The 109,514-nt window shown below is 74.5% G+C and carries 114 protein-coding genes and 1 riboswitch (2 of these 115 cut by a window edge); of the genes, 60 read left to right on the top strand and 54 right to left on the bottom strand.

From position 1 onward, the window contains the following. The 5 genes from clpB to dnaK form a co-directional block, all read right to left on the bottom strand. Positions 1–651, bottom strand: the start of a protein-coding gene (gene clpB / locus H505_RS0118775) for an ATP-dependent chaperone ClpB (protein ID WP_026403223.1). The gene continues 1,947 nt to the left of window position 1, outside the view; 651 of the gene's 2,598 nt are visible here — the first part of the coding sequence; the start codon lies at positions 649–651; its stop codon lies off the left edge, out of view. 40 nt (positions 652–691) lie between these two features. After that, positions 692–1,138, bottom strand: a complete 447-nt coding sequence (locus H505_RS0118770; RefSeq protein WP_125618177.1) for a heat shock protein transcriptional repressor HspR — start codon at positions 1,136–1,138, stop codon at positions 692–694. A 2-nt stretch (positions 1,139–1,140) separates the two neighbouring features. After that, on the bottom strand, positions 1,141–2,316 hold the full coding sequence (gene dnaJ, locus H505_RS42805) for a molecular chaperone DnaJ (protein WP_034518523.1): 1,176 nt from the start codon (positions 2,314–2,316) through the stop codon (positions 1,141–1,143). A gap of 101 nt (positions 2,317–2,417) precedes the next feature. Further along, positions 2,418–3,137 (bottom strand): nucleotide exchange factor GrpE, encoded by a 720-nt coding sequence (gene grpE / locus H505_RS42800; RefSeq protein ID WP_034518521.1) that lies wholly within the window; start codon positions 3,135–3,137, stop codon positions 2,418–2,420. Next, positions 3,131–4,987, bottom strand: coding sequence for a molecular chaperone DnaK (gene dnaK, locus H505_RS0118750; protein WP_026403221.1), 1,857 nt, complete (start codon positions 4,985–4,987; stop codon positions 3,131–3,133). Before dnaK ends, grpE begins: the two co-directional genes overlap by 7 nt. Before the next feature lie 300 nt (positions 4,988–5,287). On the opposite strand from dnaK, the gene H505_RS0118745 reads away from it, so the two are divergent. Together H505_RS0118745 and H505_RS42795 are read left to right on the top strand one after the other, a co-directional pair. Further along, positions 5,288–8,683 (top strand): S8 family serine peptidase, encoded by a 3,396-nt coding sequence (locus H505_RS0118745; protein ID WP_026403220.1) that lies wholly within the window; start codon positions 5,288–5,290, stop codon positions 8,681–8,683. A 107-nt stretch (positions 8,684–8,790) separates the two neighbouring features. Further along, complete coding sequence (locus tag H505_RS42795; RefSeq protein WP_211238507.1) at positions 8,791–9,747, top strand: SMP-30/gluconolactonase/LRE family protein; 957 nt, start codon at positions 8,791–8,793, stop codon at positions 9,745–9,747. On the opposite strand, the gene H505_RS0118735 is transcribed toward H505_RS42795, so the two are convergent. After that, positions 9,717–10,355 (bottom strand): TetR/AcrR family transcriptional regulator, encoded by a 639-nt coding sequence (locus H505_RS0118735; protein ID WP_026403219.1) that lies wholly within the window; start codon positions 10,353–10,355, stop codon positions 9,717–9,719. The genes H505_RS42795 and H505_RS0118735 overlap by 31 nt on opposite strands. 84 nt (positions 10,356–10,439) lie before the next feature. Between H505_RS0118735 and H505_RS42790 the strand changes: the two genes are divergently transcribed. The 5 genes from H505_RS42790 to H505_RS0118710 are packed head-to-tail and all read left to right on the top strand — an operon-like array spanning position 10,440 to position 13,245. Beyond that, complete coding sequence (locus tag H505_RS42790; protein ID WP_169528844.1) at positions 10,440–11,789, top strand: MFS transporter; 1,350 nt, start codon at positions 10,440–10,442, stop codon at positions 11,787–11,789. Positions 11,790–11,803: 14 nt separating this feature from the next. Further along, positions 11,804–12,259: a hypothetical protein gene (locus H505_RS47800; RefSeq protein ID WP_051300857.1), complete on the top strand. Its 456-nt coding sequence runs from the start codon at positions 11,804–11,806 to the stop codon at positions 12,257–12,259. After that, positions 12,259–12,576: a winged helix-turn-helix domain-containing protein gene (locus H505_RS0118720; RefSeq protein WP_026403218.1), complete on the top strand. Its 318-nt coding sequence runs from the start codon at positions 12,259–12,261 to the stop codon at positions 12,574–12,576. Before H505_RS47800 ends, H505_RS0118720 begins: the two co-directional genes overlap by 1 nt. A gap of 43 nt (positions 12,577–12,619) precedes the next feature. Continuing rightward, on the top strand, positions 12,620–12,859 hold the full coding sequence (locus H505_RS0118715) for a ribbon-helix-helix domain-containing protein (protein ID WP_026403217.1): 240 nt from the start codon (positions 12,620–12,622) through the stop codon (positions 12,857–12,859). Further along, complete coding sequence (locus H505_RS0118710; RefSeq protein ID WP_026403216.1) at positions 12,856–13,245, top strand: hypothetical protein; 390 nt, start codon at positions 12,856–12,858, stop codon at positions 13,243–13,245. Before H505_RS0118715 ends, H505_RS0118710 begins: the two co-directional genes overlap by 4 nt. A 3-nt stretch (positions 13,246–13,248) precedes the next feature. On the opposite strand, the gene H505_RS0118705 is transcribed toward H505_RS0118710, so the two are convergent. The 6 genes from H505_RS0118705 to H505_RS0118680 form a co-directional block, all read right to left on the bottom strand. Next, positions 13,249–13,863, bottom strand: a complete 615-nt coding sequence (locus H505_RS0118705; protein WP_051300856.1) for a TetR/AcrR family transcriptional regulator — start codon at positions 13,861–13,863, stop codon at positions 13,249–13,251. Positions 13,864–13,867: 4 nt separating this feature from the next. Beyond that, positions 13,868–15,949 (bottom strand): MMPL family transporter, encoded by a 2,082-nt coding sequence (locus H505_RS42780; protein WP_034518517.1) that lies wholly within the window; start codon positions 15,947–15,949, stop codon positions 13,868–13,870. A 647-nt stretch (positions 15,950–16,596) separates the two neighbouring features. Beyond that, positions 16,597–17,073 (bottom strand): GNAT family N-acetyltransferase, encoded by a 477-nt coding sequence (locus tag H505_RS0118695; protein WP_245592561.1) that lies wholly within the window; start codon positions 17,071–17,073, stop codon positions 16,597–16,599. 185 nt (positions 17,074–17,258) lie between these two features. Continuing rightward, on the bottom strand, positions 17,259–17,819 hold the full coding sequence (locus H505_RS0118690; protein ID WP_026403213.1) for a copper resistance CopC family protein: 561 nt from the start codon (positions 17,817–17,819) through the stop codon (positions 17,259–17,261). Next, positions 17,816–18,529: a YcnI family copper-binding membrane protein gene (locus tag H505_RS0118685; RefSeq protein WP_026403212.1), complete on the bottom strand. Its 714-nt coding sequence runs from the start codon at positions 18,527–18,529 to the stop codon at positions 17,816–17,818. The genes H505_RS0118690 and H505_RS0118685 overlap by 4 nt, the downstream gene beginning before the upstream one ends. A gap of 82 nt (positions 18,530–18,611) precedes the next feature. Further along, positions 18,612–19,259 (bottom strand): hypothetical protein, encoded by a 648-nt coding sequence (locus H505_RS0118680; protein ID WP_051300855.1) that lies wholly within the window; start codon positions 19,257–19,259, stop codon positions 18,612–18,614. 93 nt (positions 19,260–19,352) lie between these two features. After that, positions 19,353–19,579, top strand: a riboswitch (cobalamin riboswitch). A gap of 93 nt (positions 19,580–19,672) precedes the next feature. Here H505_RS0118680 and H505_RS0118675 point away from each other — a divergent pair. The 7 genes from H505_RS0118675 to H505_RS0118645 all read left to right on the top strand — a co-directional run bounded on the left by H505_RS0118675 (position 19,673) and on the right by H505_RS0118645 (position 26,671). After that, complete coding sequence (locus tag H505_RS0118675; protein WP_026403210.1) at positions 19,673–21,952, top strand: ribonucleoside-diphosphate reductase subunit alpha; 2,280 nt, start codon at positions 19,673–19,675, stop codon at positions 21,950–21,952. After that, positions 21,949–22,953: a ribonucleotide-diphosphate reductase subunit beta gene (locus H505_RS0118670; protein WP_233617697.1), complete on the top strand. Its 1,005-nt coding sequence runs from the start codon at positions 21,949–21,951 to the stop codon at positions 22,951–22,953. The genes H505_RS0118675 and H505_RS0118670 overlap by 4 nt, the downstream gene beginning before the upstream one ends. A gap of 77 nt (positions 22,954–23,030) precedes the next feature. Beyond that, positions 23,031–23,858, top strand: coding sequence for an SMI1/KNR4 family protein (locus tag H505_RS51065; RefSeq protein WP_051300854.1), 828 nt, complete (start codon positions 23,031–23,033; stop codon positions 23,856–23,858). 74 nt (positions 23,859–23,932) lie between these two features. Then, positions 23,933–24,127, top strand: coding sequence for a hypothetical protein (locus H505_RS42770; RefSeq protein WP_034518514.1), 195 nt, complete (start codon positions 23,933–23,935; stop codon positions 24,125–24,127). Positions 24,128–24,247: 120 nt separating this feature from the next. Then, positions 24,248–24,853, top strand: a complete 606-nt coding sequence (locus H505_RS0118655; RefSeq protein WP_026403208.1) for a superoxide dismutase — start codon at positions 24,248–24,250, stop codon at positions 24,851–24,853. 239 nt (positions 24,854–25,092) lie between these two features. Beyond that, complete coding sequence (locus H505_RS0118650) at positions 25,093–25,506, top strand: acyl-CoA thioesterase (protein ID WP_026403207.1); 414 nt, start codon at positions 25,093–25,095, stop codon at positions 25,504–25,506. A 37-nt stretch (positions 25,507–25,543) separates the two neighbouring features. After that, positions 25,544–26,671: a zinc-binding dehydrogenase gene (locus tag H505_RS0118645; RefSeq protein ID WP_026403206.1), complete on the top strand. Its 1,128-nt coding sequence runs from the start codon at positions 25,544–25,546 to the stop codon at positions 26,669–26,671. On the opposite strand, the gene H505_RS0118640 is transcribed toward H505_RS0118645, so the two are convergent. Continuing rightward, complete coding sequence (locus H505_RS0118640) at positions 26,658–28,076, bottom strand: amino acid permease (RefSeq protein WP_026403205.1); 1,419 nt, start codon at positions 28,074–28,076, stop codon at positions 26,658–26,660. The two genes, H505_RS0118645 and H505_RS0118640, sit on opposite strands and share 14 nt — an antisense overlap. Positions 28,077–28,203: 127 nt before the next feature. Then, complete coding sequence (locus H505_RS0118635; protein ID WP_026403204.1) at positions 28,204–28,635, bottom strand: SgcJ/EcaC family oxidoreductase; 432 nt, start codon at positions 28,633–28,635, stop codon at positions 28,204–28,206. Positions 28,636–28,900: 265 nt separating this feature from the next. Between H505_RS0118635 and H505_RS47795 the strand changes: the two genes are divergently transcribed. Then, complete coding sequence (locus tag H505_RS47795; protein WP_026403203.1) at positions 28,901–29,800, top strand: hypothetical protein; 900 nt, start codon at positions 28,901–28,903, stop codon at positions 29,798–29,800. A 241-nt stretch (positions 29,801–30,041) separates the two neighbouring features. Further along, the gene (locus tag H505_RS0118625) at positions 30,042–30,437 is read left to right on the top strand and encodes a hypothetical protein (RefSeq protein WP_026403202.1); all 396 of its coding nucleotides are present in this window, start codon (positions 30,042–30,044) and stop codon (positions 30,435–30,437) included. A gap of 4 nt (positions 30,438–30,441) precedes the next feature. Here the strand turns inward: H505_RS0118625 and H505_RS0118620 are convergent, their stop codons facing one another. The 6 genes from H505_RS0118620 to H505_RS0118595 all read right to left on the bottom strand — a co-directional run bounded on the left by H505_RS0118620 (position 30,442) and on the right by H505_RS0118595 (position 36,995). Continuing rightward, positions 30,442–31,071 carry a GyrI-like domain-containing protein gene (locus H505_RS0118620; protein WP_026403201.1) on the bottom strand — a complete coding sequence of 210 codons (630 nt, stop codon included), beginning with the start codon at positions 31,069–31,071 and terminating at the stop codon, positions 30,442–30,444. Further along, a complete protein-coding gene (locus H505_RS0118615) occupies positions 31,068–31,631 on the bottom strand; it encodes a PadR family transcriptional regulator (RefSeq protein ID WP_026403200.1) in 564 nt (187 codons plus the stop codon). The genes H505_RS0118620 and H505_RS0118615 overlap by 4 nt, the downstream gene beginning before the upstream one ends. Positions 31,632–31,669: 38 nt before the next feature. Continuing rightward, complete coding sequence (locus tag H505_RS47790) at positions 31,670–35,347, bottom strand: NACHT domain-containing protein (RefSeq protein WP_169528843.1); 3,678 nt, start codon at positions 35,345–35,347, stop codon at positions 31,670–31,672. A 121-nt stretch (positions 35,348–35,468) separates the two neighbouring features. Then, the gene (locus H505_RS0118605; protein ID WP_026403199.1) at positions 35,469–35,906 is read right to left on the bottom strand and encodes an iron chaperone; all 438 of its coding nucleotides are present in this window, start codon (positions 35,904–35,906) and stop codon (positions 35,469–35,471) included. A gap of 69 nt (positions 35,907–35,975) precedes the next feature. Beyond that, positions 35,976–36,599: a VOC family protein gene (locus tag H505_RS0118600; protein ID WP_026403198.1), complete on the bottom strand. Its 624-nt coding sequence runs from the start codon at positions 36,597–36,599 to the stop codon at positions 35,976–35,978. Positions 36,600–36,638: 39 nt separating this feature from the next. Continuing rightward, positions 36,639–36,995, bottom strand: coding sequence for a VOC family protein (locus H505_RS0118595; RefSeq protein WP_026403197.1), 357 nt, complete (start codon positions 36,993–36,995; stop codon positions 36,639–36,641). A gap of 170 nt (positions 36,996–37,165) precedes the next feature. On the opposite strand from H505_RS0118595, the gene H505_RS0118590 reads away from it, so the two are divergent. Both H505_RS0118590 and H505_RS0118585 read left to right on the top strand, forming a co-directional pair. Beyond that, a complete protein-coding gene (locus tag H505_RS0118590) occupies positions 37,166–39,949 on the top strand; it encodes an ATP-binding protein (protein ID WP_084550463.1) in 2,784 nt (927 codons plus the stop codon). A 143-nt stretch (positions 39,950–40,092) separates the two neighbouring features. Next, positions 40,093–41,505, top strand: coding sequence for an extracellular catalytic domain type 1 short-chain-length polyhydroxyalkanoate depolymerase (locus H505_RS0118585; RefSeq protein WP_026403195.1), 1,413 nt, complete (start codon positions 40,093–40,095; stop codon positions 41,503–41,505). Here the strand turns inward: H505_RS0118585 and H505_RS0118580 are convergent. Next, positions 41,502–41,693, bottom strand: coding sequence for a DUF1059 domain-containing protein (locus H505_RS0118580; RefSeq protein ID WP_026403194.1), 192 nt, complete (start codon positions 41,691–41,693; stop codon positions 41,502–41,504). The two genes, H505_RS0118585 and H505_RS0118580, sit on opposite strands and share 4 nt — an antisense overlap. A gap of 66 nt (positions 41,694–41,759) precedes the next feature. After that, positions 41,760–42,932 (bottom strand): MFS transporter, encoded by a 1,173-nt coding sequence (locus tag H505_RS42755; RefSeq protein WP_034518588.1) that lies wholly within the window; start codon positions 42,930–42,932, stop codon positions 41,760–41,762. Between the two features lie 55 nt (positions 42,933–42,987). On the opposite strand from H505_RS42755, the gene H505_RS0118570 reads away from it, so the two are divergent. Continuing rightward, the gene (locus H505_RS0118570) at positions 42,988–43,713 is read left to right on the top strand and encodes an AraC family transcriptional regulator (protein WP_026403193.1); all 726 of its coding nucleotides are present in this window, start codon (positions 42,988–42,990) and stop codon (positions 43,711–43,713) included. Between the two features lie 15 nt (positions 43,714–43,728). Here H505_RS0118570 and H505_RS0118565 read toward each other — a convergent pair whose 3' ends face one another. After that, positions 43,729–44,376: a nitroreductase family protein gene (locus tag H505_RS0118565; RefSeq protein WP_026403192.1), complete on the bottom strand. Its 648-nt coding sequence runs from the start codon at positions 44,374–44,376 to the stop codon at positions 43,729–43,731. A gap of 48 nt (positions 44,377–44,424) precedes the next feature. Beyond that, entirely contained in the window at positions 44,425–45,147 is a 723-nt protein-coding gene (locus H505_RS0118560) for a PaaX family transcriptional regulator C-terminal domain-containing protein (RefSeq protein WP_211238504.1), read from the bottom strand. 77 nt (positions 45,148–45,224) lie between these two features. Between H505_RS0118560 and H505_RS0118555 the strand changes: the two genes are divergently transcribed. The 3 genes from H505_RS0118555 to H505_RS52430 all read left to right on the top strand — a co-directional run bounded on the left by H505_RS0118555 (position 45,225) and on the right by H505_RS52430 (position 49,523). Further along, entirely contained in the window at positions 45,225–46,979 is a 1,755-nt protein-coding gene (locus tag H505_RS0118555) for an acyl-CoA dehydrogenase family protein (RefSeq protein WP_026403190.1), read from the top strand. Between the two features lie 163 nt (positions 46,980–47,142). Beyond that, a complete protein-coding gene (locus H505_RS0118550; protein ID WP_026403189.1) occupies positions 47,143–48,390 on the top strand; it encodes a cytochrome P450 in 1,248 nt (415 codons plus the stop codon). A gap of 26 nt (positions 48,391–48,416) precedes the next feature. Beyond that, the gene (locus H505_RS52430) at positions 48,417–49,523 is read left to right on the top strand and encodes an NAD(P)-dependent alcohol dehydrogenase (RefSeq protein WP_026403188.1); all 1,107 of its coding nucleotides are present in this window, start codon (positions 48,417–48,419) and stop codon (positions 49,521–49,523) included. 132 nt (positions 49,524–49,655) lie between these two features. Here the strand turns inward: H505_RS52430 and H505_RS42750 are convergent, their stop codons facing one another. Then, the gene (locus H505_RS42750; protein ID WP_051300850.1) at positions 49,656–50,564 is read right to left on the bottom strand and encodes a 2-hydroxyacid dehydrogenase; all 909 of its coding nucleotides are present in this window, start codon (positions 50,562–50,564) and stop codon (positions 49,656–49,658) included. Positions 50,565–50,643: 79 nt separating this feature from the next. Between H505_RS42750 and H505_RS0118535 the strand changes: the two genes are divergently transcribed. Beyond that, on the top strand, positions 50,644–51,654 hold the full coding sequence (locus H505_RS0118535) for a nitronate monooxygenase (RefSeq protein WP_026403187.1): 1,011 nt from the start codon (positions 50,644–50,646) through the stop codon (positions 51,652–51,654). A gap of 111 nt (positions 51,655–51,765) precedes the next feature. On the opposite strand, the gene H505_RS0118530 is transcribed toward H505_RS0118535, so the two are convergent. Then, the gene (locus tag H505_RS0118530) at positions 51,766–52,230 is read right to left on the bottom strand and encodes a MarR family winged helix-turn-helix transcriptional regulator (RefSeq protein ID WP_211238503.1); all 465 of its coding nucleotides are present in this window, start codon (positions 52,228–52,230) and stop codon (positions 51,766–51,768) included. Between the two features lie 45 nt (positions 52,231–52,275). Continuing rightward, on the bottom strand, positions 52,276–52,638 hold the full coding sequence (locus H505_RS0118525; protein ID WP_026403185.1) for a winged helix-turn-helix transcriptional regulator: 363 nt from the start codon (positions 52,636–52,638) through the stop codon (positions 52,276–52,278). 51 nt (positions 52,639–52,689) lie between these two features. Between H505_RS0118525 and H505_RS0118520 the strand changes: the two genes are divergently transcribed. The 4 genes from H505_RS0118520 (at position 52,690) to H505_RS0118500 (ending at position 56,146) form a co-directional block, all read left to right on the top strand. Next, entirely contained in the window at positions 52,690–53,088 is a 399-nt protein-coding gene (locus H505_RS0118520; protein WP_026403184.1) for a YybH family protein, read from the top strand. Positions 53,089–53,186: 98 nt separating this feature from the next. Continuing rightward, entirely contained in the window at positions 53,187–54,404 is a 1,218-nt protein-coding gene (locus tag H505_RS42745; protein WP_051300849.1) for an MFS transporter, read from the top strand. Then, positions 54,391–54,756, top strand: coding sequence for a MerR family transcriptional regulator (locus H505_RS42740; protein ID WP_051300848.1), 366 nt, complete (start codon positions 54,391–54,393; stop codon positions 54,754–54,756). Before H505_RS42745 ends, H505_RS42740 begins: the two co-directional genes overlap by 14 nt. Before the next feature lie 142 nt (positions 54,757–54,898). After that, a complete protein-coding gene (locus H505_RS0118500; RefSeq protein ID WP_026403182.1) occupies positions 54,899–56,146 on the top strand; it encodes a glycosyl hydrolase family 18 protein in 1,248 nt (415 codons plus the stop codon). A gap of 39 nt (positions 56,147–56,185) precedes the next feature. Here the strand turns inward: H505_RS0118500 and H505_RS0118495 are convergent, their stop codons facing one another. Then, complete coding sequence (locus H505_RS0118495) at positions 56,186–57,145, bottom strand: helix-turn-helix transcriptional regulator (protein ID WP_026403181.1); 960 nt, start codon at positions 57,143–57,145, stop codon at positions 56,186–56,188. 81 nt (positions 57,146–57,226) lie between these two features. Here H505_RS0118495 and H505_RS0118490 point away from each other — a divergent pair, with 81 nt between their 5' ends. Next, positions 57,227–58,321, top strand: coding sequence for an epoxide hydrolase family protein (locus H505_RS0118490; protein WP_026403180.1), 1,095 nt, complete (start codon positions 57,227–57,229; stop codon positions 58,319–58,321). A 48-nt stretch (positions 58,322–58,369) separates the two neighbouring features. On the opposite strand, the gene H505_RS0118485 is transcribed toward H505_RS0118490, so the two are convergent. Next, positions 58,370–59,296 (bottom strand): NADP-dependent oxidoreductase, encoded by a 927-nt coding sequence (locus tag H505_RS0118485; protein ID WP_026403179.1) that lies wholly within the window; start codon positions 59,294–59,296, stop codon positions 58,370–58,372. A 134-nt stretch (positions 59,297–59,430) separates the two neighbouring features. Here H505_RS0118485 and H505_RS0118480 point away from each other — a divergent pair, with 134 nt between their 5' ends. The 3 genes from H505_RS0118480 to H505_RS0118470 all read left to right on the top strand — a co-directional run bounded on the left by H505_RS0118480 (position 59,431) and on the right by H505_RS0118470 (position 61,879). Continuing rightward, on the top strand, positions 59,431–59,949 hold the full coding sequence (locus H505_RS0118480) for a MarR family winged helix-turn-helix transcriptional regulator (RefSeq protein WP_026403178.1): 519 nt from the start codon (positions 59,431–59,433) through the stop codon (positions 59,947–59,949). A gap of 132 nt (positions 59,950–60,081) precedes the next feature. Continuing rightward, positions 60,082–60,915 (top strand): hypothetical protein, encoded by an 834-nt coding sequence (locus tag H505_RS0118475; protein WP_026403177.1) that lies wholly within the window; start codon positions 60,082–60,084, stop codon positions 60,913–60,915. Between the two features lie 115 nt (positions 60,916–61,030). Beyond that, on the top strand, positions 61,031–61,879 hold the full coding sequence (locus H505_RS0118470) for a hypothetical protein (RefSeq protein ID WP_026403176.1): 849 nt from the start codon (positions 61,031–61,033) through the stop codon (positions 61,877–61,879). On the opposite strand, the gene H505_RS0118465 is transcribed toward H505_RS0118470, so the two are convergent. Beyond that, positions 61,876–62,712 (bottom strand): phosphoribosylaminoimidazolesuccinocarboxamide synthase, encoded by an 837-nt coding sequence (locus tag H505_RS0118465; protein WP_026403175.1) that lies wholly within the window; start codon positions 62,710–62,712, stop codon positions 61,876–61,878. The genes H505_RS0118470 and H505_RS0118465 overlap by 4 nt on opposite strands. 147 nt (positions 62,713–62,859) lie before the next feature. After that, positions 62,860–63,492 (bottom strand): NAD(P)H-dependent oxidoreductase, encoded by a 633-nt coding sequence (locus tag H505_RS0118460; protein ID WP_026403174.1) that lies wholly within the window; start codon positions 63,490–63,492, stop codon positions 62,860–62,862. Positions 63,493–63,588: 96 nt separating this feature from the next. Here H505_RS0118460 and H505_RS0118455 point away from each other — a divergent pair, with 96 nt between their 5' ends. The 3 genes from H505_RS0118455 (at position 63,589) to H505_RS0118445 (ending at position 65,763) form a co-directional block, all read left to right on the top strand. Next, positions 63,589–64,197, top strand: coding sequence for a TetR/AcrR family transcriptional regulator (locus H505_RS0118455; protein WP_051300847.1), 609 nt, complete (start codon positions 63,589–63,591; stop codon positions 64,195–64,197). 112 nt (positions 64,198–64,309) lie between these two features. Continuing rightward, positions 64,310–64,873, top strand: a complete 564-nt coding sequence (locus H505_RS0118450) for an RNA polymerase sigma factor (protein WP_026403172.1) — start codon at positions 64,310–64,312, stop codon at positions 64,871–64,873. After that, on the top strand, positions 64,870–65,763 hold the full coding sequence (locus tag H505_RS0118445; RefSeq protein WP_026403171.1) for a hypothetical protein: 894 nt from the start codon (positions 64,870–64,872) through the stop codon (positions 65,761–65,763). The genes H505_RS0118450 and H505_RS0118445 overlap by 4 nt, the downstream gene beginning before the upstream one ends. 15 nt (positions 65,764–65,778) lie before the next feature. On the opposite strand, the gene H505_RS0118440 is transcribed toward H505_RS0118445, so the two are convergent. Both H505_RS0118440 and H505_RS42735 read right to left on the bottom strand, forming a co-directional pair. Then, positions 65,779–66,171, bottom strand: a complete 393-nt coding sequence (locus H505_RS0118440; RefSeq protein ID WP_199747756.1) for a cytidine deaminase family protein — start codon at positions 66,169–66,171, stop codon at positions 65,779–65,781. Then, on the bottom strand, positions 66,168–67,115 hold the full coding sequence (locus tag H505_RS42735; RefSeq protein WP_051300846.1) for a LysR family transcriptional regulator: 948 nt from the start codon (positions 67,113–67,115) through the stop codon (positions 66,168–66,170). The genes H505_RS0118440 and H505_RS42735 overlap by 4 nt, the downstream gene beginning before the upstream one ends. 178 nt (positions 67,116–67,293) lie before the next feature. On the opposite strand from H505_RS42735, the gene H505_RS52425 reads away from it, so the two are divergent. Then, a complete protein-coding gene (locus H505_RS52425) occupies positions 67,294–67,428 on the top strand; it encodes a hypothetical protein (RefSeq protein ID WP_281173457.1) in 135 nt (44 codons plus the stop codon). A gap of 100 nt (positions 67,429–67,528) precedes the next feature. Here the strand turns inward: H505_RS52425 and H505_RS0118425 are convergent, their stop codons facing one another. From H505_RS0118425 to H505_RS47785, 3 genes are read right to left on the bottom strand one after another with little or no spacing between them, the layout of a single operon-like run. Next, positions 67,529–67,723 (bottom strand): DUF397 domain-containing protein, encoded by a 195-nt coding sequence (locus H505_RS0118425; RefSeq protein ID WP_026403169.1) that lies wholly within the window; start codon positions 67,721–67,723, stop codon positions 67,529–67,531. Continuing rightward, on the bottom strand, positions 67,720–67,908 hold the full coding sequence (locus tag H505_RS0118420) for a DUF397 domain-containing protein (RefSeq protein ID WP_026403168.1): 189 nt from the start codon (positions 67,906–67,908) through the stop codon (positions 67,720–67,722). Before H505_RS0118420 ends, H505_RS0118425 begins: the two co-directional genes overlap by 4 nt. Next, the gene (locus H505_RS47785; protein ID WP_051300845.1) at positions 67,899–68,699 is read right to left on the bottom strand and encodes a helix-turn-helix domain-containing protein; all 801 of its coding nucleotides are present in this window, start codon (positions 68,697–68,699) and stop codon (positions 67,899–67,901) included. The genes H505_RS0118420 and H505_RS47785 overlap by 10 nt, the downstream gene beginning before the upstream one ends. 169 nt (positions 68,700–68,868) lie before the next feature. On the opposite strand from H505_RS47785, the gene H505_RS42725 reads away from it, so the two are divergent. Continuing rightward, entirely contained in the window at positions 68,869–69,264 is a 396-nt protein-coding gene (locus H505_RS42725; protein WP_026403167.1) for an ATP-binding protein, read from the top strand. A gap of 80 nt (positions 69,265–69,344) precedes the next feature. After that, positions 69,345–69,917, top strand: coding sequence for a GNAT family N-acetyltransferase (locus H505_RS0118405; RefSeq protein WP_026403166.1), 573 nt, complete (start codon positions 69,345–69,347; stop codon positions 69,915–69,917). A gap of 59 nt (positions 69,918–69,976) precedes the next feature. On the opposite strand, the gene H505_RS0118400 is transcribed toward H505_RS0118405, so the two are convergent. Next, positions 69,977–70,375, bottom strand: a complete 399-nt coding sequence (locus H505_RS0118400) for a VOC family protein (protein WP_026403165.1) — start codon at positions 70,373–70,375, stop codon at positions 69,977–69,979. Between the two features lie 39 nt (positions 70,376–70,414). Between H505_RS0118400 and H505_RS0118395 the strand changes: the two genes are divergently transcribed. From H505_RS0118395 to H505_RS0118385, 3 genes are read left to right on the top strand one after another with little or no spacing between them, the layout of a single operon-like run. Beyond that, positions 70,415–71,473, top strand: coding sequence for a WD40 repeat domain-containing protein (locus tag H505_RS0118395; RefSeq protein ID WP_026403164.1), 1,059 nt, complete (start codon positions 70,415–70,417; stop codon positions 71,471–71,473). A 55-nt stretch (positions 71,474–71,528) separates the two neighbouring features. Then, complete coding sequence (locus H505_RS0118390; protein WP_026403163.1) at positions 71,529–71,888, top strand: DUF3140 domain-containing protein; 360 nt, start codon at positions 71,529–71,531, stop codon at positions 71,886–71,888. A gap of 9 nt (positions 71,889–71,897) precedes the next feature. Continuing rightward, positions 71,898–72,089 (top strand): hypothetical protein, encoded by a 192-nt coding sequence (locus H505_RS0118385; protein WP_026403162.1) that lies wholly within the window; start codon positions 71,898–71,900, stop codon positions 72,087–72,089. A 35-nt stretch (positions 72,090–72,124) separates the two neighbouring features. Here the strand turns inward: H505_RS0118385 and H505_RS0118380 are convergent, their stop codons facing one another. After that, complete coding sequence (locus tag H505_RS0118380) at positions 72,125–72,961, bottom strand: alpha/beta fold hydrolase (protein ID WP_026403161.1); 837 nt, start codon at positions 72,959–72,961, stop codon at positions 72,125–72,127. Positions 72,962–73,158: 197 nt separating this feature from the next. Between H505_RS0118380 and H505_RS49040 the strand changes: the two genes are divergently transcribed. Then, positions 73,159–73,905: a zinc-ribbon domain containing protein gene (locus H505_RS49040; RefSeq protein WP_084550457.1), complete on the top strand. Its 747-nt coding sequence runs from the start codon at positions 73,159–73,161 to the stop codon at positions 73,903–73,905. A 30-nt stretch (positions 73,906–73,935) separates the two neighbouring features. Here the strand turns inward: H505_RS49040 and H505_RS50625 are convergent, their stop codons facing one another. Then, positions 73,936–74,112, bottom strand: coding sequence for a hypothetical protein (locus H505_RS50625; RefSeq protein ID WP_169528842.1), 177 nt, complete (start codon positions 74,110–74,112; stop codon positions 73,936–73,938). A 140-nt stretch (positions 74,113–74,252) separates the two neighbouring features. On the opposite strand from H505_RS50625, the gene H505_RS52420 reads away from it, so the two are divergent. After that, on the top strand, positions 74,253–76,916 hold the full coding sequence (locus H505_RS52420) for a helix-turn-helix transcriptional regulator (protein ID WP_034518506.1): 2,664 nt from the start codon (positions 74,253–74,255) through the stop codon (positions 76,914–76,916). Here H505_RS52420 and H505_RS0118360 read toward each other — a convergent pair. From H505_RS0118360 to H505_RS42710, 5 genes are all read right to left on the bottom strand, one after another. Next, positions 76,913–77,254 (bottom strand): erythromycin esterase family protein, encoded by a 342-nt coding sequence (locus H505_RS0118360; RefSeq protein ID WP_084550454.1) that lies wholly within the window; start codon positions 77,252–77,254, stop codon positions 76,913–76,915. The two genes, H505_RS52420 and H505_RS0118360, sit on opposite strands and share 4 nt — an antisense overlap. Before the next feature lie 57 nt (positions 77,255–77,311). After that, the gene (locus H505_RS0118355) at positions 77,312–77,758 is read right to left on the bottom strand and encodes a carboxymuconolactone decarboxylase family protein (RefSeq protein ID WP_245592560.1); all 447 of its coding nucleotides are present in this window, start codon (positions 77,756–77,758) and stop codon (positions 77,312–77,314) included. A gap of 95 nt (positions 77,759–77,853) precedes the next feature. Continuing rightward, a complete protein-coding gene (locus H505_RS0118350) occupies positions 77,854–78,330 on the bottom strand; it encodes an RrF2 family transcriptional regulator (protein ID WP_245592559.1) in 477 nt (158 codons plus the stop codon). A gap of 48 nt (positions 78,331–78,378) precedes the next feature. Then, positions 78,379–79,317: an arylamine N-acetyltransferase family protein gene (locus tag H505_RS42715; RefSeq protein ID WP_084550451.1), complete on the bottom strand. Its 939-nt coding sequence runs from the start codon at positions 79,315–79,317 to the stop codon at positions 78,379–78,381. After that, positions 79,314–82,424: an ATP-binding protein gene (locus H505_RS42710; RefSeq protein ID WP_034518502.1), complete on the bottom strand. Its 3,111-nt coding sequence runs from the start codon at positions 82,422–82,424 to the stop codon at positions 79,314–79,316. Before H505_RS42710 ends, H505_RS42715 begins: the two co-directional genes overlap by 4 nt. 99 nt (positions 82,425–82,523) lie before the next feature. On the opposite strand from H505_RS42710, the gene H505_RS0118335 reads away from it, so the two are divergent. Next, complete coding sequence (locus H505_RS0118335) at positions 82,524–83,402, top strand: NAD(P)-dependent oxidoreductase (RefSeq protein WP_026403156.1); 879 nt, start codon at positions 82,524–82,526, stop codon at positions 83,400–83,402. A gap of 30 nt (positions 83,403–83,432) precedes the next feature. Here the strand turns inward: H505_RS0118335 and H505_RS0118330 are convergent, their stop codons facing one another. Both H505_RS0118330 and H505_RS49940 read right to left on the bottom strand, forming a co-directional pair. After that, a complete protein-coding gene (locus tag H505_RS0118330; RefSeq protein WP_026403155.1) occupies positions 83,433–84,839 on the bottom strand; it encodes a sensor histidine kinase in 1,407 nt (468 codons plus the stop codon). A 118-nt stretch (positions 84,840–84,957) separates the two neighbouring features. Beyond that, the gene (locus H505_RS49940; RefSeq protein ID WP_157433047.1) at positions 84,958–85,110 is read right to left on the bottom strand and encodes a hypothetical protein; all 153 of its coding nucleotides are present in this window, start codon (positions 85,108–85,110) and stop codon (positions 84,958–84,960) included. 309 nt (positions 85,111–85,419) lie between these two features. Between H505_RS49940 and H505_RS42705 the strand changes: the two genes are divergently transcribed. From H505_RS42705 to H505_RS0118305, 4 genes are all read left to right on the top strand, one after another. Continuing rightward, entirely contained in the window at positions 85,420–85,794 is a 375-nt protein-coding gene (locus H505_RS42705; RefSeq protein ID WP_245592558.1) for a DJ-1/PfpI family protein, read from the top strand. Continuing rightward, a complete protein-coding gene (locus H505_RS0118315) occupies positions 85,791–87,407 on the top strand; it encodes a CocE/NonD family hydrolase (protein WP_026403154.1) in 1,617 nt (538 codons plus the stop codon). Before H505_RS42705 ends, H505_RS0118315 begins: the two co-directional genes overlap by 4 nt. 883 nt (positions 87,408–88,290) lie before the next feature. Beyond that, entirely contained in the window at positions 88,291–88,545 is a 255-nt protein-coding gene (locus tag H505_RS49935) for a hypothetical protein (protein WP_125613653.1), read from the top strand. Positions 88,546–88,556: 11 nt separating this feature from the next. Beyond that, positions 88,557–89,381, top strand: a complete 825-nt coding sequence (locus H505_RS0118305) for a hypothetical protein (RefSeq protein WP_026403153.1) — start codon at positions 88,557–88,559, stop codon at positions 89,379–89,381. A gap of 60 nt (positions 89,382–89,441) precedes the next feature. Here H505_RS0118305 and H505_RS49930 read toward each other — a convergent pair whose 3' ends face one another. After that, positions 89,442–89,639: a hypothetical protein gene (locus H505_RS49930; protein ID WP_125613650.1), complete on the bottom strand. Its 198-nt coding sequence runs from the start codon at positions 89,637–89,639 to the stop codon at positions 89,442–89,444. 100 nt (positions 89,640–89,739) lie between these two features. On the opposite strand from H505_RS49930, the gene H505_RS42700 reads away from it, so the two are divergent. Together H505_RS42700 and H505_RS0118290 are read left to right on the top strand one after the other, a co-directional pair. Then, positions 89,740–89,916, top strand: a complete 177-nt coding sequence (locus H505_RS42700; RefSeq protein ID WP_157433046.1) for a hypothetical protein — start codon at positions 89,740–89,742, stop codon at positions 89,914–89,916. 50 nt (positions 89,917–89,966) lie between these two features. Further along, complete coding sequence (locus H505_RS0118290; RefSeq protein WP_026403152.1) at positions 89,967–90,320, top strand: DUF488 domain-containing protein; 354 nt, start codon at positions 89,967–89,969, stop codon at positions 90,318–90,320. On the opposite strand, the gene H505_RS42695 is transcribed toward H505_RS0118290, so the two are convergent. Further along, on the bottom strand, positions 90,250–91,521 hold the full coding sequence (locus H505_RS42695) for an acyltransferase family protein (protein ID WP_051300843.1): 1,272 nt from the start codon (positions 91,519–91,521) through the stop codon (positions 90,250–90,252). The genes H505_RS0118290 and H505_RS42695 overlap by 71 nt on opposite strands. Before the next feature lie 70 nt (positions 91,522–91,591). Then, on the bottom strand, positions 91,592–93,250 hold the full coding sequence (locus tag H505_RS0118280; RefSeq protein ID WP_211238502.1) for a carboxylesterase/lipase family protein: 1,659 nt from the start codon (positions 93,248–93,250) through the stop codon (positions 91,592–91,594). 223 nt (positions 93,251–93,473) lie between these two features. On the opposite strand from H505_RS0118280, the gene H505_RS0118275 reads away from it, so the two are divergent. The 3 genes from H505_RS0118275 (at position 93,474) to H505_RS0118265 (ending at position 96,772) form a co-directional block, all read left to right on the top strand. Continuing rightward, positions 93,474–94,559: a hypothetical protein gene (locus H505_RS0118275; RefSeq protein ID WP_026403150.1), complete on the top strand. Its 1,086-nt coding sequence runs from the start codon at positions 93,474–93,476 to the stop codon at positions 94,557–94,559. 186 nt (positions 94,560–94,745) lie between these two features. Next, on the top strand, positions 94,746–96,401 hold the full coding sequence (gene ctaD / locus H505_RS42690) for an aa3-type cytochrome oxidase subunit I (protein WP_245592565.1): 1,656 nt from the start codon (positions 94,746–94,748) through the stop codon (positions 96,399–96,401). 20 nt (positions 96,402–96,421) lie between these two features. Further along, positions 96,422–96,772 carry a DUF3040 domain-containing protein gene (locus H505_RS0118265; protein WP_026403149.1) on the top strand — a complete coding sequence of 117 codons (351 nt, stop codon included), beginning with the start codon at positions 96,422–96,424 and terminating at the stop codon, positions 96,770–96,772. Between the two features lie 22 nt (positions 96,773–96,794). Here H505_RS0118265 and H505_RS0118260 read toward each other — a convergent pair whose 3' ends face one another. Next, a complete protein-coding gene (locus H505_RS0118260) occupies positions 96,795–97,550 on the bottom strand; it encodes a ZIP family metal transporter (RefSeq protein ID WP_026403148.1) in 756 nt (251 codons plus the stop codon). Between the two features lie 137 nt (positions 97,551–97,687). On the opposite strand from H505_RS0118260, the gene H505_RS0118255 reads away from it, so the two are divergent. The 5 genes from H505_RS0118255 to H505_RS0118235 all read left to right on the top strand — a co-directional run bounded on the left by H505_RS0118255 (position 97,688) and on the right by H505_RS0118235 (position 103,252). Continuing rightward, positions 97,688–98,905 carry a glycosyltransferase family 4 protein gene (locus H505_RS0118255; protein WP_034518559.1) on the top strand — a complete coding sequence of 406 codons (1,218 nt, stop codon included), beginning with the start codon at positions 97,688–97,690 and terminating at the stop codon, positions 98,903–98,905. Positions 98,906–98,950: 45 nt separating this feature from the next. Further along, on the top strand, positions 98,951–100,144 hold the full coding sequence (locus H505_RS0118250; RefSeq protein ID WP_026403146.1) for a sensor histidine kinase: 1,194 nt from the start codon (positions 98,951–98,953) through the stop codon (positions 100,142–100,144). Positions 100,145–100,254: 110 nt separating this feature from the next. Then, positions 100,255–101,016, top strand: coding sequence for a LytR/AlgR family response regulator transcription factor (locus H505_RS0118245; RefSeq protein WP_026403145.1), 762 nt, complete (start codon positions 100,255–100,257; stop codon positions 101,014–101,016). Then, entirely contained in the window at positions 101,013–101,531 is a 519-nt protein-coding gene (locus tag H505_RS42685) for a DUF485 domain-containing protein (protein WP_064743664.1), read from the top strand. Before H505_RS0118245 ends, H505_RS42685 begins: the two co-directional genes overlap by 4 nt. Next, complete coding sequence (locus tag H505_RS0118235; protein WP_026403144.1) at positions 101,528–103,252, top strand: sodium/solute symporter; 1,725 nt, start codon at positions 101,528–101,530, stop codon at positions 103,250–103,252. The genes H505_RS42685 and H505_RS0118235 overlap by 4 nt, the downstream gene beginning before the upstream one ends. A 65-nt stretch (positions 103,253–103,317) precedes the next feature. On the opposite strand, the gene H505_RS0118230 is transcribed toward H505_RS0118235, so the two are convergent. Then, the gene (locus H505_RS0118230) at positions 103,318–104,163 is read right to left on the bottom strand and encodes a hypothetical protein (RefSeq protein ID WP_026403143.1); all 846 of its coding nucleotides are present in this window, start codon (positions 104,161–104,163) and stop codon (positions 103,318–103,320) included. A gap of 87 nt (positions 104,164–104,250) precedes the next feature. Then, on the bottom strand, positions 104,251–104,907 hold the full coding sequence (locus tag H505_RS0118225) for a hypothetical protein (RefSeq protein WP_026403142.1): 657 nt from the start codon (positions 104,905–104,907) through the stop codon (positions 104,251–104,253). 358 nt (positions 104,908–105,265) lie between these two features. Here H505_RS0118225 and H505_RS42680 point away from each other — a divergent pair, with 358 nt between their 5' ends. Further along, complete coding sequence (locus H505_RS42680; protein WP_051300840.1) at positions 105,266–105,643, top strand: DUF485 domain-containing protein; 378 nt, start codon at positions 105,266–105,268, stop codon at positions 105,641–105,643. Then, entirely contained in the window at positions 105,640–107,250 is a 1,611-nt protein-coding gene (locus tag H505_RS0118215; protein WP_026403141.1) for a solute symporter family protein, read from the top strand. Before H505_RS42680 ends, H505_RS0118215 begins: the two co-directional genes overlap by 4 nt. A gap of 102 nt (positions 107,251–107,352) precedes the next feature. Here the strand turns inward: H505_RS0118215 and H505_RS0118210 are convergent, their stop codons facing one another. Continuing rightward, positions 107,353–108,087: a hypothetical protein gene (locus H505_RS0118210; RefSeq protein WP_157433045.1), complete on the bottom strand. Its 735-nt coding sequence runs from the start codon at positions 108,085–108,087 to the stop codon at positions 107,353–107,355. 237 nt (positions 108,088–108,324) lie between these two features. Beyond that, complete coding sequence (locus H505_RS47780; RefSeq protein ID WP_051300839.1) at positions 108,325–108,672, bottom strand: hypothetical protein; 348 nt, start codon at positions 108,670–108,672, stop codon at positions 108,325–108,327. Positions 108,673–108,932: 260 nt separating this feature from the next. On the opposite strand from H505_RS47780, the gene H505_RS0118190 reads away from it, so the two are divergent. Next, positions 108,933–109,514, top strand: the 5' portion of a protein-coding gene (locus H505_RS0118190) for a Gfo/Idh/MocA family oxidoreductase (protein WP_026403139.1). It continues 420 nt past the right edge of the window; the window shows 582 of its 1,002 coding nt (coding positions 1–582); the start codon lies at positions 108,933–108,935; the stop codon falls past the right edge of the window.

Genomic DNA, 109,514 nt, shown 5'->3' with positions numbered 1-109,514 from the left:
CTCGACGACGGCGGTCTTGCCGACGCCCGGCTCGCCGATCAGCACCGGGTTGTTCTTCGTGCGCCGCGACAGGACCTGGACGACCCGGCGGATCTCCGCGTCGCGCCCGATCACCGGGTCGAGGCGCCCGTCCCGGGCGGCGGCGGTCAGGTCGACGCCGTACTTCTCCAGCGACTGGTAGGTGCCCTCGGGGTTCTCGCTGGTGACGCGGGCGTGCCCGCGCACCTTCCCGAACGCGTCGAGCAGCGCGTCCGGCGTCGCGCCCGCCTCCTTCAGCAGCCCGGCGGCGGGGCCGCCGTCCGCGGCGAGCCCCACGAGGAGGTGCTCGGTCGACACGTACTCGTCTTCGAGCTGCCGTGCGCGCGCGCCCGCCGTGGTGATGGCGCGGTGCAGCTGCGCGGACAGCCGCGGCGCCGAGACGGTCGAACCGGCCGCCTTCGGCTGCGCGGCGAGCTGCTCCTCCGCGCGCCGCCGGATCGCCTGCCAGTCGGCCCCGACGGCCTCGAGCAGCGGCACCGCCGTGCCGTCCTGCAGCGAGATCAGCGCCACCAGCAGGTGCTGCGGCTGCACCTCGGGGTTCCCTTCGGCGGCCGCCCGGCGGATCGCGACCGACACGGCCTCCCGGCTCTTCTGCGTCAGCTTGTCTTCCATGATCCGCTCCCCCTGCGTCCTCAGAGCCCTGCCCGGCGGCCTAGTCGCGCTCGGGCCGCTGCTGCCAGACCACGACGCTGGTGCGCCGGATCGGCACCAGGTCGGACCCGGGCGCGCCCGGGTCGCCGTGCCGCCGCTGCTGCGCCAGCCGCGCCGCGACCGCCCGGGTCGATTCGAGTTCGTTCGCCAGCTCGTCCAGGGCGGCGTGCGCCTTGGCGAGCTCCTCGCGGAGCCGCGCGTTGTCGCGCTGCAGCCCCAGGATGTGCTTGATGCCCGACAGGTTGATGCCCTCCTCCTGGGAGAGCCGCTGGATCTCGCGGAGCAGCACGATGTCGCGCATCGAGTAGCGGCGGCCCCGGCCCGCCGTCCGGCCCGGGGACACCAGCCCCATCCGGTCGTACGTCCGCAGCGTCTGCGGATGCAGCCCGGAGAGCTGCGCCGCCACGGAGATCACGTAGACCGGGGTGTCGTCACCGAACGGGTCCATGATCACTCCTGTCTGGCCTGCTTGATCAGGTCGGCGCGCAGCTCGTCGCCGCCGCCCGCGTCCCGCAGCCTGGTCAGAGCCTCCCGCGTCTGGTCGTCCAGCTTCGCCGGCACCTGCACGTCGACGGTGACGAGCAGGTCGCCCTTGGTGCCGTCCCGCCGGGTCGCGCCGCGGCCCCGGACGCGGAACGTGCGCCCGTTCGGGGTGCCCTCGGGCAGCCGCAGCGTCACCGGCTGCCCCTGGAACGTCGGCACCCGGATCTCGCCACCGAGCGCCGCCTCCGGGAACGTCACCGGCACCGACAGCGTCAGGTTGTCGCCGCTGCGGCCGAACACCGCGTGCGGCTTCACCTTGATGTTCACGTACAGGTCGCCGTTCGGGCCGCCGTTCTCGCCCGGCGCGCCCTTGCCCTTCAGCCGGATCTTCTGCCCGTCGGCGACGCCCGCGGGGACGCGCGCCTGGATCGTCCGGGTGCCGGTGGCGCGCCCGCTGCCGTGGCAGGTCGGGCAGGGGTCGTCGACGACGAGGCCGCGGCCCCGGCACTCCTTGCACGGCTCCTGGAACCCGAAGTTGCCGAGGTTGCGGGTCTCGTGGCCGGTGCCCTCGCAGCTCGGGCACACCCGCGGGACGGTCCCCGCCTTCGCGCCCGTGCCGCGGCAGCTCCCGCACGCCGCCTCGCTCGTCAGCTTGATCGGGACGGTCACGCCGTTCATCGCGCGGCCGAACGTCAGCGTCACGTCCGTCTCGACGTCGGCGCCGCGCCGGGCCCGCCGCGTCCCGGTGGTGCGGGTGCCCGCGCCGCCGCCGCGGTTGAACAGCCCGCCGAACAGGTCGCCGATGCGCTCCCCGGCGCCGCCGGTCTGCGTCCCGGTGCCTCCGGTCTGCCCGAAGATGTCGCCGAAGTCGAACGGGAACCCGCCGCCCTGCTGCCCGCGGAAACCGCCCGGCATGGACCGCACGGAGTCGTACTCCTTGCGGCGCTTCTCGTCGGAGAGGACGTCGTAGGCTTCGGAGACCTCCTTGAAGCGGTCCTCGGCGTCGGCGTCCCCCCGGTTCGCGTCCGGGTGGTACTTGCGGGCCAGCTTCCGGTAGGACTTCTTGATCTCCTCCTGCGACGCGGTCTTCGAGACACCGAGGACCTTGTAGTAGTCCTTCTCCAGGTAGTCCTTGGTGCTCACGGCGCCCCGCTCTCTGCTATGCCCACTTGCCTACGTCCAGTCTGCCGCCCGGCGTCCGGCCCGTCCCGCCCCGCGCGGGGACGGGACGGGCCGTCCGTGCGTCACTCGTCGGACTTGCCGGAGCCGTCCGCCCCGTCCGCCGACTCCTCCGCCGCGCCGGCGGCGTCCTCGGCGCCCTCGCCGGCGCCGTCGTCGCCCGCGTTCGGGTCGGGCTCGGCGACCGCGACCCGCGCCGCGCGCAGGATCCGCTCGCCGATCCGGTAGCCGGGCTGCAGGACGTCCGCGACGCTCGTCTCCGCGACGTCCTTCGAGTAGGAGTGCATGAGCGCCTCGTGCACCGTCGGGTCGAAGGGCTCGCCCTTCTCCCCGTACTTCTCCAGCCCGAGCTTCCCGGTGACCGACTCGAGGGCCTCCCCGACGGACTTGAACCCGCCGGTCAGCTCGTCGTGGTCGCGGGCGCGGCCGATGTCGTCCAGGACCGGCAGCAGCTCCGACAGCACCTGCCCGAGCGCCTGCTCCCGGACCGCGACCCGGTCGCGGTCGACGCGCTTGCGGTAGTTGTCGTACTCCGCCTTGAGCCGCTGCAGGTCGGCCAGCCGCTCGGCCAGCTGCTCCTTCAGGGCCGCGGTCTCCTCCCCGGCCTCCCCGCCGCCGGACGCGTCCGCGGCGGGGGCCGCCGGGGCGGCGGGCTCGTCCTTCTTGTCCGCCCGCTTCCCGGCCGGCGGTGTACGGACTTCCCCTGTCTCGGGGTCGATGCGCCGCTTGTCGCGGATCACCGGTCCCTCCTTCTCCTCGCCCTCGTCGGGAGAGGTGCTCACGATGCGTCACCCTTCGGCTTGTCGTCGTCGATGATCTCGGCGTCGACGACCTCGTCGTCCTGGCCGCCCTGGGCGTCGGCCGTCGGGCCCGCGTCCTGCGCGCCCGCCTGCGCGCCCTCGGGGTTCTGGGCGTACATCGCGGCGCCCATCTTCTGGCTGACCTGCGCGAGCTTCTCCGTCGAGCCCTTGATGGCGTCGATGTCGGTGCCCTCGAGCGTCTTCTTGACCTCGGCGACGGCCTCCTCGACCTCGGTCTTCAGCTCCGCGGGGACCTTCTCGTCGTTCTCCCGCAGGAACTTCTCGGTCGAGTACGCGAGGGTGTCGGCCTGGTTGCGGACCTCGGCCTCCTCCTTGCGGCGGCGGTCCTCCTCCGCGTACTGCTCGGCGTCGCGGACCATCTGCTCGATGTCGTCCTTGGGCAGCGCGCTGCCGCCCGTGATGACCATCGACTGCTCCTTGCCGGTGCCCTGGTCCTTCGCGCTGACGTTCACGATGCCGTTCGCGTCGATGTCGAAGGTGACCTCGATCTGCGGGACGCCCCGCGGCGCCGGCGGCAGGCCGGTCAGCTGGAAGGTGCCGAGCTTCTTGTTGTACGCGGCGATCTCGCGCTCGCCCTGGTAGACCTGGATCTCCACGGACGGCTGGTTGTCGTCGGCGGTCGTGAACGTCTCCGAGCGCTTGGTCGGGATCGTCGTGTTCCGCTCGATGATCTTGGTGAAGATGCCGCCCTTGGTCTCGATGCCGAGGCTCAGCGGGGTGACGTCCAGCAGCAGGACGTCCTTCACCTCGCCCTTCAGCACGCCCGCCTGGAGGCTGGCGCCGATCGCGACGACCTCGTCCGGGTTGACGCCCTTGTTCGGCTCCTTGCCGGTCATCTCCTTGACCAGGTCGGACACCGCGGGCATCCGGGTGGAGCCGCCGACCAGGACGACCTGGTCGATGTCGCTCACCGTGATGTTCGCGTCCTTCAGCACCGAGTTGAACGGCGCCTTGGTGCGGTCGAGCAGGTCGGAGGTCATCCGCTGGAACTCGGCCCGCGTGAGCTTCTCGTCGAGGTGCAGCGGGCCCTCCGCCGAGGCGGTGATGTAGGGCAGGTTGATCTGCGTCTCGGACGAACCGGACAGCTCGATCTTCGCCTTCTCCGCGGCCTCGCGGAGCCGCTGCAGCGCCATCTTGTCCTTGGACAGGTCGACGCCGTTGGCGTTCTTGAACTTCTCGACCAGCCAGTCGACGACGGCCTGGTCCCAGTCGTCGCCGCCGAGGTGGTTGTCGCCGCTGGTGGCCTTGACCTCGACGACGCCGTCGCCGACCTCCAGCAGGGACACGTCGAACGTGCCGCCGCCGAGGTCGAACACCAGGATGGTGGCCTCGTTCTCCTTCTCCAGGTGGTAGGCCAGCGCCGCGGACGTCGGCTCGTTGATGATCCGCAGGACATTCAGCCCCGCGATCTGGCCGGCCTCCTTGGTGGCCTGGCGCTGGTGGTCGGAGAAGTACGCCGGAACGGTGATGACCGCGTCGGTGACGGTCTCGCCCAGGTACGCCTCGGCGTCCCGCTTGAGCTTCTGCAGCACGAACGCGCTCATCTGCTGCGGGTTGAAGTCTTTGTCGTCGATCTTGGTCTTCCAGTCGGTGCCCATCTCGCGCTTGACCGACCGGATCGTCCTGTCGACGTTGGTCACCGCCTGGCGCTTGGCGACCTCGCCGACCAGGACCTCGCCGTTCTTCGCGAAGGCGACGACGGACGGCGTGGTCCGCGACCCCTCCGCGTTGGCGATGACGGTGGGCTCGCCGCCCTCCAGGATCGCGACGACCGAGTTGGTCGTCCCGAGGTCGATGCCGACCGCACGTGCCATGTTCTCGTCCTCCGTCGTTCGTCCGGTGTTTGCGCACCCGGTCGCGTTCCGCTGGTCGTCAGCGGCAGGGTGCGGCCGGTTGGGTCTCCAGTTCGCAAGGTTGCCCGGACGGCTCCTCGTTGTCAAATCACTTGAGTCGACTCGACTCAACTTTGCTGCCGCTCTCTACAACAGGACGTATGAGCCGCCTATTCCGGTTCCCCGGCATGTAAGAAATCCGGGGCTTACGGGACCTCTGGGGTGAATGCGGATGCCCCCTCCGGCAGAGAAGGGGGTGACGGATCCCGCCAGAGGAGATCGATGACCCACCAACGCCGGAGCCGGGCCCTGCTCGGCTCCCTGCTCGCCGCGGGCGCGCTGACCGCCCTGCCCGCCCCCGCCCACGCCGCCCCGCCCGCCCCGCCGCCCGCCGCACCGCCCGCCGCGTCCGCCGGCGGCCTGGCCTCCGGGAAGTCCTGGACGGTCACGCTGCTGACCGGCGACGTCGTCACGGTCCGGACGGTCGCGGGCAAGCCGCCGCTCGTGTCGGTGACCCCCGCGCCCGGCCGCGAGAAGCGCTCGTTCCGCAAGGAGATCCGGCCGGACGGGCACGTCGTCGTCACCCCGGTCGACGTCGCGGGCCTCGTCGGCCGCGTCCTCGACCCCGAACTGTTCGACGTCACCGCGCTGATCGAGCAGGGCTACGACGACGCCCGCAGCGCCCACCTGCCGCTGATCGTCCGGCGGACCGGCGGCCCGCGCGCCCTGGCCGCCCTCGGCGGCACCCTCGAGACGACGAAGGAGCTGCCGAGCATCGGCGCCGTCGCCGTCCGGCAGTCCAAGAAGGACGCCCGCGGCCTCGGCGACGCGCTCGCCCGCATGAACGGGCCGTCGGCGAAGTCGGCCGGCGGCATCGAGCGCGTCTGGCTGGACGGCCGGGTCGAGGCGAACGTCGCCCCGACGGCCCCCGCGGCCCCGACCGCGCCCGCGGCGCCCGCCGCCGCCCGCCGCCTCGACCGGAACCTGGGCCAGATCGGCGCACCGGCCGCCTGGCGCGCGGGCTACACGGGCAAGGGCGCGAAGGTCGCCGTCCTGGACACCGGCGTCGACGCCGCGCACCCCGACCTCAAGGGGCGCGTCGCGGAGACGGCGAACTTCACCGAGTCGCCCGACGCCGCCGACCGCGTCGGCCACGGCACGCACGTCGCCGCGACGGTCGCCGGGACGGGCGCCGCGTCGTCCGGCGAGCGCACCGGCGTCGCGCCCGGCGCGAGCCTGGTGATCGGCAAGGTCCTCGACGACGACGGGTACGGCAGCGACTCCTCCGTCATCGCCGGGATGGAGTGGGCCGCCGCCCGCGCCGACGTCGTCAACATGAGCCTCGGCGGCGCCCCCACCGACGGCACCGACCCCCTGTCGCTCGCGCTGAACGACCTCACCGCCGAGCACGGCACCCTGTTCGTCGTCGCGGCGGGCAACGAGTCCCTGTTCGAGAGCGTCGGGTCCCCCGGCACGGCCGAGAAGGCGCTGACGGTCGGCGCGGTCGACGCGAGGGACGCGCTCGCCGAGTTCTCCAGCCGCGGCCCGGTCGGCGACACCGCCAAACCGGAGATCGTCGCGCCCGGCGTCGACATCGTGGCCGCCCGCGCGCAGGGCACCGCGCAGGGCGCCCCGGTCGACGCGCACTACACGAAGATGTCCGGCACCTCGATGGCCGCGCCGCACGTCGCGGGCGCCGCGGCGCTGCTCGCCGCCCGGCACCCCGACTGGGACCCCGCCCGCCTCAAGGCCGCGCTCGTCGGCACCGCCGACCCCGCCACGGGCGGCGACGCGTACGAGCTCGGCGCCGGACGGCTCGACGTCGGCGAGGCCGCGCGCGGGCGCGTCCACACCGCGCAGAGCATCGTCCACCTCGGCACGGCGAAGTACCCGGACCACGGCGCGCTGTCGACGAAGCTCGGCTGGACGTCGACCGCCGGCCGCCCCGTCGACCTCGCGCTCAGCGTCGAGGTGACCGACCGGAAGGGCCGCGCCGCGAAGGGCGCCGCGACCGTCCCGTCCCGCGTCACCGTCCCCGCGGGCGGCACCGGCACGGTGCCGCTGACCGTCGACGCGTCCAAGCTCGCCGACCGCCCCGGCCGGTACACGGCCGTCGTCACGGCCAAGGGCGGCGGCGCCGCGCTCGCCACCCCCGTGACCTTCTACGTCGAGCCCGCGACGCACACGCTCAAAATCGCGGCGACGCCGCTGCCCGACACCGACCCCGCGGACTTCGGTGTGACCGCGACGGTGGTCAACCTCGACGACCACTCGGTGTTCTACGAGTACGCCGAGAACGGGTCGGAGCTCCGCGTGCCCGAAGGCCGCTACGCCGTCCTCGGCACCGTGGACGACTACGGCGACTGGCGCTCGGCCCTCACCGGCGACCCCGATGTGGTCGTCGACCGCGACACGACCGTGACGCTCGACGGCGCCGCGGCCGTCCGGGTCGGCGCCAGCGTCGAGGGCGTGCGGACGGAGACGGCGATGTCGGCCGCGGACATCGTCCGGGACGCCGGGGACGGGCTCTGGTACTACTCCGTGTACGCGTTCGACCCCGCCGAGGCGCCCGTCTACGCCCAGCCGATGGAGGGCGTGGAGACCGGCACGTTCAAGGCGTCCACCCAGCACCGGCTGACGGCGCCCGGCGCCGCCTACGACGTCGTGCACGACCTGGGCGACCGCATCCCCGCGGACCCGACGCGCGTCGTCACCGCCGCCGACCTGGCGAAGGCGGCCCGCGTCGAGCAGCGGTTCGCCGCGTTCAACGGCGAGACCGACCGTGCCATGATCCAGAAGCGCTACGGGATGAGCCCCGAGGGCCTGCTGTCGTTCGACGTCGGCGGCGACGCCCGTCCCGGCACCGTCCGCAACGACCACGTGGTGGCCCCGGACGGCTGGCTGTGGATGAGCTACGGCGGCGTCCAGTTCGGCGAGGAGATGTGGCTCGACCAGGGCACGTTCACCGAACTCGCGCCGGGCGAGCGGGTCACCCGCGAGTGGGGCCGCCAGCCGCTGCGGCCCGGCCCGTACTCCGGCACCGGCGTCTCGCCCAGCGCCTGCGTGCGCGAGCCGGCGGCCCGGACGCGCGGCACCCTGCGCGTCGCGCTCGTCGACCTCCAGGCCCGCCCGGAAGCCTTCGACTGCGGGATGCACGAGGTCAAGGGGCACATGACCCTGTCGTCCGGGGACGCGGAGCTCGGTGAGGCGAACGGGCCGTACGGCGACTTCACCGTCCCGTCCGACGCGAGCGAGTTCACGCTGAAGTACGACAACGACGCGTCGGCGATCCTGCCGGTGTCGACCCGCACGTCGACGTCCTGGACGTTCCGCGCCCGCGCCCCGCGCGGCCACGGGAGCGAGAGCCTCCCGCTCCTCCTCGTCGACTACGACCTGAACTTCGACCTGCTGAACCGCCCGACCGGCGAACCGGCCGTGTTCACCGTCGCGCGCATGGCGGGCTCGAAGCGGTCGGAGGTCACCGGTCTCCGCTTCCGCACGTCGACCGACGACGGCGAGACGTGGACGCCCGTCGACGTGAAGGCCCTGGGCAACGGCCGCTTCAGCGCCCCCCTCCCGTCCGGCGAGGGCCAGTCGGTGTCCCTGCACGTCACCGCGGAGGACGCCTCGGGCGGCACCATCGACCAGACCATCATCCGCGCCTACACCGTCCACTGACCCCACTCTCGATCCGGCGTTCCTCATCGGATCCATCGTGAATCGCGATGGATCCGATGAGGAACATGTGTTGGACTGATAGATCGGTTTCGTTCGACTCTGAGGGCATGCGACACCGATCGATCTCCGCAGTACTCGCCCTCACGCTGGCCGCCGGGGCGGGCGGTCCGGCTCACGCGGCCGAGGAGGCCCGCGTCCACGACGCCCGTCCCGCGGCCGCGTCCCCTGCCCGGTTCCCGGCGACGATCCGGCTGCCGGACGGCTTCCGGCCGGAGGGGATCGCGATCGGGCACGGCCCGTTCGCGTTCGTCGGCTCCATGGCCGACGGCTCGATCTACCGCGCCGACCTGCGCACCGGGCGCGGCGCCGTCGTCAGCCGGGGGCCGGGCACCCCCGCCCTCGGGCTGGCGCTGGACGGCCGCGGGCGGCTGTTCGTCGCGGGCGGCACGGGCGGCGACGCGCGGGTCCTGGACGCGCGCACCGGCCGGGTGCTGGCCTCCTACCGGCTGGCGACGGGCCCGGCGTTCGTCAACGACATCGTCCTCACGCCGGACGCGGCGTGGATCACGGACTCGACCGCGCCGGTGCTCTACCGGCTGCCGCTGCGCGGCGGCCGCCTGCCCCGGGCCGCGCAGCGGATCCCGCTCACCGGCGACCTGGTGTACGGCGACGGCTTCAACGCCAACGGCATCACGCGGACCCCGGACGGGCGGGGCTTCCTCGTCGTCCAGTCGAACACCGGCGGGCTGTTCCGCGTCGACCCGTCCGGGAGGACCCGCCGGGTGGACCTGCACGGCGAGTCGCTGCGGGAGGGCGACGGCCTGCTCCTGCGGGGGCGCACGCTGTACGCGGTGCAGAACCGGTTGAACGCGATCGCGGTCCTCCGGTTGAACGAGGCGGGCACCGAGGGGCGCGTCGTGCGGCGCGTGCGCCACCCCGGGGCGTTCGACGTCCCGGCGACGATGGCGGTGTTCGGGTCGCGGCTGTACCTCCCGAACGCCCGGTTCGACACGGAGCCGACGCCCTCGACGCCCTACACGGTGGTCGGCGTCCCGCTGCCCTGAGCGGCGGCGGTGAAGGCGGTGCGGAGGAGGCGGGACATGTGGTCGCCGACCTGGTCGGGGGTCCAGCCGCGGTCGAAGAGGGTCGCGGTGACGCCGTTGGCGATCAGGGCGAGCAGCATGTCGGACGCGGTGTCGACCGTCCAGCCGGGGGCGAGGACGCCTTCGGCGGCGAGCCGCTCGACGAGCGCGCGGTTCGTCGCGTTCCGCCAGTACAGCGCCGTCTCCCAGTGGCGCGCGGCGTCCGGGTCGGTGCGGGCCTCGCGCTCGACGGCGAGGGAGACGGGCAGGATGCGCGCCATGAAGTGCGCGTGCGCGTGCGCGAACGCGTCGAGGGCGGCCGCGGCGTCCGGGGCGTCGCCGACGGCGGCGAAGCGGCCCTCGATGTCCTCGGCCTCGTTGACGTAGGCGAACAGTTCGCTCACCAGGTCGGCGCGGGACGCGAAGTGCAGGTAGACGGCGCGGCGGGAGACGCCGGCGCGTTCCGCGACGGCCGCCATCGTCGCCGCGGCGACGCCCTCCTCCTCGACGATCTCGCGCGCGGCGCGCAGCAGCGCCGTGCGGGACCGGCGGCTGCGCGCGTTCCGCGGTTCCTCGATCGCCCTGGTCACCCGTCCATGCTCCCATTGCGGAGAAGTGCACACCATGTGTAGTTTTTGAAACTGCACATGGTGTGCACTTATGGAGGGGTCTTCTTGTTGGTCCGGAGCCACTGGTGGCCGGTCGTGGGGTGCGGCCTGGTCGTCTTCATGGCGACGCTCGACACGAGCATCGTCGCCGTCGCGCTGCCCGTGCTCGAACGGGACTTCGGCGTCCCGACCGCCGCGACCGAATGGGTCGTCCTCGGCTACCTGCTGCCCCTGGTCGCCCTCACCCTGCCCGCGGGCCGCTGGCTCGACCGGACGGGCCCGCGCGCCGCGCTGCTGGCCGCCGTCGCCGGGTTCGCCCTCGCGAGCGCGGCCGCCGGACTCGCCCCCGCGCTCGGGTGGCTCGTCGCCGCGCGGCTGGCGCAGGGCGCGTTCGCCGGGCTGCTGTTCGCGGTCGTCCCGCTGGTGGTGGTGCGGTCGGTGCCGGAGGGGGCGGCCGGACGGGCGAGCGCGCTCGTCATGACGCTGGGGCCGCTCGGCGCGGTGAGCGGGCCGCCGCTCGGCGGGCTCATCGTCGAGTTCTGGGGGTGGCCGTGGATCTTCTACATCAACCTTCCCGCGGCCGCGCTGGTCGCGGCGATCGCGCTGGCCGCGCTGCCGCCGGACGCGCTGCGGCGGCCGGGCCGCGACGTCGCGGGGGAGGCGGCGCTGCTCGGGGGCGCCGCGGCGGCCCTGCTGGTGTCGCTGTCGTTCACCGCGAGCCACGGGGTGGGCTGGCTCGCGCTCGCGCCGGCCGCCGTCCCGTTCCTGGCGGTGTGGTGGCGGACGGCCGCGAGCCGGCCGGTGCGGGCGCTCGCGCGGACCCCGGCGGCCGGGCCGATCGCCGCCGTCCTGCTGAACGCCCTCGCGATCTCCCTGGTCGAGTTCCTCGCGCCGTTCTACCTCCAGCGGACGCTCGGCCTGTCCGCGCTGGGCACGGCGGGCGCGATCCTCGCCATGCCGGTCGCGATGGTGCTCGGCGGCCCGGTCGGCGGCGTCCTGGCGGACCGCTGGAGCGCGGCGCGCGCCGCCGTCCTCGGGCTGGCGGTCGCGGGCGCCGGCGGGCTGTCGCTGGTGTTCGCCGACGCGGGCTGGCGCCCGGCCGACCTGGCGTGGCGGCTCGCGCTCGTCGGGCTCGGCACGGGCCTGTTCGCCGGGCCGAACTTCGCAGCGATCATGTCCGGCGCGCCGGCCGGGCTGCAGGGCGGCGCGGGGGCCGCGCAGAGCCTCGCCCGCCAGCTCGGCTTCGCGCTCGGCCCGGCGCTCGCCACGGCGGTGTGGGCGTCGGCGGACTACTCGGCCGGCGGCCTGCGCGGCGCGTTCGCGGTGGGCGCCGTCGCGACGCTGGCCGCGCTGCCCGCCTGCGCCCGCGACTTTCCTCTCAGGAAAGTACGTGCTACTTTCCTTTCAGGAAAGTAACCGAAGGAGGGTCCGTGAACAGCAACGACGCCCAGGCCGCACTCGCCGACGTCCACCGGATGCAGGAGCGGTCGCGGGACGAGTACGTCCGGCAGCAGTTCACCCGGCCCTACCTGCTCCTGACAGCCCTCGGCGTGTTCGTCGCGTTCGCGTCGGGCGACCTGCCGGCGCCGTGGGGCACCGCGGCGTTCCTCGCGGCGGAGGCCGTCCTGATCGGCACCGCGGTGCTCCAGCGCAGGCGGGCGTCCGTCCGGCTGAAGGCGAAGGGTCCCGACACCCTGTTCGTGCTCGGCGGTGCCGTCGCGGTCATCGTCGCGTACGTCGCCTTCAACGTCGTCACGTCCCTCGGGGTCGTGGCGTTCGACCTGCCCGCCCCCCGGACGTTCGCCGCGGCCGGCGTCGCGCTGCTCTTCCTGCTCCTCGCCGGCCCCTCCCGGCGGGTCTACCGGTCGCTCGTGCGGCACGCCTGATGGACGCCGGCTTCGACGAGTTCCTGCACGTGCCCGCGCGGCTGTCGATCGTCGCGCTGCTCGCGCCGGCCGACTGGGCCGAGTTCGCGTTCGTCCGGGACGCCGTCGGCACGAGCGACTCGGCCCTGTCCAAGCAGATCACCGCGCTCGCGAACGCCGGCTACGCGGAGGTCCGGAAGGGGCGGGACGGCGGCGTCCGGCGGACGCACGTGCGGCTCACCCCGCAGGGGCGCGAGGCGTTCGCGCGGCACGCGGCGGCGCTGGAGGCCATCGTCGCCGCCGCCCGCAGCGCTCCCGCCGGAGACAGGAACTCCTGACCTATACACACTCGGGCGGGGGCGAGTGTGTATTCTCGGGGCCATGGCGCGTCTCAACATCACGCTCCCTGATGAGCTGGCCGCCACGCTCCAGGGGCTCGCCGAGGACAAGAAGATCGCGTCGGTGTCCGGGTTCCTCGCCGACGGCGCCCGCCTCAAGCTGTCCTACCTGCGGGACGCGGCGACCGTCGACGAGCTGTTCGGACCGCCGACCCCCGACGAGCAGGCCATGATCGACCATCTGGTCGACGAGGGAACGCCGCACGCCCGGCACGCCCAGTGATCACCGGTCAGGTCTTCGACGCGACCGCCCTCCTGGACCTGGCCACCGGCAAGACCATCTACGTGCGGGCCCGGCTGCGGGCCTCGATCGCGCAGCACGCGACGGTCGTCATCCCCGCCGCCGCGCTGGCCCGCGCGTGGCAGCTCGTCCCCGACCGGGGCCGCACGGTCCTGGAGCGCCTCCCCGCCATGCAGGTCGTCCAGGTCGACGACCTCGACGACGTCATCGCCCAGCAGACCGGACGGCTCGTCGCCGCGGCCCCCGACCTGCGGCTCGACATCGCGCAGGCCGCCTGGTCCGCCCGCTGGCGCCGCTGGCCGATCCTCACCGCCGCGCCCGACGCCTACACCGGCGTCCCCGACGTCCGGGTCGAGCCGATCCCCTGACCGTCAGAGCCCCGGCCCGAGCGGTTCGAGGGCCGCGAGCGCCGTGTCGACGGCGTCCGGCAGGTCCATCGACGGGTCCTCGGCCCACCGGACCATCAGCTCCAGGAACACCCCGAAGACCGCACCGGTGAGCGTGCGGACCGCGGGGTCGTCCGGCGCGCGGCCGGTGCGCTCGGCGAGGACCTCGCCGAGCGCCCGCATCGTCGCCAGCACGTTCCCGAACGACGCGCCGCGCAGCGCCGGGACGTCCAGGATGAGGACGGCCCGGTCCCGCGCGGCGGCCAGGTCGGCGGGCGGCAGCGCCCCGAGCGTCGCGCGCATCGCGGCGCGCAGCGCCCCCAGCGGCGGGACGTCCGGCGGCTGGGCGCGCAGCGCCGCGAACAGGACCGGGTCGTAGTCGTCGCTGACGACCAGGTCCTCCTTCGTCGGGAAGTAGCGGAACACGGTGGTGTGCGCGACCTCCGCCTCCCGCGCGATCTGCTCGACCGTCGTCGCCTCGTACCCGTGCTCCCGGAACAGCCGCAGCGCCGTCGCCTGGATCAGCGCCCGCGTCCGGGCCTTCTTCCGCTCCCGCAGCCCCGGCGCCACCGCGCACCTCCCGTCCGTGCCTGCGGGCACGACACTACCGAGCGGCCGAACCGGTCGCCTCCCGTGCGGCGTCCCCGCCGTCCGGCGCGAGCCCGCGGCCCTCGACGTCCACCCGCGGCAGGGCGCGGTCGAGCCACCGGGGCAGCCGCCAGGCCGCGCCGCCGAGCAGCGCCAGCAGCGCCGGGACGATCGTCATCCGCACCGCGAACGCGTCGAAGAACACCGCGACGGCCAGCGCGAACCCGAACGACTGGAGCATCGGCAGATCGGACAGGACGAACCCGCCGAACACGCTGATCATGATGAGCGCGGCCGCCGTCACGACCCGGGAGCCGTGCGCGAGGCCCGCGACGACCGCCGGCACCGGCTCCGCGCCCCGCACGTGCTCCTCCCGCATCCGGGTGACGAGGAAGACCTGGTAGTCCATCGCGAGGCCGAACACCATGCCGATCATCATCACCGGCAGCAGGTTCACGATGATCCCCGACGCGTGCACGCCGGCGCCGTCCAGCCAGCCCCACTGGAACACCGCGACCACCGCGCCGAACGTCGCCGCGGTGCTCAGCAGGAACCCGGCGGTCGCCTTCAGCGGCACCACCACCGACCGGAACACGATCATGAGGAGCAGGAACGCCAGGCCCACGACGAGCAGCAGGTAGCGCGCCATCGCGCCGGCCAGCTTGCGGGACGTGTCGACGTCGATCGCCGTCTGCCCGGTCACGGCGACGCCCGGGCCGGTCCGCTCCCGGATCGTCTCGATGAGCTCCTCGGTCGCCGCGCTCGTCGGCCCGCTCTGCGGGACGACCTCGACGAGCGCGGTCCGGCCCGCCGCGTCGACCGCGACCGTCCGGACGGCGGCCACGTCCAGTCGCTCGACGGCGGCCGCCGTGCGGCGCGCCGCCGCGGCGGCGTCCGCGTCCTGCACCACCAGCGTCAGCGGCCCGTTGAACCCGGGGCCGAACGCGTCCGCGACCAGGTCGTACGCCCGCCGCTGCGTCGTGTCCGCCGGGGCGGTGCCGTCGTCGGGCAGCCCGAGCCGCAGGTCGAGCGCCGGGAGCGCCGCGACCGCCAGCGCCGCGACCGCGACCGCCAGCACCGGCACCGGACGCGCGGTGACGAACCGCCCCCAGCGTCCGGCGCCCGCCCGCGCGGGGCGGCGGCCCGCCACCCGGCGTTCGGCGAACCCGATCAGCGCGGGCAGCAGCGTCAGCGCGACGAGCACCGACACCGCCACCGTCAGCGCCGCCGCGAGCCCCAGCTCCGTCAGCACCGGGATGCCCACGACCGCGAGGCCCGCCAGCGCGATGACGACCGTCAGGCCCGCGAACACCACCGCCGTCCCGGCCGTCCCCACCGCGTGCCCGGCCGCGTCCGCGGGCTCCCGTCCGCCGTGGACCTCGTCCCGGTACCGGGAGATGATGAAGAGCGCGTAGTCGATCGCTACCGCGAGCCCGAGCATCAGCGCGAGCGCCGGGGTGTCGGAGTTCAGCGTCATGAACCCGGACGCCGCGACGACCGCCGACAGCCCGACGCCGATCCCGACGGCCGCCGACAGCAGCGGCAGCCCCGCCGCCGTCAGCGACCCGAGCGTCACCGTCAGCACGACCGCCGCGACCGCGACGCCCGCCAGCTCCCCGGCGCCCTCCTCCGGCGGCGGCACCGCGTCGCCGCTCAGCTCGACCCGCGTGCCCGCCGCCGCGGCCGCGTCCCGCAGCGCCGTCCGGTCGCCGTCCGTCAGCTCGTCCGCCGGGACCCGGTACGCGACCTCCAGCACCGCGACCCGCCCGTCCGGCGAGACGACCGGTTCCGCGACCCCCGCCACGTCCGGCACGTCCCCGATCCGCCGGACGGCCGCGCGCAGCGCGCCAGCGTCCGGCGACCCGGCGAGGACGACACGGGCCCGCGCCCCCGCGCCCGCGGCCTCCGGGAACCGCTCCACGACCAGGTCGTTCGCCCGCTGCGCCTCGGTGCCGGGCACCGAGAACGCGTCCTGCGTCGGCGCGGACAGCGCCGCCGCGCCCGCCCCGCACGCCGCGAGCAGCCCGACCCACACCACCGTCACCGTCCACCGCCGCCGGAAGCACCACCGCCCCAGCCGGGCCAGCACCACCGCCATGACTCCTCCAAAGCACTAGTCGAGTAGCAATTGTTAGTCGACTAGCATTTAAAGGTCAACAGGCGGCCACCCTGAACCTCCAGCCGCCGGGTGGTGCCCCGCCTGGGAATGGGGGCCGGACGACCTTCAGCCGTGCGGTGTGGCCGTGCGGTGTCCGGGCTCGTGCCGTGACCGGCCCGTGCCGCCGGGGTGGTGGGCTGCCGGGGCCCGAGGGGCGGGCCTCAAGCCGGGCGGTGTCCGTAGGCGGCGCAGTGATCGACGCGCGCCGTCGGGGTGGTGCCCGTCTGGCGGCGGGGGCCGGACGAACTTCAGCCGTGCGGCGTCTGGGCCCGTGCTGTGACCGTCCTGTGCCGCCGGGGTGGTGGGTCGCCGGGGGCCGAGGGGGGACGAACTTCAGCCGGGTGGTGTCCGTGGGCGGCGCGGTGAGTGGGGCGCGTCGCCTGGGTGGTGCCCGTCTGGGGGCGGGGCCGGACGGGGGGCGGTCGTGCGGCGGCGCCGTTGGTGGGTCGCGTGGTTGGGGGGCGTCACGGCGACGGGGCGGACGTCGGGGGTCGGCCGTGATCAGCGCCGCCTGCGGCCGCGTGCGAGGTGTCGCGTTGGGCGACCGGGGGCGCGGGGCCGGCGCTTGGCGCCGGTCCCGCGCGGGGTCAGGCGGTGCCGTACCGGTCGGTTTCGCCGTCGGTGCCGAGGCGGCTCAGGCCGGCCTTCTCCAGCACCCGGACGGACGCCGCGTTCGCGGGCTCGACGCCCGCACGGACCGTCCGGACGTCCGGCTCGGCCAGCGCGAACGCGACGATCGCGCGGGCCGCTTCGGTGGCGTAGCCGCGGCCCCGGCGGGACGGGACGACGCCGTACCCGAACTCGACGGCGCCGTCCGTCGGCGGCAGGAACAGGCCGATGGAGCCGACGACGAGGCCGGTGCTCCGCTCGACGATCTGCCGGTGCCCGCGCGCGGCGGCGGGGTCCGGGGCGGCGGCGAGGAGGCCGGCGACGACGCGGTCGCCGTCGGCGGGGAAGTCCGGCGCCCAGCCGGGCCGGCGGCCGCCGGACGCGGCGGCGGCGACGTCCGCGGACGGCCACGGGCGCAGGATCAGCCGCTCGGTGAGCAGGGGGGATGTGGACACGCGACGCTCCATGAACGGTCGGGGCGTCCGGGCCGCGCGCTCAGGCGGCCCGGACGAGGGCATGGCTGAGGAACATGGCGCGGGCCATATTCATCGACCTCCCTCGTCGCGGTGCGGGGACACAAGGTAGCAGCCGACCGGGTGATCGGTGCGACTCCGTGATCACCCGGTCGGCCGTGCGCCGGTCAGTCCTCCGGGCCGCTCTTCGAGCGGCGCAGCCACGCGACGCCGCCGGCGACGACGGCGACGGCGAGCGCCCCGAGGCCGACCCACAGCCAGGACGCGGACGTGCCCTCCGGCTCGGACGTCGACGCGGGCGACGACGCCGGGGCCGGGGCGGCCGCCGACGGGTCGGCCGTCTCCGCGGCGGGCTCGGACGGGGCCGCGCCCTCGACGGTGAACTCGAACGTGCCCGAGATCGGGTGCCCGTCCGGGGACACCGCGCGCCACCCGACCGTGTAGACGCCGTTCGGCAGCGGCGCCTTCAGCGCCTGCGTGACGTCGTTGTCGACCGACTGCGGTTCGCCGGTCTCGTGCCGCGCGTCCGACTCGTCCGTCACGACGACCTGCGGCAGCGTCACCGGGTTCGCGAAGGTCAGGACGATCTCGGACGGCGGCGCGACGGTCGCGCCCTCCTTGGGGTTCGAGCCCGTCAGGGCGGTGTGCGCGGAGGCGGGCGCGGCGAACGCGAGCGCCGCCGCGAGCGTGAGGACGGCCGCGAGGGCGGCTCCGAGCGCGCGCCTCATGCCCGGCTCCGCGCCCGCGCCAGGCCGAACCCGCCGATCGCGATGCCGACGGCCCCGGCGCCGATGCCGACGCCGCCGAGCAGCCGCGCGGTGCCGTCCGCGCCGTCCGCGTCGCCGGTGTCCGCGGCGGTCGCGGTCAGTTCGGCGTCCGCGCCGTGTCCGGAACCGGACGCGGCGGGCGTCAGCGCCAGGACGGGCGCCGGGTGCTCGGGCTCGGCGCCGTTCTCGGGCGTCGGCTGGTCCCAGTCGACGACCTCGCCGCCCTCGTAGGTCTGCGCGGCCTTGAACATCATCTGGTCGGTGCCGGTCGGCAGCGGGCCGAACGACACGTCGAACTCCTGGAACTGTCCGGGTTCGATCTTCCCGCCCGTCCAGGTGATGCGGGTGACCGCCTCGGTGATCGTGCCGCTCTCGGTCTTCACCGGCTGCGGCAGCTTCGTCTTCTCCGTCTCCACGTCCCAGCCGGGGACGGGGCGGACGGACACCGACCGGAGCGGGTGCTCGGCCGGCAGGTCGATCTGGAGCTTCGTGGTGGCGGCGTCGTCGCGCTCGTTCGGGACGCGGAAGGACACCTTCGCCCACGAGCCCTGCTCGGCCGCGTCGGGGTTCACGGTGACGTGCGCGGACGCGGCCGTGGCCAGGCCCACGAGTCCGGCGGCGCCCAGGACGGCGACGACCGCCGTGCGCCGGGCGTGCGGGATGAGGGACATGTCGGGACTCCGTTCGAGGAGAAGCGTCGGGACCGGATCGCCGGTCGGCGTCCGGTGCGTCCGGCGCCCGTCCCGTCCCGCCTCAGCGGGGGGCGAGCGCCCTCGAACGGACGGGCGGTCCCCGCCGGACGACCTGGTGCCGGAGCGCGCGGCCGACGGCCGGGACGACCGGCGGCGCGGCGGCGGGGACGCGCGGGGCGGGCGCGGGCGGCCGGGCGGTGAGCAGCGCGAGGAGCAGCCGGATCGGACGGTCGGCGGCCGCGGCGACCCGCCGGGCCAGCGTCCACGCGGCGCGTTCCCCGCGCCACAGCCAGCAGGCGGCCAGCAGCGCGGCGGCCGCGTGCGCGAGCGTCATGCCGCAGCCGCCGGAGAGGACGGGCCAGGCGGGGTCCGCCGCGGTCTGCACGGCGTGCCCGGTGTGTCCGGCGTGCCCGGCGGCGGCGCCCGCCGTCGCAGGGACGGTCGCCTTCGTGAACAGCGCGTGCAGCGCGAACTGGCCGCCGAGGAGCCCGCCCGTGATCGTCGGGAGCGACCGCTCGTGCCCGGCCAGCAGCAGCGTGACGGCGAGGACGGCGCCGAACCCGGTCACGACCGCCCAGCCGGGTACCGCTTCCCGCGCGGCGAGTGCGTGCCCGGCCGTCGCCAGCGTCACGCACACGGTCGCGAAGACGACCGCGCGGGCGGCGCGGAACAGCGGGTGCGGAGGGCGCGGGAGCATGACGGGACCCATCGTCTCACTCCTTCCGGCGATCGTGAACCCACCCCCGCCCTCACCGACACGCCCAACATCTTGGGGTTGCATATCAAGGTCAAACTAGATGTAGGGTTCGAGTCCCGTGCTGGTTCGCCCCCGCCGTCCGCGGCGGGGGCGTCGCAAGAGGGAACCCGGTGCGAATCCGGGACTGCCCCGCAGCGGTGAGCTGGAACGACCGCCGTCACGAAGCACTGGACCGCGCCGCGGTCCGGGAAGCGACGGCCAGTAGGTCGCGCCCTCCTCCGGGAGGCGCGGTGCCCGCGAGTCCGAAGACCTGCCAGCGCGCGTTTCGTCCGGGCCTCGCGGGCAGGCCGCCGGACGGGCCCGCGGCGTGCCGCCGTGCCCGTTCGCGTGCCCTCGTGAGGCCGTCTCACGAGGGGAGAGAGCACGTGACACAGCAACTCGCGCGCCCGGCGGCGGGCATCGCCGCCGAGGTCGAGCGGGCCTGCGCCGGGGTGCCGGGGGCCGATCCCGGGCGCGTCCTCGCGGCCGTCCGGTCGGCGGACGGGCTGGACGCCGCCGCCCTGCGGGACCTCGCGATCGGCGAGGCCGCCGCGCTCGTCGCGGCCGACCCCGGCTACGGGAAGGCCGCCGCGCGGCTGCTCGCCGCGAAGATCGCCGAGGAGGCCGCGGCCGGGGGAGCGCAGACCTTCTCCCGGTCCGTCTCCGCCGCGCACGCCGCCGGGCTGCTCGGCGACGGGCCCGCCGCGTTCGTCGCCGCGCACGCCGCCGAGCTGGACGCGCTCGTCGACGACGCGGCCGACGACCGGTTCGAGTACTTCGGCCTGCGCACCGTCTACGACCGGTACCTGCTGCGCCACCCGAGCACCCGGCTCGTCCTGGAGCGCCCGCAGCACTTCTTCCTCCGCGTCGCGTGCGGCCTCGCCGACACGGTCGCCGAGGCCGCCGAGCTGTACGGGCTGCTCAGCGCCCTGGCGTACCTGCCCAGCTCCCCGACGCTGTTCAACTCCGCCGCGCGCCGCCCCCAGCTCTCGTCCTGCTTCCTGCTCGACTCGCCCCGGGACGAGCTGGAGTCGATCTACGAGCGGTACGGGCAGGTCGCGGCGCTCAGCAAGTACGCGGGCGGCATCGGGATCTCGTGGACGCGGGTCCGGTCGCGGGGCTCGCTGATCCGGGGGACGAACGGCCACTCGAACGGGATCGTCCCGTGGCTGCGCACGCTCGACGCGTCGGTCGCCGCCGTCAACCAGGGCGGCCGCCGCAAGGGCGCGGCCTGCGTCTACCTGGAGCCGTGGCACGCGGACGTCGAGGAGTTCCTGGAGCTGCGCGACAACACCGGCGAGGACGCGCGCCGCACCCACAACCTGAACCTCGCGAACTGGGTCCCGGACGAGTTCATGCGCCGCGTCGAGGCCGACGGGGTGTGGTCGCTGTTCGACCCGAAGGAGGTCCCGCACCTCACGGACCTGTGGGGCGAGGAGTTCGACGCCGCGTACCGGGCCGCCGAGGCCGCGGGCGGGTACGTCCGGCAGGTCCCGGCCCGCCGCCTGTACGGGCGGATGATGCGGACGCTCGCGCAGACCGGCAACGGGTGGATGACGTTCAAGGACGCCGCGAACCGCGCCTGCAACCAGACCGCCGAGCCGGGCCGGACCGTCCACCTGTCCAACCTGTGCACCGAGATCCTGGAGGTGACGGGCGACCGCGAGGCGGCCGTCTGCAACCTCGGCTCGGTGAACCTCGCCGCGCACGTCACCGCCGCGGGCGTCGACTGGGAGCGGCTCCGCGCGACCGTCCGCACCGCCGTCCGGTTCCTGGACCGCACCATCGACCGCGGCTTCTACCCGACGCCCGAGGCGGCGACGGCGAACCGGACGTGGCGTCCGATCGGGCTCGGGGTGATGGGTCTCGCCGACGTCTTCTTCACGCTGCGCCTCCCGTTCGACTCCCCGGAGGCGCTCGCGCTGTCCACCCGGATCGCCGAGGAGATCGCGCTGGCCGCGTACGCGGCGTCCGCCGACCTCGCCGAGGCGCACGGCCCGCTCCCGGCGTACGCGGAGACCCGGACGGCGCGCGGCTGGCTGCACCCGGACGCGTTCGCGCACGCGGCGCCGTCCCGTCCGGACGACTGGGCGGCGCTGCGCGCCCGCGTCGCCGAGGTGGGGCTGCGCAACTCGCTGCTGGTCGCGATCGCGCCCACCGCGACGATCGCGTCGATCGCGGGCTGCTACGAGTGCATCGAGCCGCAGGTGTCGAACCTCTTCAAGCGCGAGACGCTGTCCGGCGAGTTCCTGCAGCTCAACGCGTACCTCGTCGACGACCTGAAGTCGCTGGGGCTGTGGACGTCCGAGGTGCGGGAGGCGATCAAGCGGGCGAACGGCTCGATCCAGGGCATCGTGGACCTGCCCGAGGAGATGCGGACGCTCTACCGCACCGCGTGGGAGCTGCCGCAGAAGGCCCTGATCGACCTCGCCGCCGCCCGCACCCCCTACATCGACCAGTCGCAGTCGCTGAACCTGTTCATGGAGACCCCCACGATCGGGAAGCTGTCGTCGATGTACGCGTACGCGTGGCGCAGCGGCCTCAAGACCACCTACTACCTGCGGTCCAGGCCCGCGACCCGGATCGCGCAGACGACCGTCGCGCCGTCCGGCGCCGCGGACGCCTGCTCCCTGGAGAACCCGGAGACCTGCGAGGCGTGCCAGTGACGAACCTGCTCCTCGACCCCGGCATGGACCTGACCCTGCGTCCCATGCGCTACCCCGACTTCTACGAGCGGTACCGGGCCGCGATCCGCAACACCTGGACGGTCGAGGAGGTCGACCTCGCGTCCGACCTGGCCGACCTCGCCCGCCTCACGCCGGCGGAGCTGCACCTGGTGAACCGGCTCGTGGCGTTCTTCGCGACCGGCGACTCGATCGTCGCGAACAACCTGGTGCTGAACCTGTACAAGCACGTCAACGCGCCGGAGGCCCGGCTGTACCTGTCGCGGCAGCTGTTCGAGGAGGCCGTGCACGTCCAGTTCTACCTGACCCTCCTCGACACCTACCTGCCCGACCACGACGAGCGCGCGAAGGCGTTCGCGGCGATCGAGCACATCCCGTCCATCCGCGCGAAGGCCGAGTTCTGCTTCCGCTGGATCGACTCCCTCGGCTCCCTCGACGAGCTGCGCACCGCCGCCGACCGCCGCGCGTTCCTGCTGAACCTCATCTGCTTCGCCGCCTGCATCGAGGGCCTGTTCTTCTACGGCGCCTTCGCGTACGTGTACTGGCTGCGGTCGCGCGGGCTGCTCAACGGCCTCGCGTCCGGGACGAACTGGGTCTTCCGGGACGAGAGCCTGCACATGGACTTCGCGTTCTCGGTGGTCGACACCGTCCGGGCGGAGGAGCCCGGCCTGTTCGACGACGCGATGGCGGCCCAGGTCGTCCGGATGCTGGAGGAGGCCGTGGACGCCGAACTGGCGTTCGCGCGGGACCTGTGCGGCGACGGCCTGCCGGGCATGAGCGCCGACGACATGCGCGGCTACCTGGAGTACGTCGCGGACCGGCGGCTCGCCCGGCTCGGCATCCCCGCCCGCTACGGCACCCCGAACCCGTTCGCGTTCATGGAGCTCCAGGACGTCCAGGAGCTGTCGAACTTCTTCGAGCGGCGGGTGTCGGCCTACCAGATCGGGGTGGAGGGCGCCGTGGCGCTCGACGAGGAGTTCTGAGAGCCTTCGTCCCCGTCGCGGGGGCGGTGGTTCGCGGCCCGTGGCGCGATGTCGGCGGCGGGTGCTTGGGTGCCCCCATGGACTCCGAGGAACTGCTGGCGACCGTGTACGGCCTCCTGGAGGCGGAGACGGGCGACCTGACGTGCGATCAGCCGGGCCACCGGGACGGCCACACCTGCGTGCTCGTCACCGACGGCGGCATCCTCGTCCCGGACGACAGGCTCACCGAGCGGTACAGCCGCGTGTACTGGAGGGACGCCGAGCCGCCCATGGCGCTTCCGGAGGGCTGCGACTGGGACTCCGCCTGGGCGCGCGGCAGGCGGGCGGTCGCGGTCGGGCAGGACGCGGACGACCGGATCGTCGTCGCCGTCGCGCGCCGGACGGTCCCGGAGTTCGTCGAGCCGCCCGCGGAGCTGCCGTGGCCGGAGCGGCTGCACGCGCTCACGGGCGGCCCGCCGGAGCCGGTCCCCGCGCCCGACTGGGCGGCGGTCGAGGGGCGGCTCGGCGCGCCCCTGCCGGGCGACTACAAGCGGCTGGTCGAGCTGTTCGGCTGCAAGGGCGCGTTCAACGGGTTCTACGTGGTGTTCCCTCCGGACAAGCTGATCTGGCACACCGAATACGGGTTGGAGCTCGGTGGGGAGCACCCGCCGTTCCCGGCGCCGGGCGGGCTGATCCCCTGGTCGAACAACGAGCACGAGCAGACGTTCTGCTGGATCACCGAGGGGGACGACCCCGACCGGTGGCCCGTCTACGCGGTGGACAGCCTCGACGAGGGCACCCGGTTCGACTGCACCGCCGCGGAGTTCCTGTACCGGGCGATGACCGAGGAGGGGCACCCGTTCCACCTCGCCGCGGAAGGCCCGCGCGGGCACTGGTTCAAGGCGTCCCCTCCTTCGAAGCCCTGACGTCCGCGCCAGGTTCCGAACTTTCCTGTGCGGGCACTCGTTGAAGCATCGAGGCTAGGCCGAGGAGGAAATCGATGCCTCTCATCGACCGCATCACGAAGTTCCTGCGCAGCCCGCAGGGCCAGAAGGCGCGCGCGCAGGTGCAGCGGGCCGCGCGCGACCCGCGCAACAAAGCCAAGATCCAGCGTCTGCTCGCGAAGTTCCGCGGCGGCGGGCGCGGCACCGGTGGGCACGGTCCGGGCGGGGCCGGTGGTCATCGAGGGTACTGACACGGCAGGACGGCCGAGCAGAGGCCCGCTCCCGGGGTTCCCGGGGCGGGCCTCTGCTCTTGCGATCTCATTGGTGTTGCTTGATGGACGTAACTGCAACATGTTTGCAATAGTGGCGCCATGGCCGACTACACGCTTCCCGACCTCCCCTACGACTACGCCGCCCTCGAACCCGCCATCACCGGCGAGATCCTGGAGCTGCACCACGCCAAGCACCACGCCGCCTACGTGAAGGGGGCCAACGACACGCTCGAGAAGCTCGCCGAGGCGCGGGACAAGGAGCAGTTCGGCGGGCTGGTCGGCCTGGAGAAGACGTTCGCGTTCAACCTCTCCGGGCACGTTCTGCATTCGATCTTCTGGAACAACCTGTCGCCCGACGGCGGCGACCGTCCGGACGGGGAGCTGGCCGCCGCGATCGACGAGCACTTCGGGACGTTCGACGCGTTCCGCAAGCAGCTCACGGCGGCGACGTCCACCGTGCAGGGCTCCGGCTGGGGCGTGCTCGCGTGGGAGCCGCTCGGGAGGCGGCTCGTCGTCGAGCAGGTGTACGACCACCACGGCAACGTCGGCATGAACACGACGCCGCTGCTGGTCTTCGACGCCTGGGAGCACGCGTACTACCTGCAGTACCGCAACGTCCGCCCGGACTACGTCGAGAAGCTGTGGTCGCTGGTGGACTGGACGGACGTCACCGCGCGGTTCGACGCCGCACGGGGCTCGTCCTGACCCCGTAGACGGCGGCGCCCGGACGCGGGCCCGCCCGGAGGCGGCGTTCACCCGGCCGGGATCGTGCTCAGAACCTTTCCTCGCGGCCGGGTGAGCGCCGCTTCCCCTTGCCGGGGGCCCGGGGCGGGGCGGGCGCGGTTGGGCGGGGGCACAGCCCGCACCCGTCCGGCACCTTGCACGGTCACCGTTCCGGAGGCCCGATGCCGCGGCACACCCGCGCCGACCATAGGGTTTGCCCCATGACCGGCGAGTACCTTTTCTGGGAGAACGTCCCCACGCGGTGGAAGGACAACGACGTCTACGGGCACGTCAACAACGTCGTCCACTACTCGCTGATGGACACCGTCATCAACGAGTGGATGATCCGGACCGCCGGGTTCGACCCCGTCGCGTCCCCGTCCATCGCGCTCTGCGTCGAGTCGCACTGCGAGTACAAGGCCGAGGTGTCCTTCCCCGACACGATCAAGGTCGGGATGCGCATCGGGAAGCTCGGCACCTCCAGCGTCCGCTGGGAGATCGGGATGCTGCGCGCGTCCGACGGCGCCCTGATCGCGCAAGGGCACTTCGTGCACGTGTTCGTCGACCGGACGACCCGCCGCCCCGTCCCGATCGCCGGTGCCGTCCGCACCGAGATGGAGAAGCTCACCGTCTGAGGACGGCCCGCACCCCGACCGTGAACGGAGAACCCGCATGACCGCGACGCGCACCGCCGTCCTCGTCGAGTCAGGACGCCCCGCCCCCTACGCCGAATCGCGCCCGCTGGAGGTCGCCGAGCTGCGGCTCGACCCGCCCGGTCCGGGCGAGCTGCTGGTGCGGGTCCGCGCCGCGGGGCTCTGCCACTCCGACCTCTCGGTGATCAACGGCTCCCGGCTCCGCCCGCTGCCGATGGCGCTCGGGCACGAGGCCGCGGGCGAGGTCGTCGAGGCGGGCGAGGGCGCGGAGTTCGCCCCCGGCGACCACGTCGTGCTCGCGTTCGTCCCGGCCTGCGGGCACTGCGAGCGCTGCGTCGCCGGACGTCCCGCGCTGTGCGGGCCCGGCGCGCGCGCGAACGGCGCGGGCACCCTGCTGAGCGGCGCGCACCGGTTCGCCGCGCCCGACGGCACCCGCCCGAACCACCACCTGGGCGTGTCCGCGTTCTCCGAGTACACGGTCGTGTCGTCGCGCTCGGCGGTGAAGGTCGACCCCGACCTGCCGTTCGACATCGCCGCCCTGTTCGGCTGCGCCGTCCTGACCGGCGCGGGCGCCGCGCTCTACAGCGCGGACGTGAAGCCGGGCGACAGCGTCGCCGTCCTCGGGCTCGGCGGCGTCGGGCTCGCCGCGCTGCTCGCCGCGAAGGCCGCGGGCGCCGCGACCGTCGTCGCCGTGGACGTCGTCGAGCACAAGCGCGACCTCGCGTCCCGCCTCGGCGCCACCCACGCCGTCGCGGGCGGCCCGGACGCCGTCGAGGCGATCCGGGACGCCACCGGCGGCGGCGCCGAGAAGGTCATCGACACCACCGGCGTCGTGCCCGTCCTGGAGCAGGCGTACGCCGCGACCCGGCCGGGCGGGACGACCGTCACCGTCGGCCTCCCCGACCCGGGCAAGCCCGTGACGCTGCCCGCGCTGAGCCTCGTGGCGGAGGAGCGGACGCTGAAGGGCAGCTACCTCGGCTCGTGCGTCCCGCGCCGGGACGTCCCGCGCTTCATCGGCATGTACCGGACGGGGAACCTGCCGGTGGACGCGCTGCTGTCCGACCGCCTCACCCTCGACGACGTCAACGCCGGGTTCGACCGGCTGCACAGCGGCGAGGCGGTCCGGCAGGTGATCACTTTCGGTTGAGCAGGGAGTGCCGGCGGCTGTAGAGGAAGTAGACCGCGCACCCCAGCGCGAACCAGGCGCCGAACCGCGCCCACGTCTGCCACTGCAGGAACGTGATCAGCCACACCGAGAAGACGACGCCGACCAGCGGCACGACCGGCATGCCCGGCGTCCGGAACTCGCGGGGGAGGTCCGGGCGCCGGTACCGGAGGACGACGACGGCGATGCAGACGACGATGAACGCCAGCAGGATCCCGATGTTCGTCAGCTCCGCCGCCTCCGCGATCGGCAGGAACCCGGCGATCAGCGCCGAGCCGATCCCGACGATCCACGTGATGCGGGTCGGGACGTGCCGGACCGGGTGCGTCTTCGCGAACCACCGGGGCAGCAGGCCGTCCCGGCTCATCGAGAACCACACGCGGGTCGCGCCCATCATGAACGTGAACAGCACGGTCAGCACGCCGAGGATGGCGCCGACCGCGATGACCGCGCCGACGGCCTCCAGCCCGACCGAGTCGAACGCGGACGAGAACGCGGCCTCGCCGTCGATCTCGCGGTAGTCGACCATCCCGGTCAGCACCAGGCACGCGAGGACGTACAGGACCATCGCGATCGCCAGCGACAGCAGGATCGCCTTCGGCATGTGCTTGCGCGACTCCCGCGACTCCTCCGCCGCCGTAGAGAGGGCGTCGTAGCCGAACACCGCGAAAAAGACGGTCGCCGCGCCGGTGAACGCGCCGCCCCACCCGAACGGGAAGAACGGGTCGTAGTTGTCGGACTGGATCTTGAACACGCCGACGACGACCACGAGCAGGACGATCCCGACCTTGAGGTACACGAGCGCGGTCTCGAACCGCGCCGCGTTCTTCATCCCGAGGTTCAGCACCCACGCGATGAGCAGGCACAGCAGCACGGCGAACAGGTTCACCTTGTAGCCGCCGCCCGCGACCCCGTCCGGTTCGGTGCCGGGCGCGCCGCTCATCCACAGCGGCAGCTCGACGTTCATGAATTCGAGCAGGTCGTTGAAGTACCCGGACAGCCCGATCGCGACGACCGCGACGATCGCCGTGTACTCCAGCAGCAGGTCCCACCCGATCGCCCACCCGGCGAACTCGCCCAGCACCGCGTACCCGTAGGTGTACGCGGACCCGGCCTTCGGGATGAGTCCGGCGAACTCGGCGTACGAGAACGCCGCCGCGGCGCTCGCGATCCCCGCCACCAGAAACGAGATGAGCACCGCGGGCCCGGCCTTCTCGTTCGCGACCGCGCCCGCGAGGGAGAAGATGCCCGCGCCGATGATGCCGCCGACGCCGATCGCGGTGAGCTGCCACAGCCCGAGCGTCCGGCGCAGCCCGGAGGTCTCGGTCTCGTCCTCGATCTCGTCGATGGGCTTCCGGCGGACCATCCCGCGCAGCACCGTCGTCATGCGGCACCTCCTCGACCGGAGGAGTCCCTTCCCGGCGTGATCAACGTCGAACCGGGCGCCCCATAACGATCGGGCCTAAGCCCTGTAAGGGAAGAATCCTCCCTCACAGGGCTCGGGCGGGCGCGGGTCAGGACGCCGCGGGTTCGACGGCCGTGTTCTGCCCGGCGACGATCTTCCACCCGTCCGGCCCCCGCGCGATCACGTACAGCGTCGCGCCGTGCGCGCCCTCGACGGGCGCGCCCGCGGCGTCCGTCGGCTGCTGCGCCACGTTCACCGCGATCACCTCGGGTGCGATCTCCAGCATCTTCACGACGTCGTAGCGCGCGTACGCGTCGCTGAGGAAGCCCTCCATCGCGGGGGCGCTGAACTCCTCGATCGCCGCGCGCCCGTCCAGCCGGGTCCCCATCGCGTTCGACCAGGACGTCCGTTCGGCGAACTGCGCGGCGAGCGCCGCGGCGTCCTTGGTGTTGAACGCCCGCTCCAGCGCCTTCACGACGCCCGCCACCGCGGCCCGCGTCTCGTCCGAGACGTCCCCCACCAGAAGAACGTTGTCAGCCATATCCGTGCCTTTCTCTCAGGAGCGGCGGTGATCACCGCCGGGCACCAGCCAACAACCTCGACCAAGGTCGAGGTCAAGGGCGCCGGGATGACGACCTGCGCTGCGGAAACCCGGCGGCGCTCCGGCGGCCGTCGTACGCGGGGCGTGCGCCCGTGGGACCGGGGTCCCGAACGGCGTCCGCGCGGTTACATCCGCGGGTACTGCCGGACCGCCGAACCCGGCTCCTACCGTCCAGAGCACGACGCCCCCCGACGAAGGAGTACCGATGAAGCACGCGAAGCTCCTGGGCATGGCCGCTGCCGCCGTGGTCGGCGCCACCGCGCTGCAAGCCCCGGCACCGCAGGCCCCGGCGCAGGCCGCCCGCACCGCGCCGGTCATCGAGATCGAGGCCCGCGACGGCGGGTTCACCGCGCCCGCGACGCACACCGCCGGCCCGACGTCGTTCCGGGTCACCACCACCGCGACCGCCGAACTCGGCAGCATGATCGGACTCGTCCGGCTGCACCCCGGCACGTCCCCCGCGACGTTCGCCGACCGCCTCGGCAAGGTCTTCTCCGACGACCCCGAGGTGGCGGTCCCCGCCGGGAACGCGCTGATGGACGAGGCCGACCTGCTCGGCGGCGCGCAGGCCCACCCCGGACGGGCCACGACGTTCACCGCCCGCCTCCGCCCCGGCACCTACTACCTGGTCGACTACCTCGATTTCGAGGACGGCGCACCGCCCGGCCCCGAGGCGCTGCACGCACTGACCGTCCGGCGCGAGCGGCACCGCGGGCACGCGCCCCGCCCCGGCGCGTTCGTCGGCATGTCCCGGACGCCGTCCGGCCCCCGCTTCCACGTGGCGCCGCGGCTCAGGGCGGGCGCCCCCATCCTGCTGACGAACCGCATGCGGCAGGTCAACGAGGCGATCTTCGTGCCCGTCCGTCCGGGGACCACCCGCGACGACCTCCAGGAGTTCTGGGACGCGGCGGAGAGCGGCGAGTGGATCGAGCCGCCGTTCGCGGGCGACCCGGTCGGCACCCCGCCGCTGTCGCACGGCACGTCCGTCATCCTCCAGGCGCCCCTGGAGCCCGGCGAGTACGCGCTGATCACCTGGGTGACCGACCTGACCGACGGCCGCCCCCTCGGCGCCAAGGGCCTGCACGCTCTCGTCACCGTGAAGTGAGCGCCCGCACGAGCGCTCCCACCGCCTCCTGGCCCCGCACCCGCGCGCACCGTTGGCCGTCGCCCCGCTGAAAGATCTCGAAAGGGGCGAAGCGGCAGATACGTTGGACCCTCACGTCGGCGTGAGAGGCGACGCGGAGTGGCGGTGATCATTTGCACGCGGCCCGCGACCGGCTCGACGTCCCCGTCGGCTCCGCCCCCCGCCTCGACCCCGCCGCCCCGTCCGACTGCGAGAGGGTGACATGACGGACCCGGAGTTCGACGCCGAGGCGTCGACGGCCGCGCTGACGGCGGTCGGGGAAGCGATCGTCGGCAACGCCGAGCACCAGGACGGCTGGGCCGCGCTGAGCCTCGTCGCGACGTTCGGCGGCGGCACCGAGTCCATGTTCGGGTACGTGTACTTCGACGACGGGTCCTGGGAGGCCCGCACCCCGAAGGGGTGGGACGTCCTGGACGGCCTCGGCGCCCTGCGGGAGGCGATGGCCGTGCCCGGCGAGCCCGGCTGGAAGGCGTGCCTGCTCCAGCTCAGGCGGGCCGACCTGCGGCTCGGCATCGACGTCGAGTACGACGACGCCGAGCGCTGGAAGGTGCGGCCGGACGACCTGGAGCGCTCGGTGGAGCGGCTGCGGCCCGCCTGACCCGTCAGTCCGCCGGACGGACGGGCTGGCGGAGGACCGTCCGCCACTTGGCGGGCTCGGTGCGGCGGTGGTCGCCGAGGTAGATCTCGTGGTGGTGCCCGGCCATCCGCAGCCCGTTCGCGGCGAGGTACGTGTCGTGCAGTTCGGCGAGGACGGGCCCCTCGTCGTCGTACGGGCCGACGTGCAGCACCTGGGCGCACGTCCCCTCGTGCAGGGTCTCGCGGCGGACGTCCTCGATGGTCGGGAGCTTCTTCTTCGCGAGCGCGGCGGCCCTGGCGGCGTCGATGAGGTCCGCGGTGATCCAGTCGGGCTGGCTGATGAGCATGCGCCAGTTCCAGGCGTCCTTCTGCCGGGCGACGAAGACCTCCGGGCGGTCGGACCACCACAGCCCTTCGAGCGGCCCGACGACGAAGTCGCGGTCCAGCTCCCGCTTGCTGGTGAACTTGATCGTGTAGGCGACGGAGTAGAGGGCCTCGACGGCGCGCGCGTAGTCGGCGCTCGTGTTGGGGTCGCCGTGCCCGTCGACGGCGAGGAACTGCTGCGGCGGCACCTCGACCAGCTCCCAGCCGGTGTTCCTCGGCGCGTAGAACCGCTTGAGCTCGCGCTTGACGTCGTAGCGGGTGACCGTGGTCATCGTCCGTCTCCGTTTCCGGTGGCTGCGTCGCCGAGTTCCGCCCGGTAGCCGTCCAGCCAGCGCCGTTCGGCGTCGAGCTGGCCCAGCGAGTAGTCGAAGATCGCCCGGACGAACGGGGGCGTTCCGGGCTGGGCGTCGCGGGCCGCGCGGACCGCGGCGATGCGCTCCGCGAGCGCCGCGGCCCGCCGGTCGAGCGCGTCCCGCACCCGGCCGGGCTCGATGACCGGCTGGTTCGCCAGGCCGACCAGGACGGGCGGGTGCACCGGCCGCAGGTCGGCCAGCGCCGCTTCGGCGGCCCGCGCGCACGCGCGCCGCCCCTCGTCCGTCGGCCCGTACACCCGGCGCGCCTTGCCGCGCGCCGGGCGCTCCGCCGCGACCTCGGTGATCAGACCGCGGTCGCGGAGCCGGGTGAGCAGGTAGTAGATCGAGCTGAACCCGATGTCGGTCCACTCGCGGACGCCGCGGGCGGCGATGACCTCCTCCAGTTCGTAGCCGTGCCGCGGCTTCTCCACGAGCAGCCCGAGCAGCGTCAGCTCGGCGGGCGTCGGTTCCTCGGCCATGGTGACTATCCTAGTACTAGGATAATCGGTCGTGCGGGTCAGCAGCGGACGAGCAGGAGCAGTTCGCCGGCCGGTCGCGGCTCCTCGTTCCACGTCTGGAGGGCGATCAAGCCGCGCACGGCCCTGGTGAGGAGGGCGGCGATGTCGTCGTGGCCGGTCTCGCGGAGCATGACGGCCGCGGCGAGCAGCTCGATGCGGGCGCAGCCGAGGTCCTCCTCGTCCAGGGGCAGGACCCGGGACAGCATCGGCTCCACCAGCGACCGGGCGTGCTGGACGAGCCGCGTCGCGCCGGACAGCCTCTCGGTGGGCGCCTGGGGGAGGGCGGACGGCGCGGCGAGCAGGTCGCACGCCTCGCGGAGCGGGGCGCCGACCATGTCGATCGTCGGCGGCTCCGGGTCGGCGGCGATGGAGGCGAGGAAGGCGTCGAACCCGTGGTCGTTCCCCCGGACGGGGGCGGTCGGCCATGCGGCCAGCAGGCTCCGGTAGGCGGTCACGAGGTCCTGCCGCTGCTCGATGTCCCGACCGATGGCGTTCTGGTGGAAGGCCCGATCGAGCGCCGCCGCGGAGGCGGACACGTACTCGGCGGCCCGCCGGCCGAGATGGCCGGGGTCGGTGAACAGCTCGTCCAGGAGGCGGTCCTGCTCGAGGACGTCCTGGAGCGTGCGGCCGAGGTCGAGGTCGAGGCCCGGCACGCGGACGCGGTTGCGGTACCGGCCGGCGACCAGGGTCCGCGTGGAATCCCGGACGAGTTCGTCGTCGGCCTCGCCGTCGTGGGCCCGGAGGAGGTCGCGGACCCGGGGCAGCGCGAGGTCGAAGTCGCGGACGCGGTCGAAGTCGTGCATGAAGCCGAACGTGCTGGCCCGGTTGCGGAGGTGCAGGCGCAGCACGTCCAGGATCCGGTCGAGGGGGCCGAGGTCGAAGCCGGCGCCGCCCGCCCCGGCGACGAGGTCGTGGACGAGGCGCAGTGTCCTCTCGCGCAGTTCGCCGAACTCGTCGGCGAAGGCGCGGACGTCGATGGTGCGGGCGCCCGTGCGGTGGCGCTCCGCGAGTTCGACGGCGCCGTCGAGTGCCCGTGCGAGGGAGACGAGCATCGCGGGGACGTGCAGGTACGGGGAGAGCCGGTCGAGCGAGCGGGCACGGTCGAGGGCGGAATCGGCGAGGGGGGACGAGTCTCGGCGGTGTGCGTACGCCCGGTCGCGGGCCAGGACGCGGTCGAGTGCGTCGTCGATGTCGCCGTCGAGGGCGGAGTCGAAGGCGAGGTCGAGATCGGCGCCGACGTAGGGCGCCACCTTGCGTGCCGTCTCGATGTTCCGGGCGAACGCGAGCGTGAGGGAACGCCGCGTCCAGACGGGCTGCGGGGCCCTGATGGCGGGGACGGCGTTCACGGCGCGGGCCAGCGCACGCGCCATGACGAGCGTGACGAACACCCGCAGGACGGGGAGCAGGTTGTCGGCGTCGGTTCCGAAGTCGTCGCTCTTCAGCCTCTCGAACAGCTCCGCGTAAGCCTCGATGCGGGCGGGATCGGGGGGAGCGAGGGCGAGGCGCAGGTACGGCGACGTCCGGCGGCAGTCGCTCAGGAGGCACTGATGCACCTGAACGGACGTCAGCACGTACGGCCAGAAGACGACGGACGGGACGTACCGCAGGACGCCGGTGTCCGTGCGGACCCAGACGCAGCGGCCCTCGGTGCCGGACACGAGGCCGATCGCCGGGTCGTCGAGTTCGTCGCGGGTCGGCAGCCGGTAGGTGGTGCCGTCCTCGAACAGCCCGTTGAGCCACGTGACGAACCGGTCGGCGTCCTCGGCCCACGTGCCCGCGACCGGTTCGCCGGGCGGGCGGTCGTCCAGGTGCTCGGGATGGTGGCGGCCCTCGGCGCGCTCCGACTGCAGGAACAGCGCGTACAGCTCGTGCGTGACCGGACGGGCGCAGACGGCGGTGTCGTCCGTCAGCCGGATCGTCTCGCGGAGGGCGCGGGCGGCCTTCACCGCGGTGATCAGCCGCTGCCGCTCGGGGTCGTCGCCGGCATCGCGGACGAGCATGTCCTCCAGCGACGCGCGGAGCGCGGGGTCGAGGCTGCGGGCCTCCTCCGCGCAGTCGAACGCGAGGGCGAGCGCCCGCGCCGTCCCGGACTCCAGGCAGGCCGCGACGACCGGGGACGCGTCGGCGTCCGCGGCCCACAGGAGCGTCGCCTCGCGCCACCACGGGTCGTCGACGCCGTCGACGAGTTCGGCGGGGCGGTCGCCGAGCAGCGCGGCGCCGGCGAGGTACTCCTGCAGGGTGAGGTGCGCGAACGCGTAGCGGCCCTGCTCGCGCTCGACGAGCAGCCCGCTGCGGCCGACCTCGGCGAGGAAGTCCTCCGGGGCCAGACCGGCGGCCGCGCGCCGCACGTCGCCGTCGATGGCGGCGCAGGCGTCCGCGACGCTGATGTCGCGGACCTTGCGGCGCATCATCGCGAGGGCGAGCCGCTGCACGATGTGCTCCTTCTGCGGGCCGCGCAGGCCGGTGCGGTCGGGGAGGCCCTTCTTCTCCTGCCGGCGGTGCACGAGGACCTCGCACATCTCGCCGTACAGGGCGGCGCGGCTGCCGGGGAGCGCGTCCCGGTACCGGTGCACGTTGGCGATCATGGTGAGCAGGAGGGGGTTGGCGGCCAGGTCGTAGAGGGCGGGCCGCTCGCGGAGCCGGCCGATCAGGTCGTCGGCCTTCTGCCCGGCCTGCTGCTGGACGCGCCTGCCGGTCGTCCCCTGCGCCCGGCACTCGATCGCGTAGTACCAGTTGTGCAGGAACCGGCCGATCTGCTCGCCGGTGAAGCGGCGCACCTGCAGCACGTTCACCGACGGCAGCGGGTTCGACAGGTAGCCGTGCGGGCGGGACGTCAGCAGGACGTGGTTGCCGGGGAAGCGCTCGATCTGCCGCCGCGTCCAGGCGACGACGCGGGCGCGCTGGTCCGCGTCGGCGACCTCGTCGAGGCCGTCCAGCATGACCAGGCAGCGGCCGCGGTCGAGCTGCTGCCGGATCCACGACGCGGGCACCCGCCCGGCCGTCCAGCCCGCGGCGGCGGCGACCTCGGCGAGGTCCGGGGGCTCGTCGGCGAGGATCATGCCCGCGTGGTCGCGCAGGTACAGCAGCACCGGGAGGCGGGCGCGGCGGGACGAGCGCTTCCACGGCCGGGGCCGCCGGCAGAGGTCGAGCGCGGTCTCGCGCATCAGCGTCGTCTTGCCGGAGCCGGGGCCGCCGATGATCGCGAACACCCGCCCGCCGCCGTCGTGCAGGAAGGACGACAGGGCGCGGCGCTCGCCCGCCGCGCCGGCGGGCCGCCCGAGGTGGCCGAGGTACGGTTCGCCCGCGGTGTCCTGGAGCGGCTGCGGCGCCAGGCTGACCTCGACGTACACCTGCCGGAGGCCGAGCGCGAACTCGCCCTGGGTGGCGATGCCGACGGTCTCCATGTCCGCGACGCTGGCGCGGAGCTGGCGCAGGTACATCCGGCGGCGGCCCCGCGGCCGGCCGCCCGCCGCGGCACCGCCGAGCGGCGCGCCGGGGGTGAGCACCTCGGCGTACAGGGCGCCGATGACGGCGAACGCCCACGCCACGTACAGCCAGTTCCAGCTCAGCCTGCCGTCGTCCAGCACCTGGTTGGCGGTGACGGCGCACCCGAGGACGAACGAGGCGAGGGCGACGACGCGCGCGATCGTCCGGGCGGGGCTCACGGTTCTGTCCACGCCGCACATTCAACGACGATTCGGGCCGGTTCGACGAGGGTTCCGGCGGACGGACGGCGCCGGGCGAGCGGCGCGCGCTCACCCGGCGGGTGCTTCGGCCGGTCCGTCCGGCGGGGGCGGGTCAGCCCGCCGCCCGCTTCACCAGGTCGGCGATCCGCTCCTCGACCTCGGGCGTCACCTCGGTGAGGGCGAACGCCGCCGCCCACATCGGGCCGTCGTCGAGCAGCGCCGCGTCGTTGAACCCGAGGGTGGCGTAGCGGGCCTTGAACTTCTCCGCGCTCTGGAAGAAGCAGACGACCTTGCCGTCCCGGGCGTAGGACGGCATCCCGTACCAGAGCTTCGGGGCGAGGGCGGGCGCGTGCTCGGTGACGATGGCGTGCACCCGCTCGGCCATCGCCCGGTCGGACTCCCGCATCTCCGCGATCTTCGCGAGGACGTCCCGGACGGCCTCGGCGGCCTTCTCCTCGCGCGAGGCGCGGCGCGCGGCCTTCTTCTGCTCCGCCGCGTGCTCCTTCATCGCGGCGCGCTCCTCGGCGGTGAAGCCCTTGTAGTCGCTCATGGTCCGGTCTCCTTCTGTCTGTCGGTTCGGGTTCTGTCGATTCGGGGCGCGGCGGGGTCGGGGGCGCGGTCAGGCGCGGTCGCGGACGGGCGCGGGCTCCCACGCGAAGCCGTCCGGGTCGATGCAGGGCTCGGCGCCGCCGACCAGCACGAGCCGGTGCGAGCCGGTGCCCTCCTGGCCGACGCCGGTGTCCTTGGCGAGGGCGCGGCGCGGGTAGAGGGCGAGCGTGACGGCCGACGACGGGGTGTCGAACTCGGCGTACTTGCCGCCGAAGCTCTTCCCGACGGCCAGGCCCCGCGCGACGTAGAACCGCTTGCTGGCCTTGACGTCGGCGACGCCGAGCAGCAGCGCGACCTGGTCGATCTCGGGGGCCGCGGGCGCGGAGTCCTTCTTCTTCGAGGACGCGATCTTGCAGATCGTCCCGTCCGGTGCCTGGATCACGCCGCCGTAGCCCCAGAACGACTTCGCGGCGGGCTTGAGGACCGTGGCGCCGGCGTCGACGGCGGCGGCGACGAGCGCGTCGACGTTGCCGGGCTGGGACGCGACGAGCGACAGCGCGAACCCGCGGAAGCCGGTCGTCGGCTCGGCGGAGGCGCGGACGTCCACGTACGGGGCGAGGCCGGCGGCGGCGTAGAAGGCTTCCGCGGCGGCGGTGTCGGCGGCTTCCAGGGTGACGGACTCGAACGAGGTCATGGCGTGCTTCTTTCCGTGAGGCGGGGGTGTGCGGGGGGTTCAGCGGTCCTGGAGGAGCCCGAGGACGTTGCCGTCCGGGTCGGTGACGGTGGCGACCACGCGCCCCGCGCCGACGTCGTGCGGGGCCTCCCGGACGGCGGCGCCGGCGGCGGTCAGCTCGGCGATCTTCGCTTCGATGTCCGCGACGTGCCAGTAGACGGTCGGGGAGGTCAGGCGCTGCGGCCCGCCGCCGGGCACCAGCCCGATCTGGTGCCCGGCGACCTCGAACCCGACGTAGTAGGACGTGTCGCTCTGCGGCGCCCGGCCGAGCAGGGCGGCGTAGACCGCCTTGGCCCGCGCCAGGTCGCTCACGGGGTGCAGCACCGTCTTGATCCCCAGGACGGGCGAGTCGCTCATGGTCGCTCCTGCCAGGTCGTGGGCCGCGTCGACCCGCCGTTCCAACTGCTCACAGCCTCGCGCCGGGACCCCCTCCGCCACATCCGTGGCGACCACGGAACCGGCCACGGAGCCCGGCCACGGAGCCCGCCCACGGAGCCCGTACGGAACGGCTGCGGCAGAATGGGGCGGTGGCCGTGACAGTGGATATATCGCCCCGCGAAGCCGAGGTGCTGGAGCTGGTCGGGGACCACCTCAGCAACGCCGAGATCGCGGCGCGGCTGGTCATCTCGGTCCGCACCGTGGAGAGCCACGTGTCCGCGCTGCTGCGGAAGCTGGACGTCCCGGACCGCCGGGCGCTCGCCGGGCGGGCCGCCGCGAGCCGTCCCGCCGCGGGCGCGGCGCGGCCCGCGCCCGTCCTGCCGGCCCCGCTGACGTCGTTCGTCGGCCGGGCCGCCGAGCGCGCCGAGCTGGGCGAGGCCGTCCGGGCGCACCGGCAGGTGACCGCGGTCGGTCCCGGCGGCGTCGGCAAGACCCGGCTCGCGCTGGCGGTGGCCGCGGACGCGGCCGCCGCGTTCGCGGACGGCGTGTGGTTCGTCGACCTGGTGCCGGTCACCGACCCGGGGATGGTCGCGGCCGCCGTCGCGGGCGCGCTCGGGCTCGGCGAGCAGCCCGGCCGCGGCATGGCCGAGTCGGTCGTCGCGGCGCTCGCCGACCGGCACGTCCTGCTCGTCCTCGACAACTGCGAGCAGGTGCGGGACGGCGTGGCGCTCTTCCTGGAGCGGCTCCTCGCGGCGTGCCCCCGGGCGGCGGTGCTGGCGACGAGCCGGGCCCGGCTGATGGTGCCGTTCGAGCGGGCGTACCAGGTGCCGCCGCTGTCGCTGGCGGACGACGGCGAGTCCGACGCGGTCGCGCTGTTCATGGAGCGGGCGTCCGCGATCGGGTGGCCGCTGGACCCGCCCCTGCACGACCACGTCCGCTCGATCTGCGCGCGGCTCGACGGCATGGCGCTCGCGATCGAGCTGGCCGCCGCCCGGTACCCGACGCTCGGGCTGGACGGCCTCACCGCCGCGCTGGCGGACCCGCTGCGGATGCTCACCGGCGGGTCCCGCGCCGACGACCGGCACCGGTCGGTGCGGGCCGCCGTCGACTGGAGCCACACCCTGCTGGAACCGGCCGACCGGGAACTGCTCCGCCGCGTGTCGGTGTTCGTCGCGCCGTTCACGGCCGCCGCGGCGGCGGAGGCGACCGGCAGGGATGCGGGCGCCGTCGCCGACGGGCTGGCCCGCCTCGCGGAGCAGAGCCTGCTCGTCGTGCGGGCGTCCGCGGGCGGCACCGAGTACCGGGCGCTGGAGACGATCCGCCAGTACGGGACGGAGCGGCTCGCCGAGGCGGGCGAACTCGCCGACGCGCGGGCCCGGCACCTCCGCTGGTGCCTGGCCAGGGCCGCGGACCTCGCCGCGGACCCGGCGGACTGGCGGCCCCGGTTCGACGCCGTCGCGGACGACCTGCGCGCCGCGCTCGCCTGGGCGGCCGGCGAGCCGGACCACCGCGCCGAGGCCCGCGACCTCGCGCGGCACCTCGCGGAACTGGCCTTCACCCGCAACCTCCTCGGGGAGTCCCAGCAGCGCTACGAGCAGGCCGCCGCGCTCGCCGCCGACCCCGCCGACGCCGCCGCGGCGCTGCGGCACGCCGCGGCCGTCGCCGGGTGCCGGATGCACGGCGACGACATGTACCGGCTGCACCGGGCCGCCGCCGACGCCGCCCGCCGGTCCGGCGACGCGGCCCGCGCGGCCGCCGACCTGGCGACCGCCGCCGTCACCGCCTACCGGTTCGCCGGCACGTTCGTCCGGCCGCCGGCGCCGGCCGAGACGCGCGCGCTGATCGCCGAGGCGCGCGGGCCCGCGGGCGACGACCCCGCCGCCCGCGCGGCCGTCGCGCTCGCCGAGGCCGCGTCGGCCGCCGACGCGTTCGGCGCCGACCAGGACCCCCGCGGCGACGCCGTCGCGGACACCCTCGCGCGCGCCGAACGCGCCGTCGACCTCGCCCGCCGCACCGGCGACGCGCCCGCCGAGTCCGCCGCGCTGGACGCGCTCGCCGCCGTCCGGAGCTGGGTCGGCGACGCGTCCGCCACCGCCGCCACGGCCCGCCGCCGCGTCGCGCTCCTGTCGGCCGCCCCGCCCGGGCCCGCCGTCACGCACGAGCTCGTCCAGGCCCTCGGCGAGGCGGCGCAGACCGGCATCGGCGTCGGGGACCTGCCGGGCGCCCGCCGCTGGGCGCGGCGGCTCGCCGACCACCCGTCGCTCGCCGAGGTCGGGCACCGCGCGACGAGCTGGCTGCTGGTCGCGGACGCGCTCGCGGGCGACGTCGAGGGCGTGCGCGCCGGCGCCGTCCGGTTCCTGGACGCGTGGCGGCGGAGCGGCGCCCCGGTCTGGCCGGACCTCGACCCGGCGGCGGCCGCCGTCGCGATGGTCCACGGCCTGCGCGGCGACCGGGACGCCCGCGCTGAGTGGGCCGCCGTCCTGGACCGGTTCGGGACGTCGCCGAACCGCGTCCACGGCCACGGCGCAGTGTTCGACGCGCTGCTCCTGCTGCACGAGGGCCGCGCGGCCGAGGCGGTGGAGCGGCTGGCCCCGGAGCCCGGCGAGGTGTGGCGGTGGGTCACGTGGGTGTGGCTGCACTGGTACGCGGCGCTGCGCGCGGAGGCCGCCGTCCTCGCCGGGAGCCCGGACGCCCGCGCCCGCGTGGCCGCCGCCCGCGGCCTGACGGCCGGCGACCCGGTCGCGGGCGCGCTCGTCGACCGCGCGGAGGCGCTCCTCGACGGCGACCCGAAGCGGCTGCTCGCCGCGGCGGACGCGCTCGACGCCGCGGGCTGCCCCTACCAGTCCGCCCGCACCCTGGTCCTCGCGGGCGGCGACCACGCCGCCCGCGGCGCCGCCGCCCTCGCCGCCCTCGGCATCACCCCCACGGCCTGACCCGCACCACCGGCGTCCCGATCGGGGGCGGGGTGTCGTGCGGGCACATACGGGACGGGCGGAAGGTGCGGGGCGCGCACGTGTCGCGGGGCGGGCGACGGACGGACGATGGCGGCGTTCGTCCCCCTGCACAGGGAGCTGTCATGCGCCTCCCCGCCCGACTGGTCGCGTTCGTCGCCGTCCTGAGCCTTCTCCTCCCGCCGGGCGCGGCCGCCCATGCCGCGGCGGCGGGCGACTACCGGCAGGTCACCGGGTTCGGGTCCAACCCCGGCAACCTGCAGATGTTCGAGTACGTCCCGGCGGGGCTGCCGGCCGGTGCGCCGCTCGTCGTGGCGCTGCACGGCTGCACGCAGAGCGCCGACGCCTACCACGGCCACTCGGGATGGGCCGAACTGGCCGACCGCTGGGGGTTCGCGGTCGTCTACCCGCAGACGACGACGGCGAACAACGTCCAGCGGTGCTTCCAGTGGTTCGAGCCCGGCGAGTACGGGAGGGGCCGGGGCGAGGCGGCGTCGGTCGTGCAGATGGTGCAGGACGCCCGGGGACGCCTCGGGTCGGGCCGGGCGTACGTCACCGGGCTGTCGGCCGGGGGCGGGATGGCCGCGAACCTGCTGGCCGCGTACCCGGACGTGTTCGCCGGGGGGTCGATCAACGCCGGGCTGCCCGCGGCGTGCGCGTCCAGCCTGCTTCAGGCGACGGGGTGCCAGATGAACGACCAGGGCCTCACGCCGCGGCAGTGGGGCGACCGGGTGCGGGCGGTGTTCCCCGGCCACACCGGGCCGTGGCCCCGGGTGGCGATCTGGCAGGGGACCGCCGACTACACGGTCCGTCCGGTGAACGCGGACGAGTTGCGCGACCAGTGGACGGACGTGTGGGGCGTCCCGCAGGCGCCGACGAGCACGCAGACGCTGCCGGGCGGGATCACGCGGAGCGTCTACGGGGACTCGGTCGTGGAGGTGTACTCGATCGCGGGGATGGGGCACGGCTTGGCGGTCGATCCGGGGTCGGGCGCCGAGCAGTGCGGCGCGTCCGGCGCGTACTTCCTGGACACGATCTGCTCCAGCCACCGGACGGCGCTGTTCTGGGGCCTCGACGGGGACGGCGGCGAACCGGGCGCCCTGCCCGCCCCGACGGGTCTCCGGGTGACGGCGACGGGCGACGACACCGCGTCGCTCGCGTGGGACGCCGTCGAGGGCGCGGCGTCGTACGTCGTCCGCCGCGACGGCGCGGACGCGGGGACGTCGGAGGCGGGCGCGTTCACGGACACGGGCCTCGCCCCCGGGACGTCGTACGCCTACACGGTCGCGGCGGTGGACGCCGAGGGACGCGCCGGCGCGGCCTCGGCCCCCGTCACCGCGACGACCGCGGGCGCCCCGCCCCGGTGCTTCACCGCGACGAACTCCGCGCACGTGACGGCGGGACGGGCGCACGTCCGCGGCGGCTACGCGTACGCGAACGGCTCCGGCCAGAACATGGGCCTGTTCAACGTGTTCGTGACGCGGACGCTGCGGGAGGCGTCCCCCGGCTACTTCGTCATCGCCGATCCGGGCTGCTAGTGCGAGGCCAGCTCCTCGTCCTTCAGGGTGCCGCGGATCTCCTCCCGGAACGCGGGCGTGTCCTCGTGCCCGTGCACCGAGGCCGCGTGCTCGGCGGCGGCGCGGACGACCTCGTCCTCCTCGCCGCTGATCGTGAGGGTGCAGCCGGACTCGCTCGGCATGTCCCTGCAGTCGGCCACTTTCCGCATCGTCTCCTCCTTCCGCACCGGTCCGCCGCATCGTCGCCTGCCCTTTCATCGTGACATATCCGCAGGTCACGCGGAAGGTCGCCGAGGCGAAGGGGGCTCGGGCCCGGTGGGCAGGAGGAGGGCGGGGGCGAGGGCGGCGAGGGGGACGGCGCACAGCAGCGCGAACACGAGCGGGGTGCCGTGCGCGTCCGCGAGCAGGCCGAACAGGGGGGTCGCGAGGCCGCCGACGCTGACCCCGAGGCCGAGCGTCATGCCCGCCGCGGTGCCGGGGCGGCCGGGGAGGTAGTCCTGGCCGAGCCGGACGAGGACGGCGAACGGCACGTTCACCGCCAGACCGGTCAGGACCGCGAACACCAGCGGGGCGTACGGGCCGGGGGCGAGCCGCAGGCCCGCGAGCATCGGCACCGCGAGCGCCGCGCCGACCTGGATCGTCCGGACGGGCCCCACCCGGTCGGCGAGGCGCCCGCCCGCGATCGTCCCCGCGACGCCGCCGCCGAGGAAGCACGCGAGGGCCGCGCCGGCGAGCGCGGGCGGGGCGTCCAGGCGGTCGATCCAGTACAGGCCGATGAACGTCGCGACGGCCGAGAACAGCGCCGACCGGACGACCGTGATGGCGGTGAGGGTCGCGAACGGCCCCCACCTGTCGCGTCCGCCGGGCGCCGCGCCCCGCCCGCCGGCCGCCCGCCGCGCGTTCCGCACCAGCACGAACGCCGCGAGCACCGCGGGCGGGAGGAACGCGACCGTCCCGCCGAGGCCCCACGCGGCGAGGACGGGCACCGCCAGGACGGGCGCGAGGAAGAACCCGACGGTGCCGCCCGCCGCGAAGACGCTCATGGCCGTGACGCTGTCCCCTGCGGCGTCCCGGGCGGCCTTCCCGGCGGCCGGGTGGAACATCGCCGTCCCGAGGCCCGACAGCAGGAGCAGCGCCAGGACGAGCGGGTAGGGCCCCGCGAGCCCGGCGAGCGCGCACCCGGCCCCGGCGAGCAGCACGCCGCCCGCGGCGAGCCGGGGCAGCCGGAACCGGTCGACGGCGAGGCCGATCAGCGGCTGCGGCAGCGCGCCGCCCAGCGTCGCCGCGAGCGTCAGCCCGCCCGCCGCCGCGTACCCGTAGCCCCGTTCGAGGACGAAGTACGGGACGGCCGCGGGCACGAGCCCCTGGTAGAAGTCGTCGACGGCGTGGGCGGCGGCCCACGTCGCCATGCGCCGCACGACCGGTTCGGTCCTGGTGATCGTCGCCACGCCGTCCAGCATCGTGACCGCACGACGTTGCGGGCTAGCGGTATTCTGCCGAGCAATGTCGCTGACCCGCCAACCTTTCCTGCGGCTGGCGCACCGCGAGCGCGTCCCCAGGCACGAGCACCCGCACCACCAGATCGCCTACCCGAGCCACGGCGTCCTCGAAGTGGCGACGGACGCGGGCACCTGGATCGTCCCGCCGCACCGGGCCGTGTGGCTGCCCGCCGGGATCGCGCACGCGCACCGGGCGCACGGCCCGACGCAGCTCCGCACGGTGAACTTCGAGGCCGGCGAGCCGGGCGCCGGGTTCGCCGGGCCGGTGGTCCTGGCGGTCTCCCCGCTGCTGCGCGAGGTGATCGTCGCGCTGACCGGGGACGGGCGGGACGCCCGCCGCCGCGAGCGCCTGCGGCGGGTGGCCCTCGACGAGGTCCGGGCGGTCGGGGAGCTGCCGCTGCACCTGCCGGTCCCGGCCGACGACCGGCTGCGGGCCATCGCGGACGCCCTGGACGCCGACCCCGCCGACCCGCGCACCCTCGCCGGGTTCGGCCGCGCCGTCGGAGCGTCCGAACGCACGCTGAGCAGGCTGTTCCGCGAGCAGACGGGGATGACGTTCCCGCAGTGGCGGACGCAGGTGCGGCTGCACCGCGCGCTGATCCTGCTGGCGTCCGGCACCCCGGTCACCGCCGTGGCCGCCGCGTGCGGCTACGCCGGCCCGAGCGCGTTCATCCAGGCGTTCCGCCAGGCGTTCGGCACCACCCCGGGCCGGTTCGGCGCCCCCGGCTGACCTCCGCCGCCCCCGTCACCAGGCGTCGTGGTGCAGGACGGTGTCGAGGGGGGCGCGGCGGGCGGGCTTGAAGGTGTCGCCGGTGTAGTAGGCGGTGGGGATCAGGGCGCCCTGCCGGATGGTCGCGGGGAGGCCGAGGAGTTCGGCGACCTCGCGCTCGAAGGCGAGGTGCAGGGACGTCCAGGAGGTGCCGAGGCCGCGGGCGCGGGCGGCGAGCGCGAAGTTCCAGACGGCCGGGTGGAGGGACGCCCACAGGCCGGCCTGGTTGGCGGCGGGGAGTTCGCCGGGGACGTCCAGGCAGGGGATGACGTGGACGGGCACCTCGTCGATGTGCTCGGCCAGGTAGGAGGCGCTGTCGCCGACGCGGCGCTGGACGTCGGCGCGCTCGGAGTCGTCCTGGTGGAGGGCGCCCGCGAACGCGCGGGACTCGGCGTAGGCGGCGAAGGCGCGGCGGTAGTACTCGCCGATGGCGCGGCGCTTGTCGGGGTCGGTGACGACGATCCAGTGCCAGTTCTGCGCGTTGCTGCCGGTCGGGGCCTGCACCGCGATCTCGAGGCACTCGCGGATCAGGTCCATGGGGACGGGACGGGCGAGGTCGAGGCGCTTGCGGACGGCCCGGGTGGTGGTGAGCAGCTCGTCCGGGCTCAGCGGGAGAGTCGTCATGCGTCCATGCTGCCCCACGGGCCCCGGACGATTCCGGGCGGACGTCCGTCAGGTGAGGACCTCGTCGCTGAGCAGGCGCGCGAAATCGGTGCGGAAGCGCTCGTACTGGGCGCGCAGGTCGGGGCCGGGCCAGTCGGCGGGGAGCAGCGCGGCGGGGAGGATCGGGTCGTCCATGAGGTGCCGGACGACGGCGGCGGCGAGCGTGAACCGGTCGACGATGCCGTCGGCGGCGGCGAACGCGGCCTGGAGGTCGCGGGCGGGCGCGGCCCAGCCGTCCAGGTCCCAGAGGGACGCGGCGAGCGCGGCGGGGTCGCCTTCGGGGCGGCCTTCGATGAAGGTGCACTGCCGGACGGCGATGTCCGGGCGCGCGCGCAGGAGGTTCGCGGGCCGCATCCAGACGCCTTCGCGGAGTTCGGCGAGCCGCACGTTCGACATGGCCTGGCGGAGGGCGGTGCGTTCGGCGACGGGGCGGCGCTCGGCGGTGATGACGGCGATCTCCCAGGCGCCGTCCCACGGGCGGGTGCGGGGGGAGCGGGCCTCGTCCTGGCGGGCCTGCCGGGCGAGGAGGCGCTCGGTGAGGCAGTAGCGGTCGCCGGAGCGGACGAGGTCGCCGGCGGCGACCATGCGCGAGAGCGCGACGCGGATCGCCCCGTCGGCGATGCCGAACAGGGCGCCGACGCGGACGAGGTGGCGGACCGGCAGGCGGGGCGGGTGGACGCCCAGCAGGGTGCTCAGGACCACCGACCGTGCGGTGAGGGCCCGGATCTCCATGGTTGCCAGTGACTTTATCGGCATCCGCCGCATTACAGGTCTTCCGTCATGTGAAGTAAAAGTGTAACGTCCGGGGCATGGGCAGCTACCTGATCGAGCCGGCCGACCGGCTCCCGTTCGGTTCCGCGGAGAAGGCCCGCCGGTACGCGACCGAGCGGTACCGGGGCGCGGTGGGCCGCAACTGGTACGACTGCGATCCGACGCTGCGGTTCCTCATGCGGCGCCACCTCGGGGACGGGTTCGGCTGGGCCGAGCCGCGGCTGCGGGAGCTGGGCGCGCTGATGGGCGGCCGGATCGCCGAGCTGGCGGAGGAGACCGACCGCAACCCGCCGCGGCTCGAGAAGTACGACCGGTGGGGGCGCGACGTCAGCGAGGTCGTCATGCCGCCGTCGTTCGAGGCGGCCCGCCGGGAGATCGTCGCGACGTCGTTCACCCGCCCCGGGTTCGTCCGGGAGGCGAAGGCGGCGGGGGCGAACCCGGTGGCGCTCGGCGTCGCGTGGAGCTACCTGCTCGACCAGGCCGACATCGGGATGGCGTGCGCGCTCGGGACGGGCGGCGACATGGTCGTCGGGCTCACCGAGGCGTTCGCGCCGGACGACGTGAAGGCGCGGGTCCGGGAGCTGTTCGCCGCCGGGGCGTTCTCCGGCGAGGCCGCGCAGATGCTGACGGAGCGGTCGGGCGGCTCGGACCTCGGGGCGCTGGAGTCGACGGCCGTCCGCGACGGGGACGCGTGGCGGCTCGACGGGTTCAAGTGGTTCGCGTCGAACGCGAACGGCTCGGCGTTCGTGGTGCTCGCCAAACCGGCCGGCGCGGACGACGGGGTGCGGGGGATCGCGCCGTTCCTCGTCCTGCGGGAGCGCCGGGACGGGACGCGCAACGGCGTGCGGATCCGGCGGCTCAAGGACAAGCTGGGCACCCGCTCGGTGGCGTCGGCGGAGATCGAGTTCACCGGCGCGGAGGCGTTCCTGCTGGCCCCGGGGTCGTCGGCGGGGGCGGGCGGCGACGGGCGGGGCCTCGCCCGGATGATGGAGCTGACGAACGGCGCCCGGCTCGGCATCGCGACGATGGGGCTCGGCTGCGCGCGGCGCTCGCTCGTCGAGGCGCTCTGCTACGCGCGGGCGCGGGAGGCGTTCGGCGCGCCGCTGGCGCAGCACCCGCTGATGCGGCGCAAGCTCGCGGAGCTGGTCGTCGAGACGGAGGCCGCGCAGGCGCTCGTGTTCGACGGGTACCTGACGCCGCTGCGGCTCGGCCCGGCGCTGGTGAAGCTGCGGGCGGCGCGGCTGGGCGTGACGGCGGCGAGCGACGCGGTCGAGGCGCACGGCGGCAACGGGTACATCGAGCAGTGGCCGGTGGCGCGGATCCTGCGGGACGCGCAGGTCAACCCGATCTGGGAGGGCGGCGACAACATCCTGTGCCTGGACGTGCGGCGCGGGATCGAGCGGGACGGCGCGCACGAGCCGTTCCTCGCCCGGCTGGAGGAGGCCGCCGGGCGGGCGCCCGCGGGGGACGACGCCACGGCCGCGCTCGTCCGGGACCGCATCGGGCGCCTCCGGGAGGCCGTCGAGGCGTGGCGCGGGCTGGACAAGAGCGTCGCGGAGGCGCGGCTCTACCCGCTGGCGCAGTACATGGCCGACGTGTACGCGGCGGCGCTGCTCCTGGAGCAGGCCGGGTGGGAGCGCGAGGACGCGGGCACGGACCGCAAGGCCCTCGTCGCGCGCCTCTACGCGCGGGCGCACCTGGCGGATCCGGACCCGTTGCGCGGCATCGGCGGCCCGGCGGAGGACCTCGACCGGTTCGACGAACTCGTCGGCGGTGCCTTCGCGGAGGAGTGACGCACGGGGGGACGCACGGGGGCGGTTCGAGCGGCGCGCGGGCCGTCCCCGGCGGTGACACCTCCGATGTCCGAGCGCTCTACGTCCGGAAGACGTTGACCGAATCCGGTTCGGGTCTTAGGTTCCCTTGGAGGGCGGCCGTCGGCACAAGGGAGTCTTCCGCATGACCCTGACCGTGGAGCAGGCGGGCCTCGCGCTCGCCGACCCGAAGGCGTACGCCGACGACCGGCGGCTGCACGAGGCGTGCGCGCTGCTGCGCCGCGAGTCGCCCGTCCACCGGGTCGAGGCGCCCGGCTACCGCCCCTTCTGGGCTGTCACCCGGCACGCCGACGTCATGGAGATCGAGCGGGCCCACGACCTGTTCCTCAACGCGCCGCGCCCGCTGCTCGCGACGGCCGAGCTCGACGAGATCAACCGGCAGCGGGCCGAGCAGGGCATCGGGCTGCGCACCCTCATCCACATGGACGACCCCGACCACCGGGTCGTCCGGGCGATCGGCGCCGACTGGTTCCGGCCCCGCGCCATGCGGGCGATGGAGCCGCGCGTCCGGGAGCTGGCGAAGCGGTACGTCGACCGGATGGCGGACGCCGGCGGCGAGATCGACTTCGCGCAGGAGGTGAGCGTCCACTTCCCGCTGTACGTCATCCTGTCGCTGCTCGGCCTCCCCGAAAGCGACTTCGACCGGATGCTGACGCTCACCCAGGAGCTCTTCGGCGGCGACGACGAGGAGCGGCAGCGGGGCCAGAGCAACGAAGAGAAGATGCAGGTCGTCTTCGAGTTCTTCGCGTACTTCCAGGAGCTCACCGAGGCCCGCCGCGCGCACCCGACCGACGACCTCGCGTCCGCCATCGCGAACGCCCGCGTCGACGGCGAGCCGCTCAACGACTTCGACACCGCGTCCTACTACGTCATCATCGCGACCGCCGGGCACGACACCACCAGCGCCACCATCGCGGGCGGCCTGCACGCGCTCGTCGAGCACCCCGACCAGCTCGCCCGGCTCCGCGCCGACCCCGGGCTGATGCCGCTCGCCGTCGACGAGATGATCCGCTGGACCACCCCGGTCAAGGAGTTCATGCGCACGGCCGTCCGGGACTACGAGCTGCGCGGCACCGCGATCCGCGAGGGCGACTCGCTGCTGCTGGCGTACCCGTCCGCGAACCGGGACGAGGAGGTCTTCGACGACCCGTTCCGGTTCGACGTCGGCCGCGACCCGAACAAGCACCTGGCGTTCGGCTTCGGCGTCCACTACTGCCTGGGCGCCGCCCTCGCCCGCATCGAGGTCCGCGCGTTCTTCGAGGAGCTGCTGCCGCGGCTGCGCTCCATCGAGCTCGCGGGCGAACCGGAGGGGATCGCGACCACGTTCGTCGGCGGCCTCAAGCACCTGCCGATCCGCTACAAGCTGGCCTGACCCCTCTCCGCCCCCGAGGAGCACGCATGCAGATCGACGCCGCCGTCCTGCGGGCCGCCGACGCGCCCTTCGCGATCGAGCGCCTGGACCTCGCCGACCCCGGACCCGGCGAGATCCTCGTCCGGATCGCCGGCACCGGCATGTGCCACACCGACCAGATGGGCCGGATACCGGGCGACCTCGTCGCGAAGCCGGTCGTGCTCGGCCACGAGGGCGCCGGCGTCGTCGAGGCGGTCGGTCCGGGCGTCGCGGGCGTCACCGAGGGCGACCACGTGGTCATGTCGTTCGACTCCTGCGGGACCTGCGCCGACTGCCGCGACGGCCACCCCGGCTTCTGCCCGCAGATGGTCGCGCACAACATGCTCGCCGCCCCGCTCGACGGCGTCGCCCGGCTCACCGACGCGTCCGGCGCGGCCGTCCACAACCGGTGGTTCGGCCAGTCGTCGTTCGCGACGCACGCGCTCGGGACCGCCCGCAACGTCGTGCCCGTCACCCGGGACCTGCCGCCGGACGCGCTCGCGAAGCTCGGCCCGCTCGGCTGCGGCGTCCAGACGGGCGCGGCGTCGGTGCTGGTCGCGCTCGGGGTCGGCGCGGGCGACACGTTCGCGGTGTTCGGCGCGGGCGCGGTCGGGCTCGCCGCCGTGATGGCCGCGCGGCTCGCGGGGGCCGCGACGGTCATCGCCGTCGACCTCCACGCATCGCGGCTGGACCTGGCGCGCGAGCTGGGCGCGACGCACACGCTGAACGGCGCCGACGACGACCTCCCCGGCCAGATCCGCGGGCTCACCGGCGGCGGCGTCCGGTACGCGCTCGACACCACCGCGGTCCCGGACGTCGTCTCCGCCGCCGTCGCGTCGCTGCGGGCGAACGGCGTCTGCGGCCTCGTCGGCGTCGGCGCGACCGAGTACCGCCTCGACGCGAACCTCCTGCTCATGGGCCGCACGGTCAAGGGCATCATCGAGGGCGACGCCGTCCCGCACACCTTCATCCCGAGGATGATCGAGCTGTGGCGGCAGGGCCGGTTCCCGTTCGACCGGCTGATCGCCACCTACCCGCTCTCCGCGATCAACGAGGCGGAGGCGGACGCCCACGCGGGCAAGGTCGTCAAGCCCGTCCTCCTCCCGGAGGGCTGACCTCCCGGCGGCCGCCCGGGATCGACGAACTGATCATCAAGAGCACCCCGTGATCGCGGGCGCGGGCAACGGCCTTCGTCGACGGCGCCTCCCACCCGCCAGCCGCGTCCCCAACCTCACGGGACAGAACAGCTAGCGGACGCGGTGGAGGAGCTCGTCGCCGCGTTCGAGGCGGCGGCAGTTCTCCACCGCGACCTCGAAGTACCGGTCCCACGTCTCGTGCGTCAGCCACGCGACGTGCGGCAGGACCACCGTGTTCGCCAGCTTCAGCAGCGGGTTCGCCGGGTCGACCGGCTCGGACTCGAACACGTCCAGGCCCGCGCCGCCGAGCCGCCCCGACGCCAGCTCCCGGACGAGCGCCGCCTCGTCGACCACCGCGCCGCGCGCCGTGTTCACCACCACCGCGCCGTCCGGGAGGAGCGCGAGGCGCCGCGCGTCCAGCAGGTGGTGCGTCTCCTCCGTCAGCGGGACGTGCACCGACAGGACGTCGCTCGCCCGCAGCAGCCCGTCGAGGTCGCGCCACGCGGGGTCGTCCGGGCGCGGCCGCCGCGACGTGTAGAGGACGCGCGCGCCGATCGCCTCCAGCATCCCCCGCAGCAGCCCCGCGATCTCGCCGCCGCCGAGCAGCCCGACCGTCCGGCCCTTCAGCTCGCCGCCGACCAGCGCCCGGCCGGCGGGCCAGCCCGCGCCCCGCCGGGTGCGCGCGTCGAACTCCACGACGCGGCGCAGCACCGACAGCATCAGCAGCAGCGTCGTCTCCGCCACCGCCTGCGCGTTCCGCCCCGGCATGTTCGCGACCGCGACGCCGCGCTCCGCCGCCGCGTCCAGGTCGATCGTGTTCACCCCGGTGCCGAGCTTCTGGATCAGCCGCAGCTTCGGCGCCCGGTCCAGGTCCGCCGCGGTCAGCGGGCGCAGCACGTGCCAGATCACCTCGGCGTCCGGCAGCAGCTCCGCGAACCGGGCCTCGTCCTCCTCGGGGCAGCTCACCACGTCCAGCCCCGGCTCCGAACGGTCCATGTCGTAGTGCAGCAGAACCCGCATGCCCGGCCTTCCTGATCATCGATTCGTGGAACGTGAACCCGCCGGTCCGGGCCGTTGTTCCCCGGGTAGGTTCACCATCATGACCTGGCCCGAACTGCCGATCGTCCAGGCGCCCATGGCGGGCGGGCCGTCCACGCCCGAACTCGCCGCCGCCGTCTCCGAGGCCGGCGGCCTCGGCTTCCTCGCCGCCGGATACAAGAGTGCCGCGGCCATGCGCGCCGACATCGCTCGCACCCGCGAGCTGACGTCCCGCCCCTTCGGGACGAACCTGTTCATGCCGTCGCACGACGACGCCGATCCCGCGGCCGTCGAGGCGTACCGGGCGCGGCTCGCCCCGGAGGCCGCACGGCTCGGCGTCGCCCCCGGGACCCCGGACCCCGCCGCGCGCGACGACGACCACGACGCGAAGATCGCCGAACTGCTCGACGACCCGCCCGCGTTCGTGAGCTTCACCTTCGGCACCCCCGCGGCCGACGTCGTCCGCGCCTTGCAGGGACGCGGCGTCACCGTCGTCGTCACCGTCACGACCGTGGACGAGGCCATGCAGGCGTTGCACGGCTCGGGTGCGGACGCCCTCTGCCTGCAGGGCTCCGAGGCCGGCGGGCATCGGGCGTCCTTCGCGAACACCCTCGACGAGGGCCTACCGGTCCGCGCGCTGCTCGCCGCCGTGCGGGCCCGCACCGACCGTCCGCTGATCGCCGCCGGGGGCCTCGCCACCCGCGCGGACGTCGCCGAACTCCGCGGGCTCGGGGCGGTCGCCGCGCAGCTCGGCACCGCGTTCGTCCGGTGCCCCGAGAGCGGCGCGAACCCCGTGCACAAGGCCGCGCTCGCCGATCCCCGCTTCACCGCGACCGCCGTCACCCGCGCGTTCAGCGGGCGCCCCGCCCGCGGCCTCGTCAACCGCTTCCTCACCGAGCACGACGCCGCCGCGCCCGCCGCGTACCCGGACGTCCACCACGTCACCTCGCCGCTGCGGAAGGCCGCCGTCGCCGCGGGCGACCCGGACGTCGCGAACCTGTGGGCGGGCACGTCCTGGCGGCACGCGACGGACGCCCCGGCGGCCGACGTCGTCCGGTCCCTGGCGGGCTGACCCGGCGTCCGCCGAACTCGAAGGCGACATCCCGGAGAGACGCGGGCGATCCCTTCCTCGACCCCCGCATCTAGTTCGTGCCACGAACAGTGTTGGTTCGTGGAGCGAACTTCAGACGTCGTTGCCCGGTTCGAGGAAGACGACCGGGACTTCGTTGTCGAGGACGACGCGGCCGAGCAGGCCGGCGAGCGAGTCGCGCTCGGCGCCGTCCATGCCCCGCACCAGGTCCGCCATCCGCCTGGAGGTCGCGCCGTAGAAGGTGCGCGCCAGCCGCTCGCCCTTCGGGGTGAGCGCGACCCGCACCGCCCGGGTGTCCCGCTCGTCCGGCTCGCGGCGGACCAGCCCGTTGCGCTCGGTGCGGTCGACCAGGCCGGTCAGGCTCGACTTCGCCAGCCCCAGCATCGAGCCCAGCTCGCCCATGCCGTACGGCCGCCCCATCAGCACGCACAGCAGTCGCCCCTGCTGTGCGGTGAGGCCGTGCTCCCGGGCCGACTCGCCGTACACGGCGTTCACCAGGAACGCGGACCGCACGAGCGCGGCCGCGATCCCGATCCGCCCGTCGTCATCTCTCAGCACGCGGTCAGTGTACCGATGCAAGAGAATGTCAGTTCGTGCAGCGAACTAACCGTGCCGGGAACCCCAGTCCCAGAGGGCCTGCAAGACGGGACCGAGCTCCCGCCCGCGCGGCGTCAGCGCGTACCGCGTCCGGACCGGACGGCCCGGCAGCCGGTGCCGCTCCGCCGCGCCCACCGCCACGAGGTGCGCCAGCCGGTCCGACAGCACCTTGTCCGACAGCGCGGGCAGCAGCTCCCGCAGCTCGCCGTACCCCCGGTCGCCCTTCAGCAGCTCCCGCACCACCAGCGTCGTCCACCGCCCCCGCAGCGCCGCCAGCGCGATCTCCACCGGGCAGTCCTCCGCCGGCGCCGCGACCGCCGCGCGCGGATCGTCCGGCAGCCCCGGCCGGATAACCGTTTGGTGAGCCACGGGCGCGCCTCCTACGTTCTCGACCACTCGCCTCACCGGAAGGATCCCAGGATGCGACCGCTCGCCAAACGCCCCGAGGACGTCCCCGCCGTCTTCGCCGACCGCTTCAACTCCGGCGACCCCGCCGCCCTCGCCGAGGTCTACGAGGACGGCGGCATGCTCGTCCTCGGCACCCCCCTCACCGGCGCGGCCGCCCACGCCGCGAACGCCCGCCTCCAGAGCCTCGGCGCGCCGATCACCGTCAGCCCCCGGCACGTCTACCCCCACGGCGACCTCGCGCTCCTCATCGTCGACTGGACGATCCAGGGCACCGGCCCGGACGGCGACCCCGTCGACATCCGCGGCACCGCGACCGACGTCGTCCGGCGCGGCGAGGACGGATACTGGCGGTACGCGATCGACAACCCCTTCGGCATCGAGGAGTTCGAAGGGCCCGGCGATGAGAAGTGACACGTGGACGAACGGCTCCGCCGGACCGCCGCCAAGCCGGCGATCGGGGGAGGGGCGGGTTGACCTTGACGTGGGCGTGAAGGTTTTAGCGTCCGGGCATGCATGCGCAGAAGACGCGGGACGCGGCGGTTGCGGAGGAGTCGTCGCGGTCGTTCCCGCTGTGGTTGTTCGCCCTGTTCCTCCTCGCCTTCTCGTTCGGCACGGACGACATGGTCATCGCCGGGGTGCTGCCGGACATCGCGCGCGACCTGGACGTGTCGGTGGCCGCGAGCGGGCAGCTCGTGACGGTGTTCGCGCTGACGTTCGCGCTGGGGGCGCCGGTCGCGGCGGCGGTGACGGCGCGGGTGCCGCGGCGGGGGCTGCTGGCGGGGGCGGCGGCGGTGTTCGTCCTCGCGAACCTGGGTGCGGCGGCGGCGCCGGGGTACGGGGCGGTGCTGGTCGCGCGGGTCGTCGCGGGGCTGGCGGCGGCGACGGCGTCGCCGGCGGCGTTCGCGGTCGCGGCGGCGGCCGCGCCCGAAGGGCGGCGGGGGCGGTTCCTCGCCGCGGTGAGCGCCGGGATGACGACGTCGCTGGTGGCGGGCGTCCCGGTCGGGACGTGGATCGGGGACGCGCTGGGGTGGCGGGCGACGATGCTGTACGTCGCCGCGCTCGCGGCCGTCGCGGGGGTGGTGCTGGCGGTGACGCTGCCGGGGCTGCCCGGTGCGGCGCCGGCGCGGGGACGGCTGCGGGCGCTGCGGCGGCCGGGGACGGCGGTCGCGCTCGCCGCGATGGTCCCGGCGGGCGCGGGCGGGATGATGTCGTACGTGTACATCACCGAGATCGCCGGACGGCTGGGGGACGTGCGGGGCGCGGCGGTGGCGCCGGTGATCACCGCGGCGGGCGTGGCGGGGGTCGCGGGGGCGTTCCTCGGCGGGCGGGCCGTGGACGCGCTGGGCGCGCCGAAGGCGCTCGTGGTGTTCATGGCCGGGGTGGCGGCCGCGCCGGCGTCGATGGCCGTGCTCGGCGCTGCGGGCGGCCCGTATCCGGCGGTCGTCGTGGGGGCCGTGTTCGTGTTCTACGGGCTCGTGACGTGGGGGATCGCGCCCGCGACGCAGGCGTGGCTGCTCGATCGGGGCGGGCCGGACGCGGCGGGGGAGCTGCTCGCGGTGAACAATGCCTGCATGTACCTCGGGTTCTCGCTCGCCGGCGGCGTCGGCGGGCTGGCGCTGGGCGCGGGCGGCGCGGCGGCGGTGCCGGTCGCGGCGGCGGGATGCGCGGGGCTGTCGCTGGTTCTGTTCGCCGCGGCGCTCGTGGGGAGGCGAGATGCGGATCGGTGAGGTGGCGCGGTGCGCGGGGGTGTCGACCCGGGCGGTGCGGTACTACGAGGAGCAGGGGCTCGTGCATGCGGACCGGGACCACAACGGGTACCGGGTGTACGGGCCGGAGAGCGTCGGGCTGGTGCGCGAGATCGCGCGGCTGCTGCGGCTCGGGTTGAACACGGACGACGTCGCGATGTTCGTCGGCTGCCTGGGGCGTGGCGAGCCGCCGTCGGGGGAGTGCGTCGATCTGCTGCGGATCTACTCCGAGCGGCTGGGGGCGCTGAACGAGCGGATCCGGGCGCTGACGGAGGTGCGGGACCGGCTGGCGGCGGAGACCGACCGGATCGCCGAGCACATGGCGGACAGGTAGGGCCTTTCCGGGGCGGGCGCGGCGGGTTACCGTGGCGGTGGCGTCCCGGCCGGCAGTGCGCCTTGCGCCTGGGAGGGTCCCGCACGCGGGACCGCGTGGCTCTGTGCCGGCTCCTCAGTATTCCCGTCTGCCGAGGAGCCCGATGAAGTCCCGAACATGTCCGTGGCCCGTGCTCGCCGCGCTCGTCCTCGCACTGGCCGTGGTGGCGTTCCCGCTCCGCGCGTCCGCCGCGCCCTTGACCGCGTGCACGTATCCCGCGTGGGCCGAAGGCAATGCGTACACGGCCGGTACCAAGGTGTCCTTTGAGGGGCGCGGGTACGAGGCCGTCTCGTCGCACACCGCGTACCCGGGCGCCGGTTGGAGTCCGGCGTCCACACCGACCCTGTGGCGCGACATCGGCGCCTGCGAGGGGACGCCGCCGACCGGTGAGGAGGACGACTGCGCCCTGGCGGGCAAGCCGTCCGGGAAGGTGCTCCAGGGGTACTGGGAGAACTGGGACGGCGCGGCCAACGGCGTGCATCCGCCGTTCGGCTGGACGCCGATCACCGACCCGGAGATCGGGCGGCACGGGTACAACGTGGTGAACATGGCGTTCCCGGTGATCCGCTCGGACGGCACCGTCCTGTGGGAGGACGGGATGGACGCGACGGTCAGGGTCGCGACGCCCGCGGAGATGTGCGCCGCGAAGGAGGCGGGGCTCACGCTGCTGATGTCGATCGGCGGGGCGGCGGCGGGCATCGACCTGTCGTCGCGGGCCGTCGCCGACCGGTTCGTCGAGACGATCGTGCCGATCCTGCGGCGGTACAACTTCGACGGGATCGACATCGACATCGAGACGGGGCTGACGGGGAGCGGCGACATCGGCACCCTGTCGGCGTCGCAGGCGAACCTGGTGCACATCATCGACGGGGTGCTCGCGCGGATGCCGGCGGGCTTCGGGCTGACGATGGCGCCGGAGACCGCGTACGTGACCGGCGGCAGCGTCACCTACGGGTCGATCTGGGGCGCGTACCTGCCGATCGTCAAGAAGTACGCCGACAACGGCCGGTTGTGGTGGCTGAACATGCAGTACTACAACGGCTCCATGTACGGGTGTTCCGGTGACTCGTACTCCGCCGGGACGGTCGAGGGGTTCGTGAAGCAGACCGACTGCCTGGACGCCGGGCTGGTCGTCCAGGGCACGACGATCCGGGTGCCGTACGACCGGCAGGTGCCGGGGCTGCCCGCGCAGCCCGGCGCGGGCGGCGGGCACCTGCCGCCGGGCCTGGTCGCGCAGGCGTGGAACCACTACGGCGGGCGGCTGAAGGGCCTGATGACCTGGTCGCTGAACTGGGACGGGTCGAAGGGCTGGACGTTCGGCGACAACGTCCGCTCCCTGCAGGGACGCTGACGCGGGACGGGCCGGGGTGCGGGCCCGCACCCCGGCTCGTCATCCGGCGGCGCGGGTGGCGCGGCCGCCCAGTTCGCGCAGGTGCTCGACGAGTTCGGGCGGGCCGTGGACGGTGAAGTCGCAGCCGAGCATGAGCAGCCGGGCGGCGAGCCACGGCAGGGTGTCGGCGTAGGTGTCGAGGCGGCAGGTCCGCTCGTCGAGGGGGGTGACGTCGGCGGGGTCGGCGCCGAGCCCGACCCGGACCTCCTCCGCGGGGGCCCGCAGGGTGACCGTCGCGGTGTGGACGGGCGCGAGCGCGTACATCCGGTCGGTGACGAACGCGACGGCGTCCCCGCCGGGGATCTCGCGGGGCGCGAACCGCTGCCCGGTGGGGCGGGGGTCCCGGATCCGGTCGGCGCGGAAGATCCGCCAGTCGTCGCGCTCGGTGTCGCGGGCGAGCAGGTACCAGCGGCGGCCCGCGGCGACCAGCCGGTACGGTTCGGCCTTCCGGCGGCCTGCGGCGCCGTCGGCCTTCACGTACGCGAACCGCAGCGCCTCCCGGTTGGCGATGGCGGCCGCGGCGGCGGCGAGGACGTCAGGGTCGACGCGGGACCCGCCGCCGGGGTGCGGCATCGCGACGGTCGCGGCGTTCAGCACGGCGACCCGCCGCCGCAGCCGCGCGGGGAGCACCTGCTCCAGCTTGGCGAGGGCCCGGACGGACGCGTCGCCGATGCCGTCCACCGCGTTCGAGGCGGCGGTGCGCAGGCTGACGGCGATCGCGACGGACTCCTCGTCGTCGAGCAGCAGCGGCGGCATGGCGGTCCCGGCGACGAGCCGGTACCCGCCGTCGGGGCCGGTGGTGCCCTCGATGGGGTAGCCGAGGCCGCGGAGCCGGTCGATGTCGCGGCGGACCGTGCGGGGGCTGACGCCGAGCCGGTCGGCGAGTTCGCCGCCGGGCCATTCGCGCGGCGTCTGGAGCAGCGACAGCAGGGTGAGGAGCCGCCCGGGGGTGTCCGTCATGGTCTCCGGCATCCGTGGGGTTGAGGCCAGGAGTTGACCTAAACCGACTCTACCTTGGGCCATCAGCACCGAGGAGGACACATGACCGTTCGGCCGTTCCGCATCGACGTCCCGCAGGCCGACCTGGACGACCTGAACGAGCGGCTCGCGCGCACCCGGTGGCCCCGGCAGCTCCCGGGCGAGGGGGGGAGCCGCGGCGTCCCGGTCGCCTACCTGGAGGAGCTGGCCGAGTACTGGCGCACCGGGTTCGACTGGCGCGCCCAGGAGGCCCGCTTCAACGGGTTCCCGCAGTTCATGACCGAGATCGACGGGCACGACGTGCACTTCCTGCACGTCCGGTCGGCCGATCCGGACGCCCTGCCGCTGCTGCTGACGCACGGCTGGCCGAACTCGTTCGTCGAGTTCGTCGACCTGATCGGGCACCTGCCGGACTTCCACGTCGTCGTCCCGTCCGTCCCGGGCTACGGGTTCTCGGCGGCGCCCCGCGACACCGGCTTCGGCGTGGCGCGCGTCGGCCGCATGTGGGCGGAGCTGATGCGCCGCCTCGGCTACGACCGGTACGGGGTGGAGGGCGGCGACCTCGGCGCCTACGTCGCGCCGGAGGTCGCGAAGGCCGCGCCGGAGCACGTCGCCGGCGTGTACGTCATCGCCGGCCTCGGCTTCCCCACCGAGAAGGACGTCCCGGACATGACGCCCGACGAGCGCGCCCACTACGAGATGATGCAGCAGTGGTCGACCGGCGGCGTCGACCACCACGCGATCCAGCGTGCCGCGCCGCAGACGTTCGCGTACGGGTGGGACGACTCCCCGGCGGCGGCGCTGGCCTGGATGATGCAGAAGTTCGAGGACTTCAACGTCACGGACGTCCCGGCCGACAAGGCGCTCGACCGCGACCTGATCCTCGCCAACGTCAGCCTGTACTGGTTCACGCGGTCGTTCGGGACGGCCGCGTGGCCGTTCTACGGAACGTCCGAGTCGGGGTGGCCCGAGGGGCAAAACCTCGTCCCGACCGGCGTCTACAGCGGCGACCCGCCCAGCATCCGCCGGCTCGCCGAGCGCACCAACACGATCGTCCACTGGCCGGAGGGCAACCCGGGCGGCCACCACTTCATCGCGATGGAGCGCCCGGACGCCGTGGCCGCCGACCTGCGGAAGTTCTTCGCGCTCGTCCGCTGACCACCGCCCGGACCGGCCCCGTTCCCGCCGGGAACGGGGCCGCCCCGCTCACGGCACCAGCACGACCTTCCCCGGCAGCCGCCCCGCGACGGCCGCGTCGTGGACGGCCGCGAGGTCGGCCAGCGGGCGCCGCTCGCCGACGTCGATCGTCAGCTCGCCCGCGTCGACCCGCGCGACGAGCCCGGCGAGCTGCGCGGCGTCGCTGCGCGCGAACACCTGCGCCGTCCGGACGCCGGTCCCGTCGGGCGCGGGGGTGGTGGTGCTGACGAAGATCCCGCCGTCGGCGACCAGATCCAGGAGCCGCGCGACGTCCTCGGGCTCGTTCCGCACGAGGTTCAGCACCACGTCGAACCGTTCGCCGTCCACCGCGTCGGGGAGGGGCGTGGCGGTGTAGTCGATGACGCGTTCCGCGCCGTGCGCGCGCACACGGGCCTCGCTGCGCGCGCTCGCGGTCGCGGTGACGCGCGCGCCCGCCCGTACCGCGAGCTGGACGACGTACCCGCCGACCGCCCCGCCCGCGCCGTTGACCAGGACCGACCGTCCCGCCTCCAGCCCGGCGTGCTCGAACAGCGCCTGCCAGGCGGTCAGCCCCGACGACGGCAGCGCCGCCGCGTCGGCCGTCTCGACCGTGCGCGGCGCCGCGGCCAGGACGTCCGCGGGGACGGCGACGTACTCGGCCGCCGCGCCCGGCGCGGTCACCGGCAGGAACGCCACCACCGCGTCCCCGACCGCCCAGCCGCCGGCGCCGTCCCCGACCTCGGCGACGACGCCCGACACGTCGAAGTTCGGGATGTGCGGGAGCGCGACCGGGAACACCTCGCCCATGATCCCCATGCGGACCGGGACGTCCAGCGGGTTGAAAGCGGTCCCGGCGACCCGCACCACGACCTGCCCCGCGCCCGCCGCCGGCCGCTCGACGTCCTCGACCGCCAGGACGTCGCTGCCGCCGTGGGAGTGGTAACGCACTGCCTTCATGGTCTCTCCTTCGCTCAACTGCTTCGGATTCGAAGCATGTACCGGCGTCCAACGTGCTTCGAATCCGAAGCAATCCCGCGTCCGGGTGTGACGCCGGTCACATTGCTTCGAATTCGCAGCGATACGGTGGAGGGGTGACCGACCCCGATCCCGGCCCCGTCCAGCCGCTCGACCCGCAGGAGCTTGGGACCTACTTCGCGCTCATGGAGGCCGTCAGCCTGCTCCAGCACCAGGTCCAGCGGCAGCTCCGCGCCGAGGGCGACCTCAGCTACGTGCAGTTCCAGCTCTTGGCCCGCCTCGCCGCCGCCGACGGCGGCCTGTCCATGACCGACCTCGCGGACGGCGTCGTCTACAGCCGCAGCGGCCTCACCTACCAGGCGGGCCTGCTGGAGAAGGCCGGACTCGTCGCCCGCGGCCCCAGCCCCGACGACGAGCGCGCCACGCTCGTCACCATCACCGCGGACGGCCGCGCCCTCGTCGACCGCGTGATGCCGGGCCACATCGAGGGCGTCCGCGGCCTGCTGTTCGACCCGCTCACCCGCGACGACCTGCACCGGCTCGGCGACATCATGACCCGCGTCCGCGACCACATGCGCGCCCGCCCGCCCCGCTCCGCCGCCCCCCGCAAACGCCCCGCCGACGGACGACCGTAACCGGACAGAACGTGCACGACGGCGCCGTCACGCCGTACGATCACCCGACTGGCGCGCCGGGAAGTCTGGTCGGCACATCGACACCCGTCGGCCGGTGCGCCCCCGCGCCCGGCCCGTCGAGAGGCCGCAGGCATGCGCGAACGCGAACGGCTCAGCCCGACCGGTCTGCCCTGGCCGCGGGAGTGGTCCGGGATCCGCAGGCACGGACGGACGCGCAGCGCGGTCTTCGCCGCGGTCGGGGTCGTGCTGCTCGTCTTCGCGGGCCTGTTCGCGGCGTGGCCAACGGCACCCGAGGACGCCCATATGGCGTGGGCGTTCGTGCCTCTCGGCGTCGGGGTGCTGCTCGTTTCGTTCGTGGTGCGGGTCGGAACTGACCGGTCGGCGGTCTTCGTCGCGGTCCTGGAGGACGGCGACGAGCGGGTCTCCGGTGCGGCCTTCCCCGTCCGGCGCGAGGTCCGTCCGGCCACGGCGACGGCCGCCGTGCTCTTCGGGGCGGGCGCGCTCGGGATGTTCCTCTCCCCGGACCCGGCGGTCGGCGCGGACCCGGTCATGCTGGCGATCGGAACCGTGCTCGTCGTCGCGGGCATCGTCGCGGCCGCCGCCAGAACCGGGTTCCGGGGCGTCGTGCTGGCGCCGGGGCTCGTCGTCGTCCGGACCGCGCTGTTCGGGCGTTCCGAGCGGCTGGCCTGGGAGGACGTCCTGGACGTCATCGTGTACGAGGCGCAGGGCGGCCCGGCCTTCGCCCTGGTGCCCGTCGACCTGGACGTCTTCGGCACCGACCGCCGGGACCGGCTGCGGGCGGCGTTCGGGGAAGGCCGGGTGGAGGTCCACGCGGGGCGGTTCGGCGTCGACCCGGCTCTGCTGCTGCTCGCCCTCCGCCACTACCTCCACCACCCCGGCGACCGGCGCGAACTCGGCACCCGGGAGGCGGTCGAGCGGATCCGCGCGGGCCGGTTCCCCGGTTAGGGCGTCCAGGTGCGGACGGTGCGGCGCCGCAAGATCACCCGACCGTGCGCCGGGAAGTGGACCCTGCCCGTTCGCCGGTGCGCCCGGGTGCCCGGCCCGTCGAGAGGCCGCCCGCATGAGCGAAGGCGAACGGCTCAGCCCGTCCGGTCTGCCCTGGCCGCCGGAGTGGTCGATGCGCCCCGGCCACGGACGGGCGAGGCTCGCGGGCTTCGCGAGCGTCGGCGGGGTGCTCGTCGCCTTCGGCTGCGTCGCGGGGGTGCCGGACGGCGAGCCGGTGATGGGCGCCGCCTTCGCGCTCATCGGGGCGGGCCTGCTGCTCGTCCCCGCGGTGCTCGGGGTCGGCCGTCGCCGCGGGCCGGTGTCCCTCGCCACCCGCAGGGCGGGCGGCGAACGGTACCGGGGGGTCGTGTTCCCCGTGCGGTGGTCGTACCAGATCGCCCTGCCATTGATGCTCGCCGCCTTCGGAGCGGGCTCGGCCGCGCTGTCCGGGACGGCCGATCCCGCCGTCGCCGGCGACCCGATCCTGCTGCTGATCGGCGCCGTGCTGCTCGCCTGGAGCCCGCGCTGCCTGGTCGGGGTGCTCGGGTTCCGCGGCGTCCTCCTCACGCCCGAGGCGGTGGTCGTCCGCAGCGGCATGCACCGGACGGCCCTGCGCCTGCCGTGGCGGGAGATCGACGGCGTCGTCCCCTACGAGCGGTCCGGCGAGGGCGGCAAGGAGCACAAGCTCATCGCCCTGACGGTCCTGGACGCGTCCCACCTGCGCGTCCGGTGGTGGCCGTGGGCGAAGTACCGGTACTTCGGCGTCCGGGACGCGGAGACGACCGTCCACGCCGGGCGGTTCGGGGCCGATCCGGCCCTGCTGCTCCTCGCCCTCCGCCACTACCTCGACCACCCCGCCGACCGGCCCGAACTCGGGGGCCGGGAGGCGGTCGAGCGGATCCGGGCGGGACGGCTCCTCGGCTAGGACGACGTCCAGGAGCGGCCGGTGAGGCGTTCGTAGACGTCGATGTAGCGGGCGCGGGTGGCGTCGACGACGTCCTGCGGGATCTCGGGGCCGGGCGGGGTGCGGTCCCAGTCGAGGGTGCTGCTCCAGTCGCGGACGAACTGCTTGTCGAGGGAGTGCTGCGCGCGTCCCGGCTCGTAGGAGTCGGCGGGCCAGAAGCGGGACGAGTCGGGCGTGAGGACCTCGTCGCCGAGGACGAGCGTCCCGTCGGCGGCGCGGCCGAACTCGAGCTTGGTGTCGGCGATGATGATGCCGCGCTCCCGCGCCAGTTCGGCGCCGCGCCGGTAGACGGCGAGCGTGACGTCGCGGAGCCGTTCGGCGGTGTCGGCGCCGATCTCCGCGACGACGTCGTCGAACGTGATGAACTCGTCGTGCCCCTCGACGGCCTTCGTCGTCGGGGTGAAGATCGGCTCGGGGAGCTTCGACGCCTCGACGAGGCCGTCCGGCAGCGCGATGCCGGACACCGCGCCGTCCTTCTCGTACTGCTTCAGCCCGAGGCCGGTGAGGTAGCCGCGGGCGATCCACTCGACGGGCAGCATCGACAGCCGGCGGCACCGGATCGCCCGGCCCTCCCACTCGTCCGGCACGTCCGTCGCGGACACGACGTGGTTCGGGATGATGTCGCCGAGCTGCTCGAACCACCACAGCGACAGCTGCGTGAGGATCTTGCCCTTGTCGGGGACGGTCGTCGGCAGCACCACGTCGTACACGCTGACCCGGTCGGACGCGACGAGGATCAGTTCGTCCCCGTCGGCGTAGACGTCCCTGACCTTGCCCGAGTGGACGAGTTCCATCGACGCTCCTCAGCTCGCGGTGCGGTGTGCGGGCGCCCGCCGGGCGTCGGCGTCCGCTGAGGAGCGTCCGGCCACCTCCAGGCGCCCGCGAAGTTTACCCCGGTCGCGCGCGGGACGAACGGCGCGGTTCGTCCCGCGCGCGGGACGTCAGGCGGCGAGCGCGCGGGCGCCGAAGCCGCGGGCGCCGGCGACGGCGGCGGCGTGGTGCTCCCGCGCGATGCCGCGCAGCTCCTCCATGCCGGGGGTGGTGGCGGCGAGGGTCAGCTCCCGCTTGATCACCGTGAGGTCGGCCTGCCAGATGTCGCCGAGGACGCGCTCCAGGTAGGGGGTGGAGTGGTCCCAGCCCTCGCGCGGGGCGCCGGGGCCGTAGCCGCCGCCGAGCGTGGTGACCAGCGCGGTGGGGGTGTTCTCGAGCAGCGGCTCGGTGGGGGAGCAGCCCGCGATCACAAGGTCCACCCAGGTCTTGAAGTGCTGGGAAACGCCGTAGTTGTACAGCGGGACGGCGATGATCGCGGCGTCCGCGTCGCGCAGTTCCGCCGCCAGGGACGCGCCCAGCGCGAGGGCTTCGAGCTGGGCGGGGGTGCGCTCCTGCTCGGGCACGAATCCGGCGGTGACGGCGAGCGTCCAGGCGTCGGCGGGCAGCGCGTCGGTGCCGAGGTGGCGGCGGGTCACCGCGGCGTCCGGGTGCGCGGCGGTCCACTCGGCCTCGGCGATGTCGGCGAGTTCGGCGGACGCGGACGCCCCCGGGGTGATGCTGGCGTCCAGGCGGAACAGGTTCATGGCACTCCTCGATAGCGGGACGCGGCGCTGCGCCGCGGCCTCTCGGACACTAAGCGGACTTTACCCCGCTTTCATTCCCGGCGGTAGATTGTTCGCGTGGCCCCGTCCGTCGTCCCCTTCGGGAAGCCGCGCGGCGAACGCGCCGACGCGGCCCGCAACCGCGAGCACCTGCTGGCGACGGCCCGCGAGATGATCGCGGAGCACGGCGTGGCGAAAGTGACCATGGACGGCCTCGCCGAGCGCGCCTGCCTGGGCAAGGGCACCGTCTTCCGCCGCTTCGGCTCCCGCGCGGGCATCTTCCGGGCGCTGATGGACGCGGACGAGCGGCGCTTCCAGGAACGCGTCCTGGCGGGCCCGCCGCCGCTCGGCCCCGGCGCCGACCCGGTCGACCGCCTCGTCGCCTACGGCCGCGCCCGCGTCGCCTTCCTCCTCGACCACCTGGACATCGCCCGCGCCGCCCACGACCGCGACCGCCCGGTCGCCGTCGCCGCGGACGGCACCCGGCTCCACCTCCGCGTCCTGCTCGACCAGGCCGGGGTGCGGATGCCCGCCATGGACGGCGTCGCGGTGCAGCTCACCGCCGCGCTCGAAGGGCCGCTGCTGCTGACCCTGTCGGCGTCCGAGCACCTCACGCCCCTGGAACCGGACGCCGGGCGCCTGCTCTGCGACGGCTGGGAGGCGCTGATCCGCCGCATCGTCGGCTGACCGGCGCCGGCGCCGGCGACCGCCCGTCCCGTCCGCCGCCGTGAAAGATCGGCGGAGGTCCGGACATGTACGGGTGATCCCGACCGAGGAGCCGACATGCCGAAGACCACCGATGGGTGAGGACGAGTTCACGGCGGTCTACGCCGCCACCTACCGACCCCTGCTCGGCTACGCCCTGCGCCGCTGCGACTCCCCCGAGGACGCCGCCGACGTCGTCGCCGAGACGTTCGCCATCGCCTGGCGGCGCGCCGCCGAGATGCCCGCGGGCGACCAGGCCCGCCTGTGGCTGTACGGGGTCGCGCACCGCGTCCTGGCGAACCAGCGGCGCGGCGCGCGCCGCAACACGATCAAGGCCGCGGCGCTGCGCGCGGAGCTGGCGGCCGGGACGCCGCGCCCCGCGCCCGGCGGCGACGGCCCGGCCGTCGCCGACGTGTTCCGCGCGCTGCCGGACCGCGACCGCGAACTGCTCGCGCTCGTCGCCTGGGAGGGCCTGTCCCACGCGGAGATCGCCACGGTGCTGGGGTGCTCCCGCAACGCGGTGGGCATCCGCCTGCACCGCGCCCGCGGGCGGTTCGCCCGCGCCCTGCGCGCCGCCGGCGTCGACGACCCGTCGGCCGCCGCCCGGCCCCGCGCCGCCGCCCGCCCGGCCCGTTCTTCGAGGAGTGAACTGACATGACGTCCCGGATCGACGAACTCGTGGCGGGCCTGGCCCCGGTGCGCGACGACGAGGTCACCGGCGAGCCGACCGGACCCGCGGGCCGCGAACTGCTGGCCGCCGTCCTGTCCGGCGAGCCCGCGCCGCCCCGGCGGCGCCGCCTCGCCCTCCGGCTCGCGGCCGGCGCCGTCACCGTCACCGCGGTCGCGGCCGCGCTCGTCGCCGGCCTGACCGGCTGGGAGTCCGAGCCGCTGCGCAGCTACGCCAACGCCGCGGTCGCGATCGACGTCGAGGGCGAGATGTTCGAGGTGCGGGTCAAGGACGCCCACGCCGACCAGCGCGAGTTCCGCGAGGCGTTCGCCCGGTTCGGCCTCGACGTCCGGCTGCGCGTCGTCCCCGTGTCGCCGCGCCGCCAACGCGACTTCGTCCAGGTGCGGGCCCTGCGCGCGGAGCCCGTGGGCGAGCCGCCGCCGGGCGGCGTGACGGGCACCCACAGCACCGAGCTGGAGTGCACGCCCGGCCAGGACGTCTGCGCGCTGAAGGTCGGGCTCGGCGGCGAGCTGTACCGCCGGCACGGGGCCGACATCCTCATCGGCCGCGCGGCCCGCCCCGGCGAGGTGTACACGGACGCCTACCCGGCCGCGGGCGACCGTCCCGCGAGCCTCGGCCTCACCGGCCGGACCGTCGGGGAGGCCCTCGCGGAGCTGCGCCGCCGCGGACTCGGCGCCGCCTTCACCATCGGCGCGTTCAACCTCGACGGCTCCGGCTCCATGTGGGAGCCGCCGCAGCTGTGGCGCCCCGCCGCCGACCGCCGCGTCACCGGAGCGTGGATGCGCAGTTCGAACTCGGTCGGCCTCCTGGTCGCCCCGGCCAAGGGCGACCCCGGGCCCCTACCCGTCCCGTCCGACTGAACCGGGAGCGGGCCGTCAGCCCTGGTGGTCGGCGTGGACGTAGCTTTCGGGCAGCAGGTCGCGGATCGGCACCGTCCGCAGCGCGCCCGGGGCGCCGACGATCACGCCGATCGCCGGGAAGTAGTCGAGCAGCACCTGCCGGCACCGGCCGCACGGCGGCAGCACCCCGCGCCCGCCGTCGCCCACGGCGACGATCGTCCGCAGGTCCCGGACGCCCTGCCCGGCCGCCGCGCCGATCACGACCAGCTCCGCGCACGGCCCGCCGGTGAAGTGGTACACGTTCATCCCGGTGACGATCCGGCCGTCCCCGGCCCGCGCGGCCGCCGCCACCGTGTGGTCGTCGTCCCGCTCATGGGCCGCCGCCACCTCCCCGGCCGCCCGCACCAGCTCGTGATCGACGTCGTTCACCCGCCCCATGATGCTCGGTCCTCCAGCGCGGTGCGGGCGGCGCGGCGGAACGCGGCGACGCCCGGCGCGTCCCGGTCCTCGGGACGCCACGCGAGCGCGATCGTCCACGGCTCCAGGTCCGTGACCTCGACGTACGCGACGCCCGGACGCGGATACAGGTACCGGGCCACCTCGGGGACGAACTCGATCCCCTCGCCCAGCGCGATGGCCGACAGCGCCGACTCGTAGTCGGCGACCTCGTGGGACGTGTACCGGATCGGCGAGCCGTCCGGACGCGGGTCGACCGACCAGAAGTCGCGGAACGCCTTCGGGATGTCGGGGGAGAAGCCGATGAACGGGCGGTCCGCCAGGTCGGCCACGGTCAGCGGCCCCTTGCCGGCGAGGGGATCGGCCTCGGCCATGACCGCGCACCGCGGGCCGCTCGCCAGCGGCAGCGTCTGGATCCCCTCGGGGACGGGCAGCGCCAGGAGCGCCGCGTCCACCTCGCCGTCCAGGAGCGTCCGGACGGTGTCCGCGAACCCGGTCCGGACGAACTCGACCTCGACCTGGGGGTGCCGGGCCCGCAGCTCGTTCATCATCGTAGGCACCGGCTCGACAGCCGTGATCGCCTCGAACGCGCCGACGACCAGCCGCTCCGGCGGACGGTCCAGCGCCGCGACCGCCGCTTGCAGTTCGGCCGTCGCGTCCACGACGGCACGGGCGTACGGGACCAGCGCGGCCCCCGCGGGCGTGAGCGCCACCCGCCGCGTCGTCCGCTCCACCAGGTCGAGCCCGAGCCGCCGCTCCAGGGCGCTGATCTGCTGGGAGAACGCCGACTGCGACATGAACACGCGCTGCGCCGACCGCCGGAAGTGCAGCTCCTCCGCCAGCACCAGGAACAACTGGAGCTGATGCGCGCCCGGCGCGTTCTGCAGGCCCGCCGACGGCCTCCCCCCGGTCACCATCCGCGGCACTGTACCAACGGCCCCGCCCGATTGATCTGAAAGGCCCGATCAATCCGCCTCTGACGTCGATCAATGATCCATTGGCTTCGCCGCCACCGCGCGGCAGACTGGCCGACCGTGGTCAATGGATCGCGTGCCCGCTCGGGCGCTCCCAGCGCGAGGAGGATCGCGACCGACCATGCGCGGTGACGAGAACGGCGGCCGACGGGGGAACGTGCGGCGCCGCATCGGGGGCCTGGCCACGGCGCTGGTCAGGGCGTTCACGGTGCTCGGCGTGCTGGGGGCGCCCGCGGCGCAGGCCGACACGCGCTGACGGAGCGGCAGGACGGCGCCTGGCAGCCGAGCGCCCGCACGCCGGACCAGCCCCGCCGGGACCTCCGACCACCCAAGGTCCCGGCGGGGCTTCGGCCGTCTCAGCCCGTCGTCCCGGACTTGACCTCGACCAGCAGCGCAGCGAACGCCGCCCGCTCCACAAGCAGCCGAGCCCCCTCCGGATCCTTGCTGTCCCGGACGGCGACGGTCTCAGCGAACGAAGCCAACTCCACGCAGTCCCCGCCGTTGGGGCCGGTGTAGCTCGACTTCCGCCAGGTGAGGGCGCCAGCGCTCACGACTGCGCCTTGATGCTGGTGAGAAGCTCGGCGAAGGCTCGGCGGTCTACCGCGAGCATGGGACCGTCCGGGTCCTTGCTGTCCCGGACGGCGACAAGGGCCTCAGCCGACGCAATCTCTACGCAGTCTCCGCCGTTGTTGGTGCTGCGGCTGCTCTTGCGCCAGAAAGCGCTCTTCAAGTCCATCTTTCGTCTACCGCCTTACGGATCAGCTCTATGGACTCTCTAACCGAGTACGCGCTGGCGCGGAGGGACACGAGTGCCTCGGACAGTTTTGCTGCGTCCTTGGCACCGGCGACAGTTTGGCCGCGTAGCGCGGTCTCTATGTAGGCTACCTCGCTGCGATCTCCCATCGTGGCGAGGACGAACGAGCCGGACAGACCGTCGTGCACTTGCGCAGGCACGAATTGGATGGTGCGCCGCTTGGTTCCGAAAGAGATCAAGTGCTCCAACTGCTCTTGCATGACTTTGGGGTTGCCGACCTCTCGGTACAGGACGGTCTCGTCCATGATCACGGATAGGACGGGAGGCGGCGGATCCTCTCTAAAGAGAATGCCCTGCCGGGCGATGCGGGCTTCCACGGCCGCCTCGTCCTCGAGAAGTGCCATGGCGTACTCAGGCGTTTGAAGGAGCCCGTAGATGACGGAGTTCTGGAACGCCTGGAGCATCGTGGCCTCGCGTTCGATGAGGGGCCAGTCGAACCAGGGCGGGTAGGCGGCGTTCTGCACGAGGTCGGTCCAGAGCTGGACGATGCAGCCCTCCGCGCTGACGATGCCGTCCAGTTGCTTGGCGAACTCCTCGGTGCAGCGGGTCTTGCCGCCTTCGATCAGGCCGATGTACGAGCCGCTGACCGGGAACCGCTCGCCGAGGCGGTCCTGGCTGAGTCCCAGGCGTTCCCGTTGGAAGCGGACCTGGTTGCCGAATGCGATGAGTGTGGGGCTGGTGTCCGGCGAGTGTCGGCGAGCCTTACGAGCCATGCTCTGATCCCCTCCCAAGCGCTCCGCGCCGCCCGGCAAGAGGCCGCAAGTCGAATGCGGCCCTCACAGGCGTGATTACGCAGATCGACTCTCGTTGTCACACAGAGTGTCGCTCATGTCCTTCGCTGGTGTCAGCGAAATGCGTGACCTGGCCAAAGGGAGGCGTGGGATGGCGGCGACGATGCGGGCGGACGAGGTGCCGACGGTGGTGCTGGAGCCGTCGGAGCGGGCACCGGGGGCGGCGCGGCGGTTCGTCGCCGAGCGGTTCCGGGAGTGGGGGATCGGGGACGACCACACGGCGCGGCTGATCGTGTCCGAGCTCGTCACGAACGCGTGGCAGCACGGGGACGGGCCGATCGTCGTGCGGGTGTTCCGGGACGAGCGGGACGGGCGCCCGGTGATCGAGGTGTGGGACGGGGGCGGCGGGCGTCCGGTCGTCCTGCCGGAGGACCACGCGGCGACGTGCGGGCGGGGCGTGTTCATGGTCGCTCAGCTCACCGACACGTGGGGCATCCGTCCGCTGGTGGAGGGCGGGAAGCTCGTCTGGGCGAAATGCGCGCCGTAGAGCGGTCGGGGGCGAGGGGCCATACCGACGAGGTGGATTTTCGTTTGTGCGTCGCCACAGCCCGCTGCCAGCATGAGGCCATGCGCCATCCCCTCGACAAACTGGACTGGCCGATTGTCACCGACCGGCTGCTGTTGCGTCGGGCCGCCCCCGACGACCTGGACGCGACCTGGGTTTTCCGGCAGCTTCCGGAGACCAGCGAATGGGTCACGGCCGCAGTAGAGACCTACGACGTCTACCGTGAGCGTTTCCTTGACGAGGAGCGGCTCGCGAACCTGCTCGTCATCGAACTGGACGGCCGGGTGATCGGCGACCTGACACTGGGGGTCGAGGACGCGTGGGCCCAGGCAGAGGTTGCTGACCAGGCGAAAGGCGTCCAGGGCGAGCTCGGGTGGACGCTCGACCCCGCCTACGGCGGCAAGGGGTACGCGACCGAAGCGGTACGTGCCCTCATCGACATCTGTTTCAAGAATCTCGGCCTGCGCCGTCTGCACGCGGACTGCTTCTACGACAACGAAGCCTCGTGGCGGCTGATGGAGCGGGTCGGGATGCGCCGCGAACAGCACACGGTGAAAGACTCGCTCCACCGCACCAAGGGATGGCTCGACGGTCTCTCGTACGCGCTCCTGGCCGAGGAGTGGCCCGCCCACTGAACTGCACCTACTGTCTCAACGACTCCGGGCCGTTCGGCTCGGCGTCCCGCGGCGCGCGGTCAGGGGCGGGGGCGGTGGGCGCGGATGTCGACGGGGCGGCCGTCGGGGTCGCGGGCCGTCATCGTCCACTGCGCGGGCAGGGTCTCGATCTCGCCGACCGGGTGCCCGGCGGCGCGGAGGCGGTCGCGCAGGTCGCGGAGGTGCGCGTGGTCGGGGACGCGCAGGCCCCAGCCCGCGCCCTGGAGCGGGTCGAGGCCGGTGTCGGGGGCGTCGGCGGTCTCGACGGCCATCAGGTGGTCGGCGCCGCCGACGTCGAGGGCGGCGATCCGCGGGGCGCCGGCGGTCGCGGCGCGCTCGAAGGCGAGCGTCGCGCCGAGCAGGCCCGTGTAGAAGGCGACGAGCCGGTCGAGGTCGGTCGTGGGGAGCGTCAGGTGGTTGATTCCGAGCAGATCCGACATGGTGGTCCGAGCCTAAGCCCCAGCGAACCCGAGAGGATCATGGCCGACGACGCGTCGGACCGCCGACGACCGCTCTACGCGGACCCCGAGTGGTCGGAGGATCCGGATTCCTACGAGGGGCCGGTGGAGGAACCCGACGAGCGTCCGGACTTCTCCTCGGGCATCGTGGCCGTCGCGGCGTCCCCGGACCTGGAGCGGGTGGCGATGACCACGGCGTCCCAGGGGAACACCGAGAGCGGCCGGTTCACCCTCTTCGAGACCGAGACCGGAACGCGGTACTGGCGCGACCTGGAGGAGGAGCGCCGCTTCATCGGCGACGGCCACGAGATCGCGTTCTCCCCGGACGGCTCGCTGGTCGCGGTCGCGGCCTCGACCGACCTGAAGGTGGTCGTCTGGCGGACGGACGGCATGACCGCGGCCTGGTCCGCCGGGGCGGACCCCGCCTGGGGCGACGGCACGCTGTTCACCGGTGTCCGCTTCAGCGGGGACGGGCGCCGGGTCGTCGCGGTGAGCGGGCGGCCGTGGGAGCCCGAGCCGGACGAGGCCGTACCCGCGCGCGTCGTCGTGGCCGAGGCCGGGACGGGCGCGGTCGTGTTCGCGGAGACCGTCCGGGTCCGGGGCGGCGCCGACCTGGACCACCGGGGGGAGCGCCTGGCGTACCTCGGGGCGGACGGCCGGGTCGTGATCAGGGACGTGTCCTCGGGCGAGGTCGTGGCCGAGCACCGCAGCGGGGTGCCGGGCGCCCGGCTGCTCGCCTTCTCCGACGACGACGGCGGCGCGGTCGCGGTCGGCGGCGACGGCGCGGCGGAGGTGATCCGGACGGCGACCGGGGCCTCGCGCGGCATCCCGATCACGGGGACGTGCCTGGCCGTGGCCTGGTCCGCGCGCGGGCTGCGCGTGCTGGCCGCCGACGACGACCGCGCCGCGGTGGTGGACGCCGAGGGCCGCGTCCTGTGGGAGCGGTACATGGACGACGCGCCCCTCCTCCTCGCGGCCTTCACCCACGACGGCCGCGTCATGGTCACGCTGGATCCCGATGCGACCGAGGTCGTCGGCTGGTTCTTCCCGAACCCGGACGAGATGGACGAGTCACGGTGAATGGGACGGGGTGGGGCGGGTAGGGCGGAGACTTGACCGTCCACGGGAGGTGCCGATGAGCGAACGGATATCGGCCGAGGCGGAGATCGCCTGGGAGGACTTTCACCGGCTCGTCAACATGACCTCGGACGAGCTGCGCACCTGGCTGCTCACGGACGCGTCGGGGGAGGACGCCTTCCCCGAGGCGGGCGAGGGGCCCGGGGTGTCGGAGCTCGGCGCCCGGGTCGTGGACATCCTGCGGAAGCGGAAGGTGGACCTGACCGACGGGGACGCCGAGGTGATGCAGGAGGTCGTCGACTACGTGGAGGAGCACCTGGACCACCCGCCGCCCGACGAGGCGGGGGACGAGCGGTGGCGGCACGAGCTGATGAGCGTGGGGCACGACCCGCTGCGTCCCGAGCCGTCCAGCGCATAGGGGGATGACATGCCGAACCCGCAGCAACCGGAGATGCGCCGCACCGAGCGGACCTCCGTGACGAACGAGCCGGCGCCGGAGGCCACGGACCCGAAGACGACCCGGGGGAAGGGCCACGCGCACGGCACGGACAAGGGGAGCAAGGGCGGCGGCGAGGGCGGCGGGACGCCGCCGGACCAGCGGCCGCCGCACCCCGACTGACGCCGCACGCGCCGGGGCCCGCGGGCCCCGGCGCGTCAGCGCGTGACGTCCAGGATGCGGAAGATCTCGCGGACGAGCAGGCCCGGCTCGGTGAACGGGACGAGGTAGCCGGACTTCTCCGCGACGACGTGGCGCCCCTGCGGGAGGGCCGCGGCGCGGGCGCGGTGCGCGGTGTTGAGGGAGGCCCGGCTCCCGCCGCCGAGGCCGCCGGAGCGGCGGCCGGAGATCAGCGTGACCGGGACGTCCGGGAGCTTCGGCGGGTCGTCGCGGAGCCGCCGCAGGTCGTCGATCATGCAGGCGAGTTCGGCCATCTGCACGCGGGTGGCTTCGAGGGTGCCGTCCTCCTCGCGGAGGGCGGTCGCGGACGGTTCGGGGAGCTTGGCGGCGAGCCGGCCGATGCCGAACCGGAACAGCCCGAGGCGCGCGGCGGTCGGGTCGGTGAGCGCGCTGAGCCGCATCCGGCGCTTGGTGCCCGGCATGAAGTAGTGGTCGCTGTCCTCGTCGTCCTGGTCGACGAGGAGGATCCCGGTGACGCGGCCGGGGTCCTCGGCGGCGACGGTCCGGACGATCGGGCCGCCCCAGTCGTGGCCGACGAGGATGAACGGGCCGTCGCCGAGGTGGTCGAGGACGTCCCGCAGGTCGGCGGCGAGGCGCGCGAGGGGGCGGGGCTCGGGGTCGGCGGGGCTGCGGCCGAGGCCGCTGCGGTCGTACACGACGGCGGTGGTCCGGCCGGAGATCGCGGGGACGACCGTGCCCCACATGTTGCGGGACGCGCCCGCGCCGGACTCGAACACGACGACGGGCGTGCCCGCGCCGTGCCGTTCGAGGTGGAGCTCCCGGCCGTCGCGCGTCCGGGCATGCTCGCTGACCATGGGCCGTCACCTCCGGGACCGGCGGCCGGAACGGGGGGACGGCCGCTCATGATCAGCCTAACGGCTGGCGGCCCGCCACGCGGATCCCGGACCGGACGGCCGCGGAGCGACCGCAGAAAATGATCGTCTCTTCGAAGGCCGTGCTACCGTCTTGGCGTCAAATTTCGCATTCGGGTGAATTGCGGTAGGGCCATCACATGGCGCGAGGGTCGAGGAGGCACGGCACCGGTCGCCAAGGCGATGCCGCTGGTGGGCGCGACGGCGGCGTCCAGTGGGAGGAGCATCCGCTCTACGGGCCGATTCCCTATCGGCGCTCGCCGATCGGCTACGATCCGGCATTCCGGCCCGACCTGCCTCCCGGCGCGATACGCGGTGACCCGTCACGGCAGGTGAAGTTCTGCCCGCATTGCCGGCCGCCCAAGTACTTCTATGTGGACCAAGAACTCCGCTGCCGGAATTGCGGCACGACGTTCGGTTGGCCCGCGGAACAGCAGCGGCACTGGTACGAGGTCCTGCAGCTGTCCGTGGCGGGGAAGCCGCCCGCGCGGTGCCCTGACTGCAGGCGGGAACGGCGGACGGCCCGCGCGATCGGGCGGCGGCTCGCTCGCGCGGCGGACGGCGTCCGAGAGCGCCCCGACGACGTCGACGCACTGGTGGAGTTCGCCGCCGCGATGGCCGAGCACGGCAGGAGACTCGGCTCGGGCGACCTGGCGCGCGGGGTCGCCGCGGCGCGCAAGGCCGCACGCCTCGACCCGAGCGCGGTCACCGCGCACTTCTGGGAGGCGGCATGCCACGAGGCCGCGGGCCGCGCCGAGCGAGCGGCCGACTGCTATCGGCGATTCGCGCACGAGGCACGCACACGCAAGACCCTGAGCGTGCGGAAACTGCTCAAACAGGCCCATCTGCGGCTCGCCGAACTGAACGGCCCGGCGGAGCACCCGTGACAGCGGGCCTTTCGACCCTGTGAACGCGGTCTAGATGCGGGTCTGCGGCGTGTAGCCCTCGTCCTCGCCGCCGGGCGTCTCGGCCTCGGCGTTGGGCGGGTCGGTGGGGCCGGGCGTGTGCTCCTCCGCGAAGTCGGGTTCGGGCTCGCCGGGGTCGTCGCGCCGGTCGGCGAGCGGCTTGTCCTGGTCGCGCTTCTCCTGGTCCATGGTGGGTCCGCTACCCGGTGGGCGGCGTTCGATTCGGACGAGCCCGCCGGGCCTGCGCGCCCGCCGGGCCTGCGCGCCCGCCGGGCCTGCGCGCCCGCCGGGCCGACCGGGCGCGGCCCCGAGCGCTTAGCCTGGCGATCGTGCTGTACGGGCGAGAAGACGAACAGGCCGTGATCGACCGGCTGCTCAGCGGGGCCCGGGACGGGCGCAGCGGGGTGCTCGTCCTGCGGGGCGAGGCGGGCATCGGCAAGACCGCGCTGCTGGAGTACGCGGCGGAGCGGGCGGCGGACGCGCGGGTGCTGCGGGCGACGGGCGTCGAGTACGAGAGCGGGATGCCGTACGCGGGCCTGCACATGATGCTCGGCCGGCACCTGGACGGCCTCGGCGCGCTGCCGGACCCGCAGGCGCGGGCGCTGCGCGCGGCGCTCGGGATGGGCGGCGAGGGCGGCGACCGGTTCCTGGTGGGCCTGGCGGTGCTGACGCTGCTGGCCGACCTGGCGGAGGAGCGCCCGCTGGTGGTGCTGGTGGACGACGCGCAGTGGCTGGACGGGCCGTCGGCGGAGGCGCTGCTGTTCGCGGGGCGGCGGCTCGGGGCGGAGCGGATCGCGGTGCTGCTGGCGGCGCGGGAGCCGGGGGACTTCCGGGCGGCGGGGCTGCCGGAGCTGCGGCTGGCCGGGCTCGGCGCGGACGCGGCGGCGCGGCTGCTGGCGGCCCGCGCGCCCGAACTGCCGCGGCACGTCCACCACGAGGTCCTCACGGAGGCGATGGGCAACCCGCTCGCGCTGCTGGAGTTCCCCGGGACGGCGGGCGGTTCGTCCGCGTACGAGCGGATCCGGCGGTCGTTCGGTGTGCAGCTCGCGGCGCTGCCGGAGCCGTCGCGGCTGTTCGTGCTGCTGGTCGCGGCGGACGACCTCGGGGACGTCGGGGTCGTGGCGGACGCGGCGGCGCGGCTCGGCGCGTCCGTCGCGGACCTCGAACCGGCGGAGCGCGCCGGGCTGCTGCGCACCACCGCGGAGGGGCGGATCGAGGTGCGGCATCCGCTGATCCGGTCGGCGGCGTACGGGGACGAGCCGCTGCGGCGCAGGCTGGAGGCGCACCGGGCGCTCGCCGCGGCGTACGGGGAGCGGGCCGACGGCTGCCACCGGGCGTTCCACCTGGCGCGTTCGGTGACGGGACCCGACGAGGAGGTCGCGCGGGTCCTGGAGGACGCGGCGGAGACGGAGCGGAGCGCGGGCGGGTTCGCGTCGGTGGCGGCGATGTACGAGACCGCCGCGGACCTCAGCCCCGACCGGGCGGAGCGGGGGCGGCGGCTGGCGGCGGCGGCGCGGGCCGCGGCGGACGCGGGACTGGCGGAGCGGGCGGTGGAGCTCGCGGCGCGGGCGGAGCCCGATCTGGCGGACCCGGTGGCGCGGGCGTCGCTGACGCTGATCCGGGCGACGCTCGCCGACGAGCAGGACCGGACGAAGGAGGCGTACCGGCTGTTCGCCGACACCGCGGCGGACGTGGCGGACACCGACCCGATGACGGCCGGGTACCTGTTCTTCCAGGCGGCGTCGGCCGCGGCGAACGCGGGCGACTTCGCGGCGGTGCAGGGCATCGCGGAGCGCGGTGCGGGACTGCCGAACGGGCACCACCTGGCGGCCCTCGCCCGCGTGTTCCCCGGCCAGAACCCGTTGGGGGAGTCGGGGAGCGCGGACGGCGTGGCGGCGCTGCGCGAGCTGATCGACGGGATGACGCACTGCTTCGGCGCCCGCGACCGGGTGCGCGCCGGGATGTGGCACCTGCTGATCGGGGACGTGGCGGGCGCCGAGGAGCACGCGGCGCTGCTGGAGCGGCGGTTCCGCGACGAGGGCGCGATCGGGCTGCTGCCGGCCGTGCTGATGCTGCGGTCCCGGACGCTGGTGTTCCTGGGGCGGCACCGGGAGGCGCTGACGGCCGCGACGGAGGGCCTGCGGATCGCCGAGGACACCGGGCGGCACCGCATCCGCGTCTACCTGGAGACGGTCCTGGCGCAGCTCGCGGCGATCGAGGGCGACGAGGCGCGGTGCGCCGAACTGACCGCGGAGGCCCTCGCGCGGGGCGTCCCGCCGAGCGACGTCCACGCGGCGGCGGCGCGCAGCCTGCTGGACCTCGGGCTCGGGCGGCACGAGGAGGCGCTGCGGCGGCTGGCGGACGTGGTCGCGGGCCCGCACCGGCAGGGGTCGATCGCGAGCCTGCCCGACCTGGTGGAGGCGGCGGTGCGGTCCGGGCGCCCGGACGACGGCCGGGACGCGGCGGCCTGGTACGCGGAGTGGGCGGCGCAGGTGCGGCAGCCGTGGGCCGAGGCGGTCGCGCTCCGCTGCGAAGCCCTCCTCGGACCGGACGAGCGGGCAGAGGAGACGTACACGCGCGCGCTGGACCTGCATCGCGACAGCAAGATCCCGTTCGAGCGCGCCCGCACCGAGCTGCTGTACGGGGAGTGGCTGCGCCGGGCCCGGCGGCGGAACGACGCGCGGGCGGTGCTGCACGCGGCGCTGGAGCGGTTCGAGCGGCTCGGCGCCGCGCCGTGGGCGGAGCGGGCCCGCACGGAGCTGCGGGCCGCCGGGGAGAGCCTCGCCGCCGGCCCCGCCCCGGACGATCTGGCCGCGCGGCTCACGCCGCAGGAACTCCAGGTCGTCCGGATGGCGGCGACGGGGATGAGCAACCGGGAGATCGGCGCGCAGCTCTTCCTCAGCCCCCGCACCGTCGGCTACCACCTGTACAAGGCGTACCCGAAGCTCGGGGTGGCGTCGCGCGGCGAGCTGGCCCGGCTGCCGCTGGGTTAGGGGAGCGGCCGGGCGGGCGTGACCTCCCGGCTGTGGACGACGACGTCGAACAGCGTGCCGGGCGCGCCGCCCCGCACGTGGTGGTCGGGGTCGTCGCCGGGCCGGTAGCCGGGGCCGATCACCCGGACGGGCGCGGGCGTGCCGAGCCACGCGCCGACCGCGTCCGTCCGGGTCCGGGCGCCGCGCAGGTCGAGCAGGTAGTGCGGCGGGCCGGCGGTGCCGAGCACCGCGTCGCCGTACGCGGCGGGCGGGGACGGGACGCGCACGCCGCCGTGCACCGCGCCGCGGTCGAAGGTCAGCCCGACCGCGAGGAAGCGCTCGCCGAGCCGCCGCCGCAGGCGGGCCGCGGCCGGGCATCCGTCAGGTGACCGGTCGTGCCCCGGACGGCGGCCGGGTCAGCCGATGGGGGTGCCCGCGACCTGCCGGGTGGTGACGTTGAGGCGGTTCCATGCGTTGATCGCCGCGATGGCGAAGAGGAGGGCGGCGAGGCTCTCCTCGTCGTAGGCGTCGGCGGCGTCGTCCCACACGTCGTCGGGGACGCCCGCCGGGTTGTCGGCGATGCGGGTGGCGGCCTCGGCGAGCGCGAGCGCGGCGCGCTCCTCGTCGGTGAAGTACGGCGCCTCGCGCCAGGCGGCGACCGACCAGAGCCGCTCGTCCGTCTCGCCGGCCTTCTTGGCGTCGCGGGCGTGCATGTCGACGCAGAAGCCGCACCCGTTGATCTGGCTGACCCGGATCCGGACCAGTTCGAGGGTGGCGGCGGGGACGCGGCTCCGCGCGACGAATCCTTCCAGGTTCAGCATGGCCTTGAAGCCGCCGGCGGCGATGGCGGGCATGTTGCTCATCCGCGGTTCCATTTTTGTCCCTTTCAAGATGGGGAATATCCAGGTTGTGGCCGGAGTCGGGTTGGGTCGGGTGCGATCGAGGAACGGACGGGGGGTCAGGTGCGGGCGTACCAGGCGCGGACGTGGCCCGGGAGGTCCGGGTTGCCGCGCGTCGCCGCCGCGCCGACGTCGGCGAGGGTCTGCTCCGCCAGCGCCTTGCGCCAGGCCAGCTCGGCCTTCTGCATGGCGGTGTTGACGGCGCAGGGCCCGCGGAAGAGCGACTCGGGCGCCTCGGAGCCGACGCCGCGCCGCCGGATCTCGGTGCACTGGAACGCCGGTTCCGTGCCCTCGATCGCGGCGACGACGTCCATCATCGTGATCTCCGACAGCGGGCGCGCGAGCCGGAATCCGCCGCGCGCGCCCGGCGTCGAGGTGGCGATGCCGGCCCGGACGAGGGCCTGGAGCTGCTTGTTCAGGTACGGGCGGGGCAGGTCGTAGCCCGCGGCGATCCGCGCGGTCGGCACCGGGCCGTCCTCGCCGAGCCAGTCGAGCAGGAGGCAGCAGTGCGCCGCCCACTCGACTCCCTCGCTCATCCGCATAACCGGGATACTACAAGTCCAGGTTCGTGCGCGCCACCCCGGTCACGCGCGCGCTTCGAGCCACGCGACGAGCCGGGCCGGGTCGTCGCCCTCCAGCGTGATCGCGAACTCCGAGGCCAGGACGTCCGGGAGCGCGGCGGGCGCGTGCTCGCGCGTCTCGACGGACCCGTCCGGACGCGTGACAGTGGCGGTCGTCCCGTCCAGCACGCGGTGCTCCTCGGCCAGGAACCGCTGGACGAACGGGCGCGTCGTGAACGGCGAGCGCGGATGCGCGTACACGAAGAAGTTGAGCGCCTCGAAGTCGATCCGGTACGCCTCGTCCGTCGTGAAGACGTGCCGCCGGATCCAGCCGCCGGGATCGCGCTGGTGCAGCTCCCAGCGGTCGGCCGAGCCGAGCGGCCCCGGCCCCGCCGGGTCCCGCCGCAGGCGGTAGGCCCAGCCGTCCTGCTCGACCGCCGCGCCGCCGGCGAACCGCAGCGGCTCCAGCGGCCCGCCGCCGAACCCGACGTCGCAGAGCCAGCCCGGCTCGTCCGCCGGCCGGTCCGGGAGGCGGACGTGCAGGATGCCGTGCGTCGGCGGGCGCAGCTTCCGCGCGCCCATCATCACGCGCCCGAGCAGGCCGGTCACCTGGAAGCCGAGCCGCTCCAGCACCGCCGCGAACAGGGCGCTGTGCTCGAAGCAGTAGCCGCCGCGCGGCCGCCGGACCAGCTTGTCCTGCACGGCCTCCAGGCCGGTCTCGATCGGCCGGCCCAGCATGATCTCCAGGTTCTCGAACGGGATGGACGTGACGTGCGCGCGGTGCAGGGCGCGCAGCGCGGCCTCCGTCGGCGGGAGCCCGGCGTCGAGGCCGACGCGCTCCAGGTAGGCGGGCAGGTCGACCGCGTCGCCGCGCCAGCCGAAGCCGAGGTCTTCCGCGCGGTCCGCTCCGGGGTCTTCCGCCGGGCCCGCCGCGGGGGCCGGTGCCGTGTCTGCCGTGGTCATCGGGACGTCCTCTCGGGGATATTTCCGTCAAAAGGGGCAACGCCGAGAGCGTCGGTGATCCTCCCGCCGATCCGGTCGACTTCGCGCCGCTCGCCCGGCGGCAGCGGCGCCCCGGCCGACGCCCGCAGCTCCGCCGCCTCGCGCAGCAGCCGGACGGCCTCCCCGTGCAGGCCCGCGAGGGACCGGGCGCCCGCGAGCCCCTCCAGCGCCAGCGCGACCGCGCGCGGGTCGCCGGTCGCGCGGGCGGCCGCCAGGCTCTCGGTGTGCAGAGCGGACGCCGCTTCCGCGTCGCCGCGCTCCTCGGCGACGAAGCCGAGCTGCGCGAGCACGAACGCGACCCCGGCCGTCCCGCCGATGGCGCGCAGCCAGCCCAGCGGGGCGCGCAGGTGCGCCTCGGCGGCGTCGAGGTCGCCGCGCGCCCGCGCGACCAGCCCGAGCCCCACCTCGGCGAACTCCTCGGCCGACTTCGACGCGTGCCGCGCCGCCGTGCAGAGCGCGCGGTCGTGCAGGTCGTGGGCCTCGACGAGGGCGCCGCGGAGCAGCGCGATCCGGCCCAGCCCCGACAGCCGGAACGACGCCTCCGGCCACATCCCCAGCTCCTCGGCGAGCCGCAGCCCGGCGCGCAGCCGGTCCGCCGCCGCCGCGTAGTCGCCGGTGATCTCGGCGTGCTGGGACAGGACGCTCGTCGCCTCCAGGCGCCCCCACGGATCGCCGAGACCGTCGAACAGCTCCAGGCTCTCGGCGGCGTCCGCCCGCATGGACGCCACGTCGCCGCGCCCCACGGAGAGCATGGCGCGGGTGGCGAGAGCGGCGGCCGTGTACCAGCGGTCGGCGCGCGCGCGGAAGACGGCCAGGGCCTCGTTCACCCGGTCATGGCCCGCCTGCAAGTCGCCGTAGGCCCAGTGCACGTGGCTCAGGAGCCACTGCGCCTTCGCTCTGTCGAACGGGTCGGCGTCCCCGTACCGCTCCAGGGCGGCGCGGCGGAGCTCGTCGGAGTCCGAGCTCTCCCCGGACGCCATCGTCATCACCGCGAGCCACGTCTCCGCCTCCCGCCGCTCAGCGCCCCCGGAATCCCCGGCCGCCGACGCCAGGACGTCCGCGAACGCGCCGCGGGCCTCGCCGAAGCGGCCGCGCAGGTACCAGTGCCAGGCCAGCGCGTTCACGAGCCGCAGCGCGAGGTCCGGCGGCGCGTGCTCCAGCGCCGCGCGGAACCCGGCGGCCTCCGCGTCCAGCCGGCCGAGCCACCGCGCCTGCTCCGGTCCGCGCAGCCCGCCCGCCGCCCGCTCCGCGAGCCCCACCAGGTACCGGGCGTGCCGCAGCCGCTGCCCGTCCTCCTCGCCCGCCTCCCGCAGCCGCTCCAGCCCGTACGCGGCGATCGACTCCAGCAGCCGGTACCGGCCGTCCGCGCCCCGCACGACGAGGGAGCGGTCCACCAGCCGGGCGAGGACGTCGAGGTCCGCGCCGGACACCTCCGCCGCCGCGTCCGCCGTGCAGCCGCCCGCGTGCACCGCGAGCCGCCGCAGCGCCGCCCGCTCGTCCCCGCCGAGCAGCCCCCAGCTCCAGTCGATCGTCGCGCGCAGCGTCCGCTGCCGCTCCGGCCCGCGCCGGGCGCCGCCCAGCACCCGGAACCGGTCGTCCAGCGCCGCCGCCAGCTCCCGCACCCCCAGCGCCCGGACGCGCGTCGCCGCCAGCTCCAGCGCCAGCGGGACGCCGTCGAGCCGCCGGCAGATCGACGCGACCCACGGCGCCGCCGCCGCGTCCAGCGCGAACCCGGGCGCCGCCGCCGACGCCCGCGCGACGAACAGCCGGACCGCCCCGGACCGCCGCAGGTCGCCGGGATCGGTGCGGCCCGGCAGGTCCAGCGGCGGGACGATTTGGAGCCGCTCGCCCGGCACCCCGAGCGGCTCCCGCGACGTCGCGAGGATCCGCAGGCCCGGCGCCTCGGCCAGCAGGCGTCCGGCCAGCTCGGCGGCCGGTTCGGCGACGTGCTCGCAGTTGTCCAGGACGAGCAGGGCGCGGCGCCCGCGCAGCGCGTCGGCGAGCCGCGCCGCGATCCCCGCGCCCGGATCGGCCGGTTCGTCCCGCAGCCCCAGCGTGCGCGCGACCAGCTCGGCGACGTCCGCCGCCGTGCGCGGCCGCTCCGGCGCCAGCTCGACGAACCAGGCGCCGTCCGGGTGGTCGGCGGCCGACCGCCCGGCCGTCTCCAGCGCCAGCCGCGTCTTCCCGACCCCGCCCGGGCCGGTCATCGTCACGAGCCGGTGCTCGCGCAGCAGCGCGCGGGCCCGCTCGACCGCCGCGTCCCGCCCGATCAGCTCGTCCAGCGGCACCGGCAGCCGGGCGGCCGGCCGCGGCCGCACCGGCTCGGCGGGACGGTCCTCCAGGATCTCCTGGAACAGCTCCGACAGTTCGGGACTCGGGTCGACGCCCAGTTCCTCCGCGAGCCGTTCGCGCAGGTCGTGGTAGCCGGTGAGGGCCTCGCCGCGCCGCCCGGCCCGGTGCAGGGCCCGCAGGTGCGCCGCCCGCAGCCGCTCCCGCAGCGGCGCCCGCGCCACCGGCCCGGCCAGCTCCGCCGCCAGCGCCGCGTGCTCGCCCAGGTCGAGCCGCGCCTCGGCGTGCTCCTCCAGGGCCGCGAGCCGCCGCTCCTCCAGCCCGGCGGCCGCCTCCCGGACGAACGCGGCGTCCGCGAAGTCGGCGAACGCGGGGCCGCGCCACAGCGCCAGCGCGTCCCCGAGCAGCCGCGCCCGGGCGAGCGCGTCCGCCGTGTCCCGGGCCCGGACGAGCAGCGCCGCGAACCGCCCCGCGTCGACCGCGTCCGGCTCGGCCAGCAGGACGTACCCGGACGGACGCGTCGCGATCAGGGCCCGCGCGCCCGGTTCGGCGTCGTCCAGCACCTTGCGGAGCTGCGACACCCGCGCCTGGAGCGTTCCGGCGGGGTTGCGTGGCGGCCGGTCGCCCCACAGCGCGTCGACCAGCCGGTCGGCGGACACCGTCCGGCCGGGCTCGGCCAGCAGCGCCGCGAGGACCGCGCGGACCTTCGTCTCCGGGACCCGCAGGGCCGTCCCGTCGCCCGTCCACACCGCGAGCGGCCCCAACACCCCGAAGCGCATTTCGTCACCGTATATCCCGCTACGGACGGACCCGTAGGACATCCGAAGTGCCCCCGGCGACCGTGGAGCCATCACGAAAAGCGCACCGCTATGGGAGGAATGATGAAGGCTCCGGTGACGGTCGTCGGCCTCGGCCCGATGGGCAAGGCGATGGCGGAAACGTTCCTGAAGAACGGCCACCCGACCACCGTGTGGAACCGCACCGCGTCCAAGGCCGCGCCCCTGGTCGAGCAGGGCGCGACCCTGGCCGCGACCCCGGACGACGCGCTCGCCGCGTCCGGACTCGTGGTCATCAGCCAGACCGACTACAAGGCGATGTACGACTCGCTGGACGGCGCCGAGATGAAGGGCCGCGTCCTGGTGAACCTCAGCTCCGGCAGCCCGGACGAGCTGCGCCGCGCGGCCGAATGGGCCGCGGGCAAGGGCGCCGAGCTGCTCACGGGAGGCGTCATGGTGCCGCCCCCGGGCATCGGGCAGCCCGGCGCGTACATCATGTACAGCGGCCCGGAGGCGCTTCTGGACCGGCACAGGGAAACGCTGCGCGTGCTCGGCGACACCACCTACGTCGGCGCCGACGTCGGGCTGTCCAACCTGTACTACCAGGCGCAGCTCTACCTGTTCTGGTCCACGCTCACGGCCTACCTGCACTCGATCGCGATGCTCCAGTCGGCGGGCGTGTCCGCCGAGCAGTTCCGCCCGTTCGCGACCGAGACCGTGACGTCGCTCGGCGTCGACGGGCCGATGGGCTTCCTGCGGATCCTCGCCGAGGAGGCCGACGCGGGCCACAGCCCCGGCGGGGAGAACAGCATGCTCATGATGGCCGTCGGCGCCGACCACATGGTCGAGGCCGCGGAGGCGGCCGGCATCGACACCATGGGCCCCCGCGCGCTCCGCGACCTGTTCTGGCGCACCGTCAACGCCGGCCACGGCGCCGACGGCCTCGGCAGCGTCATCGAGGTGGTCCGCAAGGGCGCCTGACGCCCCGCCCGCCGCGCCCGCCGCACGGGGTCAGGGGGCCTCGGGCGGCGGGGCGAGGGGCAGGCGCATCTCGAAGTGGGCGCCGGGCAGGCCGCCCGCGGGGGCGTCGACGAGGCGGAGGGTGCCGCCGTAGATCTCGGCGATCTCGCGGGCGATGGGCAGGCCGAGGCCGGTGCCCTGGGGGTCGCGGCGGCGGGAGTCGGTGAGGCGGGCGAACCGCTCGAAGATGCGCTCGCGGGCGTCCGCGGGGACGCCCGCGCCGTCGTCGGCGACCCGCAGGACGGCCTCGCCGCCGTCGCGGGCGACGGTCACCTCGATGCGGGACGCGGCGTGCCGCTCGGCGTTGCCGAGGAGGTTCCCGACGACCCGGGCGAGCCGGACCGGGTTCGCCTCGACGACCGCGCCGGGTTCCAGGCGCGTGGCGACGGGCGGGCCGGACGTGCGGCGCCGCACCTCGCGGCGCGCCAGGTCGGCCAGGTCGACGCGCTCGGCGGGGACGGGCGCGCGGGAGTCGAGCCGGGACAGTTCGAGCAGGTCGACGACGATGTCGTTGAGCCGCTCGGTGTCGCGGAGAGCGGCCCGGACCGTCTCGCGGTACTCCTCCGGGTCGTCCTCGTCGAGGGCGAACTCCAGGCGGGTGCGGAGCCCGGTGATGGGGTTGCGCAGGTCGTGGGACGCGTCGGAGATGAAGCGGCGCTCGCGGCTCATCGCCTCGTCGAGCCGTTCGAGGGTCCGGTTGACGGTCTCGGCGAGGCGCTGGATCTCGCCGCCGGTGCGGGGGACGGGCACCCGGTGCGCGAGGCCGCGGACGGTGAACTCGGCCATCCCGGCGCGGATGCGGTCGACGGGGACGAACGCCTGCCCGATCGTGCGCCACGTCCACCAGCCGATCAGCCCGAGCAGCACGGCCAGGAGCGCGGCGAGGGCGAGCGGCAGCGGCCAGATCTGCCCCAGCAGCGGGACGGGCTCGGCGGCGATGACCGTGATCCCGCCGCGGGGCCCCGCACCGGGGAGCCGCACGCCGAAGTAGCGCACGCAGCGGCTGCCGTCCGGCAGGCAGCTCCGGCCGCTGACGAGCAGCTCGCCCCGCTCGATGGCGTTCCGGCCGAGCGGCGGCCGCCCCGTGGCGGGGGGATCGGCGGCGACGATGCGGCCGTCCGCGTCGATGACCTGCATCAGCGGCGCCTCGTCGGCCCGCGGGACGAGGGCGTCGGCGTAGGACGCGCCGTGGAGCAGGTCGTAGGCGACGCGTTCGGCGGTCCGCTGCGCGGTGCCCTCCGTCCGGTTCATGAGCGCGTCGCGGGCGAGGAGGAGGACGAGGACGAACACGAGCGCGAGGAACAGTCCGGACACCGTCATGGTGAGCACGGTCGCGCGGCCGCGCACGGACAGGAACATGCGGCGGCTCCAGTACTGGAACCGATCTCGCCTCGTCACGGCCGAGCCCCCGAGCGTCGCCGACGGTGATCCTTGACTACTCAGGGTAAGCGATCGGGGTGGAGGGCACCGGTGGAGGGCTCCCGGCCCCGGGCGGACCCGGGGCCGGGGGCGGCGGTCAGCGGCCCCGGTTGAGCTGCCGGGTCGGCAGCTGCCGGGCGTTCCGCCGGTTGTGGTTCGCGAACGCCGCCGACTTCACGTCGGGCCCCTTGCGCTTGTTCTTCTTCTTGGCGTTCGGGAAGGGGATGTTCTCCTGGTTAATGGCACGCATGAATGAACCACCTCCGGGCAGGCTCGAATTCGGCCGAAAAGAATGGCCGTGAAAAAGGGTGAGCGGGCGGCGCGAGGCCGGGACGGCACGCCGACGGCACCGTTCGCACGCGTGCGAGCAGCGGGTACGGGGTGCGTCCGGGACGCCGAGGGATTCGGGAGCGGGGCCGGCGACACGACGTCGCGGGCGGCTCAACCGGAGAAGCATCAAAGCAGCATGGTTAGAAGTAAGCCACATGGCTCCGGCGGTGTCAACCGCGATTTCCGATAATTGTGCGCGGCCCTTTCCGGGGGAAGCCGATGGCGCGATGTGTGCACGGGCGCGTTCCTGCTGCACGCGGCGGGCCCGGCGCGGGGCCGCCGCGTCGCCACGCACCGGGCGTGGGAGGACGAGCTGGAGCGGCGGGGCGACGTCACCGTGGTGCGGGACGCCCGGTACGTCGTCGACGGGAACCTCGTGACCAGCCAGGGGGTGTCCGCCGGGATCGACATGGCGCTCTGGCTCGAGGGACGCCTCCACGGCCGCGACCACGCGCGCGGTGCGCACGTACATCCAGTACGAGCCCGCCCCGCCCTACCTGGCGGGCACCCCCGAGTGGCGTTCGGTCCGCGCCCGCCGGGTGATGTACGGTCGCGGCGACATCGGACCTTTCCCGGCCCCGTGCCGCCGGAGGCGACGCCATGAGAATCGCTGACCGCCTCCTCGGGCTGCCCGCGGAGACGACGCCGGCGGTCGAGACGGCCCGCGACCTGCGCGTCCCGATGCCGGACGGCGCGGTCCTGCGCGCCGACCTGCACCGGCCGCGCGGCGCGGGCCCGCTCCCGGCCGTCCTGGTCCGCACCCCGTACGGGAAGGCGCAGCGGCTCGTCCGGCTGTTCGCGGGGGTGCTGGCGCGGCGCGGGTTCCAGGTCGTCGTGCAGGACGTGCGGGGCATCGGCGGCTCGGACGGCGAGTTCCGCGCGTTCCACCACGAGCGGGACGACGGGCTCGCGACGCTGGCGTGGCTGCGGGCGCAGCCGTGGTGCGACGGGCGGGTCGCGATGGCCGGGGCCAGCTACCTCGGGTTCGCGCAGTGGGCGGTCGCGCCGTACGCGGACCCGCCGCTCGCGGCGCTCGGCCTCGGCGTGACGGCGTCGGAGTTCGCGGGCTCGTTCTACCCGGGCGGGGCGATGGCGCTGTTCAACACGCTGGTGTGGTCGGCGTCGATGGGCACGCGGGACGAGCGGCGCTCGCCGCTGCACGCGCGGCGCGTCCGGCGGGCGCTGCGGCACCTGCCGGTCGGGGAGGCGGACCTCGCGGCGATCGGCCGCCCGGAGCCGTTCCTGCGGGAGGTCGCCGCGCACACCGAGCCCGGCGACGGCTTCTGGGCCGCGACCGACCACAGCGCGGCCGTCGCCGCGACCACCGCGCCCGCGAGCATGGTGACGGGCTGGTGGGACCTGTTCCTGCGCGGGCAGCTCCGCGACTTCGCCGCGCTGGACGCCGCCGGGCGCGGCCCCCGCATCACGATCGGCCCGTGGGGGCACGACGCGCGGGCGCTGCGGGCCGTCCTCGCCGACCAGGTGTCGTGGCTCCGCGCGCACCTCCAGGGGGACGCCGCCGAGCTGCGGCGCGCGCCCGTCCGGCTGTACCTGCAAGGGGCCGGGCGCTGGCTCGACTTCGACACCTGGCCGCCTCCGGAGACCGAGCCCACCCCGCTCTACCTGTCCCAGGGCCTCACGTGGGACGAACCGACGGGGACGGACGATCCCGCCACGTTCGTTTACGACCCGTTCGATCCCACGCCGAACATAGGCGGGCCGCTCCTGTCACCGGGCAAAGGACGGCAGCGCGACAACGCGGCGATGGAGCGGCGCGGGGACGTCGCGGTGCTGACCGGCGCGCCGCTCGACCGCGACCTCGACCTGATCGGCCCGGTGTCGGCGACCGTCCACGTCCGGACGAGCACCGGCCACGGCGACCTGTTCGTGCGGCTCTGCGACGTCGGCCCGGACGGCGTGTCCCGGAACGTCACCGACGGCATCGTGCGGATCACCGAGCCGGGGACCGTCCGCCTCGACGTCGAGATGCACCCGACCGGGTACCGGTTCCGGCGCGGGCACCGGCTCCGCCTCGTCCTCGCGGGCGGGGCGTTCCCCCGGTTCGCCCGCAATCCGGGCACCGGGGAGCCGATCGGACGGGCGGTGGCGATGCGCCGCACGTCCTTCGCGGTGTTCCGCGACGCGTCCCGCCCGTCGGCGCTCACGCTGCCCGTCTGGCGCGGCGGACCCGGCCGACCGGACCGTCCCGCTTCGTAGCGGTACGCCCCGTGGTTGCGACGTGCGGCGAACGCAGCATGTAGTCCGCTCGTCGCAGAGAGTGGCCCGCTCGTCGACATGGAGCCGCGAACCCTCGAACTTCGCTGGACCGGGTGGCTACTTTCATCTCATCCGCCGCGCGCCGGTGCGAGCCGCTTCGGGGGGAGCGGCGAGCCCCAGAGAGCACCAGGCCGACGCCGGCGGAACGGGGGGAGAGGGGTCACTTCGGGGGGAGTGGCCCCTCCGTCCCGTTTCCGGCACCGCGTTCCCGTCGCCAAGGGAACGATCGACGTGCCGAAGAACCGCGGCCAGGGGCGTTCAGTGCCCTCGCGAAGTACACGACCGCGCGGACGAACCGGTACCCGGACGACGACACCCGCTGCGCGCGCTTCCTCAACCCGGCGCCGACCGGCGACGCCGACCGGCACATCTCCGAGACCCGCGACACCCGCCCCGGAAGTCGACCCGGCCGCCCGCCCCACACCCACCGCCGGGGCGCCGCGCGCCCGGCGAGGGGCCGGGATGGGGGATATCGACCGCGACATACGGCGACACGCCGTGTGCCCCCGGGTGTCCGGTCGCCGCGCCGTTCGGACGTCCGGACGGTGCGGGCGCTCGACGCGGCGCGGGCCGTCCGCCGGTGAAGGTCGATCTTCACTCGGTACCGCAACCGGAATTCTTCGTAAAGGAATTGCCGCACGCGTCCAAACGGTGCGGGTAATCGGCCAACCTCGTGGAGATCTGTAGCGCGCTTGGGGTGTTTTCCGCCGTCTGCCCCAAGTAGCGGTGATGCCCCTTTCCGTTGGGCCCGGACGGCGCCGCCCCGGAAAACTTGACCCGGCGGAAGTCGACTTCACCGGCGGCCTGCGAAATGGTCTCCCCCATGGATTCACGAATTCGCGGCAGCAGGGCGTCCGGGCCCACCGGATGGCTGCTCACCTTTCTCGGCGCACGCGAGCGGGGACTGCGCACCCACACCGGAACGGCGGCGGGCCCGGCGGAATGGCTGATGGTCTTCCTGGAGGTGGAGAGCGCCGAACTGGCCGGCCGGCAGCAGCAGCGGCCCGCGACCCTCCTCTCCCGCCGGGGCCGGGCCGAGGAGCCCGCCTTCGGCCGCATCACCGCACGCAGCGCATAGAGCGGAAAGAAATGATCATCGAGATGCTTCTCGCCGCGCTGATCGGCGGCGCCATCGGAATCGCCGAACTGGTCGCGCGGTACCGCGACAAGCCCTTCGCGGCCCTCCTGTCCCCCGGCGGACTGCTGTTCGTCTTCGTCAACGTCAGCGCGTCCGTCGTCGCGCTCATCATGGTCACGGCGGCGGGCTGGACGTTCGGGCTGCCCGCCACGATGCCCGAGTCGACGCTCATCGTCGTGCGGGTGATGGCGGCGGGGCTCGGCTCCGCGGCGGTCCTGCGCATGTCGGTCTCCCCGGCCCAGAGCAGGGCCGGCGGCACCGGCCCCATCGCCGTCCTGAACGGCATCCTGCGGCTCGCCGACGGCGAGCTGGAGCGCAAGCGGGCGCTCAGCCGGCTGTCGCACAACGACCTGTCGGGGCTGTCGTTCGAGCGCGACCACGCCGCCCTCGCCGAGCTGTGCTGCCACCTGATGCGCGAGTTCGACCTGGCCGAGGCGCAGCGCCTCGGCGGGCTCGCCGCCGAGCTGAGCCACCGCGACGACCTCACCGACGCCGACAAGCTCGACTGCTGGGGCCTGGAGCTGACCCGGCTGGTCGGCGAGCGCGCCCTCCGCCAGGCCGCCCGGCGGCTCCGGGACCGGCCCCGCGAGGAGCCGCGCCCGGCCCCCGCCGAACCGGAGCGCGCCGCCGCCCCCGCGCCCGAGCACGACTACGCGATGGAGCCGGCGGGCGCCGGGCAGATCCGCCCGCCGTCCAAGCCCGCCCCGGCCAAGACGTCCCGGCTCGCGTCGAGCGCGGGCGGACGGGCGGAGCGCAAATCGTTCAGCGACGTCTGAAGCGCCGCGGAGATGCCGGTGCGCCCGCGGTCGGGTGCACCGGCATCGCCCTCCCCGGGGCTACTTCGGCCGGACGGCCAGGGGCGGGGCGCTCTCGGCGCCGTCGCGCTCCTCCAGGGCGGACGCGATGCGGTGCAGCGCCTCGGCCATCGACACGAGCGCCTGCACCTGGGCGGCCGCCATGAGGTTCGTCGGGGAGGGGTCCGCCGCCTGCGCCTCCGCCGCCGCGTCACACGCCTGCTGGCTCCACCAATGCACCCGCTCACCTTATTGACGGGCACTTACCCGAGTACATCTCGCCGCGCGGGCGAAACGTAAATGAAGGGCTTCCGACATGACCAGCCGGCCGGGATGGGCGGTGAAGCCGTTGCGTCAGCTCACCACGAGGGAACTGGCGGAGGCGCTCGAATACCTGGAAAGGAATCGTCCGGACGACGATGTCCTCGGCCGTGCTCTCGCGGGCGAGTTCGCCCGCCGGACCGCCGCCGAATACCACCGGGCGGCGGACCGCGTCCGGCCCGGCCCGGACGCGTGAGTCAGAACCCGCCGGGGCGGCGCCGGAACCGTCCGTGTTAAGCAGGGGGCATGGGACGTGAGGTGCGGGTGCGCCGGATCTACGAACCGGCCGCCGAGGAGGACGGCAAGCGGGTCCTGGTGGACCGGGTGTGGCCCCGGGGCCTGTCGAAGGACGAGGCGCGGCTCGACGCGTGGGCGAAGGACGTCGCGCCGTCCACGGAACTGCGGAAGTGGTACGGCCACGAACCGGACCGGTTCCCCGAGTTCGAGCGCCGCTACCGGGCCGAGCTGGACGAACCGGAGCGCGCGGAGGCGCTCGACCGGATCCGCGACCTCGCCGGGCGCGGCACGGTCACGCTGCTGACGGCGACGAAGGATGCCGAGCGCAGTCAGGCCGCGGTTCTGGCCGCGCTGCTCCGGTAGGGCGGGGGACGACCCGGCGGGTCAGCCGGCGGCCGAGCCGCTGCGCGGGCGCCTCGATCCACCGCTGCGACGCCCAGCTCACGGCCACCAGCACGGCCAGGAACAGCAGCAGGCCGGGCAGGTCGTCGCCGCGGCCGCCGAACCCGAGGAACTGGACGGCCGCCATCAGCAGGAGCGGGTGCAGCAGGTACAGCGAGTAGCTGACGGTGCCGAGGCCCGTCGCCCAGCGCGGGAACGCCCGGTCCCGCAGCAGCCACGCCGCCGCGAACGTCAGCGCCGCCGACACCACCGACCCGGACCAGAGGAACTGGTCGCGGCCCGAGCCCGGCCCGGTGTGCAGCGCGCCCGCGGCGAGCGTGCCGAGGCACACGGCGGCCGCCGCGGCGGCGGCCGTCCCGCGCCGGATCTGCCTGTGCTCCGCCCGGTACACGACCGTCCCGGTGAACATGACGGCGAGCATCGCGAGGCCCTCCCACGGCCCGACCCGCCCGTTCAGGACGACCAGCAGCGCGGCGACGGCCCCGCCGAGGACGCCGCCCGCGATCCGCGGCACGCGCCGGTCGGACATCGCCGCCGCGAGCGCCGCGAGCAGCGCGAGCGCGGCCGCCGCGGCGACCGGGCCCGTCCCGGCCGACCGCGACAGCAGCGTCGTCGGCAGCAGCCCGCCCGCGAGCAGCGCGGCGGCGGCGAGGCCCGCCGCGACGGGCGCCGACCGGCGGTGCCCGCCCGTCACGAACAGCGCGACGATCAGCAGGTAGAACACCATCTCGTAGGACAGCGTCCACAGCACGTTGATCGCGTTCGGGACGCCCAGGACGTCCTGCAGCATCGTCGCGTGCGCCACGACGGCCGTCACGGGGTCGTACTGCTCCAGTCCCGCGCGCAGGCCCCGGCTCCCGAGCAGGAACGGGGTGACGGCGAGCAGCCCCCCGACGGCCAGCAGCGGGTAGATGCGGAAGAACCGGCCGATCCAGAACCCGCGCACGCTGCCCCGGCGCTCCAGCGACGCGGGCACGATGTAGCCGCTGACGAGGAAGAACACCAGGACGCCGAAGGTGCCGGGGTCGAACCAGCCGGCCATCCGCGCGTGCACGTCCGGGAAGTAGACGTAGCCCGCGTGGTGCAGCGCGACCGCGAGGGCGGCCAGCCCGCGCAGCGCGTCCAGCCACCCCAGTCTGGTCGTTGCGGGGGGTTCACCCACAGACGGGAGCATTTCGACAGACTAGGTCAAGATCACAGCAAGATCTCCCTGATCGTCCGGATTTGGGGGGTCAGAACGACGCCCAGAACGCGCAGTTGCTCGCCTCCGCCGTGTCGACCGGCCGGATCCCGCCCGGGCCGGGAGCCAGCGACAGGACGTCCCCGGCGCCGCGGAACCGCGGCCAGTGCGGCGCCCCGTGCGCCCGCGGGCGCCCGTGGTGCGCGAACGACGTCCAGTAGCCGACCATCGCGTCCGACAGCCCCTGCTGCGCCGGGTCCAGCCCGCCGCCGAACACGCCCGGGAACAGGTACGGCAGCTCGGTCGCGTGCCCGGCGCCCTCCTCGAACCCCGGGAAGTCGATCAGCGGCGGGGCCGTCCGGTCGGCGAACTGGTACGCGTACACGGGGACGCGCGCGTCCCGCAGGCCCGCGAACGCGTCCTGGTGCAGGCACGTCGACAGCGGGCCCCCGAAGTCGGTCTGGATCCGCGCGAGCGTCAGCCGCGGGTCGTCGTCCACCGGGTACCGCGCGAGGACGGCGTCCGCCGCGGCCCCGTAGGACGACCGGACGATCGCCTCGAACCGCTCCCGCGTGATCGGCTGGGGGTGGGCGAGGGCCACGTACAGCCGCATCTCGTCGATCGTGTTGCCGTGCATGACCGGCACCCGGTGGACGCGGCCCCGCTCGACGGCCTCGGCCGGTGCCAGCGGCAGCACCCGGTCCCCGCCCGCGACCGGCCCGACGTCGAACTCCCGCTCGGCGAACGCCTCCAGCAGCGTCCGCGCCGGGACGTCCCGCAGGCACCGGGCCGCCGCGCCGCCGTCCGCGCAGCCGAGCGCCGCCGCGAACGTCCGTCCCGCCTGCTCGGCGCTCTCCTCCGAGTGGACGGTCGCGGTGCAGCCGAAGCTCTGCGCGATGGCCTTGTCGAACAGCCCGGCGGCCGTCGGCGACGCGAGGTTCGCGCACGTGTCCGCCGCGCCGGCCGACTCGCCGAACAGCGTCACGTTGCCCGGGTCGCCGCCGAACCCGCGGATGTTGCGCTGCACCCAGCGGAGCGCCGCCTGCTGGTCGAGCAGCCCGTAGTTGCCCGACTGGAGGCCCCGTCCGTCCAGGGCGGGGTGCGCGAGCCATCCCAGCGGGCCGAGCCGGTAGTTGACGGTCACCACGACGACGTCGCCGCGCACGGCGAGCTTCGACGCGTCGTACATCGCGGAGTTCCCGGTCGTGTTGCCGCCGCCGTGCACCCACACCATGACCGGCAGCTTCTTGCGCGGCTTCCCGGTCGGAGCGGTGACGTTCAGGTACAGGCAGTCTTCCTCGTAGGTGGTCTCGCCGCCGTAGGGGGGCGCGGTCTGCGCGCACTGGCCGCGCGGGAACGTCGCGTCGTACACGCCCTTCCACGGTTTCGCGGGGCGCGGCGCCCGCCAGCGCAGGTCGCCGGTCGGCGGCTGCGCGAACGGGATCCCCTCGAACGTCCGGTGGCCGTCGCGGACCTCGCCGCGCACCGCTCCCGCGTCGGTCCGGACGACGTCCGCCGGACCGGACGGGCGGGACGGCGCGGCGCTCGCGGCCGGGGCGGCGACGAGCAGCCCGGCCGTGACGAGCGCGGACGCGGCGAGCGCGGACGCGGCGAGCGCGGACGCGAGCAGGGCGGGTGCGCGCGGTGCTGGTGCGGGCGGTGCTGATGCGGGCGGTGCTGATGCGGGCGGTGCGGTGCCTGTGTCCCTCAACGGGCTCCTTCCGAAGGATGCTGCGGCCCCCCGACGACTCCGCCAAAAAGTAGAAGGCAGTTCTAAAACCGGCGCAAGGTCCGGAACCGGTCTCGGCCGCCGCCGCGCGCGCTCGCGGGCGGCGCGCTCCGGAGGCCCGAAGCGGACGCGCTATTGTGCCAGTGTTCACTGGCTTGATTGAATCGCGGGCGAGATCCTTGCCGAACGCGAAGGGAACCGGCCGATGCGATCGTCCCGTGTCCGTCCCGCACGTACCCTCGCGGCCGCGGTCGCCGCCGTCCTCGCCTCCGCCGGGCTGCTCGCCGCGCCCGCGGCGGCGGCCGGACCGCCGCCGCTGCACGCGTCCCCGACCCCGCTGCTGTGGCCGCGCAGCGGGCTGGAGACCGTGTCGGCCACCGGCCCGAACGACGTGTGGGCGGCCGGGTACCAGGGCTACCAGGGCATCGACTGGTCGATCCCCATGTTCGGCGCGGGGACGATCGACGTGCTGCCGCCGAAGGCCGTCGTGACCCGCTGGAACGGGATGTTCTGGCAGAACTACGACATCCCCGGCACCGGCGGGGACGCCGTGGTCACCGACATCGACGCCGGCTCGCCCACGAACGTCTGGGCCGTCGGGGCCCTGCACGCGTTCCAGGACATCATGAAGCACGAGCCGTTCGTCGCCCGCTGGGACGGCTCCCGCTGGCACAACGTCCCGCTCCCGGGCGGGTGCGCCCCGCTGGACCCCGAGGCCGACGCCACCGGCGCCTGGCTCTCCTGCGGGAAGACCATCCTCCGGTGGCAGGACGGCGAGTGGACCCGGTACGACGCGGGCGGGCACGACGGCTGCTGCATCGGCGTCACCGAGATCTCCGCCCTGCCCGGCGGCCCCGCCTGGGCCGCGACGACCTGGGGGCTCGTCCGCTGGGACGGGCGGGCGTGGAGCGAGATCGCCGAACTGCCCCAGGACGTCTACTGGTACCGGGTCACGGCCGTCTCGGACGACGAGGTGTGGGCGGCCGGCACCGCGCCCGGCGGGTCCGGCTACCGCGAGCGCGTCCTCTACCGCTGGGACGGCGAGTCCTGGAGCGAGGGTCCCGCGACGCCCGCCGACGGGGAGCTGATCCGCACCGGGGACGGGACGATGTGGGCCGTCGAGGGCTACTGGGGCGGCGTGCACCGCTTCGACGGCGACGCCTGGACCGAGGTCGAGGTTCCCGTGCCGGACGACGGCCAGATCACCGCCGCGACGAACGTCCCCGGCTCACCGGCCCTGTGGGCGGTCGGCAAGACGAGGAACGTCCCCGTCGTCCTCAACAACGGCTGACCCGCCCCACCTCCCGGCTTCGATCATGGACGTTCCATCCTTCGGCCGCCCCGCGTTTGAAGGGTGATCCCCGGGTTACTGCCCACTCGGGGAGCGTCGGATCGGGGGCCGGGAGGAGGGGAGCGGATGGCGGCCGTCGAGGGCCGGGCGGACGCGAGCACCGAGGAGGCGCTGGCGTCCCACCGGATGGGCACCAGGATCGGCCACATCCTCGCGACGACCGACCACAAGATGGTCGGCTACCTCTACCTCGGGACGTCGTTCGCGATGTTCCTCATCGCCGGCGTCCTCGCGATGCTGATGCGCGCGGAACTCCTCCGGCCCGGCATGCAGCTGGTGACCAGCCAGGGCTACAACCAGCTGTTCACCATGCACGGCACCATCATGATGCTGCTGTTCGCGACGCCGCTGTTCGCCGGGTTCGCGAACGTGCTGGTGCCGCTGCAGATCGGCGCGCCGGATGTCGCGTTCCCGAGGCTGAACGCGCTCACGTACTACATGTTCCTGTTCGGCGCGCTGATCGTCCTCGGCGGCTTCCTCGTGCCGAACGGCCCCGCGCCCTTCGGGTGGTTCTCCTACCAGCCGCTGTCCGACAACTCCTACTCGCCCGGCATGGGCGGCGACCTGTGGGTCGCCGGGCTCATCCTGTCCGGGGCCGGGACGGTCCTGACGTCGGTCAACCTCATCACGACGATCATCGCGATGCGGGCGCCCGGCATGGTGATGTTCCGCATGCCGATCTTCACCTGGAACGTCCTGCTCACCAGCGTCATGGTGCTGATCGCGTTCCCGGTGCTGACGGCCGCGCTGTTCGCGATGCTCGCCGACCGCAAGCTCGGCACGCACGTCTACGACCCGTCGCACGGCGGCGCGCTGCTGTGGCAGCACCTGTTCTGGTTCTTCGGGCACCCCGAGGTCTACATCGTGGCGCTGCCGTTCTTCGGCATCGTCACCGAGATCCTCCCGGTGTTCGCGCGCAAGCCGCTGTTCGCGTACCTGGGCATGGTGGCGGCGACGATCGCGATCACCGGGCTGTCCATGACGGTGTGGGCGCACCACATGTTCGCCACCGGCGGCGTCCTGCTGCCGTTCTTCTCCATCACCTCCTTCATGATCGCCGTGCCGACCGGGATCAAGTTCTTCAACTGGATCGGGACGATCTGGAAGGGGCAGCTGTCGTTCGAGGCGCCGATGCTGTGGGCGCTCGGCTTCCTCGCGACGTTCCTGTTCGGCGGCCTGACCGGGGTGATCCTCGCGTCCCCGCCGATGGACTTCCACCTCACCGACGGCTACTTCGTCGTCGGGCACCTGCACTACGTGCTGTTCGGCACGGTCGTCTTCGCGATGTTCGGCGGCTTCTACTTCTGGTGGCCGAAGATGACCGGGCGGGTCCTCGACGAGACCTGGGGGAAGATCCACTTCTGGACGCTGTTCCTCGGCTTCCACACCACGTTCCTCGTCCAGCACTGGCTCGGCGCCGCGGGCCTCCCGCGCCGGTACGCGACGTACGCCGACGAGTTCACGACGCTGAACACGGTGTCGTCCATCGGCTCGTTCGTCCTCGGCGCGTCCACGTTCGCGTTCCTGTGGAACGTCTGGCGGACGTGGCGGCGCGCGCCTCGCGTCGGGGTGGACGACCCGTGGGGCCACGGCAACTCGCTGGAGTGGGCGACGTCCTGCCCGCCGCCCCGCCACAACTTCACGTCGATGCCCCGCATCCGCTCCATGCGCCCCGCCTTCGACCTGCACTACCCGCCGAAGGAACCGCCGCAGGAAGCCGAACTCGCCACCCCGCCCCCGTCACCGTCCGCGACGCCGCCCCCGACGCCGTCCGAGCGCTGAGCGGGAGCGGGGGTGCGGTCATGGAACTGTCCCGGCGGGAGGAACTGCTGCTGCGGCGCATCGACGCGGACCTGGCCCGGGACGACCCGGCCCTGGCCCGCCGGCTCACGGCGTTCACCTGCGAGGACGCCGAGGACGCCGAGGACGCCGGGGACCCGGGGGACGCGGGGGGCCGCGCGGTGCCCGCGGCGGCGGGGCGGCCCGCCGGTGCGGCGGTCGTCGTCCTGTCCGTCGCGCTCGCCGTCGCGGTGCTGCTGCTGGCCGTGGTGATGCTGTCGGTCCGCCCGCCGTGCGAGCGGCCCGCCACCGTGCCGCCGTCCGGGCAGGCCGCGGTGCCGCCGCCCGCCGACGCGCCCGCCGGCGCCTGCTGACCGCGCCCGCGCCGGCGCCCGGTCAGGCGTTGGACAGGGCGAACGACACCAGGAACCCGCCGACCAGGATGAGGCCGATGGCCAGATGCGCCCGCTCGACCGCCTCGGGGATCATGGTGTCGGCGATCATCGCCAGGATCGCCCCGGCGGCGACGGCCGTCACCGCGGCGACCACCCCGTCGGGGAGGCCGCCGACCACGGTGTAGCCGAGGACGGCCGACACGGTGCTCGCGGCGGCGATGGCCCCCCACACGCCGAAGACGTAGCCCTTCCCGCGCCCGGCGCGCCGCATCCCGGCCGAGCTGGACAGCCCCTCCGGGAGGTTGCTGATGAACACGGCCACGACCGTCACCATGCTCACCGAGCCGCCGTCCAGCAGGCTCACCCCGATGACGGCCGACTCCGGGACGCCGTCCAGCAGCGCCCCCAGCGCCAGCGCCATGCCGGACCCCGCCACCTGCCGCTCGGACGGCTGCTCCCGCACGTACCCGGACCGCTTGCGGTGCCGGGCGCCCCGGCGCGCCAGCAGCACGTTCCCCGCCGTGTACGCGGCGGCGCCCGCCGCCGCCCCGATCGCCGCCGGTGGCAGCCCGCCCTGGTCGTAAGCCTCCGCCATCAGCTCGAACGACACCGCCGAGACCAGCACGCCGGCGCCGAAGGCCATGACCGACGCGACGCCCCATCGCGGCACCCGGACGCCGTAACCGACCAGCGCGCCGAGCAGCAGCGCCGAACCGGAGACGAACCCCCACAGTGCGGCTTCGATCGTTCCGCCCATGAGTCACGGGTTGCCCGCTGCCGCCGCCCGTGAACACGGTGCCGCGGCGGGCGGAGGGGCGGGCGAGGGTTTCAGGGGCGGAGCCGGTGGAAGGTCACGGGCGGCTGACCTGCGAAGACCGGAAGGGGAAGGTGGCCATGCACGTCCTGCGGCTGTGCTCGGTGTTCGAACCCCCGCCCTCCGCCCTGCTCGGGCGCGGCGTCCGGTTCGACCCCATCGGAGGCATGCAGAACCACGCGGCGCAGCTGAGCCGGGCCCTGGACGGCCTCGGCGTGCGGCAGACCGTCGTGACCACCCGGCCGCCGGACGCGCCCGCGCTCGCCCGGCTCGGCCGGCACGGACGCGTCGTCCGGCTCGGCCTCCCCGTCGCGGCGCTGCGGCAGGGGTACGCGGCGGCGGCGTGGCTGCGCGCCCCGGGCCTGGGGGACGGCACCGACCTCGTGCACGTGCACCTCGGCGAGGACCCGGCGGTCCTGCCGGTCGCGCGGCACGTCGCCGCGCACGCGGGGGCGCCGCTCGTCGTGACCGTCCACGCCCGGGCGCACGGCGGGCCGCTCCGCGCCCTCGGCACCCGGCTCGAACGGCACGGGCTCGGCCGCGCGGACGCGGTGATCGCGCTGACCGAGAGCACCCGGGACGCGCTCGCGGCCGACGGCGTCCCGGATGAGCGCCTGCACGTCGTGCCGTCCGGCATCGGCGCCGAGTTCCGCACCGGACTGGACACCATCGAACTGGGCGAACCGGTCATGCCCGAACGGATCCCCACGCCGCGCATCGGGTACGTCGGGCGGCTGACCCGCCGCAAGGGCGTGGACGTGCTGCTGCGGGCGTTCGCGCTGCTGCGGGACGCGACGGACGCGCACCTTGTCATCGTCGGCGACGGCCCGGAGCGGTCCAGGCTCCAGCGCCTCGCGTCCCGGCTGCGCATCGACGGCCGCACCCACTTCCTCGGCTTCGTCCCGCACGACTACGTCCCGCGCGTGCTGCGCGAGCTGACCGTCCTGGCGCTGCCGTCCCGCCGCGAGGAGACCGGGTCGGTGCTGCCGGAGGCGATGCACGCGCGCGTCCCGGTCGTGGCGACCCGGACGGGCGGCGTCCCCGAGCTCGTCGAGCACCGCCGCGGCGGCCTGCTCGTCTCCCCGGAGAACCCGCACGAGCTGGCCGCCGCGCTCCGCGAGCTGCTGGAGTCGCGGGCGCTGGCGCGGGCCGTCACCGTGGCGGCGCGGCGCCGCGTCGACGACCGCACGTGGGACCGGCTCGTCCACCGCGTCATGGACGTCTACGAGGGCGTCCTGCCCGCCCGCGAACCGGAGCCGGAGCCCGCCGTGCCCGACACGGCGGCGGACGTCGGCTGACCGCGACGGGCCCCGCGCGGCGGGCTCGCGGCGTAGGTTGGCGCCATGAGCGTGGTCATCGCGATGGTCGCGACCCTGCTGCTGACGTGGGTGCCGGCGCTGCTGTGGCGGCGCCGCCGCGGGACGGGCGGCGACCTCGGCGGGCCCGCGCGGCGCGCGACGTTCGAGACGCTGCACACCGCGTCGCGGGCCGCGCCCGCGTTCCGGGCGGGCCTCACCGAGCAGGGCGCGCAGAAGGCCGCGCGGCACCTGCGGGCGCTGCTCGGCTGCCCCGGGCTCGCGATCACCGACGGGGAGCGGCTGCTCGCGTGGGACGGCGAGCCCGACCACCACGCGGGCGAGGTCGTCGGGCACGCCGAGGTGACGCTCGGGAACGGGCGCACGCAGGTGCACGACGTCGCCTGCGAGCGGCTCGACTGCCTGATCCGCCGCGTGGTCGTCGTGCCGCTCGCCACCGACGACCGGGTGATCGGGACGCTCGCCGCGTACGGGGAGGACGTCCCGGCGGGGCTCATCCGCGCCGCCGAGGAGGTCGCGCAGTGGGTGGACGCCCAGCTCGAACTCGCCGAGCTCGACCGCTCCCGCACGCGGCTGATGGAGGCGGAGATGCGGGCGCTGCGGGCCCAGATCTCCCCGCACTTCATCTACAACTCGCTGACGACGATCGCGTCGTTCGTCCGCAGCGACCCGGAGCGCGCGCGGGAACTGCTCCTGGAGTTCGCCGACTTCACCCGGTACTCGTTCCGGCGGCACGGCGACTTCACCACCCTCGCCGAGGAGCTGCACTCCATCGACCAGTACCTCCTGCTGCAACGCGCCAGGTTCGGGGACCACCTGCGCGTGCGGCTCCGGATAGCGCCGGAGGTGCTGCCCGTCGCCGTCCCGTTCCTGTGCCTCCAGCCCCTCGTCGAGAACGCCGTCCGGCACGGCCTCCAGGACCGCTCCGAGCCCGGCCTCATCACGATCGTCGCCGAGGACGCGGGCGCCGACTGCGTCATCAGCGTCGAGGACGACGGCATCGGCATGGACCCCGAGGACGTGCGGCTGCTGCTGTCCGGCGGCGACCGCCCCGTCGCCGACGAGGCCGCCGGGATCGGGCTCGCCAACGTCGACGACCGGCTCCGCCAGGTGTACGGGGACGAGTACGGCCTCGCCGTCGAGACCGGCCCGGGCGCCGGGACGAAGGTGACCGTCCGGGTGCCCAAGTACAAGCCGGGCGTGACGGCGTCCACGTCCTGACATGTGGTGTCGTGGAGGGCGGGGCGCCGCGAGCCGGACGTCGCCGTGCGCTTGACTTGCGGACGTCCTTTGACTGGAATGTGGCGCACGGCACAGGAAGGGACGGTGTTGTGGGCCTGCGTGTCCTGGCGGTGGACGACGAGGGTCCGGCACTGGACGACCTCGTGCACCTGCTCAGCTCCGACCCGCGGATCGGTGAGATCCACACCGCGCGGGACGGCGCCGCCGCGCTGCGGCGGCTCGACCGGTCGCTCGCCGAGAACCGGCCGATCGCGGCCGTGTTCCTCGACATCCGCATGCCCGGACTGGACGGCACCGTCCTCGGCCGCGTCCTCGCGCAGTTCGCGCGGGCGCCGCACATCGTCTACGTCACCGCCTACGACGACCACGCCGTGGACGCGTTCGAGATCAAGGCGACCGACTACATCCTGAAGCCGGTCCGGCCCGAGCGGCTGCGCGAGGCGATCCGGCGGGTCATCGAGGGCAGCGAGGGCGCGGACGGCGTCGAGGACGTCGCGGCGGACCCCGGCGAGCCCGAGCCGATGCCGGTCGAACTGGGCGGCGTGACCCGGTTCGTCACCCCGGGCGAGGTGCTGTACGTCGAGGCCCAGGGCGACTACGCGCGCCTGCACACGCAGGGCGGCAGCCACCTCGTCCGCATCCCGCTCGCCGCGCTGAAGGAGCGCTGGCGCGGCGCCGGGTTCGTCCGCGTGCACCGCAGCCACCTCGTGTCGCTGTCGGCGATCAAGGAGCTGCGGCTCGACTCGGGGCGCTGCACGGTCATGGTCGGCGACGCCGAGCTGCCGGTGAGCCGCCGGCACGTCCGCGAGCTGCGCGACCTGCTCGTCCGGCGGGCGAGGCGGGCGCCGTGACCCCCGGCGGCCCCCCGCCGGACGGTCCGCCGGACGGCGGGTCGGGCGGCCCGCCGCCCGCGCCGGGGCGGGTGCTGGTGACCGGGTCGCGGGCCCGGGCCGCGCGCCGCCCCCGGTACCCGGTGACGCGCGAGATCGACGAGCAGACCGGGCTCGGCGAGGCGTACATGCGCTCGCTGGTGCGCGCCCAGTTCCGGCTCGCGGCCCGGCTGTGCGCCGTCCTCGCGATCGTCGTGTTCGGCCTGCCCGGCCTGTTCGCGCTGGTCCCGCAGGCGCGCGAGCAGCAGGTCCTCGGGCTGCCGCTGCCGTGGGTCGTGCTCGCCGGGGCGATCTACCCGTGCTTCGTCGTCCTCGGCCGGCTGTACGTCCGGCTCGCCGAGCGCAACGAGGACGACTTCGCCGAGCTCGTCGACCGCGACCCCGCCGCCCGCGACCCGCTCGCCACCGACCCGACCGGCACGCCCCGCCCGTCCGGCCCGTCCGGCCCGTCCGGTCCGCCCGCGCCCCCGGCATGAGCACCGCGTACGGGCTCGCCGGGGTCGTCGTGGTGGTGCTCGCCACCGTGCTGATCGGGACGCTCGGGGTCCGGATCTCCCGCACGACGTCCGACTTCTACGTCGCGTCCCGGACGGTGACGCCGCTGCGGAACGCGTCCGCGATCGGCGGCGAGTACCTGTCGGCCGCGTCGTTCCTCGGCATCGCCGGGCTGATCCTCGCGCACGGCGCCGACATGCTGTGGCTCCCCGTCGGCTGGACCGGCGGGTACCTCGTCCTGCTCGTCCTGGTGTCGGCGCCGCTGCGCCGCTCCGGCGCCTACACGCTGCCCGACTTCGCCGAGGCGCGGCTGGAATCGATGGCGGTGCGCCGCGCCGCGTCCGTCCTCGTCGTGCTGATCAGCTGGCTGTACCTGCTGCCGCAGTTCCAGAGCGCCGGGCTCGTGCTGCGCACGGTCGCGGGCGCGCCGGTGTGGACGGGCGGCGTCCTCATCGCCGTCGTCGTCGCGGTGAACGTGCTGGTCGGCGGCATGCGGAGCATCACGCTCGTCCAGGCGTTCCAGTACTGGCTGAAGCTGACCGCGCTCGCCGTGCCGATCGTGTTCCTGCTGCTGGCGTGGCGGTACGACGGCGCGCCCGGCCTGTCCTCGAACCTCCCGCCGCGGTTCCCCGAGCGCACCACCGTGTCCGTCGGCCTGGCCGTCACCGTGGACGTCACCGAGCCCGTCCGGGTGACCGCGGACGGGCGCGTCGACGGCCGGACGGTCGACGGCGCGGCCCTCGACCTCGCCCCGGGCCCGCACCGCATCGACCAGGGGACGAGCGTGACGTTCCCCGGCGGCGCGAGCGTCCCGCACGTCCAGGGCGACCCGGTGAAGACGGACCGCGAATGGTCGATCCCCCTGGGCGGCGACCATTCCCTTTACGCGACGTACTCGCTCATCTTGGCGACGTTCCTCGGAACAATGGGGCTCCCGCACGTCCTGGTCCGCTTCTACACCAACCCGGACGGGCGCGCCGCGCGCCGCACGACCGTCATGGTGCTGTCGCTCCTCGGCGCGTTCTACCTGTTCCCCGCCCTGTACGGGGCGCTCGGCCGCCTCTACACGCCCGAACTGCTCATGACCGGCCGCACCGACGCGGTCGTCCTCACCCTCCCCGGACGGCTCGTCGGCGGGCTCGGCGGCGACCTCCTCGGCGCCCTGGTCACCGGCGGCGCGGTCGCCGCGTTCCTGTCGACGTCGTCGGGCATCACCGTGTCGGTCGCCGGGGTCCTCGCGCAGGACATCCTGCGGGGCGGCGTCCGCTCGTTCCGCGCCGGGACGCTGCTCGCGCTCACCGTCCCGCTCGCGCTCGCGTTCGCGGCGCGCTCGCTGTCGGTCGCCGACGTCGTCGGGCTCGCGTTCGCCGTCGCCGCGTCGACGTTCTGCCCGCTGCTCGTCCTCGGCGTCTGGTGGCGGCGGCTCACCGTCCCCGGCGCCCTCGCGGGGCTCGTCACCGGCGGGACGCTCGCCGGCGCGGCCGTCGCCTGGACGATCACCGCCCCGCCGGCCGGACTCGCGGGCGCGCTGCTCGCCGAGCCCGCCGCGTGGACCGTCCCGATCGCGTTCGCCGTGATGATCGTCGTGTCGTGGTGCACGCCGCGGCGGGTGCCGCCGGGGACCGCGCGGATGATGGTGCGGCTGCACACGCCCGAGTCGCTGAACGTCGACCGGGGCACGTGGCGTCCGAAGCGGGTGTGAGGCGCCCGCGGCGGGTGTGCGGCGGCCCCCGTCCCCGGACGCCCGGGACGGGGGCCGCCCGCCGGTCAGCCGGCGAGCCCGCGCAGCCGCTGGAGGCCCGCGGCGGCCGCGGGCCCGCCGCTGTAGGTGCCGAGCGCCATGTACGTCTCGAACTCGGCGCGGTTCGCGCCCGAGGGCGACGGCAGTCCGGCCTGCCAGTCGATGAGCGGCGACCAGAGGCCGCAGTCGGACGCGGGCACCGCGAACGCGTCGTCCGCGGCGCTCACCCCGATGATCATCGGGCTGCCGAGCGGGTCGGCCGGGTCGCCGGGCGCCACCAGCCGGAGCGTCGACATGTCGGCGACCATGTCGAACTTGATCGGGTCGTCCTCGGCGCCGAGGAAGCACCGGTCGCCGAGCAGCAGGTTGATGACGCGGACCCGCATGTGGACGCTCGCGTTCGGCAGGTCGAACGCGAACCCGCCCGCGTACCGCGCCTCGACCTCGACCTTGAAGCCCGGGACGTCCTCCAGGAACGGGACGGTCGGCAGGCCCACCAGCCCGAGCACCCCGCCCGGGACCTTCATCGGCGGGGCGGCCATCGTCACCTGCTTGAGCTCGTGCGGACCGCCGTCCGCGGGCGGCCCGGTCTGCGCGACGATCTTCATCGGCGCGGTGATCTCCTGGGTGAGGCCGCCGAGCCGCATCGAGCCGCCGGCCACCGCCATCACCATGCAGCTCCAGGTGGCGGGGTCGCCCTCGGGCGGCAGCGGCGGGCACTCGTTCCGCAGGTCGAACTCGGGGACGGGCGCCGCCGCGGGCGCGGCGGGGGCCGCGGGCGCCGCCGACGCGGCGGGCGCGGCGGCGAGCAGGGCCAGTCCGAGGGACGCCGCGGCGGTCGCCGCCAGCGCCTTGATCGTGGAGGTGTTCACGGAGTGTCGCCGTTTCTGCGGGGGTGGGATGGGCGGGACGGTCCGGGCCGCCCGAGGACGGCCCGGACCGCTGGATCGGCCTGTGCGTCAGGACGTGACGTACAGGGTCTGGGTGTAGGCGGTGTCGGTCTCGGCGACCTTGCCCAGGGCCTTCGCCAGGCCGTCGGCCGTGACGTCGCTCGGGCAGAGGAAGCTGCCGGACTTCAGGCCGAGCGAGGCGCCGTCCATGACCCCCTCGAACTCGCCGGTGACGTTGTTCGCGTTGTCGGGGTTGCGCGCGTCGAAGGTGAGGTCCGGGTGGGCCGAGTCCAGCCCGTACGTGCAGCTGACGAACCCGAAGGACGCCCGGATGGCCAGGTCGGTGTCGGAGAACACCAGCGCGCCGTCGTAGCCGCCCGAGGGGCCGTAGGTGAGCCGGCCGTCGTCGTAGGGCAGGTTGAGGAACGACACGGTCGCGCTGCCGAGGCTGCTGGTGCAGCCGCTCACGGCGGCGCTGTCGAGGGTCCCGGTGCCGCCCGACTGGATCGTCCCGCGCAGGTCGGCGCTGGAGCAGGAGGCGGTGAAGCCGGAGCCGGTGAAGGTCAGGGCGCCGACGTTGGTGATCTGGTAGGAGCCCGAGTAGGGGGCCCCGGTGGAGTTGTCGCGGCGGACGGTGGTGGTCGCGGCGGATGCGGAGGCGGCCAGGAGGCCGACGGTCGCGGTGGCGGCGATCAGCGGGACGCCGATCCGGGCGAGGGTCTTCATGATCCCTCCGGAGGGGTGGGGTGAGCGGTCCGCGCGGTCCCGGGCGCCCCGAAGTGATCACTGGCCGGCCGGCGTGCCCGACACGCGGCCCCCGAAGAGACCCGACCTGGCCGGCCGGGTCTGTAAGTAATTAATTACGTATCACGCCTGGAATCAAGAATCCGCCGTGGCCGCCTGCGGTCACCGCCCGCCGCGCCCCCGACCGTTCGTCGCGCGAAACCGTCCGCTCACCGACGGCACATGTAGATCGTCGCGGACGGGCGGCACCCCGCCGCACCCCGCCCCGCACCCCCTCGCACCCGGCCGGGACGCTCCCTACGCTGCGCGTGACCGGCGTCACAACACAGGAGGGGCGGTCGTGTCCGACGAAAAACGCGCCACCGGGACCGTCTATGAACGGTTCCAGGCCAGCGACGAGTTCCAGGAACTGAAGCGCAGATTCCGCCGCTTCGCGTTCCCCATGACCGCCGCGTTCCTCGCCTGGTACCTGCTGTACGTCGTGCTGTCCGGCTGGGCGCGCGACTTCATGGGCGTCAAGCTGTTCAGCTCCGCCAACATCGCCCTGATCTTCGGCCTGCTGCAGTTCGTCTCGACGTTCGCGATCGCGTGGTTCTACGCGCGGCACGCCGAACGCAAACTCGACCCGCTCGCCGACAAGGTGCGCGGCGGCGTCGAGGCCGAGGCGACCGCCGCGCGCCGCGACGACGACCTCGGGAAGGCGGAGGACGCCCGATGAGCCACGAGACCCTGTCCATCCTGCTGTTCCTGACGTTCGTCGCCGCCACCCTCGCGATCACCGTCTGGGCCAGCCGCAACACCAAGGACGCCACCGACTACTACGCCGGCGGCCGCTCCTTCTCCGGCGTCCAGAACGGCCTCGCCATCGGCGGCGACTACATGTCCGCCGCGTCGTTCCTCGGCATCGCCGGGCTCATCGCCCTCTACGGCTACGACGGCTTCCTCTACTCGATCGGCTTCCTCGTCGCCTGGCTCGTCGCGCTGCTGCTCGTCGCCGAGCTGCTGCGCAACTCGGGCCGCTTCACGATGGCCGACGTCCTCGCGTTCCGGATGAGCCCCCGGCCCGTCCGCACCGCCGCCGGCGTCTCCACCATCGTCGTGTCGATCTTCTACCTGCTCGCGCAGATGGTCGGCGCGGGCGCCCTCGTCGCGCTGCTGTTCGGCTTCACCAGCGAGTTCGCCAAGGGCGCGACGATCGCGCTCGTTGGCGTCCTGATGATCGTCTACGTCGTGTTCGGCGGGATGAAGGGCACCACCTGGGTGCAGATCGTCAAGGCCGTCCTGCTGATGACCGGCGCCACCCTCGTCACGCTGCTCGTGCTCGGCGAGTTCGGGTTCAACGTGCTCGGCCTCATGCAGGACGCCGCCGACCAGAGCGGCAAGAACGAGGCGTTCCTCGAGCCCGGCCTGCGCTACGGCACCGAGGAGCAGGGCCTCGCCGGCAAGCTCGACCTCGTCAGCCTCGGCCTCGCGCTCGTCCTCGGCACCGCCGGGCTGCCGCACATCCTGATCCGCTTCTACACCGTCCCGACGTCCCGCGACGCCCGCAAGTCCGTCCTGTGGGGCATCGGCATCATCGGCGCGTTCTACCTGATCACCCTCGTCCTCGGCTTCGGCGCCGCCGCCCTCGTCGGCAGCGACGAGATCCGCGCCGCCAACCCGGCCGGCAACACGGCCGCGCCCCAGCTCGCCGAACGCGTCGGCGAACTCGTCTTCGGGGACGTCGGCGGCACCATCCTGCTCGCGGTGATCGCGGCCGTCGCGTTCGCGACGATCCTCGCCGTCGTCGCGGGCCTCACGCTGGCGTCGTCCTCGTCCTTCGCCCACGACCTGTACGCCCACGTGTTCAAGCGGGGCAAGGCCACCGAGCGGGACGAGGTCCGCGTCGCCCGCATCTCCGCGTTCGTCATCGGCGCCGTCGCGATCGTCCTCGGGATCTTCGCCCAGCGCCTCAACGTCGCGTTCCTCGTCGCCCTCGCCTTCGCGGTCGCCGCGTCCGGCAACCTCCCCGCGATCCTGTACAGCCTGTTCTGGAAGCGGTTCAACACCGCCGGCGCCGTCTCCGCGATCTACGGCGGGCTCGGGGCGGCGCTGTTCCTGGTGTTCTTCTCGCCGGTCGTGTCGGGCTCGGAGAAGGCCCTGTTCACCGGCGCCGACTTCGACTGGTTCCCGCTGGAGAACCCGGGCCTGGTGTCCATCCCGATCGGCTTCTTCTGCGGCTGGCTCGGCACGGTCCTCAGCAAGGAGCACAACGCGGAGAAGTACGCCGAGATCGAGGTCCGCTCCCTGACCGGCGCGGGCGCCGAGCAGGCGTCGCAGGACTAGAGGACCCCGCGCGGCCATCCGTCGCCCGGTTCGCGCGGCACGCGGCCCCGTCCCACCCCGCAGGGACGGGGCCGTCGCACGTCCGGCGAGCGCCCGGCCCGGTCAGACGTCCGCGCCGATGGTCTCGACGACGGGGATGAGGATGTGGTTCCGGACCGCCTCGGGGAACTCCTGCTCGTGGTGGCTCACCCCGTCGATCCGGACATAGTCGAAGTCGCCGCCCTTCACCTCGAACACCAGCGGCCCCCGGTGGCAGATGAGGTGCTTGGCGCCGATCAGCGCGCCGGTCTGGTAGCAGTCGTCCACGGAAACCCCCTGGAGGGGCCGCGTGTCCCGGTCCCTGCCCGCCTCGTAGACGTTCGCCATGCGGCCGGGCGCGCCCACCGCGAGGAGCCGGATCGAGAACGAGCCCGTCCCGTTGTCCGGCTCCCGCCGCGTGCGGGCCCCCTCCACCCCGAGCGGAAGCACCATGTCGTAGGTGCACTTGGCCCGCGGAACCGTCCGGCCGTCCAGCGTGCTGCCGCCCGCGGCCGCCGCGGGGACGTCCGCCACGCCCGCTTCCGACCGGATGGCGACGCGCTTCAGATCCGGCAGGATGCCGCGCAGCTCCTCCTCGGTGAGCAGGGAGCACGCCTCCGGCCACCGCGCCGGCTCGGCGAAGCCGCCGTCCGGCACGTCCACAATGATCTTCCGGCCGTCCGGGGCGGCGTCGCCCGTCTCCATCGCTCCCCACGCACCGCAGCCGACCAGGACCGCCGCGGCCGCCGCCGCGGCGGCGCCGGCGCGGATCGCCGTCCACACGCCCATGCCCGCCTTCCCGCAGATCTTCCGTGTCACCGAACAGACGGCAAGATCGCGAACACGGTTCCCGTCCGCCTCGGGCGGGCGGTGCGCCCGACCGCCGGTGCGTCCGGTCAGGGCGTGCGGCCGGTGACGGCGACGAGCCGGTCGATCATCGGTTCCTCCTCGGTCGGCTCCAGGTACCGACCGGGGGCGCCCGCCGAACTCATCGCGGGGCACGCCGCGGAGCGGCCCCGCCCGGGAACGGGCGGGGCCGCGCGTTCCGGCCCCGGATCAGCCGACCCGGAAACTGCCGGTCGGGGACACATGGGCCCCGTGACCTGGCGGAATGAAATTGAACGGCGGCGGGACGGGCGCCGCGCACCACGGGTCGGTGAAGAACAGCAGCCGCCCGTCACTGTGATTGGCGACGACGTGCGCGCCCGCCGGGAACGCTCGGCACGAGGACGACGCGGGGTATTCCCGCAGTTCAGTGCCCGCCCATGAGATTTCCGCGCCCTCGGTGACGAAGACGACGACCGTCCCCTCGGGCTGTGCGGGGGCGGCGCTCGCGGGGGGCGCCGCGGTGAGCAGACCGGCCGCCAGGGCGGTGGCGGCGGCGGCGCGTGCGGGTCGGGCCATGGTGCTCCTTTGTCGTGGTCGGAGGGAACGGCGATGGTGATGCCCCGGGCCGCCCGATTCATGGCACCCGGCAATTGCTTTGTCACTTGTCGTAACAATTGCAGGTCAGAGGGTGAACCGTTGATCGACTACAGGCTTTAACAAAGAGTCGTTGACTGTTCACAGTCCGTGAATTAGCTTGTGCCCCGGTGCCGGGACGCACGTCCTTCCACCGCCCTTCAGGCGACCCCAGAACGCACCGGAAAGGGCACTGACCTGCAATGTTGCACACGCTCATCATCGGAATGGGCCGGGCCGGGCACCGGTTGCACCTGCCGTCGCTGGACAAGGTCCGCACCGCCGCGCCCGGACTGCTGGCCCCGGCGCCGATCGTCGCGTTCGACCCGTTCCGTCCGCCGGTGGGCGCCGACCGCGCGGTGACCGCCGCCACCCTGGAGGAAGCCGCCCGGCGGCACCCCCCGGCGCGGACGGTCGTGCACCTCTGCACGCCCCCGCACGTCCGGGCGGCGATGCTCGACCGGCTCGCCGGCCTCGGCTACCGCACGATCATCGTGGAGAAGCCGCTGGCCGTGGACCTGATCGGGCTCGCCGCGATCGCCCGCATCCGGCGCCGCCGCGACCTCGACATCACCGTCGCCACCCACTGGCTCGACAGCGCCCTCACCCGCCGGCTCCGCGCGGCCGTCACCGGCGGGCGGTTCGGCGCCCTGCGCCGCGTCCGCATCGTGCAGAACAAGCCGCGGTTCGCCCCCGGCGGCGGCCCCCGCGCCCACCCGACCGCGTTCGACGTCGAGGTCCCGCACGCCCTCGCCGTCGCGCTCGACCTCGTCGGCGCCGCCCGC

It is taken from the genome of Actinomadura rifamycini DSM 43936, from assembly GCF_000425065.1.
GTDB lineage: Bacteria > Actinomycetota > Actinomycetes > Streptosporangiales > Streptosporangiaceae > Spirillospora > Spirillospora rifamycini.
Note: the sequence above shows the minus strand (reverse complement) of the source record. Positions and strands in the feature narration are given on the sequence as shown.

Bases quoted from the DNA above. Each gene is read 5' to 3' on its own strand.
- H505_RS0118680 (WP_051300855.1), bottom strand. From the start codon at position 19,259: ATGGGTCCCGTCATGCTCCCGCGCCCTCCGCACCCGCTGTTCCGCGCC.
- H505_RS0118565 (WP_026403192.1), bottom strand. From the start codon at position 44,376: ATGACGACTCTCCCGCTGAGCCCGGACGAGCTGCTCACCACCACCCGG.
- H505_RS0118265 (WP_026403149.1), top strand. From the start codon at position 96,422: ATGGAACTGTCCCGGCGGGAGGAACTGCTGCTGCGGCGCATCGACGCG.
- H505_RS0118615 (WP_026403200.1), bottom strand. From the start codon at position 31,631: ATGGCCGAGGAACCGACGCCCGCCGAGCTGACGCTGCTCGGGCTGCTC.
- H505_RS0118400 (WP_026403165.1), bottom strand. From the start codon at position 70,375: ATGTCGGATCTGCTCGGAATCAACCACCTGACGCTCCCCACGACCGAC.
- H505_RS42735 (WP_051300846.1), bottom strand. From the start codon at position 67,115: ATGGTGACCGGGGGGAGGCCGTCGGCGGGCCTGCAGAACGCGCCGGGC.
- H505_RS42745 (WP_051300849.1), top strand. From the start codon at position 53,187: ATGCATGCGCAGAAGACGCGGGACGCGGCGGTTGCGGAGGAGTCGTCG.
- H505_RS52430 (WP_026403188.1), top strand. From the start codon at position 48,417: ATGCAGATCGACGCCGCCGTCCTGCGGGCCGCCGACGCGCCCTTCGCG.
- H505_RS0118255 (WP_034518559.1), top strand. From the start codon at position 97,688: ATGCACGTCCTGCGGCTGTGCTCGGTGTTCGAACCCCCGCCCTCCGCC.
- H505_RS0118645 (WP_026403206.1), top strand. From the start codon at position 25,544: ATGACCGCGACGCGCACCGCCGTCCTCGTCGAGTCAGGACGCCCCGCC.
- H505_RS0118715 (WP_026403217.1), top strand. From the start codon at position 12,620: ATGGCGCGTCTCAACATCACGCTCCCTGATGAGCTGGCCGCCACGCTC.
- H505_RS0118770 (WP_125618177.1), bottom strand. From the start codon at position 1,138: ATGGACCCGTTCGGTGACGACACCCCGGTCTACGTGATCTCCGTGGCG.
- H505_RS50625 (WP_169528842.1), bottom strand. From the start codon at position 74,112: ATGGACCAGGAGAAGCGCGACCAGGACAAGCCGCTCGCCGACCGGCGC.
- H505_RS0118620 (WP_026403201.1), bottom strand. From the start codon at position 31,071: ATGACCACGGTCACCCGCTACGACGTCAAGCGCGAGCTCAAGCGGTTC.
- H505_RS0118260 (WP_026403148.1), bottom strand. From the start codon at position 97,550: ATGGGCGGAACGATCGAAGCCGCACTGTGGGGGTTCGTCTCCGGTTCG.
- H505_RS49040 (WP_084550457.1), top strand. From the start codon at position 73,159: ATGGCGCGAGGGTCGAGGAGGCACGGCACCGGTCGCCAAGGCGATGCC.
- H505_RS47795 (WP_026403203.1), top strand. From the start codon at position 28,901: ATGAAGCACGCGAAGCTCCTGGGCATGGCCGCTGCCGCCGTGGTCGGC.
- H505_RS0118475 (WP_026403177.1), top strand. From the start codon at position 60,082: ATGCGCGAACGCGAACGGCTCAGCCCGACCGGTCTGCCCTGGCCGCGG.
- H505_RS0118405 (WP_026403166.1), top strand. From the start codon at position 69,345: ATGCGCCATCCCCTCGACAAACTGGACTGGCCGATTGTCACCGACCGG.
- H505_RS0118420 (WP_026403168.1), bottom strand. From the start codon at position 67,908: ATGGACTTGAAGAGCGCTTTCTGGCGCAAGAGCAGCCGCAGCACCAAC.
- H505_RS0118520 (WP_026403184.1), top strand. From the start codon at position 52,690: ATGCGACCGCTCGCCAAACGCCCCGAGGACGTCCCCGCCGTCTTCGCC.
- H505_RS0118685 (WP_026403212.1), bottom strand. From the start codon at position 18,529: ATGTCCCTCATCCCGCACGCCCGGCGCACGGCGGTCGTCGCCGTCCTG.
- H505_RS0118580 (WP_026403194.1), bottom strand. From the start codon at position 41,693: ATGCGGAAAGTGGCCGACTGCAGGGACATGCCGAGCGAGTCCGGCTGC.
- H505_RS42795 (WP_211238507.1), top strand. From the start codon at position 8,791: ATGCGACACCGATCGATCTCCGCAGTACTCGCCCTCACGCTGGCCGCC.
- H505_RS42770 (WP_034518514.1), top strand. From the start codon at position 23,933: ATGCCTCTCATCGACCGCATCACGAAGTTCCTGCGCAGCCCGCAGGGC.
- H505_RS51065 (WP_051300854.1), top strand. From the start codon at position 23,031: ATGGACTCCGAGGAACTGCTGGCGACCGTGTACGGCCTCCTGGAGGCG.
- H505_RS42740 (WP_051300848.1), top strand. From the start codon at position 54,391: ATGCGGATCGGTGAGGTGGCGCGGTGCGCGGGGGTGTCGACCCGGGCG.
- H505_RS42715 (WP_084550451.1), bottom strand. From the start codon at position 79,317: ATGACCACGGCAGACACGGCACCGGCCCCCGCGGCGGGCCCGGCGGAA.
- H505_RS0118315 (WP_026403154.1), top strand. From the start codon at position 85,791: ATGAGAATCGCTGACCGCCTCCTCGGGCTGCCCGCGGAGACGACGCCG.
- H505_RS0118450 (WP_026403172.1), top strand. From the start codon at position 64,310: ATGGGTGAGGACGAGTTCACGGCGGTCTACGCCGCCACCTACCGACCC.
- H505_RS0118470 (WP_026403176.1), top strand. From the start codon at position 61,031: ATGAGCGAAGGCGAACGGCTCAGCCCGTCCGGTCTGCCCTGGCCGCCG.
- H505_RS0118385 (WP_026403162.1), top strand. From the start codon at position 71,898: ATGCCGAACCCGCAGCAACCGGAGATGCGCCGCACCGAGCGGACCTCC.
- dnaK (WP_026403221.1), bottom strand. From the start codon at position 4,987: ATGGCACGTGCGGTCGGCATCGACCTCGGGACGACCAACTCGGTCGTC.
- H505_RS0118225 (WP_026403142.1), bottom strand. From the start codon at position 104,907: ATGAAGACCCTCGCCCGGATCGGCGTCCCGCTGATCGCCGCCACCGCG.
- H505_RS0118550 (WP_026403189.1), top strand. From the start codon at position 47,143: ATGACCCTGACCGTGGAGCAGGCGGGCCTCGCGCTCGCCGACCCGAAG.
- H505_RS0118235 (WP_026403144.1), top strand. From the start codon at position 101,528: ATGAGCACCGCGTACGGGCTCGCCGGGGTCGTCGTGGTGGTGCTCGCC.
- H505_RS0118275 (WP_026403150.1), top strand. From the start codon at position 93,474: ATGCGATCGTCCCGTGTCCGTCCCGCACGTACCCTCGCGGCCGCGGTC.
- H505_RS49940 (WP_157433047.1), bottom strand. From the start codon at position 85,110: ATGCGTGCCATTAACCAGGAGAACATCCCCTTCCCGAACGCCAAGAAG.
- H505_RS0118380 (WP_026403161.1), bottom strand. From the start codon at position 72,961: ATGGTCAGCGAGCATGCCCGGACGCGCGACGGCCGGGAGCTCCACCTC.
- H505_RS0118250 (WP_026403146.1), top strand. From the start codon at position 98,951: ATGAGCGTGGTCATCGCGATGGTCGCGACCCTGCTGCTGACGTGGGTG.
- H505_RS0118215 (WP_026403141.1), top strand. From the start codon at position 105,640: ATGAGCCACGAGACCCTGTCCATCCTGCTGTTCCTGACGTTCGTCGCC.
- H505_RS0118495 (WP_026403181.1), bottom strand. From the start codon at position 57,145: ATGACGGACACCCCCGGGCGGCTCCTCACCCTGCTGTCGCTGCTCCAG.
- H505_RS0118560 (WP_211238504.1), bottom strand. From the start codon at position 45,147: ATGGAGATCCGGGCCCTCACCGCACGGTCGGTGGTCCTGAGCACCCTG.
- H505_RS0118390 (WP_026403163.1), top strand. From the start codon at position 71,529: ATGAGCGAACGGATATCGGCCGAGGCGGAGATCGCCTGGGAGGACTTT.
- H505_RS47780 (WP_051300839.1), bottom strand. From the start codon at position 108,672: ATGGCCCGACCCGCACGCGCCGCCGCCGCCACCGCCCTGGCGGCCGGT.
- H505_RS0118640 (WP_026403205.1), bottom strand. From the start codon at position 28,076: ATGACGACGGTGCTGCGCGGGATGGTCCGCCGGAAGCCCATCGACGAG.
- H505_RS0118485 (WP_026403179.1), bottom strand. From the start codon at position 59,296: ATGAAGGCAGTGCGTTACCACTCCCACGGCGGCAGCGACGTCCTGGCG.
- H505_RS0118650 (WP_026403207.1), top strand. From the start codon at position 25,093: ATGACCGGCGAGTACCTTTTCTGGGAGAACGTCCCCACGCGGTGGAAG.
- H505_RS0118445 (WP_026403171.1), top strand. From the start codon at position 64,870: ATGACGTCCCGGATCGACGAACTCGTGGCGGGCCTGGCCCCGGTGCGC.
- H505_RS0118595 (WP_026403197.1), bottom strand. From the start codon at position 36,995: ATGAGCGACTCGCCCGTCCTGGGGATCAAGACGGTGCTGCACCCCGTG.
- H505_RS0118690 (WP_026403213.1), bottom strand. From the start codon at position 17,819: ATGAGGCGCGCGCTCGGAGCCGCCCTCGCGGCCGTCCTCACGCTCGCG.
- H505_RS42725 (WP_026403167.1), top strand. From the start codon at position 68,869: ATGGCGGCGACGATGCGGGCGGACGAGGTGCCGACGGTGGTGCTGGAG.
- H505_RS0118555 (WP_026403190.1), top strand. From the start codon at position 45,225: ATGGGCAGCTACCTGATCGAGCCGGCCGACCGGCTCCCGTTCGGTTCC.
- H505_RS0118500 (WP_026403182.1), top strand. From the start codon at position 54,899: ATGAAGTCCCGAACATGTCCGTGGCCCGTGCTCGCCGCGCTCGTCCTC.
- H505_RS0118535 (WP_026403187.1), top strand. From the start codon at position 50,644: ATGACCTGGCCCGAACTGCCGATCGTCCAGGCGCCCATGGCGGGCGGG.
- H505_RS47785 (WP_051300845.1), bottom strand. From the start codon at position 68,699: ATGGCTCGTAAGGCTCGCCGACACTCGCCGGACACCAGCCCCACACTC.
- H505_RS42710 (WP_034518502.1), bottom strand. From the start codon at position 82,424: ATGCGCTTCGGGGTGTTGGGGCCGCTCGCGGTGTGGACGGGCGACGGG.
- H505_RS0118350 (WP_245592559.1), bottom strand. From the start codon at position 78,330: ATGAGCGAGGGAGTCGAGTGGGCGGCGCACTGCTGCCTCCTGCTCGAC.
- H505_RS0118465 (WP_026403175.1), bottom strand. From the start codon at position 62,712: ATGGAACTCGTCCACTCGGGCAAGGTCAGGGACGTCTACGCCGACGGG.
- H505_RS0118655 (WP_026403208.1), top strand. From the start codon at position 24,248: ATGGCCGACTACACGCTTCCCGACCTCCCCTACGACTACGCCGCCCTC.
- H505_RS42780 (WP_034518517.1), bottom strand. From the start codon at position 15,949: ATGGCGGTGGTGCTGGCCCGGCTGGGGCGGTGGTGCTTCCGGCGGCGG.
- H505_RS0118355 (WP_245592560.1), bottom strand. From the start codon at position 77,758: ATGAGCAACATGCCCGCCATCGCCGCCGGCGGCTTCAAGGCCATGCTG.
- H505_RS0118745 (WP_026403220.1), top strand. From the start codon at position 5,288: ATGACCCACCAACGCCGGAGCCGGGCCCTGCTCGGCTCCCTGCTCGCC.
- H505_RS0118605 (WP_026403199.1), bottom strand. From the start codon at position 35,906: ATGAGCGACTACAAGGGCTTCACCGCCGAGGAGCGCGCCGCGATGAAG.
- H505_RS49935 (WP_125613653.1), top strand. From the start codon at position 88,291: ATGGATTCACGAATTCGCGGCAGCAGGGCGTCCGGGCCCACCGGATGG.
- H505_RS0118720 (WP_026403218.1), top strand. From the start codon at position 12,259: ATGGACGCCGGCTTCGACGAGTTCCTGCACGTGCCCGCGCGGCTGTCG.
- H505_RS0118290 (WP_026403152.1), top strand. From the start codon at position 89,967: ATGGGACGTGAGGTGCGGGTGCGCCGGATCTACGAACCGGCCGCCGAG.
- H505_RS0118335 (WP_026403156.1), top strand. From the start codon at position 82,524: ATGATGAAGGCTCCGGTGACGGTCGTCGGCCTCGGCCCGATGGGCAAG.
- H505_RS42750 (WP_051300850.1), bottom strand. From the start codon at position 50,564: ATGCGGGTTCTGCTGCACTACGACATGGACCGTTCGGAGCCGGGGCTG.
- H505_RS0118570 (WP_026403193.1), top strand. From the start codon at position 42,988: ATGTCGCTGACCCGCCAACCTTTCCTGCGGCTGGCGCACCGCGAGCGC.
- H505_RS0118625 (WP_026403202.1), top strand. From the start codon at position 30,042: ATGACGGACCCGGAGTTCGACGCCGAGGCGTCGACGGCCGCGCTGACG.
- H505_RS0118490 (WP_026403180.1), top strand. From the start codon at position 57,227: ATGACCGTTCGGCCGTTCCGCATCGACGTCCCGCAGGCCGACCTGGAC.
- H505_RS0118600 (WP_026403198.1), bottom strand. From the start codon at position 36,599: ATGACCTCGTTCGAGTCCGTCACCCTGGAAGCCGCCGACACCGCCGCC.
- H505_RS0118635 (WP_026403204.1), bottom strand. From the start codon at position 28,635: ATGGCTGACAACGTTCTTCTGGTGGGGGACGTCTCGGACGAGACGCGG.
- H505_RS0118305 (WP_026403153.1), top strand. From the start codon at position 88,557: ATGATCATCGAGATGCTTCTCGCCGCGCTGATCGGCGGCGCCATCGGA.
- H505_RS0118585 (WP_026403195.1), top strand. From the start codon at position 40,093: ATGCGCCTCCCCGCCCGACTGGTCGCGTTCGTCGCCGTCCTGAGCCTT.
- H505_RS0118395 (WP_026403164.1), top strand. From the start codon at position 70,415: ATGGCCGACGACGCGTCGGACCGCCGACGACCGCTCTACGCGGACCCC.
- ctaD (WP_245592565.1), top strand. From the start codon at position 94,746: ATGGGCACCAGGATCGGCCACATCCTCGCGACGACCGACCACAAGATG.
- H505_RS52425 (WP_281173457.1), top strand. From the start codon at position 67,294: ATGCGCGGTGACGAGAACGGCGGCCGACGGGGGAACGTGCGGCGCCGC.
- H505_RS0118460 (WP_026403174.1), bottom strand. From the start codon at position 63,492: ATGAACCTGTTCCGCCTGGACGCCAGCATCACCCCGGGGGCGTCCGCG.